Source organism: Arcicella lustrica, from assembly GCF_034930985.1.
GTDB lineage: Bacteria > Bacteroidota > Bacteroidia > Cytophagales > Spirosomataceae > Arcicella > Arcicella lustrica.
The window spans coordinates 173,014-288,356 of the sequence record NZ_JAYGIM010000010.1 but is presented as its reverse complement, the minus strand read 5'-3'; the positions used below and the strand labels follow the sequence as shown (position 1 = coordinate 288,356).

General features: G+C 35.8%; 71 protein-coding genes and 1 riboswitch (2 of these 72 only partly in view). Of the genes, 53 read left to right on the top strand and 18 right to left on the bottom strand.

What is annotated here, in order from left to right; genetic code table 11:
• A protein-coding gene (locus VB798_RS14515) for a two-component regulator propeller domain-containing protein (protein WP_323259533.1) crosses the window boundary here: on the bottom strand, positions 1–2,917 show its 5' portion. Its footprint begins 1,355 nt before the window's first position; 2,917 of the gene's 4,272 nt are visible here — the first part of the coding sequence; the start codon lies at positions 2,915–2,917; its stop codon lies off the left edge, out of view.
• A 458-nt stretch (positions 2,918–3,375) separates the two neighbouring features.
• On the opposite strand from VB798_RS14515, the gene VB798_RS14510 reads away from it, so the two are divergent.
• The 4 genes from VB798_RS14510 to VB798_RS14495 all read left to right on the top strand — a co-directional run bounded on the left by VB798_RS14510 (position 3,376) and on the right by VB798_RS14495 (position 13,063).
• Positions 3,376–6,399 carry a SusC/RagA family TonB-linked outer membrane protein gene (locus tag VB798_RS14510; protein ID WP_323259531.1) on the top strand — a complete coding sequence of 1,008 codons (3,024 nt, stop codon included), beginning with the start codon at positions 3,376–3,378 and terminating at the stop codon, positions 6,397–6,399.
• A 69-nt stretch (positions 6,400–6,468) separates the two neighbouring features.
• Positions 6,469–8,154, top strand: a complete 1,686-nt coding sequence (locus VB798_RS14505) for a RagB/SusD family nutrient uptake outer membrane protein (protein WP_323259529.1) — start codon at positions 6,469–6,471, stop codon at positions 8,152–8,154.
• A gap of 35 nt (positions 8,155–8,189) precedes the next feature.
• A complete protein-coding gene (locus tag VB798_RS14500; RefSeq protein WP_323259527.1) occupies positions 8,190–11,315 on the top strand; it encodes a SusC/RagA family TonB-linked outer membrane protein in 3,126 nt (1,041 codons plus the stop codon).
• A 29-nt stretch (positions 11,316–11,344) separates the two neighbouring features.
• Positions 11,345–13,063 carry a RagB/SusD family nutrient uptake outer membrane protein gene (locus VB798_RS14495; protein ID WP_323259525.1) on the top strand — a complete coding sequence of 573 codons (1,719 nt, stop codon included), beginning with the start codon at positions 11,345–11,347 and terminating at the stop codon, positions 13,061–13,063.
• 202 nt (positions 13,064–13,265) lie between these two features.
• On the opposite strand, the gene VB798_RS14490 is transcribed toward VB798_RS14495, so the two are convergent.
• The 3 genes from VB798_RS14490 to VB798_RS14480 all read right to left on the bottom strand — a co-directional run bounded on the left by VB798_RS14490 (position 13,266) and on the right by VB798_RS14480 (position 18,104).
• Complete coding sequence (locus VB798_RS14490) at positions 13,266–14,168, bottom strand: helix-turn-helix domain-containing protein (RefSeq protein ID WP_323259523.1); 903 nt, start codon at positions 14,166–14,168, stop codon at positions 13,266–13,268.
• Between the two features lie 93 nt (positions 14,169–14,261).
• Positions 14,262–15,113, bottom strand: a complete 852-nt coding sequence (locus VB798_RS14485; protein ID WP_323259521.1) for an SDR family oxidoreductase — start codon at positions 15,111–15,113, stop codon at positions 14,262–14,264.
• Between the two features lie 279 nt (positions 15,114–15,392).
• Positions 15,393–18,104 (bottom strand): exo-rhamnogalacturonan lyase family protein, encoded by a 2,712-nt coding sequence (locus VB798_RS14480; RefSeq protein WP_323259519.1) that lies wholly within the window; start codon positions 18,102–18,104, stop codon positions 15,393–15,395.
• Positions 18,105–18,265: 161 nt separating this feature from the next.
• Here VB798_RS14480 and VB798_RS14475 point away from each other — a divergent pair, with 161 nt between their 5' ends.
• A complete protein-coding gene (locus tag VB798_RS14475; protein WP_323259517.1) occupies positions 18,266–18,952 on the top strand; it encodes a DUF6250 domain-containing protein in 687 nt (228 codons plus the stop codon).
• A 50-nt stretch (positions 18,953–19,002) separates the two neighbouring features.
• Positions 19,003–20,892: a DUF4139 domain-containing protein gene (locus tag VB798_RS14470; protein ID WP_323259515.1), complete on the top strand. Its 1,890-nt coding sequence runs from the start codon at positions 19,003–19,005 to the stop codon at positions 20,890–20,892.
• Between the two features lie 82 nt (positions 20,893–20,974).
• Here VB798_RS14470 and VB798_RS14465 read toward each other — a convergent pair whose 3' ends face one another.
• The 3 genes from VB798_RS14465 to VB798_RS14455 form a co-directional block, all read right to left on the bottom strand.
• Positions 20,975–21,376 carry a hypothetical protein gene (locus VB798_RS14465; protein WP_323259513.1) on the bottom strand — a complete coding sequence of 134 codons (402 nt, stop codon included), beginning with the start codon at positions 21,374–21,376 and terminating at the stop codon, positions 20,975–20,977.
• 267 nt (positions 21,377–21,643) lie between these two features.
• Entirely contained in the window at positions 21,644–21,844 is a 201-nt protein-coding gene (locus VB798_RS14460; RefSeq protein ID WP_323259511.1) for a hypothetical protein, read from the bottom strand.
• An 89-nt stretch (positions 21,845–21,933) separates the two neighbouring features.
• Positions 21,934–22,515 (bottom strand): Crp/Fnr family transcriptional regulator, encoded by a 582-nt coding sequence (locus VB798_RS14455; RefSeq protein WP_323259509.1) that lies wholly within the window; start codon positions 22,513–22,515, stop codon positions 21,934–21,936.
• A gap of 97 nt (positions 22,516–22,612) precedes the next feature.
• Between VB798_RS14455 and VB798_RS14450 the strand changes: the two genes are divergently transcribed.
• On the top strand, positions 22,613–23,191 hold the full coding sequence (locus VB798_RS14450) for an HD domain-containing protein (RefSeq protein WP_323259507.1): 579 nt from the start codon (positions 22,613–22,615) through the stop codon (positions 23,189–23,191).
• Between the two features lie 197 nt (positions 23,192–23,388).
• On the opposite strand, the gene VB798_RS14445 is transcribed toward VB798_RS14450, so the two are convergent.
• The 3 genes from VB798_RS14445 to VB798_RS14435 all read right to left on the bottom strand — a co-directional run bounded on the left by VB798_RS14445 (position 23,389) and on the right by VB798_RS14435 (position 30,073).
• Complete coding sequence (locus VB798_RS14445; protein ID WP_323259505.1) at positions 23,389–25,116, bottom strand: RagB/SusD family nutrient uptake outer membrane protein; 1,728 nt, start codon at positions 25,114–25,116, stop codon at positions 23,389–23,391.
• A 56-nt stretch (positions 25,117–25,172) separates the two neighbouring features.
• On the bottom strand, positions 25,173–28,778 hold the full coding sequence (locus VB798_RS14440; protein ID WP_323259503.1) for a TonB-dependent receptor: 3,606 nt from the start codon (positions 28,776–28,778) through the stop codon (positions 25,173–25,175).
• A gap of 182 nt (positions 28,779–28,960) precedes the next feature.
• On the bottom strand, positions 28,961–30,073 hold the full coding sequence (locus tag VB798_RS14435; protein ID WP_323259501.1) for a FecR family protein: 1,113 nt from the start codon (positions 30,071–30,073) through the stop codon (positions 28,961–28,963).
• A 1,406-nt stretch (positions 30,074–31,479) separates the two neighbouring features.
• Between VB798_RS14435 and VB798_RS14430 the strand changes: the two genes are divergently transcribed.
• The 5 genes from VB798_RS14430 (at position 31,480) to VB798_RS14410 (ending at position 37,503) form a co-directional block, all read left to right on the top strand.
• On the top strand, positions 31,480–32,892 hold the full coding sequence (locus VB798_RS14430; protein ID WP_323259499.1) for a replication initiation protein: 1,413 nt from the start codon (positions 31,480–31,482) through the stop codon (positions 32,890–32,892).
• A gap of 259 nt (positions 32,893–33,151) precedes the next feature.
• Positions 33,152–34,105 (top strand): AAA family ATPase, encoded by a 954-nt coding sequence (locus VB798_RS14425; RefSeq protein WP_323259497.1) that lies wholly within the window; start codon positions 33,152–33,154, stop codon positions 34,103–34,105.
• An 8-nt stretch (positions 34,106–34,113) separates the two neighbouring features.
• The gene (locus VB798_RS14420; RefSeq protein WP_323259495.1) at positions 34,114–35,055 is read left to right on the top strand and encodes a hypothetical protein; all 942 of its coding nucleotides are present in this window, start codon (positions 34,114–34,116) and stop codon (positions 35,053–35,055) included.
• 242 nt (positions 35,056–35,297) lie between these two features.
• Positions 35,298–35,747: a hypothetical protein gene (locus VB798_RS14415; RefSeq protein ID WP_323259493.1), complete on the top strand. Its 450-nt coding sequence runs from the start codon at positions 35,298–35,300 to the stop codon at positions 35,745–35,747.
• Positions 35,748–35,919: 172 nt separating this feature from the next.
• On the top strand, positions 35,920–37,503 hold the full coding sequence (locus VB798_RS14410; protein WP_323259491.1) for a hypothetical protein: 1,584 nt from the start codon (positions 35,920–35,922) through the stop codon (positions 37,501–37,503).
• 123 nt (positions 37,504–37,626) lie between these two features.
• Here VB798_RS14410 and VB798_RS14405 read toward each other — a convergent pair whose 3' ends face one another.
• Positions 37,627–38,808: an ATP-binding protein gene (locus VB798_RS14405; RefSeq protein ID WP_323259489.1), complete on the bottom strand. Its 1,182-nt coding sequence runs from the start codon at positions 38,806–38,808 to the stop codon at positions 37,627–37,629.
• A 271-nt stretch (positions 38,809–39,079) separates the two neighbouring features.
• Here VB798_RS14405 and VB798_RS14400 point away from each other — a divergent pair, with 271 nt between their 5' ends.
• Both VB798_RS14400 and VB798_RS14395 read left to right on the top strand, forming a co-directional pair.
• The gene (locus tag VB798_RS14400; RefSeq protein ID WP_323259487.1) at positions 39,080–39,850 is read left to right on the top strand and encodes an SDR family oxidoreductase; all 771 of its coding nucleotides are present in this window, start codon (positions 39,080–39,082) and stop codon (positions 39,848–39,850) included.
• Between the two features lie 285 nt (positions 39,851–40,135).
• Positions 40,136–42,817: a family 78 glycoside hydrolase catalytic domain gene (locus VB798_RS14395; RefSeq protein ID WP_323259485.1), complete on the top strand. Its 2,682-nt coding sequence runs from the start codon at positions 40,136–40,138 to the stop codon at positions 42,815–42,817.
• A 107-nt stretch (positions 42,818–42,924) separates the two neighbouring features.
• Here the strand turns inward: VB798_RS14395 and VB798_RS14390 are convergent, their stop codons facing one another.
• Both VB798_RS14390 and VB798_RS14385 read right to left on the bottom strand, forming a co-directional pair.
• Complete coding sequence (locus tag VB798_RS14390; RefSeq protein ID WP_323259483.1) at positions 42,925–43,365, bottom strand: carboxymuconolactone decarboxylase family protein; 441 nt, start codon at positions 43,363–43,365, stop codon at positions 42,925–42,927.
• 109 nt (positions 43,366–43,474) lie between these two features.
• Complete coding sequence (locus tag VB798_RS14385; protein WP_323259481.1) at positions 43,475–44,053, bottom strand: Crp/Fnr family transcriptional regulator; 579 nt, start codon at positions 44,051–44,053, stop codon at positions 43,475–43,477.
• 295 nt (positions 44,054–44,348) lie between these two features.
• Positions 44,349–44,445: riboswitch (SAM riboswitch) on the top strand.
• Positions 44,446–44,632: 187 nt separating this feature from the next.
• Here VB798_RS14385 and VB798_RS14380 point away from each other — a divergent pair.
• The 17 genes from VB798_RS14380 to VB798_RS14300 all read left to right on the top strand — a co-directional run bounded on the left by VB798_RS14380 (position 44,633) and on the right by VB798_RS14300 (position 72,314).
• Positions 44,633–45,913 (top strand): peroxiredoxin family protein, encoded by a 1,281-nt coding sequence (locus VB798_RS14380; protein WP_323259479.1) that lies wholly within the window; start codon positions 44,633–44,635, stop codon positions 45,911–45,913.
• A gap of 28 nt (positions 45,914–45,941) precedes the next feature.
• Positions 45,942–46,577, top strand: coding sequence for a YceI family protein (locus tag VB798_RS14375; RefSeq protein WP_323259477.1), 636 nt, complete (start codon positions 45,942–45,944; stop codon positions 46,575–46,577).
• A gap of 134 nt (positions 46,578–46,711) precedes the next feature.
• Positions 46,712–47,656, top strand: a complete 945-nt coding sequence (locus VB798_RS14370) for a cytochrome-c peroxidase (RefSeq protein ID WP_323259475.1) — start codon at positions 46,712–46,714, stop codon at positions 47,654–47,656.
• Between the two features lie 211 nt (positions 47,657–47,867).
• Positions 47,868–49,175 carry a peroxiredoxin family protein gene (locus tag VB798_RS14365; protein ID WP_323259473.1) on the top strand — a complete coding sequence of 436 codons (1,308 nt, stop codon included), beginning with the start codon at positions 47,868–47,870 and terminating at the stop codon, positions 49,173–49,175.
• 110 nt (positions 49,176–49,285) lie between these two features.
• Positions 49,286–52,120, top strand: coding sequence for a TonB-dependent receptor (locus VB798_RS14360; RefSeq protein ID WP_323259471.1), 2,835 nt, complete (start codon positions 49,286–49,288; stop codon positions 52,118–52,120).
• 436 nt (positions 52,121–52,556) lie between these two features.
• Complete coding sequence (locus VB798_RS14355) at positions 52,557–55,601, top strand: SusC/RagA family TonB-linked outer membrane protein (protein ID WP_323259469.1); 3,045 nt, start codon at positions 52,557–52,559, stop codon at positions 55,599–55,601.
• A gap of 41 nt (positions 55,602–55,642) precedes the next feature.
• Positions 55,643–56,980: a RagB/SusD family nutrient uptake outer membrane protein gene (locus tag VB798_RS14350; protein ID WP_323259467.1), complete on the top strand. Its 1,338-nt coding sequence runs from the start codon at positions 55,643–55,645 to the stop codon at positions 56,978–56,980.
• A gap of 52 nt (positions 56,981–57,032) precedes the next feature.
• On the top strand, positions 57,033–58,376 hold the full coding sequence (locus tag VB798_RS14345) for a DoxX family protein (protein WP_323259465.1): 1,344 nt from the start codon (positions 57,033–57,035) through the stop codon (positions 58,374–58,376).
• A gap of 24 nt (positions 58,377–58,400) precedes the next feature.
• Complete coding sequence (locus VB798_RS14340) at positions 58,401–60,056, top strand: hypothetical protein (protein WP_323259463.1); 1,656 nt, start codon at positions 58,401–58,403, stop codon at positions 60,054–60,056.
• Positions 60,057–60,150: 94 nt separating this feature from the next.
• Entirely contained in the window at positions 60,151–63,324 is a 3,174-nt protein-coding gene (locus VB798_RS14335) for a SusC/RagA family TonB-linked outer membrane protein (RefSeq protein WP_323259461.1), read from the top strand.
• A gap of 43 nt (positions 63,325–63,367) precedes the next feature.
• On the top strand, positions 63,368–64,828 hold the full coding sequence (locus VB798_RS14330; protein ID WP_323259459.1) for a RagB/SusD family nutrient uptake outer membrane protein: 1,461 nt from the start codon (positions 63,368–63,370) through the stop codon (positions 64,826–64,828).
• Between the two features lie 106 nt (positions 64,829–64,934).
• On the top strand, positions 64,935–66,638 hold the full coding sequence (locus VB798_RS14325) for a tetratricopeptide repeat protein (protein WP_323259457.1): 1,704 nt from the start codon (positions 64,935–64,937) through the stop codon (positions 66,636–66,638).
• Between the two features lie 79 nt (positions 66,639–66,717).
• Positions 66,718–67,599 carry a DUF1684 domain-containing protein gene (locus VB798_RS14320; protein ID WP_323259455.1) on the top strand — a complete coding sequence of 294 codons (882 nt, stop codon included), beginning with the start codon at positions 66,718–66,720 and terminating at the stop codon, positions 67,597–67,599.
• Positions 67,600–67,670: 71 nt separating this feature from the next.
• Positions 67,671–68,984: a hypothetical protein gene (locus tag VB798_RS14315; RefSeq protein ID WP_323259453.1), complete on the top strand. Its 1,314-nt coding sequence runs from the start codon at positions 67,671–67,673 to the stop codon at positions 68,982–68,984.
• A 41-nt stretch (positions 68,985–69,025) separates the two neighbouring features.
• Positions 69,026–69,637, top strand: a complete 612-nt coding sequence (locus VB798_RS14310; protein ID WP_323259451.1) for a c-type cytochrome — start codon at positions 69,026–69,028, stop codon at positions 69,635–69,637.
• Positions 69,638–69,639: 2 nt separating this feature from the next.
• Positions 69,640–70,875: a sulfite dehydrogenase gene (gene soxC, locus VB798_RS14305; protein WP_323259449.1), complete on the top strand. Its 1,236-nt coding sequence runs from the start codon at positions 69,640–69,642 to the stop codon at positions 70,873–70,875.
• Positions 70,876–70,886: 11 nt separating this feature from the next.
• Positions 70,887–72,314: a phytoene desaturase family protein gene (locus VB798_RS14300; RefSeq protein ID WP_323259447.1), complete on the top strand. Its 1,428-nt coding sequence runs from the start codon at positions 70,887–70,889 to the stop codon at positions 72,312–72,314.
• A gap of 71 nt (positions 72,315–72,385) precedes the next feature.
• On the opposite strand, the gene VB798_RS14295 is transcribed toward VB798_RS14300, so the two are convergent.
• The 4 genes from VB798_RS14295 to VB798_RS14280 form a co-directional block, all read right to left on the bottom strand.
• Positions 72,386–73,801 carry an alpha-amylase family glycosyl hydrolase gene (locus VB798_RS14295; protein ID WP_323259445.1) on the bottom strand — a complete coding sequence of 472 codons (1,416 nt, stop codon included), beginning with the start codon at positions 73,799–73,801 and terminating at the stop codon, positions 72,386–72,388.
• Between the two features lie 99 nt (positions 73,802–73,900).
• Positions 73,901–74,983, bottom strand: coding sequence for a SusE domain-containing protein (locus tag VB798_RS14290; RefSeq protein ID WP_323259443.1), 1,083 nt, complete (start codon positions 74,981–74,983; stop codon positions 73,901–73,903).
• A 12-nt stretch (positions 74,984–74,995) separates the two neighbouring features.
• On the bottom strand, positions 74,996–76,483 hold the full coding sequence (locus VB798_RS14285) for a RagB/SusD family nutrient uptake outer membrane protein (RefSeq protein ID WP_323259441.1): 1,488 nt from the start codon (positions 76,481–76,483) through the stop codon (positions 74,996–74,998).
• 8 nt (positions 76,484–76,491) lie between these two features.
• Positions 76,492–79,518 (bottom strand): SusC/RagA family TonB-linked outer membrane protein, encoded by a 3,027-nt coding sequence (locus VB798_RS14280; RefSeq protein WP_323259439.1) that lies wholly within the window; start codon positions 79,516–79,518, stop codon positions 76,492–76,494.
• 380 nt (positions 79,519–79,898) lie between these two features.
• Between VB798_RS14280 and VB798_RS14275 the strand changes: the two genes are divergently transcribed.
• Positions 79,899–81,554, top strand: a complete 1,656-nt coding sequence (locus VB798_RS14275; RefSeq protein ID WP_323259437.1) for a DUF6377 domain-containing protein — start codon at positions 79,899–79,901, stop codon at positions 81,552–81,554.
• A 34-nt stretch (positions 81,555–81,588) separates the two neighbouring features.
• Here VB798_RS14275 and VB798_RS14270 read toward each other — a convergent pair whose 3' ends face one another.
• On the bottom strand, positions 81,589–82,188 hold the full coding sequence (locus VB798_RS14270; RefSeq protein ID WP_323259435.1) for a Crp/Fnr family transcriptional regulator: 600 nt from the start codon (positions 82,186–82,188) through the stop codon (positions 81,589–81,591).
• Between the two features lie 252 nt (positions 82,189–82,440).
• On the opposite strand from VB798_RS14270, the gene VB798_RS14265 reads away from it, so the two are divergent.
• The 21 genes from VB798_RS14265 to VB798_RS14165 form a co-directional block, all read left to right on the top strand.
• On the top strand, positions 82,441–82,965 hold the full coding sequence (locus VB798_RS14265; RefSeq protein WP_323259433.1) for a DinB family protein: 525 nt from the start codon (positions 82,441–82,443) through the stop codon (positions 82,963–82,965).
• Positions 82,966–83,040: 75 nt separating this feature from the next.
• On the top strand, positions 83,041–83,781 hold the full coding sequence (locus VB798_RS14260; protein ID WP_323259431.1) for a LamG domain-containing protein: 741 nt from the start codon (positions 83,041–83,043) through the stop codon (positions 83,779–83,781).
• A complete protein-coding gene (locus VB798_RS14255; protein WP_323259429.1) occupies positions 83,771–84,004 on the top strand; it encodes an alpha/beta fold hydrolase in 234 nt (77 codons plus the stop codon). Before VB798_RS14260 ends, VB798_RS14255 begins: the two co-directional genes overlap by 11 nt.
• Before the next feature lie 135 nt (positions 84,005–84,139).
• Complete coding sequence (locus VB798_RS14250) at positions 84,140–84,811, top strand: hypothetical protein (RefSeq protein ID WP_323259427.1); 672 nt, start codon at positions 84,140–84,142, stop codon at positions 84,809–84,811.
• Positions 84,812–84,822: 11 nt separating this feature from the next.
• A complete protein-coding gene (locus VB798_RS14245) occupies positions 84,823–84,984 on the top strand; it encodes a hypothetical protein (RefSeq protein WP_323256634.1) in 162 nt (53 codons plus the stop codon).
• Between the two features lie 646 nt (positions 84,985–85,630).
• The gene (locus tag VB798_RS14240) at positions 85,631–86,752 is read left to right on the top strand and encodes an endo-1,4-beta-xylanase (protein WP_323259425.1); all 1,122 of its coding nucleotides are present in this window, start codon (positions 85,631–85,633) and stop codon (positions 86,750–86,752) included.
• Positions 86,753–86,762: 10 nt separating this feature from the next.
• Complete coding sequence (locus VB798_RS14235) at positions 86,763–88,235, top strand: MFS transporter (RefSeq protein WP_323259423.1); 1,473 nt, start codon at positions 86,763–86,765, stop codon at positions 88,233–88,235.
• A 12-nt stretch (positions 88,236–88,247) separates the two neighbouring features.
• Entirely contained in the window at positions 88,248–89,267 is a 1,020-nt protein-coding gene (locus tag VB798_RS14230) for a glycoside hydrolase family 43 protein (RefSeq protein ID WP_323259421.1), read from the top strand.
• 11 nt (positions 89,268–89,278) lie between these two features.
• Positions 89,279–90,847 (top strand): glycoside hydrolase family 43 protein, encoded by a 1,569-nt coding sequence (locus VB798_RS14225; protein WP_323259419.1) that lies wholly within the window; start codon positions 89,279–89,281, stop codon positions 90,845–90,847.
• Positions 90,848–90,984: 137 nt separating this feature from the next.
• Complete coding sequence (locus VB798_RS14220) at positions 90,985–92,949, top strand: family 43 glycosylhydrolase (protein ID WP_323259417.1); 1,965 nt, start codon at positions 90,985–90,987, stop codon at positions 92,947–92,949.
• Position 92,950: 1 nt separating this feature from the next.
• A complete protein-coding gene (locus VB798_RS14215; RefSeq protein WP_323259415.1) occupies positions 92,951–93,790 on the top strand; it encodes a sialate O-acetylesterase in 840 nt (279 codons plus the stop codon).
• A 662-nt stretch (positions 93,791–94,452) separates the two neighbouring features.
• Positions 94,453–97,602 (top strand): SusC/RagA family TonB-linked outer membrane protein, encoded by a 3,150-nt coding sequence (locus VB798_RS14210; RefSeq protein ID WP_323259413.1) that lies wholly within the window; start codon positions 94,453–94,455, stop codon positions 97,600–97,602.
• 11 nt (positions 97,603–97,613) lie between these two features.
• A complete protein-coding gene (locus tag VB798_RS14205) occupies positions 97,614–99,503 on the top strand; it encodes a RagB/SusD family nutrient uptake outer membrane protein (RefSeq protein WP_323259411.1) in 1,890 nt (629 codons plus the stop codon).
• Positions 99,504–99,615: 112 nt separating this feature from the next.
• Complete coding sequence (locus tag VB798_RS14200) at positions 99,616–102,585, top strand: SusC/RagA family TonB-linked outer membrane protein (RefSeq protein WP_323259409.1); 2,970 nt, start codon at positions 99,616–99,618, stop codon at positions 102,583–102,585.
• Between the two features lie 43 nt (positions 102,586–102,628).
• Positions 102,629–104,419, top strand: coding sequence for a RagB/SusD family nutrient uptake outer membrane protein (locus VB798_RS14195; RefSeq protein ID WP_323259407.1), 1,791 nt, complete (start codon positions 102,629–102,631; stop codon positions 104,417–104,419).
• A gap of 40 nt (positions 104,420–104,459) precedes the next feature.
• The gene (locus VB798_RS14190; RefSeq protein WP_323259405.1) at positions 104,460–105,419 is read left to right on the top strand and encodes a DUF5627 domain-containing protein; all 960 of its coding nucleotides are present in this window, start codon (positions 104,460–104,462) and stop codon (positions 105,417–105,419) included.
• A gap of 29 nt (positions 105,420–105,448) precedes the next feature.
• Positions 105,449–107,602: an endo-1,4-beta-xylanase gene (locus VB798_RS14185; RefSeq protein ID WP_323259403.1), complete on the top strand. Its 2,154-nt coding sequence runs from the start codon at positions 105,449–105,451 to the stop codon at positions 107,600–107,602.
• Positions 107,603–107,863: 261 nt separating this feature from the next.
• The gene (locus VB798_RS14180; protein ID WP_323259401.1) at positions 107,864–111,955 is read left to right on the top strand and encodes a hybrid sensor histidine kinase/response regulator transcription factor; all 4,092 of its coding nucleotides are present in this window, start codon (positions 107,864–107,866) and stop codon (positions 111,953–111,955) included.
• A 364-nt stretch (positions 111,956–112,319) separates the two neighbouring features.
• Positions 112,320–113,003 (top strand): RNA polymerase sigma-70 factor, encoded by a 684-nt coding sequence (locus tag VB798_RS14175; protein WP_323259565.1) that lies wholly within the window; start codon positions 112,320–112,322, stop codon positions 113,001–113,003.
• 28 nt (positions 113,004–113,031) lie between these two features.
• Positions 113,032–114,024, top strand: coding sequence for a FecR family protein (locus VB798_RS14170; RefSeq protein ID WP_323259399.1), 993 nt, complete (start codon positions 113,032–113,034; stop codon positions 114,022–114,024).
• Positions 114,025–114,094: 70 nt separating this feature from the next.
• Positions 114,095–115,343: the beginning of a SusC/RagA family TonB-linked outer membrane protein gene (locus VB798_RS14165; protein ID WP_323259397.1), read on the top strand. The gene runs 2,213 nt beyond the window's last position; only the first 1,249 of its 3,462 coding nucleotides appear in the window; the start codon lies at positions 114,095–114,097; its stop codon lies off the right edge, out of view.

The window sequence follows — 115,343 nt, the reverse complement described above, 5'->3', positions numbered from 1 at the left end:
AGATTTCCTGAATAAAATGTAAGATATTTCCTTGTGTGGCTCGCAAGGAAACATGACCAGATTCTACTTTTCTGAAATCTAATAATTGATTGACGAGGTCTAATAATTTACGAGTTTGTTGGTGCATTAATACGATTTTATCCTTCATTTTGGTTTCAATCGACATTAATTCTTCCATCGGACCAAGAATCAAAGTAAGTGGCGTGCGTAACTCATGAGAAACATTTGTGAAAAAACGGAGTTTTAAATCAGTGATTTCCTTCTCTTTTTCTACTTTGAATTTTTCTAAAGCCAAGGTATTTTCCAAAGCTTGGCGAGCCAAACTTGCCCGACGATACATAATAAATGCACTTACAAGCAAGCAAGTATATAAAGTATAAGCCCACCAAGTTTTGTACCAAGGTGGCGATACGGTGATACTCAAAATAACGGGAGTTTTTGACCATTTCCCTTCACCATTATAGGCTTTTACGACCAAAGTATATTCTCCTGCTGAAAGGTTGGCAAAACTGGCTGTTCTTTGTTTTGAACTTGTATAAACCCAATTTTTATTATAGCCTTGAAGTTGATAAGCATAAATATTTTTTTGTGGGTTATTATAATTCAATCCGACGAAGGCTATTGAAAAATCATTCTCACGGTCTTTAATAGTAATACTTTTCGTTTGGTCTAGTGGTTTTTCAAGTACTACTCTACCATTAATTTCTTCTCCAATTTGTACAGGTTTATTATAAATTTTGAAGTCAGTCAGACGCACCGCAGCTGCCTTAGAATCTGGGCGAATCGCCAAGGGATTAAAATAAGTAAGTCCACGAATACCGCCAAAATACAGCATTCCATCAGCATCTCTGGTTGAAGCACCTACTTTAAAAGAATTACTTTGTAAACCATCAGCCACATCATAATGCAACCATTGCCCCGACGAAGGTTTATATCTCAGCAAGCCATCACCAGCAATCCATATATTTCCTTCGGCATCATCTTGTAAACTTTCAATATTCGGATATGGTAAATTGATTCTTTGCACAATATCTTCACCTTTTTCATTGGTCGATATTTTGTTCAAGCCCCCGCCAATCGTTCCTACCCAAATATTGTTGTACTTGTCTTTTAGAATCGGCCAAGCGTAATTTCCACTTAAAGTATTTTTATTGTTGGCATCATAACTAAATTTGTTCAACAGTTTCACACCTTTTTCTTGTACTTTAATCTTTAAAATTCCTTTATCACGTGTACTTGCCCATAAAACATCTTTAGTTGAATCATACATTAAAAAAGTGTATTGATTACTCTTCAAAGGATTTTCTACTCCCCAATAGCGTTCAATTAGTTTACCTTCTTTGTCTAAACGGAGTAAGCCAAGTTCAAAAGTAGCTATCCAAATCGTACCAAAGCGGTCTTCTACGATACTTTCAATACTGGTATTATAAAAGGTTAAATCTGGAGCAATTTGTACAAAATGTTGCCTGTTTCCATCTTTAATTTTAGTAATGCCCAAGTATCTTGTTCCTACCCAAAGCGTTCCATCATTACTTTGATGAAAAGCAGAAACGTCAACGCCAGTAGCATCACCCGACAAATCCCTACTCATAAAATTTTGGTAGGTCCGTGTCGTTAAATCGTATTTTGAAAAACCGTTACGAGTACCAATCCACAACCAATTCTCCTTAATATCCTTGCGAATACAGTTGATATAATTATTGGGCAAAGTAGGATGTTGCGAAAACTGTCGCTGTAAATTATAAAATGGTTTACGGCGCAAATTCACACGATTAAGCCCACCTGCTGATGCCGCCAACCAAAGCGTATGATTATTATCTTCAAATACTTGGTGAATCCTGCCAGAATTGATGCTGTTGGGGTCATCATCTAAAGGTAAAAAAGTACTTGATTTCTGAATATCAATGGGTAATTCTCCTTTTTTCAAAGGGTTTTTCGGTGACCAAAAGTGTAATCCATAATTAGTTCCAACCCATAATTGATTAAACGAATCTAGGAAAATACATTCAATCTCAGAGATATTTCCTAATGTTGCTTCATAGTTTTTTGAGGTCAATCTTTTGGCTTTACTCACCCAATAAAGTTGTTCGCTTGTCGCCAACCAGAGGTCTCCTTTAGTATCAATATGTAAAGCTCTAATATAATCTGCCTTTAATGTTGAACGATGAATCGTTGAACTTTTTGGTAAAACATACCACAAACCTTGTGAGCGAGTAGCAATCCAAACATAGCCATCTTTATCGCAAATAATATTAGCAACTCTATAGGACGTTTTTTGATTAAGCGTAATTTGTTGAATACTTACAAGTTCGTTCTCATCATTTACTTTTAAAACAAATAAACCATTTTTACTTGTCCCCACCCAAATACGTCCCCAAGCATCCGATGAAATCGTCACAACATCTGATACTCTCAGTGTTTTTAGCAATGCTTTATTGATATTGGCATTTGCCTTTTCTGTAATATTTACTACTCGTTCGTGGTTAACATCCAGTAAACTTACGCCTGCACTTTCAGCACCAATCCACAAACGTCCTTTGCTATCGACATGTAAAGTATGAATACGATTACTCGGTAAACCATTGTCTGGATTCACGGGCATATCGTACTTCTTGAGTTCATAACCATCATAACGACTAATACCATTATTAGTACCCGTCCAGATAAAACCTGCATGGTCTTGTACCACAAACATGGCATCGCTGTGAGGCAAACCATCATTTACGGTGAGGTGTTCAAAACGAAATTTTGCAGTATTTACTTGCGCCAAACTAAGCTTGGAAACTAGCGTAATGGTTAAGAATATGTAAAAAAAATAGCACTTCATAAATATGTAATTCAATCCTTGGAATTTTGGATTTCGGCTTTCAGTCATCGGATTTCGGATGTCAGCTTTCGGATGTCGAATTTCGGTCATCTAGTGTTGAGCTTTATTTCCTAGATTGTTTTAATAAAAAATCCGATGACTGAAAGCTGACATCCGATGACCGAAATCCTATATCCGAAATCCTGCAAAGTTTATCATACTAAAGGGGAATAGCAAAAAGTTCTCCTCAAATAAGCCATAAAAGTTAAAAGAGCCTCAACTTATTCGCTTGGTCGAAAAACGATTAAGGAATTAATCAAAATAATACTTGCGATAGTTCTACGCTGATTTATTGCCTGAAATGATTGTAAAGGCATAACAAGATTTAGAATGTGTGATTTTAACCCCCTTTTTATACGAAAAAAACACCCTATTGGCTAAATTCTATTGTTTAGTTTTGCATTATTCAAATTTAATATTTGATAAAATGTAGTTCAAACTTCATTCCTTTTTTCACTAACTATGAGTATTCATAAAACCCCATTGCAAAAATTCAAAAAAACAAAACTATGATAAAATTTCTACGTAAACGCAGTCTCTACTGGTTTCCTTTGTGTAGGATTGCCTTGACGACAATGCTAGTGTTTAATGCGATGTTGATGGTGGCTCAGTCCGACGAACCTAAAACAACTGAGCTAGAAGTGTTTTCGCCCATTATCATTGACGAAAACGAAGAGCCTTTGGCAAATATCAGCATTAACAACAAAACCAAAGGACTCAAAGCAAGTACAGATGCTGCAGGTTCGCTAACGATTGGAGCGAAGAAAGGAGATAAATTAGAAATCTCTGCTTCGGGTACAAAAATTATGGATTATGTAGTTGGAGATAAAGTTTCGCCAATCATTATCCTTAACAGTAAAAATCCTGCGGTACTTCGTTCAAAACCTCTTCGTCGCCTGTTCAATACTAGCGTGCAAAGTGATTTGACGGCAACGTCTTCTCAAGCGGTTTTCAATAGTGATTTACAGAAATCAGCTGTTACTTCGGTCATCAGTGCTTTGTCTGGTAGATTAGCTGGTATTAGCACTAATCAGTTTACTGGTCAGCCCGGCTTTGATGGCACAAGTATTTCCCTAAGAAATCAAAGTCCATTGGTTATTATCGATGGTATTCCTCGTCAATTAACTGTTTTTGACCTTGAAGAAATCGAGTCCGTTACTGTTTTGAAAGATGCACTTTCTACTGCCATGATGGGTGTGCGTGGCTCTGACGGTGCTTTAGTAATTACAACTCGTAAGGGAAATCCAAATACTGCGAGAATGTCGTTCACAGCACAAACTGCCATTCAACAACCCTTGCGTTTTCCGAAAGCACTCAACTCTTTCAATTATGCTACTTTGTATAATGAGGCTTTGAAAAACGATGGTTTACCTCCTGTGTATTCTGAACAAGCTTTACAAGGTTATCAGTCTGGTTCAGACCCATATTTATATCCAGATGTAAATTGGAGAGACCAAGTATTGAATTCTTCTTCAAGACAAGACCGCTATACTTTTAGTGCGAGTGGCGGGAATAGTTTCTCGAAATACTTTGTTTCGTTCGACCACATCAATCAAACAGGTTTATTGAAACAAAGCGATATTAATGCCTACAGTACTAACAACAATTTTAAATCATACACACTTCGTTCGAATGTTGATTTACAATTAAACCCAAAACTTTCAGGCGGTATTTATTTATTAGGAAGAATTTTGAATGGCAATGATGCGGGTTATAGCACAAGTTCTATTCTTAATTCTATCATGAATACGCCAAACAATGCGTATCCTGTTTATAATCCAGATAATTCTTACGGTGGTTCGCAACAATTCCAAAGTAACATTTGGGCGCAAACGATTGGTTCTGGTTATCAGCAGAATTTCAAAAGAGATATGTTGGCTGACTTTTACTTGAAAAGAACTTTGGATGAAGTAACACCAGGTTTATGGATAAAAGCTACAGGTTCTTATTATGCTACGCTTTCTGAAAATATCTTCCGTGGTAAAACCTTTGCAGTTTTTCAAAGAAACCTTTCTCCTGCTGGCGTAGCAAGTTACCAACAATTTGGTGCTAATAGCGACCAAGCCAATGGAAACGGAATTGATTACCAAGGACGTTCAGACTATTTGGAATTGACTTTAGGTTACGACCGTACTTTCAATGAACATGGTTTCTCTGGCTTACTTTTAGCAAACCGTCAGAATTCAGTGGCTGGTTCAGATTTACCTTATACCATCACAGGAACATCAGGAAGATTCAGCTATAACTATTCGAAAAAGTATATTCTTGAAATGGCTTTTGGTTTGAATGGCTCTAACCGTTATCCAGATGGTGGCAGAACTAAATATGGTTTCTTCCCATCAGTTGGTTTAGCTTGGAACATCAGTCAAGAAGATTTCTTGAAATCTCAAGAATGGCTTTCGTACCTAAAATTATATGGTTCTTATGGTAAAACTGGAAATGATAATCCGGGTTACTTCTCGTACATCCAACGATATTTCGATAGCAACAGCGCATTTTTTGGTACAGGTGCTGGTTCAAATACTTCAATTACTGAACAACCACTCGCCAATGCAAACATTACTTGGGAAAAAGCTAATAAGTTGAATGTTGGACTTCAAGGTTCACTTTTCAATCAAAAATTAGGCTTTACTTTCGAATACTATCACATGAAGTATTACGATTTGTTGACCCAACGTGGACGTAATACCGCTTTGTTAGGAAATATTTTCCCTAACGAGAACATCGGACAAGTACAATATTCAGGTTTAGATGCACAACTTTTATATCAAAAGAACATCAAAAATGTAAGTATTTATGCCACTGTAAATGCAGGTGTTCAAGCATCAAAATTATTGTATTTTGATGAAGTAAAACAGCCTTTTGCTTGGATGCAACGTACTGGTCAGCAATTAGGACAAATATTCGGTTATCAGGCAGATGGTTTATTCCAAACTACAGCAGAAGCCACTAGCGCACCAAGTATTATTGGTTATACGCCACAAGCGGGTGATATTAAATATAAAGACCTTAACAATGATGGGCTTATTAACCAATTAGACCAAACGGCAATCGGTAATACAAAACCAGTGATTCCATTCGGAGCAAGTTTAGGTTTTAGCTGGAAAGCATTTGATTTCTCTGCTTTGGTACAAGGAGTTGCGAATAGAAATATTTACTTAAATAATGCTTCTACTTTCGCTTTCCAAAACGGTGGATTCGGTCAAGCATTTGAACAACATTTAGACCGTTGGACGCCAACCAATACAGATGCTACTTATCCACGTCTTTGGATTGGTTCAAATGTGTATAATCAGGCTACTTCATCTTATTGGGTGCGTTCTGGAGATTATGTTCGCTTGAAAAACATCGAAGTTGGCTTTACTTTACCAACAAAATTAGTGGGTAAAATCAACGTGAATTCGGTAAGATTCTTTGCCAATGCAGTCAATGTATTTACGTTCAATAAAGATAAATCAATTGACCCAGAAAGCTATCAAAGTAATTATCCTGTTCAACGACTTATCAATTTTGGTGTGAATTTAAAATTGTAAGCCTAGGCGAATAATCCTGAGATTTTTGTGAGAATATTCACATCACACAATTCCAAACTTCTGAAAAAAATGAATAAAAAATTATATACAAGCCTTCTTTTACTGGTGCTGTCGATGTCATGGACGGGCTGTGAAAGAGTAGAAACCGAACCTCGTGATTGGATTAAAGAGGATTTGGTTTGGGATGAGCAAGATAAAAATGCTACGTTAGCCATTTTCTTCTTGAATGATATTTACAATTATATTCCAACGGGTTTCAACCGAATTGGTGGCGATTTCCTAGACGCTGGTGCTGGCGATGCACTTCCTTCAAGAACTAATCGTCCTGTTGAATATTATACCAACGGAATCATCAGCGTATTGAATAACCCAGACCCATATTGGGGAAATAGCTATGCGGGAATCAGAAGAGTAAATATCTTCTTGGCCAATATTGATAAAGTACCCGCTACGCCAGCCAGTATTGTTACTTGGAAAGCCGAAGCAAGGTTTATAAGAGCTTACCTCTATTTCGAATTGCTGAAAAGATATGGTGGCGTTCCTTTAATTGCCGATAAAGTATTCACGATTGAAGACAATCTGGCTTTGCCAAGAAATACCTTCGAAGAATGTGTAAACTATATCGTAAGTGAATGTGACGCCATCAAAGGCAATTTAACTCCTGAACCAGTTTCAGATAATAACTGGGGAAAAATTCCAAGAGGTGCTGCCATTGCTCTTAAAGCTCGTTTGTTATTGTATGCCGCTAGTCCATTGTTCAATGGTGGTGGTGTAAGTACCAATGCCAATTTGAAAACGTTGAATGGCTATGCTACTTATGATGCTACTCGCTGGCAAAAAGCACTTGATGCGAACAACGAATTGATTAATTTGAATTACTACGCTTTGCAGGCTTCGTACAATAATATCTTCACAGTGAAGAAAAACACGGAAATTATTCTTTCTAAACAAGGTTCAAACAATACTTCTATCGAAAGTTTGAACGCACCAATCGGATATGGTTCGCCAGCGGCTAGTCAAGGTTTGACGAGTCCAACACAAAATTTGGTAGATGCTTTTCCGATGAATAATGGTTTAGAAATCAGCAATCCACTTTCTGGTTATTTACCACAAAATCCATATAAAGACCGTGACCCACGTTTGGCTTTAACGGTTTTCTTCAACGGGCAAACTTGGTTAAGACGTAGCGTTGAGACTTTTGAAGGTGGGAAAGATAAACCAGGTGGTAATATAGTACAAACCAGAACGGGCTATTATCTCAGAAAGTTTATGGCTGATTTCTCTAACAATACTACTTACACCAACCAAAGCCACAACTTTGCACTATTCCGTTATGCGGAAATTATCTTGAATGCTGCTGAGGCTTTGAATGAACTAGACAAAACGGAAGATGCTGTAAAAAGAGTAATCGAAGTGCGTAAAAGAGCAGGCATTAAAGCTGGAACGGATAATCGCTACGGTATCAAAGCAAATATTACTAAAGACGAATTAAGAATCTTGATTCAAAACGAACGTAGAATTGAATTAGCTTTTGAAGAACATAGATTCTGGGATTTACGTCGCTGGAAAATTGGAGAAACCGCTTTGAGTGGTGCTGTAATGGGAATGAAAATTACCACGCAAGCAAATGGCACTTTCAACTATTCGCCTGTACAAATCAGTAATATGGTTTTCACAAAAAGACTTTATTACATGCCGCTTCCTTATGATGAAACTTTGAAAAACCCAAGTTTAATCCAAAACGAAGGTTGGTAAAATTGACTCAAGCACAATAAAATTCATTAGAATTTATGAAAAAACTAATATATATCCTGTTATTGCTTACCGCCTTCACTAGCGGTTCACTTTACGCACAGGGACAGCTCGTCGGTGGTGTTGTCGCTGATGCCAAAGAGACCCTTCCCGGCGTATCCGTTTTCGAGAAAGGGAAAACGACCAATGGTACTTTAACCGATGAAAACGGGAAATTTCGTATCACTTTAAAAGGACAAAGTGGCGTATTAATCTTTCGTTCTTTGGGTTATAAACAACAAGAAGTACTGGTTTCCAACAAATCAAATATCAATGTTACTTTAGAAACTGATGAAAAAAGTTTGGAAGAAGTAGTTGTTGTTGGTTTTGGTCAACAGAAAAAACTTACTTTGACCGGTTCAGTAAGTTCCGTTTCGGGTCGTGAAATTCGTGAAAATCCAGCAGCAAGTTTACAGAATGCTTTGGCTGGTAAATTACCGGGCTTTTTCTCTCAACAACCATCTGGTCGTCCTGGGGCTGATGGTGCTAACTTTTATATTCGTGGTGTAAGTTCATACAATGGCAACAACCGTCCTTTGATTATTGTTGATGATGTTGAGTTTTCTTATGACCAATTTGCAAGAATTGACCCGAACGAAATTGAAAGTTTATCCATTTTGAAAGATGCCTCAACAACAGCTATTTACGGAGTTAGAGGTGCAAACGGTGTTGTTGTAATTACAACTCGTCGTGGAAAAGCAGGACCGCCACAAATTTCGGTAAGAGTAGAAACGGCTCTTTCGCAACCAACAAAAATCCCGAATTATTTAGATGCTTATGAAAGTGCTAGACTTTACAACCAAGCACAAATCAATGATAATGCCGCTAACCCAAGTCCATCTTTCAAACCTCGTTTTACAGATGAAGATTTAGCTTTATACAAAAGTGGTGCTGACCCTTACGGTCACCCAAATGTAAACTGGAAAGAAGCACTATTCAAAACTTTCAGTAAGCAATACAGAGGAAACCTTGATTTATCGGGTGGTACAGAAAGAGTAAAATACTTTGTTTCAGTAGGTTATTTGAATCAAGATGGGATGTTGAAAGATTACGGTCAAGGACAAGGTGTAAACAGTAATTATTTCCACCAACGTTATAATTATCGTTCAAATCTTGACATGAGTGTTACTAAAACATTAGACTTACGTTTGGATTTATACGGAAATTTTGCCCAAGTAAATACTCCACAAGTTGGTAGCCCATTTGGTTATAACGATTTATTTTATGATTATAGTAGTTTCGCTACTTTGGCACCATTTGCTTATCCGATTTATAATCCAGATGGTTCATTAGGATATAGTTCTTGGAGTCGTAACGAAAACCCAAGTTATAATGTAAATAACGTAATTGGTCGTTTGTCGTATTATGGCTATAGCCAAAGTAATGAAAGTAATATCAACTTCATTGGTTCGGCTAAACAGAAATTGAATTTTATTACGGAAGGATTGAATATTCAAGGTCGTGTTTCTTTCACTAGCAATTACGCTTATACAAGAAGTATGACACGTGACCAGTTCCCATCTTTCCTTTATAATGCAAGTACAGATACTTACGAACCACGTGATCCTAACGTGTATAGAGTAAGAAGATTCTTCATTGGTTATGACCCAAGAAGTACTTCAAGAGTATTCAATATGCAGTTTATCTTGAATTATGATAGAACTTTTGGCAAAGCTCACCACGTATATGGTTTGGCTTTGATGAACCGTAATTCAACTACAGCATCTAACAGTAATAACGTTTACAACTTTATTCCAAACAACTTCCAAGGATATTCTGGTCGTTTAGGATACGATTATAAAAACCGTTATTTATTACAATTGAATGCTGCCTATAATGGTTCTGACCGTTTTGTAAGTGATAAACGTTTTGGTTTGTTCCCAGCGGCTTCGGCAGGTTGGAATATTTCTGAAGAGCCTTTCTTCCAACAAACCAATATTTACAAAACCATTGACATGCTTAAAATTCGTGGTTCGTATGGTATTGTTGGTAATGATGCTTTGGGAAGTGGTTTCTCGTATTATTATCAGCAAAACTATGGTACGGGTAACGGCGTAGTACAACCAAACTTTGGTTATTCAAGTAATGGTTACAATGGCGTTTTTGAAGGAACACTTGCCAACAACGACGTAACTTGGGAGAAAGAGAAAAAACTAGACGTTGCCTTAGAATTCGGATTATTGAATAGCTCAATTACTGGTAGTGTAGATTTCTTTGATAATAATCGTTATGACATCCTTACTACTCGTGGAACTGTTTCTGCCATTTTCGGACAAGGTTTACCTCCTGTAAATATTGGTAAAGTAAACAACCGTGGTTTTGAATTAGAATTGGGTTACCAAAGTCCTACTCACAATGGTTTCTCTTATTCAATCAAAGGAAATTATTCGGTTGCTAAAAACAAGATTATTTTCCAAGACGAACCTAGTTCGTTGTATCCGTACCAAGCTTATACTGGCAATAGTATCGGACAAATCAGAGCTTATACTTTCATTGGTTATTATAAAAATGCGGATGATATTGCGAGTAGTCCAAAAACTGCTGTACCAGTACAACCGGGTGATTTGAAGTATGCCGATTTAAACAATGATGGTAAAATTGATGGCTATGATATGTCGGTAACGGGAAATCCGAATACACCAAATACTGTTTATGGTATCAATTTAGGAGTTCGTTACAAGAGTATCAGTATCAGTGCCAATTTTCAGGGAGCGCTCAACTTTAACGTAAGAGGTACCGCTGAATCTATTCGTGCGTTTTCATCAAACTTAACCGCTATACACCAGCAAGCTTGGACACCAGAATTAGGAGATAATGCCAAATATCCACGTCTTACTTTATTAGGTGGGATTAGTGATCCAGGAGGTTATCCTTCTACATTCTGGTTTATTCCAGGCGACTACCTTCGTTTGCGTAATGCTCAGATAAATTTTGAAGTACCAAGCAAGTTCTCTCTAAAGCTAGGTATTCCGCAAATCCGTATTTATGTGAATGGTTCTAACTTACTTACGTTTACTAAATTAAGTAAACTGTATCAGTTCGACCCAGAGATTACTTCTGGAACAGACAGAGTAAGTTATCCGCCTCAGAGGTTAATTAACCTCGGCATAAGTGCCACATTCTAAGTGTTTAACCTTATTTGAAGAAAATAGTCATGAAAAAAATATTGTTAATTGGATGTATCATTGGTCTCCTTGCAGCTTGCAAAACTTCTGATGATTTCCTCGACCCCAAAACAAATGCTTTAACCGAAGAAACGGTTTTTAGCGATAGTACTCGTACAATGGCTTTCTTATTTCGTATTTATAGCGACGTAGGTTTTAGCTTTAACAAAGGCCGTTGGGATTCTCACGGAAATACCGAAGAAGCTACCGACGATGCTGAATATCGTTACTCGGGTACTGGGCAGAAAGCAGTAGTACTTTATAGCGGAACGGTAAGTCCGACCAATTTTCCATTCTTTGAATTTTGGTCAACGCCTTATACCAATATCCGTAGGGTAAATTTATTATTACAGAAATTACCACAAGCACCTTTGTCTGCCAAATTGAAAACTCAAATGGCGGCCGAAGCTCGTTTCTTGAGAGCTTGGTATTATCATTGGTTATTAATCAGCTTTGGTGGCGTACCAATTGTAAAAGATAAAGTATATGACATTACCGACTTTATCAATGAACCTCGTAATTCTTATGCAGAATGTGTAAGTTATTTGACAAGTGAATTGGATGCAGCGGCGGCACAATTACCCACTAAAAATGAGTACTCTGAACAAGATTACGGACGTATCACAAAAGGTGCTTGTTTGGCATTAAAAGCAAGAATTTTATTGAATGCGGCAAGTCCATTGTTCAATGGCGGTGCTGAAACACAAAATGCTGATTTAGCTAAAATTGTAAGTAACCCAACCTATGATGTAGCACATTGGCAAAAAGCAGCTGATGCAGCATTGGCAGTTATCAATTCAAACGAATACAGTTTGTATAAAGATAATATTACTGCACCGGGTAATGGCTTTGCTCAAGTATTTTTAGAAAGAGTAAACCCAGAATATATTTTCTTCCAAAACCGTGTGGCAAACCGTGATATGGAAGGTTTTTATAATATGCCAACCAGAGGTGGTGCTAATAATGCAATGCCAACTCAGAATTTAGTTGATGCTTTTCCAATGAAAAACGGAAAAGCCATCACAGATGCGACTTCTGGTTATGACCCCAAAAATCCTTATAAAGACCGTGACCCTAGATTTGGTTACTCTATCGTCTATAACGAATCTTTATATTACTTGGCTTCTGCTAATGCTTTAAGACCTGTTTATACGCATGAAGGTGCGGCTACAGACGGCTTTACTGTGGCAGGACAAACAACAGGATATTATACTCGTAAAATGTGTGATGTAAATATTTCTGCTAATAGTAGTTTCAATGCTAATAGAGGTTGGCCTTTATTACGCTATGCTGAAATTTTATTGAACTATGCCGAAGCTATCAACGAAACGGGAAAACCAGAATTGGCTTATCCTAAATTGATTGAACTTCGTGAAAGAGCAGGTATTGAGCCGGGATCAAATAATCTTTATGGCTTAAAAGCGGGCATGACTAAAGAAGAAATGAGAGAAGTTATCAGAAATGAACGCCGTATTGAATTATCTTTTGAAGACCACCGTTGGAATGATATTCGTCGTTGGAAAATTGCGATGGCTGTTAACAATGGATTCAACAAGCGTATGAGAATTATCAAAAACGGAACAACTTATACGTATGAAGTAACAGAATCTATCAGACGCCATAATTTCCGTCCAGAAATGTATCTTTTACCAATTCCAGATTCAGAAATCCGCAAAGCACCAGCAATGCAACAAAACCCAGGATGGTAATTGTGAATGAGTGAGTTGTGATTTAGTGAATTGTGGATAAATATAAAACCACAATTCACTAAATTCAAAAACTCACCAACTCCTCAATTATCTCATTCCCTAAATTCAAAAACTCCAAATTCAAAACTCACCAATCTCCAACTCGCAACTCACTAACTCACAATTCACTAATTCACTAATTCACTAATTCACTAATTCACAACTAAATCAAACGATACGCCGAAGGGTTCATTTGTAATTGTTTTTTAAAGAAGTTATTGAAATGAGCAGGTTCTTCAAAACCCAAACAATAACTTATCTCCGAAATATTCCAATCTGTATGTTTTAGCAAAGCCATTGCTTCGTTTGTCAGTCTTTCAGTAATTAAATCAGTCGTAGTTTTACCCGTCGTAGTCTTAATTGCCCTATTCAGGTGATTAACATGCACATATAATTTCTCCGCAAAATCTTTTGCCGAACGCAATGAAAACCTTTGTGAAGGAGACTCAATCGGAAATTGTCGTTCAAGTAATTCCGTAAAAACTGAGGTAATTCTTGAATTGGCATCGGGATGCTGATAAAGCCTTTCTGTCGGTTCTATCTTCATCGCAGTATGAATCATTTCCGTTAAATAATTACGGATAAGGTCATATTTATAGCGATAATCAGAATTAATTTCTTCCAACATTTTCAGGAAAATATCACTGATAAATTTTTCCTGTACTTCGTTTAAAAAATAAGCGGGCTTCCCTCCTATTTTAAACATCGGTAAATCATAAATATTACTCCTAAGGTTTTCTGTAAAGAAGGCTTCTCTGAAAATACAGAAAAAACCTGTTTGATCTCCCGAAACGGGTTCCCAAGTATATGGAACTTGCGGATTAAAGAAAATGAGTGTAGGTCCATCAATTTCTATACTTTTATCGGCATAATGATAAATGTTTCTACCTCGAATCAAACATACTTTATAAAAATCACGACGACTATAATTGATTGGGGGAGAATCTGCATCGTGACAATCCTCTAGCCTAAAAACATTAAAATGCCCTAAATCTTGTTTAAGATTTTCAGGAAGATAGCTGAATTTTTGTTGATAGAAATCTTCTAAAGTCTCGGTAGTTGACATCTCTTTATGGATTATTTAAAAGCCCAAAACCCGCTTAAAAAGCAGGTTGGGCATAATTTACCAAATTATCATTTGATTTAATACAAATTGAGATTAATTATCAAAGCCAGTGCTAGTTGCCAAAGTTCTAAAAGCTTCCAAATCTTGTTTTACGGCTTCCATTTTTAATTCTGCCAAATGATAAGCATCAGCACCAAGGAATAAATGCAATGGTGCTGATGGGTTTTCAGCAACTTCAATCATTACTTTTGCCGCTTTTATGGGGTCGCCATTTTGGTTTCCGTTATAATCATTTTCATGGATGTTTTGCACATCACGAACATTTTGATAATCCGTAATTTGGTTTTTGGGTACACTTAAAGAAGTATCATTCAAGAAATTAGTTCTGAAATATCCCGGAGAAACTACGGTTACTTTAATGCCAAAAGGTTTTACTTCAGTAGCCAATGATTCTGAAAAACCATGAACGGCAAATTTTGTTGCACAGTAAATTCCAAAGCCAGGAAACGCTCCTATAAAACCTCCAATTGAAGCAATGTTAAAAATGTGTCCAGATTTTTGTTGACGCAAATAAGGCAAGGCTTCTCTGATGACATTCAATGAACCAAATACGTTGACATCGAAATTTTGACGAGCTTCAGCATCACTTAATTCTTCTAAAGCTCCTACTAAACCATAGCCAGCATTGTTAACGATTACTTCTATTTTACCAAAATGTTTTACTGTTTCTTGAATGGCTTTTGCAATACTTTCTTCTTGATTAAGCTGTACAGAAAGTGGCAAAAAGTTATCTGAAACGATTCCAACGGCATTTTTTAGTTCTTCTACGTTTCTTGAAGTTGCTGCTACTTTATAGCCTTGTTCTAATAATTGTTTCACTAAATCAAGCCCCAAACCTTTGGATGCTCCTGTTACAAACCATACTTTTTGTGATGAAATTTCCATTTGCTAAATTGTTTTGTTTGTTAATTTTTATTGTTTTTTGACAAGACAAAATTAGACTGGAAACAAAACATCCTTATTGCGGTGAACAAAGCAATACTTACAAAATTCAAACAATTTATTATTTGCTATAGGCGATAGGCTGTAAGCATTAGGCAAAAAACAAGTATTTTGCCTAATGCGAGTATAACTAAAGTGAATTTTACATAATATACTGACAATCATTTTTTTATAAAAAACCAATCACCAATTACTAATCTCTAATCAATTTTTGCTTGAATCTTACTCCAACTCATTTCCTACAAAAGCCAAACATTGCATCGCAGCCAAGCCCCATTGTGCTACACCATTGGTAGAAATCGCAACGCCTTCTTCCACAGGATTAAGCACTGTCGGACCAACTAATTTTTTGATTTGCGTAGAAGGTTTTTTGATACCACCTTCTCCTGCATAAAACTCTTTCCAAGCACGTTTTCCTAATTCAGCATTTTTGCTACGTTTAGCAGCAAAAGCGGTTAGTCGAGCATGACCTTGTTCTAAATTTAATTTTTTCAAGCTTTCGCCTAATGCTGCTTTTTGTTCTTCGGCAGTTCCATTGTATAATTGACAATACTGTAGCCAAGCTTTTTCGAAAATAGGCATATCTACCACATCAATCAATTCTGCACAAATTTCAGCCAAGCCAAACACAGCACTTAAATGTGAAACCGATAGTTTTTTAGCATCTTCTTGACGGAATTTCCCTGTTGCCAATTCCATAATGGCACCACCAGTCAAAAAGCCATGCGCTTGTTCAGCAATGGTGCGCATACTGTTGAGTAATTTGGCTTTTACTTGTGGATTTTCAGTACGTTCCCATTCTGTTAGCCAAGCGGCTGATAATGCGCCCCAGTCTGTTCCAAAAGAAACACTAGCCAATTCACCTTTAGGGTCGGATTCTGGAGCTTTTTGTCCGATTTTTCTTCCTGGAATAATCGTTCTAAGCGTTCTATCTGCATTTACTTGTTCTCGCATCAAATCCCCTACTCTTTCGTCAGCTGTTAAGTAATAATAAAAACGGCGGTTGGCAGCCGTACTGATTCTCAACTGTTTGGCACTACAGCCCCAGTGTTGTACATTATGGCGAGAACCTAGCGGACTAAAACGTCCGATATGATGCACATCTACTTCGCCCGTATGGCGAGTCATGGCTTCTGCCATTCTGAAGACATCATTCCTGCCTGTTCTCAAGAAATAATACCAAAGCCATAAATCCGTTGAAAGTTCTGAATTATCCCAAGCAAAACCGCCCACATCATAACGCCAAACGTGTCTGTCATTATCATAACTGTGCATCACATCACCAAAATTCCAGAAACCATACCAACGACGTTGGTCGATTTGCTTTTTATAATAATCGAAGTAAAAATCTAGTTGACTTTCAATCTCTTGTTTTTTCGGTGAAGCAGTTTTTTCAGGTACAGAAAAAGCACTTCCAAAAATTCCTACTTGTGCCAAATACTCTGGTGTTGCCACCAATAAAGCTGGCTCTTGAATCTGCTTGGCAATCTCGACTAAGTTTTCACCAGAAGGTGTTTCTGATAAAACCCAAATTTGTAATTCACTAGTGCGAGCTACGCCAAATGGTCTGCCGAATTCTGGTTCATAATCTTCATAAGTAATATCTAAAGCACTGTATTGTTTTTCGTGCGTGTCTTCACCCATTCCATCATGGTAAAAACGTAAATCCATCGCTGGCGATTTTGGCGCCCAAAACCATAAAGTTACTTCTCCTTGTTCTGTATGAGCATTTTTAATATCAATTTGTGCAGGAAAACTTTGCCAAAAATTACGAATGCCAAAAGCAATTCCTCCTTTTGGTGTACCGAAATAACCAGTTCCGCTGGCACGACCACCGAATGCAGATTGTACCCACGAATGTCCTGCCTTTGTTCTTTTCTGAATATCAAAAGCATCAGGCGAACCTTGAAATAAAGTATAATCGCCAAAAGCTGGAATGTACTGAATGTTTTTCAGCACATTATCAGGCAATTGCGTAACCGACTTCCCTCCTATTTGGGCATCTAGTGCGATTCTTCCTGCATCTCTTCTTAAACCTGATAAACCTTGTACAGCTTCTGTAAAAACGCCTGAATTTTCTCCAACAAAACGAATATGTCTATCATACAACGCTTCTTTTAAAGGAACAGAAAAGCGAATGCCCAAACCTTTGATAAAATCTTTATTTTCGTCGCCATCATAAATAATGGTATGAATAATTCGGATGGATTCCGCTTCTGCATAGAAGTACAAACGAACGACAAAAGGCAATAAACTTTTTGAAGCAGTATTTTGATGCGAGCCTTCAATCTTCACAACGGCTCTGATGTCACCATTTTGTTCTACACTTACTTTATCTATTTTTCCTTCAAAAGTATCAATTTTAAATGTTTCTCCAGCTTCTACATTGTCTTGAACCGACAAAACCAATTTGCCATTTTGCGCAATAATTTGTCCCGCTCTTTGCAAAGAAGTAATTAAAGTTTGTCCTTTTTTATTGATTTCACATTGAATTTTTCCTGTGTCAATTTTGATGCTATTTGCTCCTTCTTGAATCTTTAAAGAAACCGCTGGCTTTACTGGTTTTCCTACTTTCAACTGAATATTATCCGCTAGTTTTTCATTTTTACTGATGGCATGAGCTGTCCATTTTAAACTTCCGTCTGGCCAATAAGCCAAAGGCCAAGTTTGAGTAGGAATATCGTCTCCATTACTTTTTAAGGTAAATTCTGTTCCTTTTTTGTGTAAACCTTTAGCCCAAGGAGTTCCCCAAGTGGTTCCTTTGAAAAATGGAGAGATTTGCTTGTCGAGCCAAGCGAGTGGTACAGCATTTGGCTCTGCGACGAATACTTTTTTTTCTTTTTGGAAATTAACAGAAGAAGCAAGCGGTAAACCTGCGGCAATCATTGAATTTTTAACAAATGATCGACGAGTAAACGAAAAAGGTGATTTCATATATATTGTTATTTTGAGAGTTAGTTGCTGAGTAATTTGACCGTCATTTTAAACTTCATCCCTATTGGAAAAATGCAAGTTTATTGAGCTCAGCTCAAGGCTAGAAAGCAAATTAATCTGTATTTTTACCCAATTTTACCTAAAACTATTCTTTGAACGCTATGAATAAAAGAAATCTTGTACTTTTTGTCTCTATACTAAATATCCTACTCGCTTGTAAGCTTCAAATTCATCACAATAAAATACTTTTTTCTGAAGATTTTCAAGGAACGCTTAATCCTAAAAAATGGGTTTCAGAAATAGAACCATTGCCCAATTCTAAAGTATATACTATTGATAATAAGCTTGTTCTGGATACCAAAGGTGGTGTAAGCGTTTGGTTCAATCAAAAACTAAAAGGTAATTATATGATTACTTTTAAACGAAAGTTTATTTTGAACGGTGGAGTAAACGACCGACTTTCAGATTTGAATGTTTTTTGGTTGGCAGAAGACCCTAAAAATACCAATCTCTTTACTCGTACTGGAAAATTTGAAGACTATGATAACATAAAAATGTATTATGTGGGCATGGGTGGCAATACTAATACAACTACTCGTTTCAGAAAGTATGAAGGTACAGGTGAAAGAAAACTTTTAGCCGAAAAAAATGAAGCCCAATATTTATTAAAGCCCAATCATGAATATCAAATCAAAATTATCGTTAAAGATAATATGACAAGCTTTTGGGCTGATGATGAAAAACTTTTTGAGGCGAAAGACGAGCATTTTCCTACACAATCTTACTTTGGCTTTCGCTCTACGTTTTCGCATCAGGAGATTTCGGATTTTAAGGTAGTCGGTCTTTAAGAAAATTACTCTCATTATTAAAATATTTAAACTCAAAAACTACATAACAAATGAAAAGAACAATCGCACTTTACCTATTTAGTTTTATTGTTTTCTGTGGGCAACAGACCATCGCCCAAGGCAAAAAACAAAATGTTAGCTCTAAAATTGAGCAAGTAACAGTTTTCACCAGTGGCGCACAAGTCAGTCGAAAAGCCAAAGTAAATCTACAAGCTGGCAAAACAGAATTAGTTTTTTCTGGCATTTCTCCCAACATTGATGTACAAAGTATTCAAGTAAAAGGTTTTGGTAATTTTACCATTTTGTCGGTTATTCATCAAACGAATTACCTCAACGAACAAAAGAGACGTGAAGAAACCTCTACTTTAGAAAACCAACAGGCAAGTCTAAAAGCAAAATTAAGAGTTGAAAAAAGTATGTTGGCAGTCTTCAAAAACGAAGAAATCATCCTGACCAAAAATCAATCCATCGGCGGAAGCAATACAGGTGTGAAAACCATAGATTTAAAAGAAGCTGTTGATTTTCAAAGAAATAGACTTTCGGAAATATTGATGAAACAAATTGAATACGAAAAAACTATCCAAAAAATAGATAGCAGTATTCGAACAATCGACTATCAGCTAAGAGCCTTGAACAATAACAAAGAGTACGCAACCAGTGATATTTTAGTAACGGTTTCAGCTAAGGAAATAGGGAGTTCTTCTTTCGATGTAAGCTATTTTGTAAAAAAAGCAGGATGGTTTGCTACCTATGATTTAAGAGTAAAAGACATTAGCAATCCGATAGATTTATCGCTCAAAGCCAATGTATATCAAAGTTCTGGTGAAGATTGGAAAGATGTAAAACTCACTATCTCAAACGGTGACCCAACCGAAAGTGGCATCGCTCCCAGTTTAGAACCTTGGTATTTACGTTTCGGAGAAAATACTGACCTTTCGAGAAACTTACAAGGCAGAGTTCAAGGATTATCAATTACTGGCAACGAAGTGTCTGGAAAAGTAACCGAACAGGGAACAGATTTACCTTTACCCGGTGTAATGATTAATGTAAAGGGAACTACTATAGGTGTTTCTACGGATTCAGAAGGAAACTATAGTTTGAAACTCCCTGAAAATGCCCAGTTCTTAATTTTCAACTATATCGGTTATAAAAGACAAGAAGCATATATTAATGGTAAAATCGTCAATATTGCTTTAGAAGAAGATAAACAGGAACTCAAGGAAGAGGTAGTGGTAGGCTATGGCGTTCAACGTAAGAAGAATATGACAGGTGCTGTCAGCACTATAAGCGCTGCTCCTTCTGCCCCATTAGTTGCCACGGAAAAGTATCAGCCCACTACTTTAACATTTGAAATTGAAGTTCCATATACGATTTTGAATGATGGTAAAATGTATTCGGTTGATATTAAAAACCAAACGGTGCCAGCGTTGTACGAGTACTTTGCTGTACCAAAACTAGAGAAAGATGTTTTCTTGACAGCGAAATTGATTGACTGGCAAGACCTTAATTTATTGGAAGGTGAAGTAAACCTTTACTTAGAAGGTGCTTATTTAGGTAAATCAATCCTCGATGTTCGTCACGCTGGTGATACGCTTAATATTTCGTTGGGAAGAGACAAAGGCATTATCATTGAACGAAAAAGACTGAAAGAATTTAGCACCAAGCAATTTTTGAGTAATTACAAAAATGAAAATAGAGGTTTTGAAATCAGTGTAAGAAATAACAAACAGCAAAGTATCAATATTGTTATTCAAGACCAATTTCCGATTTCTACGACGAAAGAAATTACGGTGGAAGAACAAGAATACAAAGATGCCACGCTAGATAAAGAAAGTAAAATACTTACTTGGAAATACCAGCTTCCTGCCAAACAAGAGAAAAAACACATTTTGAAATATAGTGTTAAATATCCTAAAAATCAGGAGATTAATTTAGAGTAAAGTAATATACATTCAAACAAAAAGCGGATTACTCTTATCGAATAATCCGCTTTTAAATTTAGGTTTAGCTGTTAAAAAATGATTAGTTCAACGAAATAAAACGGTCAGAAGATGAAGGTGCTGGTTTTGTTGTTCCTACTTGTACATTCTTTACGATTTTAGCGTTTCCATCGCTGATTTCAAAGCTGTACTTACCGTCCTCCAATTCTTTAAGGTCATAATTCCCACGATAAGCTGTTTCTTTCTTTCCGACAATCTCTGTGTGAATTACCTCACCATCTTCATTCTTTAATTGAATGGTAATTTTTTTACCCGCCAATTTATCAATCATTACATTCATTTTTAATGTATTAATTGTTTGATAAATACCCACTGCAAAAGTTTTTTTAGCGTTTGTAGCCTCGTTAGTATCTGTTGTTGCATTAGCAAAGAATGATACTGTTGTGAATAAAGCGATTGCGAAATTTTTTACTAAAGTTTTCATTTTCTTGTTGTTTAGAAATTAAAATTTATTTGAAAGGTTGAGGTTAAATGCTTAATATTTACATTTTTTCAATCATGCTAATAGTATTAACAGAACTATGCCAAAAAACATAATTGTCTGTATTTCAATAACTTAATACTTTTAAGCAATTATTAAAGTGTCCGCTTTTGTTACAGTGACTGTTCGGTTTGAGGACGATTTAGGTTTTTCTACTTATAAGACGATGAGACATTAGGAAGCATTAAAATGATACTCAGAAGCATTGATTTAATACTCACGAGCATTAAAATGATACTCGAAAGCATTGATTTGATACTCACGAGCATTAAAATGATACTCAGAAGCATTGATTCGATACTCACGAGCATTAAAACGATACTCAGAAGCACTGATTCGATCCTCATGAGCATTAAAACGATACTCGAAAGCAGAAGTGTGTTTACAAAAGAGAGAATCATCAACCGACAATTCTCTCTTTTTGTATTCCTAAACGGTATTTCTTTAAATATTATAAGCGATTGCTTTTTTCATTACTCCCCTCTCCTATTCTATTATTGTTAAAAATCCATCAAACCTTTTGCTTTTAACTCTTTGAGCGTTCTGTTTAGGCTTCTTATGGTAATGCCTAAATAATTGGCAATTTCTTGTTTGGAAATCAGATTGGCTAAATCAGCAAAATCATCTTTTAGTCTTAATAATTTAGATTCAACAGGATGTGATTGATTATAAGAATGGCGAATGGCCTTAAAATAGATTTTATTGGCTAGAATTTTTAATATCAAACGATTAAAAGCTTCGTTTGTGCTAAGTAATTTATTGAAAAAATCCCTAGAAATTTTATACACCACCAATTCCGAAATAGCATCAATACTACAAAAACTTAGCTCATCTCTAATAACTTCTATTTCTCCAAATATCCATCCCTCTCCAAAAAATTCTTGAATAAAATCATCGCCTGTATCTTCCGTTAAATAACATTTAGCAATACCACTTTTGATAATATAGACAGAAAACACTTGTTTGTTTTCTTGTAAAATTTGACTTTTAGGCTGAAAAGTCTGCTCAATAATATTACCTTCCGTATCTGAATGATAAAGTGCGACCAAAAAATTCAATAATTCTTTATTTATTCTAAGCATTTTATCATTGGGACAATTGTCCTTTTAAATAGCAAAAAATGATATTTCCTTTGCAAACATAAAACTAATAACAGGAATAATTAAAAAGAAGATTACAATGCAAGTTAACGAACTATTAAAGCAAATTGAATTTATCAAGGAAATTGATAAACTGAAGTATATTCAACGCAAAACGAAATTATTTAATAGCGACAGACATGAAAACGATGCCGAACACAGTTGGCATTTGGCAATGATGGTTTTGGTTTTAGCTGAACACTCTAATGAAACCATTGATGTTTTGAAAGTATTAAAAATGGTTTTGATACACGACATTGTGGAAATTGATGCTGGCGATACTTTTCTGTATGATACCACTAAAAACCATGTAAATACTGATGAAGAATTCATTGCGGCGCAACGCATTTTTGGGATTTTATCACCCAAGCAAGCACAGGAATACATTGATATTTGGCTAGAATTTGAAGAAGGGAAAAGTAATGAGGCGAAATTCGCTAAGACGATGGATAGACTTCAACCTATCTTACAAAATCGTTCTAACCAAGGCGGCACTTGGACAGAATATAATGTAAGCTACGAAACTGTTTTTGAAAAAATAAAAGGCATGCAAAAAGGTTCTGAAAGTATTTGGCAATACACAATTGCAGAATTGAATGATGCTTTTGAGAGAAATTAACAAATTAAATATAAACAATATACAAAATACGCCAAAAAAATATAATACACTATAAAATAGACGCTTATATAAAGTATTAAATTTCAAATTTTGTACTTTACCAATATTGAGAAATAGCACAAATTAAGTATTATAGAAAACAAGGGCTAACATAATATAGCCCTTGTTCTAAAAAATCATCTAAAAAATATCAATAACTACCAACCCGTATTTTGTACAAGGCTAGGATTCAACTGTAATTGTTGTGATGGAATTGGCAATAAATAATGTTTCTCTTGCCATTGGCGACTAGTTTCTAAACGGAAGTTGCCATTCACAATGTTATTTTTAATACCTGTCCAATAAGTTTCATAAGCTGTACCCGTCCAAGTGATGCCTTCAATTGGCTTTGGCATTTCTATTTCAGCCGTTTTCCAACGAATCAAATCATCTCTTCTGAAACCTTCCAAATACAATTCAATAGTACGCTCTCTTCTGATTTCTGTTCTTAAATCAAGTCCATTGGTTTGTGCAAAAGCATTACTTAATTTAGGCATCAATTTGTTGACACGATTACGAACCAAATTCAGCGATTTATCTAAATCAACATCTGAAATTGTCCCGTTTCTTTCATAAACAGCTTCGGCATAGTTCAATAATACTTCAGCATATCTGATTACAGGAAAATCGTAGCCTTCTTGGTTGTCGTCTAAACGTCTTTCTGTACAAAATTTCTGGTTGCCATAACCTGAAGCCGTATTTGACTTATGTTTTCCTCTTGATAAAGCTATTTCTGCGGCATCGCCTTTCCAAGTAGTTCTTGAACCAGGATTTTCATTGTCAAAATACTGCTTTCCATCCAACATCATATTATATTTCATACGATTATCCCTGTTTTCAAATTCAGAAGTTGTTGTAGCAAAACCTTTAAATAAAGGCGATTTTTCAATTGGTAAACCGTCTTTCGACAAGTACATTGTAGCAAATTTTCGAGTAATCCATACAATGTTATTCAATAAAGTATGCGTAACATTGAAACGAATTTGGCGAGAAGCAAAATCATATCTATTCGCTAAAATATACTCCTTGTTGGCTGCTTTAGTAATATTTGCTGGATTCGACTGCTGATTTTCTAAGATAAACATATATTTCTGAGCAGAGTCGCCCAAAGCAATTGGCGCAAACAATTCGTATTGTGTACTTTTAATTACTTCGTCTGAGTTAGCAATTGATTTATCCAATAAAGTATTTGCACGAGTCGCATTTCCTCTTGATTTCTGCCAAGTTCCTTCGTACAAAGTTACTCTTCCCAAAAAGGCTTGTGCTGCACCTTTGCTAATTCTCCCTTTATCTGCTGCTGCAATCGCATTTTCAGTAGGCAAAATGGCAATAGCCGCTTCTAAATCTTGAATGATAAAATCTATTACTTCATCTCTTGTATTTCTTGGACTTGTCAATTCAGAAGAAGAAATATCAAGTAACTTGGATATGATAGGTACGCCACCAAATTGTTGTAATAAATCGAAATATGTATAAGCTCTGAAAAACTTTGCTTCAGCTACATACTTCTGAATTTCAGCGGGTTGACTATAAGTATTAGCTTTATCCAACAAATAATTAGTAGCACGTACTCTGGCATAAGCCGTATTCCAGTTTCCATCAGATGCAGGAATTGTGTTAGAGCCATTACTAAAAACCGAACCACCCGTTGTGTAAACAATATCACTTCTACGATCTGAATGTGGATTATCGTTAATCACATCAGTGAAAGTACGTAAGTAAGTATAAAATTCGTTGGCAGCGAGTTTAAACTGGTCAGCTGTTTTCCAGTAATCAGCATCTGAAATTTCGTTGATAGGTTTCATATCAACCAAACTATTGCAACTAACATTGGTTAATAATAAACCTGCTAGTGCTATTCTTAAATATCTATTGTTAAATTTCATGTCCTTATTAATTTTAAAATTCTCAATGGTTTAATCGTCCACGATGAAAGCTCATCTTAAAAAGTTAAGTTAACACCAAAAGTAAAGTAGCGATAGAATGGGAAACGCTGGCTGAAAGTACTCACACCACTATTGTCGCCATCACCAGCATTCGATACCGTTCTTGGTGCTTCTGGGTCCCAACCATCTTTAATTTTTGAGAATTCAAATAAATCATTTCCTGAAAAGTAAACTCTTAATCTTTCGATTTTAGCTTTCTGAGTAATTGATTTCGGAATGGTATAACCAATCACCAAGTTTTTCAATCTTAAATAAGAACCATCTTCAACAATCCAATTAGATGGGAAATAATTATAATTATTAATCGTACCAGTACTTGAAATACGAGGTAAACTTGCATCCGTTCTAGTGGGCGTCCACCATTGGTCTTGGAAAGCCGCATTCTGTGCTTGGAAAATTACTGCTGCTGGAATTCTCCAGTTTCCATCACGAATAATGGTTCTTTTCCCTACACCTTGAAATATAAAGTTTAAATCAAAGCCTTTGTATTCGATTCCTCCATTGAAAGAGTAAGATAAACGAGGTTTATCTGTTCCTAGAAATACTGCATCTTCAGGGAAAGTAATTTTACCATCACCATTTACATCTTTGTACATATTGTCTCCCAAAGCAAGTTTGTTATTTGCTTGAGCCGTTTCTGCACCTGCTGGCATACCAATATTATTTCCTGTAATGTATTTTCGGTAGGCGGCTAATTGTTCGGCTGTTTGGATACGACCATCATAAACTAATCCAAAATATGAATCAATTGGATAACCTTGTACTGCACTATTAAAACCTCTATTACCACTGCTAATGATGGTTTGTCCACCAAAATCAACTAATTTATTTTGGTTATCTGAAATATTACCACCAATACGATAAGAGAAATCACCGATTTTATCTCTCCAGTTCAATGATAAATCCCATCCCCAAACGGATAAATCGCCATTATTACCTTTTGGAGCAGAAGCACCCATTAAGGCAGAGTATGTTCTACTCAACAACATATTATTATTTCTTTTCCAGAAATATTCAAATGTTCCTGATAGTTTTCGGTTTAATAACGTAAAATCAAGTCCTACGTTTTTGGATTCTAACCTCTCCCAAGTACGGTCATAAGCCACCAAAGTATTCGTTGGAGTAACACGCACCACAGGACTTGTACCAATAATTGGGTAATTGGCATCTGTAGATGAAGTAGAATATGCTAAGTTTAAGAATTGAATATAATCGTAATTATCAATACCACTTTGGTTACCCATAATTCCATAAGAACCTCTCAATTTCAATTCATCAAATACTCCTAAATCTTTGATGAACGATTCTTCGCTCAAACGCCAGCCAGCAGATACACCATAGAATAATTTCCAACGATCTTGCGCACGGAATTTTGAAGAACCATCGTAACGAGCATTCGCTTCTACGAAGTACTTATCTGCATAATTATAGTTCAAACGACCAAAATAACCACCTAACGCTGTATGAAACTGATTTTCTGCAACAGTTTTTGAAGTTCCGTCACCAGTACTTAAACCTAATGATGGCGGTACATTGGCCAATACATCAAAAGTTTTTGCGATATAAATGTTTTTCTCAAAACGTTCAAACTGTGCTCCTACTACTCCTTTGATATTATGACCATTCCCGATTTGTTTATCGTATTCCAAATAGCCATTCAAATTATAATTCGCCTCTTGTCTGGTTGAACGTTGATAAAAACTACGAGTTGGCAAATTTGAAAGTAAAATATCTCCTGCATAATTATACCAAGGAATAGAGTTTCCTAAAGTTCTAATATCAGTATTGAACAAATAATATCCTGCAAAACCTACGGCTTTCAATTCTGGCGTGATGTTATAAGTTAAATTCAAATTGGTGTTAAAACGATTGTTGTACTCATCGTTATCGCCTCCTAAATTAGCAATTTGATTCACCGAAGCATTTCCTAAACCAGAACCCCAAATATAAGGTTTATCTGTTAATCCTAAGCCACTCAATGGTTTACCTGGTTGGTTACCATTATTTACAATATCGCCCAAATAAGTTGGTTGAGTAATATCTTGCTTTTCAAAAGAGATATTTGTCTCCATTCTCAACTTGCTTGAAAACTGATAATCGTGCGCCAGACGGAAATTATAACGTCTCGCTGAATTATTCCCTACTTTCAATAGACTTCCATCGTCTAAATATCCCAATGAAATGCGATAACCTGCTTTTTCAGTTCTTCCAGAAATACTTAATTGATGTTCTGATGAACGAGCATTTCCCCATAACATATCTTGTTCTGTTCCATTGAAGAACGTAAAATCTTTGACATCCGAAAACAAACTCGCACCACTTGGACTTAAAGCATCATATTCTGCTTTCGTAAGCCATTGTTTCCCAGCCGCTAAAGCTAACATAGAAACATTTCCGTAATTATACCAAATATCTGTTGGCGCAAAGCCATCAGCAGTTCTAGCTTCTTTAATCATCGGACCCCAACCATTAATATCTACCAATTTAGGTAATAAACCTACTTTTTTCATGGAAGTAGAAGCGTTGTATTCGATGGTTACTTTACCAGATTTTCCTCTTTTAGTTGTAATCAACACCACACCACCAGCAGCTCTCGAACCATAAATGGCAGCAGCTCCGTCTTTCAAGAAGGAAATATTTTCAACATCATTCGGGTTGAATGAATTTAAAGCACTTACATTCGGTACTGGTACGCCATCCACTATGACCAAAGGCTCTGTAGCATTAGCAGATGAGGCGCCACGAATTTGGAAATTCCAACCTTCACGACCGGGCTGTGCCGAACTACGAGTAACCGTTACTCCTGCAACTTGTCCTTGCAATGCCGCTAATGGACTTGAAACAGGGCCTCTATCTTTAAAAGTAGCGGCACTAACCGTTGATACTGAACCTGTTAAAGTAGCTTTTTTCGCTGTACCATAGCCGACTACGACTACTTCTTCTAAAGATTTAACATCAGTGGCTAAAGTCACGTCTATATTTATACGTTTACCAACTGATACTTCTTTTTTCTCAAAACCAACTGAAGAAAAAATCAAAATTGCTTTATCATCAGGTACAGCAATAGTATAATTACCAGAAACATCAGAAGAAGTACCTTTTTGTGTTCCTTTAATGGAGATATTAGCACCGGGAATTCCCTCTCCTTTTTCATCAGTAATTTTCCCTTTCACCAACTGATCTGCCAGTACTAATTCTGTACTTGTATTTTCTATTGCATTAATACTAGTGATTGTTTTTAAGCCTCTTTTTAAGATTATTCTATTACCAGCTAATTCATAATCAATTTTTAGTGGACTTAAAAGTCGGTCTAAAACCTTCTCAAGCTTCTCATTTTCAGCATTGAAAGAGATTTTCTGCTTAGCATCAAAAATTTGATGATTGTACATAAATTGTACTTCTGAAACTTTTTCAATTTTATGTAAAATAGACTCAACACTTTGATTGTTTGATTGGAAAGAAACTTTGCGTTCAAGTATTTCCTGAGCGATTGTCTTATGAGCTTGTGCGATAGTTGTAAAGAAAATCGCCATAAGTACTTGATACAGACTTATCCGCATGATTTTTAAAATTGTTTTTTGAAATAGTAATCTGTTTTTCATACATTTGTTTGTTTTGTCATTGTTATGATTCGGCAAAATTCTCCCCTGTACACATTTTCGTGTGTATCATCTTAGCCAATAGATTTTGGGGACTCACAAGGCGAAGGTGTTGCAGCACTTTCGCCTTATTTTTTTGATAATTTACTGTCTAATTGAGTTATTTTATCATATATTTTATGGGTTTACATACATCCTTTACTATAAATTATTATTTGTGCGTCGATTACTTCATACCTAGCATCAATTGTTTTACAAATCAAAAGTAATTTTTCAAATAGTGGTTCGTCGCTCAACGAGGCTGTCAGATAACATTCTTTCATTACGTCTTTATCAAAAACCACTTTCAATCCATACGATTCTTCCAATTTGGCAAACACCTCTCCTATTGGCGTATGGTTAAACTCAAATAGATTTTTCTGTATCGGCAATCCTAAAATTTCTGGTTTTTCTACTGTCGAACGAAGCATTCTTTTATCTACTTCATCAAAAACAACTTGTTGATTTGGCGTTAAAACCAAACCTTCTAATTGAGTTTGGGCTTGCTGCTTGTTTAAATTTTCTGCTGTTCTTTCAAAAACCGATACTCTTCCTGTTTTTACAACAACTTTTACTTTATTGGTTGTTTTGTCACTTTGTACCAAAAAACTAGTTCCTAATACCTTCGTTACTAAATCGTTAGCAAATACATAAAAAGGTTTTCGTGGGTCTTTTGCAATTTCAAAAAATGCTTCTCCTTCTAAATAAACCTCTCTTTTTTCCTTAGCAAATGTTTTCGGGTAACTTATTTTACTTTCATTTTGCAAAATAACCGTACTCCCATCTGTCAAAGTAATCGCTATTTGGTGGCCAGAATGGTTTTCTTGTTCTATCAAATCACTTTTAATAATTTTAGATGCAAACGTTTGAAATATATCATTGCCGTATTCTGCACTTCCTTTGTGTGGGCTAAACCACCAGAAGCCACCTAACAACATGGCAATGGAAGCAGCAGCATAAAAAAAACGTTTTGGATTGAATAATGACCTTAATTTAGATTGCGCTTCATCCTTTTCGTCTAATTTGAATTCAAGTTTTCCAAGTTCTCCTTCTATTTCGTCCTCTGAGATTTGATTAAAAGCATTTGTGATTGATAATAATACATTTTTACCATTCTCAACGTCTTCACTTTTATCAGGATTATTATCTATCCAGTTTTCCCAAAATATTGTATCGTAATCATTTCCTTCCAACACCCACCTTCTGAATGAAGTGTCAGAAGCAAAATCTTCTGGCTTAAAGTTTTTATAATGTTGCATAGGAATTATTGCACTTTATTTGGTTTCAAAGTAAAGATGTGAAAACACTTTCTGGATACTCTTTTTGAACAAATAATATTTGAAATATTTTAATAAAGCTATTTATTAAGCCTAAAAGCATTTTAAACACGTTTTTATTGATAGCATTGGGTTCACAATGAACCCAATGCTATCAATAAATGAACCCGTTCTATTATCAATGCATTAAAAGAACTGAGACAAATTGAATGCTTTTAAATAGCAATAAAACAAATTTATGCCCTTGTATATACATTCCTAAAACTTGTTGAAAGTGAGACAAATTGAATGCAGACTAGAGACAATTTGAATGCTTTTTTTTGAAATGAAGAAATACATTTATTAATCATCAAGAGAGACTTTTTGAATGTATTTTAAAGAAAATATAAAGTTAAAAAACACGTACAAAAGAGACAAATTGAATGCTTTTACCCAACAGTAGTGAGACTTTTTGAATTAATTTTTATTTAAAGCATAGATATTAACATAATTTTCAAAGCGAGACTTTTTGAATGTATTCTTTTCTATGACAATTCTATGGCAAAAGTAATAGCCTCGCTTTGAAATGAGACAATTTGAATGTTTGATAAGTACTTATTAATCAGACAACTGAGTAATTTAAGCGAAATTATCTGCCAAGTTTTATGATAATCCTTATACACAAGTGAGACAATTTGAATTAGTTTAAAATAAAACCTGTCATTTAAGAATACTAGAAGCGAGACTTTTTGAATGTGACTTGAATGCTTTTTAAAATTCTCTAAAAATATTGAACAGAGACAATTTGAATTAATTTTGAGAAAGGGGAATAGTCAAGCTAAAGTTAGAAACGAGACAATTTGAATGTTTTAAATTCAATTTTAATACAAATGGCTTTGTTTATGCAAAATTTTAGAGAATTATTTAAGAAAGTGCCTATTTTCAGAATATTCCAATGGAAAACGAGACAGAATGGATTGATAAAACCTTAGAAAATCGATTAGAGGAAAAAATTATTGAAAATCTTTAAAAAAAAGAATAAAATATAAAGAAACATCAATATTTTACTCTTTGTTGATTTTATTCTTTATATTCTTTTAAATCTTTTAGGAGGCGTAACTTATTGATAATGAATATATTGAAAGTCAATAAAGAGACAAATTGAATGCAGACTAGAGACAATCTGAATGTACAAGCGAGACAAATTGAATGCAGACTAGAGACAATCTGAATGTATAAGCGAGACAATCTGAATGCAGACTAGAGACAAATTGAATGTATCGTGCAAGAATGTGCTTAAAAATATATTTAAAGGATTTTGTTGATTACTCTTGAAGTATTAAATTGCAAGCGATTGTTAAAATTTAGATGTCTCTTTCCGCTGTTGATTACTATGTTTCGTGATAGTTATGGGAAATAAAAAAACGGACAAAGTTGCTAGTGCAATGGCAGCCGTATCCAATTCACCCTTCAAGTTAGTAAAAAGTAATCCTGTAATCAATGCTCGATATGATTTGAGTACGATACAGGTTAAAATACTTTTGCACATGATTTCGAAAATAGATCATACCAAAGACCGATTAGACACTATCACAATTTCAGTGCAAGAGTTTAAGAAAATCACTGGCATCAGTACCACAGCCATTTACTCTAGGATTAATATCGAATTAGATAATTTTCTCAAGAAAACCATTTATAACAAATTTGATGGAGGTTTAATCAACACCACTATCATTGCGGGTTATACTTACAATAATGGCTTAGGAAAGTTTAACATAGACTTTTCGCCTACATTAACGCCTTATTTATTGCAATTAAAAACCAATTTCACGGTTATTGATATTCGTTCACTTTTGCAATTGAAAAGTATTTATGCCATCAGATTTTATGAATTTTGTAAAGAATCCGAACGATTGGGCACTTTTAAATTTGAAGTAGAAAAACTTAAAGATATTTTGGGCTTGGGCGACCGCTATGCCAAATACACAGATTTTCGCAAAAGAGTAATCAATGTGGCACAAAAAGAATTACAAGAAACCAGCGATTTGTATTTCACTTATGAAGAAAGAAAGAAGGGAAATACGGTTGTTTTATTGGTTTTTACTATTCAAAGAAATGCTAATATTTCGGTGCCAAGCGATGATATTGAAGAAGCAACGTATGAATTAATTAAAGAAAGTAAGAAAAGTATTCCTGAAAATAAGGAAGTTACAGAAATCTTGAAATTGGTAGGAGAGTATGGCGCTTCGGAAGAATTGATTCAAAAATGGTTGAAAGCTTATCCGCTAGAAAAAATTAAAGAAACGATTGCTTATGTATTAACAGAAGCGAAAGGAGGGAAGTTAATCCGAAATATTGTAGGTTATATTATTCAATTGCTTGAAGATGAGAAGTTTGCGGAGATATTGAAAGAAAAAGAAACAAAGCAAAAAGAAGAACGAGAACAAAAGAAAAAAGCTCATTTAGAAAAAGCAAGAGAAGAAGGCTTGAATATGAATGTGTTTAATTTGAAAAAGAAATATCATATTTATTGTCAGAACAGAATTAGTGAATTGCTGAAAACGGATTCGAATTGCTATCAATTTGTCGTTAATAAATTGGGAACTTCTTTGGAAACCCAGTTTGCCTTTGAATCATTTAAAAAACATTTTCAAGATGTAGTCTCTGCTGATAATATTATTCAATATTTAGACATCAATCCATCTTTCAATGGTGCGATTATCTCAATTGTTGAAAGCGCTTACAAACAGCAAATTCATGCTAGTTCAGAAGCGATTGCTTTACAAAAAGAAGCAAAAAAGATGGGCATCAATCTTATTTAACGAAAACCTGTCACTTCATTTCTTGTTAATAAATAAAATCTTCAATTGACGTATATTGAAACACGGTACATTTTATCTAAATTTTAGGTTTAATCTATTTAACTTAATTTGAATTTTTTCTATTGTTTTAGGGCTTTTAAGGACATTTTTTGAAAATGTATAATTATTTACAAATATTATACATTTGTTTTGTTGCATATCTGTTACAAAAAAATTAAGTTTGTAACAGATATGTAATAAAACCTAAAATCGTTTAGAAATGCTTACACAAGAAAATGCTTTGAAGTTCTTTAGACATAATCCTGCTTTGTCGATTGCGGGTATTGAAAAAGAAGCATCTTTACCTTCTGGTACTTTAAGACAAGCAGTGGCAGGAAATCGTAAATTAAATGAAAACCATTTAGTAGCATTGGAAGGCGTTTTGATGAAATACGGTTATTCTAAAGATTTGTATCAAAAAGCGAGAGTTGTCTCGGTTGTAAATCATAAAGGAGGAGTAGGAAAAACAACCACGGTTTCGTGTTTGGGAGAAGCCTTGGCGAACAAAGGCTTTAGAGTGTTGATGATAGACCTTGACCCACAAGGAAATTTATCACAAATTCTAGGGATTGAAAATCCAGAAGTACAAGTAGCTGATTCTTTGATTAATGATGCTGAATTTCCAGTTGTTCAAATACAAGAAAACCTGTTTTTGTCGCCATCGGACATTGATTTAGCCAAAGCAGAATATGAATTGATATTGTTAACTGGCGGAGATTTACGTCTTAAAAACCGCATTATTCCTTTACTGAGTGAATTTGATTATGTTTTGATAGATTGCCCGCCTTCATTAGGTAAATTGACGGTTTCGGCAATGTATGCTTCAGATGCTTGTTTGGTAACCATGTTGCCCGAAATGGCTGCTATGAAAGGCGTAAATACTTTATTGGATAAAGTACATGATGTAAAGAAAAACCTAAATCCGATGCTAGATGTAGATGGTTTGGTTTTTACGATGGTAAAAAAGAATTCGGTGCATGATAATATTAAAGAAGCCGTTAGAGAGAATTTACCCATCAGAATTTTCAAAACGGAAATCAAACATTTGGTAGATTTCCAAAAAGCACAAGTAATGTTGAATACCATTTCAAAGTTTTCGGGTGCTTCAGAAGCGGCCAAATTGTACGCTGATTTCTGCAATGAATACATTGAATACCTTCAATTGGTTAAATAAGAGGAAAGATGAAAAAACTAGATTTAGGAAAAGCCATTGCAGCAACCACAAAAAGTACTTTTGTCAATAATAAATTAATATCTGACGAACAGGTTAAAAAGAGTATTGAAGTATTGGAAGAACTCAGAATGTTTATTCCGCCTCTTGGTGCAGAAGAATTTTCTTTGTTAGAACAAAATATTTTGAAAAATGGCTGTCGTGATGCTTTGACTTTATGGGAAACCAAACGAAGTGCGATTGAAGCAAATGCGGAATATCCAGACGAACCAGTGTATATTTTGGTTGATGGACATAACCGTTTTCAGATTTGTAAACAGCACAATTTGAATTTCAGTGTGCAACTCATGCCTTTTAATTCCAAAGAGGAAGTGAAAGATTACATGATTGATTTACAATTAGGAAGAAGAAACCTTAGTACTGAACAAATTTCATATTTCCGTGGATTAAGATTTTTGAATGAAAAAACAGGTCCAGGGAAGTATGATAGAACTGGGCATTGGGTCCACAATGAACCCAATGTTGGTCCACAAGAAAAAGGCAGAACCGTTGAAAAACTGGCGAAAGAATATAATGTAGGTGCTTCTACCATTAAAAGAGATGCACAATTTGCAGAAGGTTTATCCAAAATTGACCCTACATTAAGAAATGAGATTCTGACCGGGAAAAGTAAGATTGACAAAAAAGTCATTCAAACTTTAGGAAGAATTTCAGAAAACATTGAGCCAATTACAGCAATAAGTGATATTGAGAAAATAGTAAAAGCGAGTGGCTTAGGTATAAAAACGAGTGCTAAAAACAATAAATTAGAAGCAAGTACGCAAGATTTAAGTATTTGGATGAATACTTTATCAGCAAAAACAGAAAAGGTTTATAGCAGTAGAAGTAAAGAAGATTTTGATAATTTAAGAAATACTTTGGAAGAATATGGTGCGTATTTAGGCATTCTTTAAAGAATTTCAATCATAAAATAATAGGGTAGGAGAGGGGGATAATCTTTCACAACCGATAAATAATAAAAATCCTGAGAGTTTATGTCTCAGGATTTTGTTTTAAAAATGTATGTATCCTTATTATTTTTTGTGTTAAGATGTGTTTAAAATTAAGAATCAAGCAATAAAGGCTTTTTAATTCAGCGGAATTTGATAATTTTTGTAAATAAATTCAAAATTCCACATTTTAATATTTTAAAATTATGAATTACGTTGTCATCAAAGGTAGTACGAGTCAGGGAGGGAATATGCTTTCTGATAGGGAGATTTCCCAAATCAATGGCGATGCAAATAGAATACATCAATCACTGAAACCTGAGTTACTAGAAAAGCTCAACAGAATTCTAGCTGATGAAGAAGTAGCGAATTTCTTTTATGCCAAACTTTACACCACGGTTCTACAATTGCTTTTCAATACCACCAAAATGCCTGAAGATAACACACCATTGAAAATGCAAGATGTTTTAGAGCCACTCGGAATCAAGTATTTTCAGTATAAAGCATTATTACAAGGCAAAGGCAAAGCATCTACATTAAACCAGCTCATCCATGCTTTAGCACTTCAAGGAATAGATTACAGCAAATTATTACACTCTGAGGCTTTGATTGAAATGGCGGATAATTACATGACGCACGTTTTAGGAAAGCAGTAAATCACTTCTATATTTTCTTTTACAAGGAATCTGATTCGCTTGCCGAATTATTTGATTAAATATTTTCACAGCTTAGGGTATATCGTCTTACTTTTTCATTCTTTATTCAAATCTGTAAGGACAAGTAGTGTTTAGCTTTTAATTTAACATTGCTTAATCGATTTATCTAAAAATGCGAAAAATAATAATTCTGATTTTAAGTATCCTTTCTTTTGTAAGTCATGCCCAATTTTGGCAATGGTCTGTGCCTGTGAAAGGAATGATTCATCCTGAAACAAATGACAAGCCACAGGCTTTTCTTTGGATTCCTGAAAATTGTAAGCAAGTAAAAGGCGTAGTTCTTTGTATGCACAATATGGTGGAAGAAGGAATGTTGGAAAATGCCAATTTTCGCAAAACGATGGGAGAAGTAGGTATTGCAGAAATCTGGATAACGCCGGGTTTGGATATTACTTTCGATTTTCATAAAGGTATTCAGGAACACTTTCAAAGCATGATGAACGACCTTGCCCAAGTTTCTGGCTACACAGAATTAGCTACAGCTCCCATAATTCCAATGGGACATTCGGCAATGGCGAGTTATCCTTGGAATTTTGGTGCTTGGAATCCAAACCGTACTTTGGCAATCGTATCAATTCATGGTGATACTCCTCAAACAAATCTCACAGGGAGTGGTCGCCCAAATCCAAATTGGGAGAATCGTACCATTGAAGGCATTCCTAGTTTATTCGTCATGGGCGAATATGAATGGTGGGAAGATCGCTTGAAACCCGGTTTTGATTATGTTGTAAAATATCCTAAAACGCCCATTTCATTTTTTGCTGATGCTGGTCACGGACATTTTGATTATAGTGATGCGATGGTCGATTATGTAGCGATGTTTATCAAAAAAGCAGCAAAGTATCGTTTGTCAAAAACAGGTAATCAAATACTTACTCCAATAAATCCAGCGAAAGGCTGGTTGATGGACAGATGGAGAAAGGATAGTCTTCCTACTGTAAAAGCATCAGCTTACTCAAATTATCAAGGGAATCGTGAACAAGCATCTTGGTGTTTTGATAAAGAAATGGCAGATAGAACGGAAGTATTTTATGCTAAAGCTCGTGCTAAGAAACAGCAATATATTGGTTTTGTGCAAAATAATAAGGTGTTACAACCTATAAAAACACATGCAAATTATCAATTAAAATTTATGCCTTTGGAAGATGGAATAAGTTTTAGATTAAAAGCATTTTTTGCTGATACTTCCAGAATGAAAGCCGTTTCAGGTTTTGCCTCTAGCCAATTAAGTATTGACCGTATTTGTGGACCAGTGAAAAAACTAGATGATTCAACCTTCCAAATCAGCTTTTATAGAATGGGTTTTAATAATCCTAAAAGAAGCAATGATATTTGGTTATTAGCTCATAATGAAGGAGATAAGTATTATAAATCAGTTGTTCAACAACTGGATATGCGTTTCCCTTTGAAAAATACTGAAGGAAAAACACAGGAAATTACTTTTAAAAATATTGCTAATCAGAAGGTTCGTATTAAAAAACTAATATTAAACGCTTCTTCAAATGCCAATTTAGCAGTTCAATTTTATGTAAAAGAAGGACCTGCCTATATCAAAGATAATCAGGTGTTTTTTACTAAAATTCCACCTAAAGCAAAGCTTCCTATGAAAGTAAGTATTGTTGCTTGGCAATATGGTATTGCAGGAAAAGTGCAATCAGCTGAACCTGTCGAACGAGTATTTTATTTAAAAAGATAAAAAAAATTAATATTAGCCATTTTAGAAATCGAGAATATATATTATTGAGAGTGTAATGAAGTAAATAGTTCTTTATTCCTGCATATTTAAAATGTAATTTTGAATATGCAGGAATAAAAATTATTAAAGTTGAAAATTGTTTAAGCCAAACTTTGCTAAGTTTAGGGCTAAAGTAGCAATCGAACAAACCCAAACGTTGGGACGAAGTTCATAGTCTTGAGCGGATGGAGTAACAACCAATAAAGGCGGATTGCCTACATCTTGCAAAGAAATACTGTTGCCTTTTGAAAGTGTTGGCGAGTCTGACAATTTAATTTCGATGGCGAGTTTAATACCTAAACCTTGTTCGATGACCAAATCCAGTTCGGCGCCATCTTGTGAACGATAATAAAATGGCAAAGCATCTTGTGGCAAAATACTGATGATTTCTTGAATGATACAGCTTTCCCAAGAACCGCCAGCAACGATATGCCCCAAAAGATTATTGAAATCTTTAATATTCAATAAATGATGCAAAAGCCCACTATCACGAATATAAATTTTAGGACTTTTTACTAAGCGTTTACCAATATTGACAAAATAAGGTTGTAAACGACGTACTAGAAAGGCTTGTTCTAAAAAGTCAATAGCATTTTTTACTGTTGGCTGACTTACTCCCAGTGAATTTGCTAAAGTGGAATAATTTAAAATTCCACCTTGGATACTAGCAAGCATCATTAAAAGTCGGCGCATGAGTAATGGCGAAACTGAAAGTCCTAATTGAGGTAAATCTCTTTCAAGATAACTCATCAAAAAATCATTCAGCCAAAGATTTTTGATTCGGTCGTTTTTAGGTAAATAAGCAGCTGGGAATCCACCCCATAGCCAGTGATTTTGATAACTTTCAGGGGCAATTTCACGATAATGTAAAGGGTGCATTTCTAAATATGAAATCCTGCCAGCGAGCGATTCAGCCGTATTTTTTAGTAAATCTGGCGAAGCCGAACCCAAAAGTATAAATCGACCTGCTTCACGTTGTTGGTCGATTAAGCCACGGAGTAAGACAAAAATATTAGGTAGCCGATGAATTTCATCTAAAATAACAGTTTGATGCTGTAAGTTTTTGAGAAATAATTCAGGGTCAACTGTAAATTTATTCAAATCAGAGGGTATCTCTAAGTCAAAATAGATACTTTCTTTCGGTAGCTCGTTTTGAATAGCTTTAACCAAAGTCGTTTTTCCTACTTGTCTAGGGCCCAATATCGCTGAAACAGGAAAATTATTTACCCTAAAAAGTAATTCTGAACTAAGCTCTCGTTGAATCATAATGATAAAATTTATTCCTGTAAATTTAAAATTATATTTTTAAATTGCAGGAATAAATTTAAGAAAATTGCTAACTGACTACTTAAATTTGTATTGATAGAAAAGACTGTGATTAAATATTTTTGGATAATTTCGTCTCAATCATGACAGATATTATTGAAATGTGCCTTTTCTCTATAAAATTTCAAAGAGAATTGCTTGATTAACTTGAAAAGTATATTGTTTTGTAACATTAACGAGATTATTATAAAGCATTTATAACAAAACAAAAATGAACACGCTCGATTTATTTCGCCTTGATGGCAAAATTGCATTAGTAACAGGTTGTAAAAAAGGAATCGGTAAAGCAATGGCTTTAGCTTTAGCAGAAGCTGGTGCCGATATTATTGGCGTTTCGGCTTCCTTGGAACTCGAAGGTAGCCAAGTAGAAAAAGAAGTAAGTGCATTGGGCAGAAATTTCAAAGCCTATCAATGTGATTTTTCGGATAGAAATGCTCTTTATACTTTTATCAATCAAGTAAAAACGGATTTTCCAGTCATTGATATTTTGGTGAATAATGCAGGTACAATTTTAAGAAATCCTGCTGCAGAACATTCAGATGAATATTGGGATAATGTACTGAGTATTAATTTGGATGCTCAATTTATTCTTACTCGTGAGATTGGTAAAATGATGATAGCCCAAGGTTCAGGTAAAATCGTATTTACGGCTTCTTTATTGACATTCCAAGGCGGAATTAATGTGCCGAGTTATGCGGCAAGTAAAGGTGCTATCGGAAGTTTGGTAAAAGCTTTCGCTAACGAGTGGGCATCAAAAGGTATTAACGTGAATGCCATTGCTCCAGGTTATATTGCTACGGACAATACGGAAGCTTTGCGTGGAGACGAAAATCGTTCAAAAAGTATTTTAGATAGAATTCCTGCTGGACGTTGGGGTGAAACCGAAGATTTTAAAGGAGCAACAGTTTTCCTTTGTTCGGATGCTTCAAAATATGTACAAGGAACAATTTTAACCGTTGATGGCGGTTGGATGGGACGATAATTTCTAACCACTTATATATACTCGAACGCCTCGGAAACGGGGCGTTTTTTGTTTGATTATGATTTTAAGTTCAATCAATTTGTAATAAGCAGGATAGGGTAGTGTAACATGAAATAATGGCGTATTTAAAGGTAAGTACATGAGAGTACTTGTTTTATTCCAAGATATATTTATACTTATTTGATGATGATGTGTGTTGAAGAGTCTTAGTCTTATAGGATTACTTTTAAATATGCTCATTATCAGTGTTTTATAAAATTTATCTTATCCAATTTTCAAATTAACATGAAATTAAAACTATTATTTCTCTTTTGCTTTTTAATGGCAAATACACTGTTTGCTCAGTTAAAGCTCCAAAATCTCAGAACTGAAAACCAACAGAACCCAATTGGTATTGATGCTGAAAAGCCAAGATTTAGCTGGCAACTCGTTTCAGAAAAGAAAAATGTAAAGCAAATTGCTTATGAAATTCAAGTAAAAAATGGCAGAAATGTCATCTGGAATAGTGGCAAAGTAAATGCTGAAACATCTATTTTTAATGCTTACCAAGGAGAAAAACTGCCTTCAAATACACTTATTACTTGGAAAGTAAGAGCTTGGGATAATCAAGGACAAACGTCAGAATGGGCAACTGCCAATTTCCAAACAGCTTTAAATAAAAGCGATTGGAAAGCCAAATGGATAAATTCTGGTTTTGTAAACGACACCGTAAATGGTGTTGTGCCGATGTTTAGAAAGAGTTTTGACACAAAAAAGAAAATCGTCAATGCAACAGCTTTTGTAACGGCAAGAGGTTTGTACGAAATCCAACTGAATGGCAAAAGAGTAGGCGACGCATTCCTGACTCCTGGTTGGACGAGCTACAACAAACATTTGCAATACCAAGCTTATGATGTTACCAATTTGATTACTTCTGGAAAAAATGCCATTGGCGCAACCTTGGGAAGTGGTTGGTACAGAACACGTTTGGCTTGGCTAAAACAGCGAAATATTTATGGAAAAGAAACAGCTTTACTTTTTCAATTGGAATTGACTTACTCGGATGGTTCAAAAGAAAGTATTGTTTCGGATAATTCGTGGAAAGTAACAGAAAGTGATATTCGTTTCGCTGAAATTTATGATGGAGAAGTAATAGATGCTCGTAAAAGAACAGCCAATTGGACAAGTGTGGCATTTAATGATGCTAATTGGAAAAACGCTGTGGAGAAAAATTTCCCTACTGATTATCTTAATGCTTCGGTGAATGAACCCATTAAAAAGCATGAAACGTTTAAACCAGTGAAAGTATTCAAGGCAACGAATGGCGAAACAATTTTAGATTTTGGACAAAATTTGGTGGGTTGGATAACACTTTCAGCACAAGGAAAAGCGGGCGATAAAATTACACTTTCGCATTTTGAAATGATGGATAAATTTGGAAATCCGTACTTTACCAACCTTCGTTCGGCAAAAGCACAGGCAACTTATATTTTGAGTGGTAATGGCAAAGATTTCTTCGAGCCACATTTTACATTTTTTGGTTTTAGATATGTGCGAGTAGAAGGTATGGATGGGAAAGTCAATCCAGAAGATTTTACGGCTTATGCTTTGTATTCAGATATGGAACAAACTGGGAACTTTGAAACCTCAAATCCTTTAGTGAATCAATTACAGAAAAATATTCAGTGGGGACAAAAAGGTAATTTCTTAGATGTTCCGACCGACTGCCCTCAACGAGATGAGCGTTTGGGTTGGACGGGCGACGCCGAAGTATTTTCAAGAACGGCATCTTATAATTTCAATGCGAATCAGTTTTTTGCAAAATGGTTGAAAGATGTCACGGCAGACCAATTTTCAAACGGAGCAGTGCCACACGTAATCCCAAATGTGTTGAATGATGGACCATCGCAAGCGGCTGGTTGGGGCGATGCAGGAATTATCATTCCGTATAACGTTTATGTCGCTTTTGGCGACAAGCAAGTACTTGAAACACAATACGAAACGATGAAGAAAAGCGTGGAGTATATTCATAAAGCTGCTAAAAATGATTTATGGAATACAGGTTTCCAATTTGCCGACTGGCTTTCGTATCGTGTTGACGATTCAAAAGGAATGATTGGAATGAAATCTGCCATTACTGATAACTATTTGGTAGCACAATGTTTTTATGCTTACAGTGTACAGTTGATGATTAACACGGGTAAAATATTAGGACAAACAGAGGATGTGCAAAACTATGAAAAACTATTAGGAAGAGTTAAAAAACAATTCCAAAAAGAATACATGACTGAATCTGGAAAATTGATTTCAGAAACACAAACGGCATATATTTTGGCTTTACAATTTGATATGTTACCTGAAGCTCTTCGTCCGCAAGCGGTTGAAAGATTGGTGAATAATATCAAATCGTATAACTATCACTTAACGACGGGTTTCTTAGGAACGCCTTTCTTGAACCCAGTCTTGAGCCGATTTGATAGAAATGATGTAGCTTATAAATTGCTTTTACAAGATACTTATCCGTCTTGGTTATATCCAATCAAAACGCATGGTGCAACAACAATTTGGGAACGTTGGGATAGCATGAAACCAGACAGTACTTTCCAAGACCCGGGCATGACTTCCTTCAATCACTACGCTTATGGAGCTGTAGGCGACTGGATGTACAGAAACATTGCAGGCATTGATACCAAAGAATTTGATGGTGCGGGTTACAAAGAAATTGTCATCAAACCACAAATAGGAGGGGGGCTGACTTATGCCAAAGGTAGCTTGAAAACTAATTACGGAATTGTTGCTTCTGCTTGGAAAATAGACAGTGGAAAACTGACTTGGGAAGTAGAAATCCCAGCGAATACTACCGCAACGCTGACTTTTCCGACTAAAAAGATAGCTTCCATTATTGAAAATGGCACGAGCCTTAAAGTGAGTCAGGAGGGAAGTTTGGAGTTAGGTTCAGGGAAATATGCTTTTGTAATGGAGCTTTAGGGTTATCTTAAATGTTCAAGAAGCTATTTAAATTTTTCTATTAGCGGGTGAATTAATTCGCCCGCTAATAGAAAAATCAATTTTTATTTTTAAAAATCCTTCCAACATTAATGAGCCACTGGTAGCTGAGTACTAATAGCAATGCGATTCCAAGCGTTAATGGTTACTGCCACCATAATAAGTTGTGCAATGTAACTTTCACTAAAAATGGTTTTTGCTTTTTGATAAGTTTTGTCAGAAAGACCTCCTAAATGGATAAGCGTAATTTCTTCAGCAATTGCCAATACAACCTTCTCCTCTTCGCTGAAAATATCTGTTTCTTTCCAAGCATTTAATAAGAAAATACGTTTGGTAGTTTCTCCATTTTTAATTGCATCTGTCGTGTGTAAATCAATACAAAAAGCACAAGCGTTGATTTGGGATGCTCTTATTTTGATTAATTCTTTATGTGTTTTACTTACTTCTGTTGAAGCCAAATAAGTTTCTAAACCATACATTGCTTTCCAAGCAGCTGGTTGTACATCTTGAATTTTAATTCTCTGTTCCATTTCCTTTGATTGATATTTTGTTGTTTTAAATATTACCTTACAAAGGTCGGTCACAGAATTTCAAAAAAACTTAAGCTGGTTTAAGTAAGCATTTATGGTTTAAATTTAATTAATGTTTCATACTTTTTTTTCTTAATTCACTAAGATACTCAGGGGTAAATCCCAAGAAAGAAGCCAATATTTTCTGCGGAATGCGTTGAATAAATTGAGGATATTTGCTACTAAACAACTGATAAAATGCTTCTTTGGAAAAAGTAAAAATGTGCTTTACTCTCAATAAAGAAGCAGCATAAGCTCTTTGATAGATTTTATTAAAATAGCGTTCCATTTGCGGAAAGTCTTTCAACAATTCTTCTAAAGTATCTCTATCAATCTCCATTACTTCCGTCGTTTCAATGGCTTGAATACTGAATTCTGCTGTTTTTCCACTATGAAAAGCTGTGAGGTCTGTCATCCACCAGCCTTCTATCGCAAACTGTATCGTTTGCTCAATCCCTTTGTCATCACAAAAAAACAAACGCAAGCACCCTCTATCGACAAAATATAATGTTTTGCAAGATTGATTCTCTTGTAGCAAACAGGCTTTTTTTTCATAAACACGAGGCTTAAAATAAGTTAATATTTGAGTAATATCAGTCTCTGAGATTGAAATTTGTTGTGCTATATGCTTTCCTAAAAATGCTGACATTGGCTTATTACTTGGTTTTACAGAAAAAAGAGATATTGGAAATGTTATAAAAATATTAGTAGTCTTGGAAAAGTAAAGATTTTCTTTCAAGATTATAAATACAAAATAAAGTATTTTATTGCTCTTCCAACTGGTGCAAGTACTCGCACTTGCCATCATTATGATGCCTTGAATGACTCTAATTAAACCTTTTTCTTAGTCACAAATCTCCAAGAAAATTATTTTTTTGAGTTTTTTTACTCAAACATTTGTTTTTCTAAAATTAAATTAATTAACTTTGCCTATAGAATTAATAGATTTATAAAGAACGAAGCGAGAGACTAGGCTCAATGACCTTCTGGCAACCTGTTAGCCACCAACAAGGTGCCCCAACCTAATTCTAAGGATAAATCGTACATACAATCAATTTTTTTACGATGATGCTTGATTAAGCATTGATGGGAATTGCGTTTTTGCTATTTCACCTTCAATACTGTATCAATTAATAAGTATTTATTTATAGTGTAATCAAAATTACGATTGTATAATATACTTAATCTATAAACTTAATAGAATAATAAAAACAACCGACTGAATCAAATGAAAACTAAAAACCAATTACTATCAATCGCTTATTTAGCTGTAGGCTCATTGACTTTCAACGCTGCAAATGCACAAAATAAATTTATCAAAGAAGGGGTTTGGCGTGGTGAATTTAAAGTGAATGAAGTACAAGTTCCTTTTAATTTCGAGGTAAAAGGAAAGGATGCTGAACACGCAACTTTCACGTTAATCAATGGCTCAAGAAGGGACGATTTTCATGTACAGCAAATCGCAAAAGATTCAGTATTTATCAAAATGAATACTTATGATGCTGCACTAGTCGCAAAAGTGAATGATGATGGAACGCTGTCGGGTGTGTACAAAAGTCTTGTTCCTAATTTCAAAGGAAATTTCCTTCCCTTTGTGGCTGAATATGGTAAAACCTATCGTTTTGTAGAACCAGCCAAAGAGATTCAATCGAACCATAACTTATCAGGAAAGTGGGCAATTAAAATTTTAAGTAAAGAGCCAGTAGCGGATCAAATAGCTGTTTTTGAGCAAAAAGGCAATAAACTCAAAGGCGTATTTTTGAAAGTAACTGGCGACACTCGTGAATTGGAAGGAATTGTTCAAGGCGATGAATTTACGTTGACGGGCTTTTCTGGGCCAAGTCCTTGGTTAATTCGTGGAAAAATAAATCCTGATAAAAGTATCAAGGGAGAAGTCGGTTTAGGCATTTATAACAATGTAAAATTTGAAGGCGTAAAAGATAAAAAAGCAGAACTGCCAGATCCGTATGCATTGACTTTCTTGAAAGAAGGCTATGAAAAACTTGATTTTACTTTACCAGATTTAAACGGTAAGCAGGTTTCATTAAGTGATGATAAATACAAAGGCAAAGTAGTAATTGTTGAAATAATTGGCACTTGGTGCCCGAACTGTACAGACCAAACACAGTTTTTATCGCCTTGGTATAAAGCCAATAAAGCTCGTGGTGTTGAAGCCATCGCTGTTGGTTTTGAACAAAAAGACGATTTAGCTTATGCAAAATACACTTTAGGAAAACTGAAAGAAAAGTATGACATCCAATACGATATTTTATTTGGAGGTATTGCAGATAAAAAAGTGGCTTCAGAAAAATTTGTAGCCCTCAATAAAATGATAGCTTTTCCTACGACTATCATCATCGGCAGAGACGGAAAAGTAAAACAAATCCATACGGGTTATACGGGTGAAGTAACAGGAAAATACTTCAAACAATATGTTAAAAAATGGAACAAAGAATTAGATAAACTCATTGCAGAACCTGTTCCAAGTACAGAAGTAGCTTTAAAATAAAATCAATCTTCATTTAAATAATTTAATCATGAAAAAAATCACGCTTATCCTAACGAGTGTATTGGCTTTAGCAATTGGTGCAAAAGCAAACGACAAAAATAAAGGGAACGATACTGTTTATACAGTTGATAGTCAATCAAGTAAACTTGTCTGGACAGGAAAGAAAGTAACAGGAGAACATACAGGAAATATTTCCTTGAGTACTGGAAGTTTAGTAACAGCCAACAATAAACTAAAAAGTGGCACTTTTGAAATTGACTTAACGTCGCTAACAGTAACCGATTTGACTGACAAAGATTATAATGCCAAATTGGTTGGACACTTAAAAGCGGATGATTTTTTTAGTGTAGAAAAATTCCCTAAAGCAAAATTTGTAACTACTTCTGTTGTACCGAAAGGAGGTGAGAATTATGAAATTTCAGGAAAACTTACCATCAAAGGCATTACTAATGAGGTGAAGTTTCCAGCTACTGTAAAAGTAGAAAAAAACAAAACGACGGCTCAAGCGAAAATTTTGGTTGACCGCACCAAGTATGATATTAAGTTTCGTTCAAAAAACTTTTTTGAGAACCTTGGCGACAAAGCAATCGACAATGATTTTGAATTAGCCGTTAATTTGGTAGCTCAAACAGGAACAGCCGCAGCAAAAGCTACAGGTAAATAAGTATGAGATTCACTATTTTAAGGGCAGATAAATAGTGAATCTGTAAATACTTATGAAATTTAGAGGTACAAAAATCTTTGAGCTTTTGTACCTCTAAACTTCCAACGCTTCTTTTTATATTTAAATGAATTACGATGAAAAAGTACTTCTACATACTCACGTTAGCTTGTATAGTTTTGATGAGTTTTCAGTATCGTTTGCAAGAAAATGAGCCTATCACGAAAGTAACTTTAGGAGAGAAATTATTTTTTGACCCAATTTTGTCTTCTAAACGTACTTTGAGTTGTGCATCATGCCATAAACCAGAGTTGGCTTTTGCAGATACCACACAATTTAGTGTAGGTGTTGATGGTATTCTGACAGATAGAAATACTCCTTCTGCCATGAACTTAGCAGGTAGAATTCATTTATTTTGGGATGGTCGTTCTAATTCGCTAGAAGAACAAGCTATTCAGCCCATTATCTCTACCACTGAAATGAATTTGCCCATTGAGCAAGCAGTAGCAAGGTTAAATGAACATAAAGTATATAGTAGAGCGTTCAAGAAAATCTATAAATCTCAAGTAACTGAAAAACTCTTGGGAGACGCCTTGGCAGCTTATCAAAAAACACTAGAAACCGCCAATACTCCTTATGACCGCTACATTAATGGAGACGATTCGGCGATGAGTGAGGAAGCAATTCGTGGACGACTTATTTTTATTGGAAAAGGGAATTGTTCCAATTGCCATGCTGGAGAAGATTTTACGGCGGATAGATTTAAAAATATTGGATTGTTCGATGGTAAAAAACACAATGATGTAGGCAGATTTAAAATCACGAAAGATTCTAGTCATTTAGGACATTTTAAAGTGCCAGGTTTACGAAATGTAGCCATTACTCCTCCGTATATGCACAACGGTGTGTTCAAAACCTTGCGTGAAGTAATAGAATATTACAACCAACCTGACGCTTTTGTGAAAAATGGCGTCAATAGAGATTTGTCACTCAGTACGCCATTAGGACTCAGTAAAACAGAAATAAATGAGTTAGAAGCTTTCTTAAAAGCTTTGACAGATGATAGATTCTTGAAGAAATAACCATATTTTGAATAATTTACTTAAACCAAATATACCTTTTTATTACTACATTTTTTATATCCATTAACAATTTAAACCTAATAATTATGGTGAGACTCATTAAGTTTCATTTGGTCTATCATGACCGATGCCTGTCAGTTTACTTTAGTTAATCATCTTCCAACAAAATATCGTCCATCAAAATATTGATGGACGATTAACACAAAAAATCATGAAAATCAATTTTATAAAAGGTGCGTGCAATGTTTCATTGTTAACGCTCTCATTGGCAAGCACAGCCCTTGCTGTCGAAAAACCTACTTTAAAAGAAGGTAAATGGCGTGGAGAGTTTCAAGTAAATGAAACAAGAGTCCCTTTTAATTTTGAAATAAAAGGGAAAACAATAGAATCATCAACGCTGACTTTATTAAATGGGAGCAGAAGAGATGACTTCAAAGTAAAGGCTATATCGGGCGACAGTATTTTTGTAAAAATGAATACTTATGATGCCGCTTTAATTGGTAAAATTGACGAAAATGGTACTTTCAGAGGTGTTTACAAAAGTCTTGTTCCAAATTTTAGAGGAAATTCTTTGCCTTTTGTGGCTGAATTTGGCAAAACTTATCGTTTTGTAGAACCCGGAAAAGACCTCAAACCTGTCACCAATGTTACTGGAAAATGGAATGTAAAAATCATCAGTAAAGACCCAAATGCTGCAAATTCTATTGCACAATTAGAACAAAAAGGGAATAAATTAACAGGAGTATTAATGACTGTTGTTGGTGATACTCGTGAACTTGAAGGTACAATTCAAGGGAATGAATTTCATCTTTCAGGTTTTACAGGACCAAGTCCAGTAGCAATTAAAGGAAAAATCAATGATGATTTAACAACCATAAGTGATGGTGAAATCAGTTTTGGGATTTATGTTACTCAGAAATTTGAAGCAACAAAAGATAAAAATGCTTCATTACCAGATCCTTACAAGCTTACTTTCTTGAAAGAAGGCTATAAAAAATTAGATTTTACTTTTCCAGATTTAACTGGGAAACAAGTATCATTAAGCGATGATAAATACAAAGGCAAAGTAGTTATTGTAGAAATTATCGGTACTTGGTGTCCAAACTGCACTGACCAAACTCGCTTTTTAGCACCTTGGTATAAAGCCAACAAACAAAGAGGCGTAGAAGCAATAGCTATTGGTTTTGAACAAAAAGATGATTTAGAATATGCCAAATACACTTTAGGTAAACTTCGTGATTTCTTCGGAATAGAATATGATATTCTTTTCGGTGGAATTGCCGACAAAAAAGTAGCTACCGAAAAACTTGCAGCTTTAAATAGAATGGCGGCTTTCCCGACGACTATCATCATTGATAGAAAAGGAGATGTTCGTGAAATCTATACGGGTTACACAGGAGAAGTAACGGGCAAGTACTTTAAAGAATACACTAAAAAATTCAATAAAGTATTAGACGGATTAATTGCTGAACCAAACCCTTACGAAAAGGCGACTATCACCACTGCAAGTTTGAAATAGTTTTATTCATCAATTAACTAACATACCCCCACATAGACAGTCCGTAATAGTTGCCATGTTATTACGGCTGTCTTTTACCTAATCTTTACTTTAACGAAAATCTATCCATAATGAAACAAAAATTACTTTTATTATTTAGCCTAAGCTTGCTTTTTAGTACAGCCATTGCCCAAAAACGCAATAACATTGTGGGTAAAATTATTGATGCAAAAGATAATGCTCCGCTGGCAGGTGCCACCGTTTTAATAAAAGGTACGCAAACAGGTACAACGTCTAATTTTGATGGAAACTTTACGCTTTCTGCTAAACCAGAAGATATAGTACTTGTGTCCTTTGTGGGTTACGTGAGTCAACAAGTAAAAGTTGGCAATCAAAATTCATTGACGATTAAATTAAATCCTGACCAACAAGACCTTAACGAAGTGGTTGTTATTGGTTCTCGTTCAAACCAAGCAAGAACTAATATAGAAACGCCTGTGCCTGTTGATATTATTACCAGTAAAGAAATAGTCGCTACAGGAAGAACGGATTTATCACAAATTCTTAGCTTTATTGCTCCTTCAGTAAATTCCAATCGTCAAACTGGCGGAGATGGTTCTTCGCACATTAATCCGCTTGCTTTAAGAGGTGTTGCTCCAGACCAAACCTTGATTTTAGTCAATGGTAAACGTCGTCATACCAGTGCTTTAGTCAATGTATTAGGAACACCAGCTCAAGGTGCTTCGTCAGCTGATTTAGATGCGATTCCTGTTTCAGCCATTGAGCGTATTGAAGTATTGCGTGACGGTGCGGCGGCTCAGTATGGTTCAGATGCGATTGCTGGTGTGATTAATATAGTTTTGAAATCAAGTGTAGATCAAGGACAAGTAACGATTACCACAGGAGAATACAATACCAGTTATCGTAACAAAAAAGATGGTTTTACTTTATTAACAGGTGTAAATTATGGTTTCCGTTTAGGGGAAAAAGGCTTTATTAATATTTCAGGACAAATCAATAACCGGGATGCTACCGACCGTTCAGGTTTTTATGAATATAATAACCGCTTAACGGGTGCAAAATTATATTGGTTTCCTTATGCAGTAGGTACAAGCTCTGAAATTGTAGATGCTAAAGAAAAATCTGTAGATAGATATAGTTCAGCAAGAAGTGGTAATGGGAAACAAGAAAATGCTAGTTTATTTGTCAACGCTGCTTTACCATTGGGCAATGATGTAGAATTTTATGCTTTTGGTGGAATCTCTTCAAAATATAGTATCAGCCCAAATAATGCTTTTCGTTTTCCGAATGGAACAACAACGATTAACAGTATTTCAAGTAGATATTTCCCAACAATTTACCCGACGGGTTTCTTGGGAGAAAATGCTGCTCGCTTAGTAGATGGTTCTTTTACAGCTGGAATCAAAGGAAAAGCGAATGGCTGGAATGTTGATTTTAGTAATACTTCTGGACACAACCGTATTGATTATACGATTCAAAATACCATCAATGCTTCGATTGGAACATCTAGTCCTACAAAGTTTAACAGCGGAGCTTTAGTATTTAATCAAAATACAACCAATATAGGATTGTCTCAACGTTTTGAAAATGCTGCCATCAAAGCTTTCAACGTAGCTTTTGGAGCAGAATATCGTTTTGAAAACTATCAAATCATTGCTGGAGAAGAAAAGTCATACAAAAACTATGGCGATACTACTTATATCAGTACAGTAGGCGGAAAAACGAAAGGTGTTAGACCTGCTGGCGCACAAGTATTTCCTGGTTATCAGCCTGCGGATGCCCAAAATCAATACCGTCATAGCATTGGTTTGTATGGCGATGTTGAAGCCGAAATCTCAGATAAGTTCTTGTTAACTGGGGCTTTACGCTATGAAAAATACAGCGATTTTGGCGACCAATTAACATGGAAAACATCTACTTCTTTGAAATTGATTGATGATAGAAATAGCATTCTTGAAAGTTTATCATTGAGAGGAGCGGTTAGTACAGGTTTTAGAGCGCCTTCTTTACAACAGAAATATTACTCGGCAACTACTTCTATTCCACAAGCTGATGGAGGTTTGATTCTTTCGTTAGTATCGAACAATGATAACAATGTCACAAGATCATTTGGTATTCCTAACTTGAAGGCTGAAACGTCAAACAATTTTAGTTTAGGAATTACCAGTCGCATTGCGAAACATTTTACGGCTACGGTTGATGCTTATCAAATTGATATTAAAAACCGTATTACGCTTACTGGTACTTTTGATTTTAGTTCGATTAACAACAGTGATGCTACTATTAAAGGAGCAGCTCAATTAGTAAAAGGATTATTGTCTAATTATCCAGACGTAAATGCTGCTCAGTTTTTTGCCAATGCAATTGATACCAAAACCAAAGGGATTGATGTTGTTTTAGCCTACAAAAATCGTGTTGGTGCAGGAACACTTAATCTTTCATTAGCAGGAAATTTTACCCAAACGAAAGTAACAGATGTTCATGTACCAAGTGGTTTAACGTCTTCAGGAACAGAGGAAGTTCGTCAATATTTATCTGAACGTATTTTCTTTGACCGTCAACAAAGAGGACGTTATGAAAGAGGTACTCCACAAAGCAAATTGGTATTATTGGCTGGTTATACTTGGGGACGTATTACGCCTAATGTGGTTGTTACTCGCTTTGGTGAATATACATTTTATACAACTCAAAGTAATATAAACAGCGCAACAGGTGGAAGAGACCAAACTTTTAGTCCGAAAACAACGACTGATATTTCAGTGAACTATCAATTGAATAAATCTGTAGGAATTACTTTGGGTTCGAATAATATTTTTGATGTCTATCCCGACCAATTAAGCATTGCAAATAACCAAACGGGCACTGTGCCTTGGGGTACAGGTGGCGGACAACAGTTCGGATTCAATGGTGCATTTTATTATGGCAGATTAACTTTTAACTTCTAAATATAAATTCTAAGAAGCTCTCGTTGCAAAACGAGGGCTTTTGTCGTTTTAAATGATATTTTCAAGATTTTGATAATCAAGCATTTGTAAAATAAATATTGTCTATTTTATATAATTCCAAAAGCGATTAAAAATCTTTGGCAGTAGTCATTTAGCTGATTAATCTTACTTCATTTATACTGATATATTAAATTTTTTGAAAAATGTTTGTAAAGTCTAATTTTGAAGAGTAATTTTGAACATATAGTCTATAGTTTTAATGGATTATGTATATTTCATCAATAAATAAAACCAAATACTTAAACACTAAAAAAAAAGCCACTCTTGCTGTAACAAGAATGGCTGGTTCAAAAAAGGTTCATTGTGGAATGATTCAGGAGCACGCAAAAGCTGTACTCCCAGTACCTTATTTTTTAATTTAACCAATGCAAAGTAAATGAAAAAAAAATTACTAGTAGTATTCTGGCTAGGTATTTTATTGTTTCCTTTTGGGCTATTTGCCCAAAATACCGATGCCACTATTAATTCTACGCTCTCAGGAAGAGTGTTAGACGAAAGTTCAAAAGAACCCCTCATTGGCGCTTCTATTAAAATTAAAGGAACTACTCACGGTGTATTAGCCGATGCAGATGGGATGTTTTACTTTAAGACAGGTCAAAAATTTCCTTATATACTTGTTGTAAATTTTGTAGGATATGATGCCAAAGAAGTAGTTGTAAAAACGAATAATATCGACATTCAACTTAAAGCAAATAACAGAGAATTAAGTGAAATTGTAGTGGTTGGTTATGGAACACAGGAACGTAAAAATTTGATTGGATCCATCACAAAAGTAAATCCTTCAGAAGTTAGTTCGATTCCTGTAGGAAGTATTGATGCTCAATTACAAGGAAAAGTATCAGGCGTACAAATTTCTTCTGCAACGGGTGTTCCGGGCGAAGCCGTTAATGTAAGAGTACGTGGAGCTACTTCAATCAATGCCGATAACGACCCTTTGTATGTTGTTGACGGTGTTTTTATCAATAGTAACAGTCTTCAAACAATTGGAACAGGCGGTAAAGCGACATCGCCAATTGCAGATTTTAACCCTGCTGATATTCAAAGTATTGAAGTATTGAAAGATGCAGAAGCAACCGCTTTGTATGGTTCAAGAGGGGCTAATGGTGTAATTTTAATTACGACAAAAAGAGGAAATTTTGAACAAGCTCCGAAAGTAAATATCAACGCAAGTTTCGGACAAGCAAAGGCTGTTAAACTTTGGGATTTGACAACTGGTCCAGAGCATGCCCAATTAGTAAACGAATGGTGGATTAATACTGGAAAAGATACACCTTCGCTTAACAGAACTGTGGCAAACCGACCATTCAGACCAGTATCGGAAGGTGGACGTGGCTTACCAGAAGAACAACAAACTTACGACAGACTCGGCGAAGCTTTCCGTACAGCGACACTTCAAAGCTATGATATATCATTATCGGGAGGTACGAAAACTACAAAGTATTATATTGGTGGTGGTTTTAATTCTCAAGAAGCAATTCTTAAACCCATCACTTTTGATAGAGCAAGTTTTAAAGTAAATCTCGACCAGAAGATTAACGACAAAGTACAAATCGGCGTAAGTAACTCTTTTTCAAGAACCTATCGTAACCAAGCTCGTGCTGGTGATGGTCCACAAGGTGGTTTATTACAAGCGGCTTTGCATACGCCTACTTATTTGTCACCATACAATGAACAAGGTGTTTTGGTGGGTCGTGCAGGCTTTGATAACTTAACTTTATTATTAGAAAACTACGATGTACATTCAACAAGTTTGAGATATATTGGTAATCTTTATGCGGAAGCTTTTTTACTTCCCAATTTAAAATTACGTTCAAGTTGGGGTGTTGATTATAACAATTATAACGAATCGGAATACTGGAATACTTTCCTATTATTGGGAGCACAAGGTGGTTTGGCTACTTCTTCGATTTCTCAGTTTACTTCATTATTGAACGAACAAACGCTTACTTATCGCCAGAAATTGGGTGACAAACACTCTTTCGGATTAGTCGTAGGTAATACATTACAAAGCGACGTATTGAACAGAACGTATGCAGAAGGAAGAGGTTTTGCGAATAATTCTTTCAAAATTATTTCTTCAGCGGCTACCACAATCAGTTCACAAAACTGGAGTAAAAGCAATTTAGCATCATTTTTTGCGAAGGCAGACTATAATTTTGACGGAAAATATTTATTCAACGTAAGCTTGAGAGCAGATGGTTCTTCTCGTTTCGGGACAGACCGTAAATGGGGCTATTTCCCTGCAGTAGGTGCCGCTTGGCGATTAAAACAAGAAGATTTTCTTAAAAACAATACTGTTATTTCAGACTTAAAATTAAAAGCAAGTTATGGTATTGTAGGAAACCAAAATGGTATCGGAAACTTTGCTTCACAAGGTTTGTGGACAGGTGGTGCATCTTACCAAGGAAGTGCAGGAACTGCACCACAACAATTGGCTAACCCAGATTTAAGATGGGAAAAAACAAACCAATTTAATGTGGGTGTAGATGCTTCTTTATTGAATGGAAAAATTGCTTTTGAATTAAATTATTATACTAAATACACCAGAGATGGTTTATTGCAATTGGCTTTACCAAGTACAACAGGTTTCGCCAATTATTGGAGCAACGCTGCTGAAATCAGCAATAAAGGTTTTGAATTTAGTATCAATACAACGAATATTCAACGAGGTGGTTTTACTTGGACGTCTAGTTTGAACATTGCTCAAAATATTAATAACATTGAAAAATTAGAAAATCCACTTCGTTACGGAAGTAGAGACTTGATTCTTCAACAACAAGGTACGCCTCTTTACTCTTTTTGGGTATATAAACAATTGTATGTTGACCCACAAACAGGAAATGTAGTGTATGAAGATGTGAATAAAGATGGGCAAATCACTGTTGCTGACCGACAAATTGTAGGAAGTATTTGGCCGAAATTCTTTGGCGGATTCACTAACAATTTCAGTTACAAAGGTTTTGAAGTATCAGCTTTCTTAGCTTTCCAGTATGGGAACAAAATCTATAACCACAATAAATTCTTTGGAGAGGGCGGTGGTGCCAGAGATGCAGCTCGGATTATTTTTGCGAGTAACGTGGCTCGTTGGCAAAAACCGGGTGACATTACTGACGTTCCTCGCCCTGACGGAGTAAACGTTAATAATTATCGTGATGGCGGTAGTCGCTGGTTGGAAGATGGTTCGTTTATACGACTCCGTTCGTTAAATGTAGGTTATAATTTGCCAAAATCTTTTGCTAAAAAACTAGGTGCCGAAGGTATCAAGGTGTTTGTGAATGGAACAAATCTGTTCTTGATTACAAAATATACAGGACTCGACCCAGAATCTAGTGCTAGTAGTGACCAGAATGCTCAAGGGATAGATTTAGGAACGCCACCACAACCACGTAGCTTTCAAGCTGGTTTTAATTTGACTTTTTAATCAATAAAACAGCATAGACAACCCATTTAAATATTAGATTTATGAGGACTTTAAAATATATTTACTCAATAGGACTAGTAGCTTTACTGACATCATGTGCCAATTATTTGGATGTAAAGCCATTAGAATCTATTTCAGACACACAAACGATTTACGATAAAACATCCTCTGAAACAGCAATCAGAGGTGTTTATTCGGCTCTTGCCAGTGGTAATTATTATGGCACTACTTTCCAATCTATTGGCTATTTATCGGGAGATAATATTCAATGGACTGGGTCACAATCGCAAGTACAGGAGTTTATCAACAAAAAAGTAAATGCTGAAAACTCGACTATTTCAGGAGCTTGGACAGCCATTTATGTTACCATTAATCGTGCTAACAATGTGTTGACAAAAGTACCAACGGTAACAGACCCACTTTTAACCGAAACGTTAAAAAACCAAATTATTGGTGAGGCTTATTTTATCAGAGCTTTAGCCTACTTTGACTTGGCTCGTACTTGGGGTGGCGTTCCAATCGTCACAAAACCAACGGCTAGTCCAACCGAAAACAGAGGTATCGGCAGAAGTACACAAGCAGAAACGTATGCACAAGTACTAAGAGACTTGGAAGCAGCCGAACCATTATTGCCAGCTACAACCGACCGCTACAGAGCTACTCGAAAAACTGTTTGGGCATTGCGTGCAAGATACCATTTGTACCAAAAAGAATGGGCAAAGGCAGAAGAATATGCGACTAAAGTATTGACTGACAGTAATTATCGTTTATTAAAACCATTTAATACTTTTTTTGCAAGCGATGCTAGAGGAACTCAAGAATCTGTTTTTGAAATTTTCTATAGTGCCAACGAGCCTAATGCACACCGTAACCAATGGCAACCACAAACCAATGGTGGTACTCGCCAATGGGCTCCCAATGATGCTATTGTAGCATTATTGAACAACCCAACTATTGGAGGAACTCGAAGTACTTTAGTCGCAAAAGATAACCAAAATCGTTGGTATGGAAACTTGTATTATCGTACTCCTGCTTCTGACCCAAGTTATATTATTCGTATTGCAGAATTATATTTGATTCGTTCTGAAGCTCGTGTTAATCAAGACAAAATTACTGATGCACTTACAGATTTGAATGCTGTGCGTGATCGTGCTGGTCTTGTTGGCATTACTGCTTCTACGAAAGACGATGTACTTTTAGCCATCGAAAATGAAAGAAGAGTAGAGTTTGCTTTAGAACCACATCGTTGGTACGACATTGTAAGAACTGGTCGTGCGGCACAAGTATTTAACCTTAGTGATGCGAATAGGTACGTTTTACCGATTCCGGCAGGAGAATTATTGATTGATAAATCATTGGTACAAAATAAAGGATATTAATTTTTAGTCCACAGGCTAGGCAACTAACCTGTGGCTTAAACCCAATACTCAAATGGCTAAAACACTAGAAATTAACTCGCAAAGCGAATGGAGTAGTACCGAGAAACTTGTTTTTAAGTTTTTCGGTATCTATTTCTTCTTGCAAGTGCTTCCTATCGACATTAGATTTTTCAAGCACTTTTTTTCTATTAATTGGTTGAATGTAGGCTATCCTGATATTTTCTATTTATCGAAGTATGCCCCTAGTTTTACAGGAGATGATAACTTTGTCAATTGGCTGATTATTGCTGTGATAGCTGGAATCGGAACCATTTTATGGGATAAGATTTACAAAAAAGACATCAATTATGACCAATTGTATTATTGGATACGAGTAGTAGTACGTTATCGTTTAGCCATTGGCGTTATTGCTTATGGGTTTCTTAAATTCTTTCCAATTCAGTCGCCAATTCCTTCTATCAGTAATCTCAATACCGAATATGGTGATTTTACTGCTTGGAAACTGTTTTCATTAGGTTTGGGCGTTGTGCCGAGCTATCAATCTTTTCTTGGATTAATAGAAATAGTGGGAGGTTTATTACTGCTAAACAGAAAAACAACCACGATTGCTACGCTAATTATTTTACCATTTGCAGGAAATGTTGCCATTTCTAATATTGCTTACGAAGGCGGAGAATACGTTTATGCCTTCTATTTAATTGCTTTAGCACTTTACCTTTTTGCCTTTGATGGGATTCGATTATTTAATTTACTTTCTTTAGAAAAACCGACTTTACCTAACCGTTTCCATCCAGTATTCGACAAAAAATGGAGTCAGGTTAGAATTGCTATCAAATTTACATACATCCTTTTTTTCGTAATATTTTATGGATTGAAAACTTATGGAGGCTACCAAAAAGGCAGTTATCATTTTCCTGAGAAAAAGGGTTTAGAAAATACTGCTGGGCTTTACAATGTGAGTGAATTCAAATGGAATAACCAAAGTGTTCCTTATTCAAAAACAGATACAATTCGTTGGCAGAATGTGGTTTTTGAAAAATGGAATACCATCAGCATAAAATCTAACAAATCGGTGATTTTAACACATTTGCCAACTGAAGAAATTTTCAAAGAAGATGCTTCTCGGGTTTATGAATTATCGGGTTCGCAAGGTCGTCATTATTATCAGTATAGTATAGATTCTTCTAAATCAACACTTTCGCTGAGTAATAAAAATGTCAATCACCCGAATGACCAATTTACTTTATCGTTCAAAAAACTCAATGATTCGACACTTGTTTTGTCGGGCGTAAATACTCAACACGATTCTGTTTATGCTGTTTTGAATAAAGTCAATAAAAAATATTTGACTTTCGAAGCCCAAAAATTAGGTCGTAGAGGTGTACTTAAACTTTAATTCTTACCATAAACTCCATACAAAATGTCGCATTCAAACTTTCATTTAGAGCATGAGGATTTGGGTATAGAATTGCCCAGAAACACTATCAATAATCAAACAAATACGCCAGAACAAGCGTGGGCAGGTTGGCAAAAAGTACTTTTCCGCATAGCATTTGTATTCTTTGTGGCGATGTCGCTACCCAATACTTTAGAATGGTATAAAGAAATTGCTACTTTCGACTGGCTGCATTTGCATTACAGAGATTTGTACGATATTGCTAGATTTGGTTCAGGGCTAAACTTTTTTGGCAACAAAATTTTTGGTTCATCGCTCAACGGTTATGCTATTTGGGTAATTACGTTCATCTTCTCTGTAGCTGGAGGACTTCTCTGGACAGCTATCGTTTCTTTGATTAAGAAAGACCCCAAAGCCTATAACATTCTTTATTACTGGTTAAAAGTAATCGTTCGTTATCGTGCAGGAATCGGGATTATTGGTTTTGGTTTTACTAAATTAACACCAACGCAATTACCTTATCCATCTTGGGGAATACTGAATACTAATTTTGGCGATTTAACACTTCAAAAAATCTATTGGTTATCTATCGGTATTGTGCCTTGGTACGAAGTATTCACGGGCGTTGTTGAAGTTGCTGCAGGAGCATTGTTATTTTTCAGAGCAACTACTTTCTGGGGTTCGGTTTTACTCTTTGGTGCATTGGCTGACATTGTATATGTAAACCTTGCCTATGATGGCGGTGTGCATGTTTATAGTTCATATTTTGTATTACTTTCAGGATTTTTATTGGTTGATTATGTTCCTAGAATTTATAAATTACTGATTTTAGAACGACTGACAATTCCTGTAACACACTATCCAGTTTTTGATAAAGCTTGGCAACGTATCACCAGAATTACGCTAAAAACAGCTACCATCGTTTTGTTTTTACCAGTGTTTACGTATTTAGCAGTAGTGAATTTCTTGTATGATCCTTACAAACAACCTGCTTTGAAAGGTATTCCTGAATTGCGTGGAAATTATGAAGTTTCGGAATTCAAAATCAACAACCAAGTTATTCCTTATTCGCCTACGGATACTTTAAGGTGGCAACAAGCTACTTTCGAAAAATGGACAACGCTTACTTTTAAAGTAAATAAACCTGTAGAATTAGATTTATCCAATGGTGGTGGTGCACCAATGAGAGATATTAACCGAACATTTGAGCTAACAGGCGTGGCTGGCGGACAGCGAGTTTTCTATTATGAAGCCGATACTGTGAATAAAGTATTGTATTTACAGGATAAAAACAGAGGCTCACGCAACCAAGAAAATCGAGAGTTTTTAGTCAACAATCGTGATTTAGGTGGCGAGGCTGTTCGTAAAAAGAAAGAAGTAAAAACAGAGGAAGTTCAGGATAATTGGATTCCAAAAGAGGCATTAGCCAATATTGGTCCAGAAGACCCAAAAATAGAAGCCATCGCTCGTTCTTCTCGCCGTACAAAAGGCATCAAAGCAGAAAGCAAACCAAGTAAACGCAATCGAATGATTTTGAAATATACCGTTTTAGATGACGGAAACAGGGTTTTACTTTCGGGTATCAACGAAAATAAAGATTCTATTCATGTTACTTTAAACCGATATACTAAAAAATATGCCCTTTCAAGAAGTACCTTGGAAGCTGGTAAGTACAACTAAATACATTTCTTAATCAACAATTTTCAACTTGCTGAATCATTAGCAAGTTGAAAATCCCTTAACTTTTATTTAAAACTTCTCAAAAAAAGCACGCATGAAAATCAGACAATTACACATCATCACATGTCTATTTTTGAGCCTCAGCACATCGCTGTTTGCTCAATTAAAAACCATTACAGGTACTATCAAAGACAAAGAAACGGGCGATGCACTTCCGGGTGTTTCTGTTTTAATCAAAGGCTCAAGTACTGGAGCTGTTACCGACCAAAAAGGATATTACAAAATCAGTGCTTCTGAAAAAGCTATTTTAGTATTTTCATTTGTTGGTTTTGCTAATGTAGAAAAAGTTGTTGGAAATCAGTCTATTATTTCTGTAGATTTAATTCCTGCTAATAATGAATTAGCTGAAGTAAGAGTTGTTGGCTATGGTACACAAACTAAAGCTGAATTTACAGGTTCTGCTGTAAGGGTTTCTGGCGAAGCCATCAAAGAACAACCCATTCAAAGTTTTGACCAAGCTTTGTCTGGTCGTGCTGCTGGGGTAAACGTTGCATCGCCCAACGGAGTACTTAATAACCCGCCAGTTATTCGTATTCGTGGAGTAAACTCTATTTCCTTGAGTTCATATCCATTAGTTGTTGTGGACGGTATTCCAATCAATACGGGTAATGTTTCAACAAGTACAGCCGTGCCAAACAACCCACTTGGGGATATTAATCCAGCTGATATTGAATCAATAGATGTGTTAAAAGATGCGGCTTCAACTTCTATTTATGGTTCTAGAGCTGCTGCAGGAGTATTATTAATTACGACAAAAAGAGGAAAATCAGGCAAGCCACGCATTAGTTTTGATAGCTGGACAGGTGTTTCAGACGTAGTCCGTTTACCTAAATTATTGAATGCAGAGCAGTTTATCGCTATCAAAAACGAAGCTGTTTTAAACGCTAAAATTTTAGGAGGAAATGCCAATAATAACAATGTGGCTTCAGCATTATTTTATCCAAATTATGATGCAAACAATAATCCCATTAACACTCGTTGGTATGACTATATCTATCAAACAGGTACTGCACAAAACCACAATGTGAATGTTTCTGGTGGAACACCAACGACATCTTATTACTTTTCTGCCAACTACACAGACCAAAAAGGTTTCTTAGTAACAAACGAGTTTAAAAGAAAATCAGCTCGTTTTAACATCGACCAAGAACTTACAGGTTGGTTAAAATTGAAAGGTAGCCTTTCTTATAATACAAGTTTTAACCAGTCACCTTATTCTGGTTCATTGGCAAACTCTAACTTTTTCTTAGTAGGTGCTGCTCGCTTGGCTGTGGCTTTACCTCCAAACGTACCAGCATTCAATGCCGATGGTTCTTATAACATCAACCCTAATAGTCCAAATACAATTGGAGTTGGTAATAATCAGTTTGTAAGTAACTGGGGGAATCCTGTAGCTTTACTTCGTGAAAACAAATATACTTCTGAAAATGACCGTGTTATTGCAAGTTTTGCTGCGGTGGCTAAGTTGTACAAAAACTTAGAATTTACGACTACTTATGCTATTGACCGCCTTAGAACAGATACTTATAGCTATGATAGTCCCATTCAAGGAAATGGTTTTTCAAGTAGAGGAAATGCAACAAATGTTTCGGCAGTAAGAGATAACTGGAACTGGACAAATACTCTTACTTACAATACTGTTATTGCCGACAAGCACAATGTTTCAGCTTTAGTAGGCTATGATTTACAAAAATTCAATTATAATGCTTGGGGTGCTTCAAGAACGCAAAGTGCTGACCCTTATTTTGAAAACTATCAAGGAAACTGGGGAGCAATTTCGGCAACAAACAATGAAATTAGTGAGCGTGCTTTCCTTTCTTTCTTCTCTCGTTTAACATACGACTGGGCTAAAAAATACTTCCTTACTTTCAACTTCCGTCGTGACGGTAACTCAGCACTTGGTTCTGGAAGAAAATATGGAAACTTCGGTGGTGTTTCTGGAGGATGGGCAATTTCTGAAGAAGAATTTTATAAATCATCTACCATTTCTTCTGTGTTGAACAATGTTAAACTAAGAGCAAGCTGGGGACGTGTAGGCAATGGTAATTTAAGCGATGCCTTCAGTTCATTAGAATTATACAGTGGCTCATTGTATGGAAATGCTGCTACTTGGGCGATTTCTCAAGCAGGGAACTCGAACTTAGGCTGGGAAACGAGTAATCAAACCAATATTGGGGCAGACTTAGGCTTATTGAACAATAGAGTTCAAGTAGAATTGACTTATTTCAATAACGACGTAAATGGTTTGATTTTGAGTGCCCCACAAGCAGTATCAAAGGGAATTCCAGGCAATGCTATTTTAGGCAATGTGGGTTCAATGTACAATAGAGGTATTGAATTAGGAATTACAGCTACTGTTATTCGCAAAGGAGATTTCTCTTGGAATACATCCTTTAATTTCACTAAACTAGAAAACAAAGTAACAGCCCTTGCAGAAGGAAATACTGATATTATTGGTACTACTCACGTATCTTACGAAACCACGAATATCACACGAGTTGGTTATTCGGTAGGTAGTTTATATGGCGCAAAAACAGCTGGAGTAAACCCTGCGAATGGTCAAAGAATTTTCATCAATAAAAAAGGTGAACAAGTACAATACAGCCAAGTGGTATTACCCGGACAAAGTCAGTGGACTTACCTAAATGGTGAAAAAGCAGCAGCGATTACTGGTGCTGATTATTACTTAATCGGAAATGCACTGCCAACTTGGTATGGTGGTTTTTCAAATAATTTCAAGTATGCCAATTTTGATTTAGGCATTAATCTTTCATTCTCAGGTGATAACTATATCATGAATGGAACAAGAGCTACTTTGCTTGACCAACGTGCGTATAATAACTCTACTGAAATCTTAAATCGCTGGCAAAAACCGGGAGACATTACTGATGTACCAAGATTGGTTTATAATGACCAATTATCAAGTGGTTCTTCTTTCCCTGTGTCAACCAATGCTGAAAAAGCTGATTTCCTTCGTTTACAAAACCTTTCTCTAGGCTATAGACTTCCGTCTGCTTTGTTTACAAAAATTGGTATTAGCTCAGTACGTGTATATGCACAAGGAGCAAACCTATTTTTAATAACAAAATATACAGGTGCTGATCCAGAATCGTCAGTAAATGGTAACTCAAATACAACTCCAGGGGTAGAGAAAAACTCAGTTGGACAAGCAAGAACATTTACTTTGGGACTAAACGTAAGTTTTTAACGAAAGTGTTAGCCCTAAGGGCTAACCATAAATAGTATTAAACATGAAAACATTCACAAAACATACATATATTTCTCGTATTAGCGGCATCTTTTGCTTAGGATTAGTATTAACTACAACTGCTTGTAATGATGAAAAGTACTTGAATCCAACGCCTGCTACTTCTATTTCTGGAACAAATGCCTTTGATACGCCTGAAAGAATTTTAGGCTTAGTCAATGGAATTTACAAGGCTGTAAAAAATGGGAATTATTACGGAGGGAATTATTATACCTATACGGAAGCTCGTGGAGAAGAATTTATCAACCGCACCAGCAACACATTTACAGCCTATGAAGCTTGGAATCAAACACTTAATTCGGGTTCAAACTTTGTAGCAGGTTTTTGGGCAGCAGGTTATGGCGCTATCAACAATGCTAATATTGTCATTAAGGGTTTGACGGATAATCCTACTAAAGTAAGTGCAACGCTTACCAAACAATATATTGCAGAAGCTAAGTTTTTAAGAGCATTAAGCTATTATAGTTTAGTAACATTGTATGCACGACCATATAATGAAAATAATGGCGCTTCTCCGGGATTACCACTTCGTTTACAAGCGGAAACCAATACTGCAAACAACGATTTGAAAAGAAGTACAGTAGCCGAAGTATATGCCCAAATCATCAAAGATTTGAATGAAGCCGAAGCTGATTTGCCTACAAATTATGCTTCTAACTTGTTGAATACAACGAGAGCGCATAAAAATACGGCAATTGCACTAAAAACAAGAGTGTATCTAAATTCAGGAAATTATGCTAAAGTAATCGAAGAAGCTAAAAAAATAGTATCAACATCGGCTCCTTTCTCGGCTACTACAGGCGTGAATCATAAATTACAAAATATTGTAGAAATCTTCACGACCAATTATACCAGTACAGAATCTATTCTTTCTGTGCCAATGACAGATTTGGATAATGTAACGGGGCAAACATCTTTCCCTTATGTGTTTAATGCAAACTCAGAATATAACTTAAATCCAAACGGTATTTGGGGTGAAACAGAATGGAAATCTACTGATTTAAGAAGAACGTTTGCTCGTACTGCCTCGGGTGTTCAATTCCTGACTAAATACAATAAGCCTTCTCCTTTCTTGGATTACTTGCCTATCATTCGCTATTCAGAGGTATTACTAAATTACTCAGAAGCGGCTGCTCGTACAGGAGATTTAGCAAAATCGGTGGAATTATTGAAAGCAGTGCGTAATCGTTCGGATGCTACTTATATTTTTCCAGAAAGTAACGTTGGCACACAAACAGCCTTGGTAAATACTATTTTAAAAGAAAGACGCATCGAATTATTGGGTGAAGGTTTCCGCTCTAACGACTTGCTTCGCAATTTGTTGCCATTACCTGCTAAATCAAGCAGTTCATTGAGTGCTCCAGCTGTTGAGCCATCACAAACTAACTACATTTTCCCTCTGCCAAATGTGGAAATTGTGACCAATAAATTATTACTAGAATAAGCTGATTACTTGCTCAAGTAGTCCATTTTCATCCGACTACTTGAGCTTTATAACATAAAAATCAATGAAGTACTTTCCAATATTATTATGCTTGATAAGCTTTGAAATGACAGCCCAAAGAGTTCGCCAGTCTGACACTGCGGGACACGCTCAGCATAATAATACACAACACGAAGTGCATGATGGCGAAAGTCACGATAGCCATAGTCACCTCGAACATATTTTAGATTATCGTAAAGAAACCGCTTATGTTCCTAATTTACCTCCTGCTAAAATCTTGCAAGGTATCGGAAAAGTAGATTTCAAGATTACGACTCAATCTAATAAAACACAAGAATTTTTTAACCAAGGCATTGCGCTCTTGCATTGCTTTTGGGATTTTGAAGCTTACAGAGCTTTTAAAGAAGCTATTCGCTATGATTCAACAGCCATTATGCCTTACTATGGTTTGTACAGTGCGATTGGTGCCATTGAAGGGGATGAATTCAAATACGACCAAAAACTTGCCTTGCAAAAATTAAAACAGCTGAAAAACAAAGCAAGTGAAAGAGAACGCAGTTATGCAGAAGCCATTTTAGTGAGAGATTCTGAAGCGGATGGCGGGAAAGCTGCTTACCAGAAAAAACTAGAATACATCATTGATAAATATCCTGATGATTTGGATACAAAACTGTTTTTGGCTTTGAGTAAAATGGGCGGTTATGATTCCAAAATGGTGCCTCGTGAAGGGCAATTGTATGCAGAATATTTATTGAAAGATATTCTGAGAACTCATCCTGAAAATGCGGCGGCACACCATTATTGGATTCACTTAAAAGAAAATTGTTGTCCAGAACAAGCACTTGAAAGCACGGAAAAATTACCCAAACTAGCCAATAATTCTGGACACATGGTACACATGCCGGGACACGTATATTATAAATTGGGCGATTATAAAAAGGCTTTTAATGCTTTTGTGGCAGCGGTAAAAGTAGATTCTGCCTATATGAAGCAATTCAATATGCCCGAAGTAGATACTTGGAATTATATCCACAATATCAATTACTTACTTTCTAATTGTGCTGAAGATGGACGCTACTCAACGGCTTTGTATTATGCTGAAAAGCTAAAAAATATGCCTGCTACGAAGGAAAGAAAACGTAAGTACGAAGGGCGTTTCTTTTATCAAGGAGTAATTGCACCCGCTAAAATGGAGCTTTGTTTCGGTTTCTATAAAAAAGCCGCCGACCGACTTGCCGCCATTCAAGTAGATAAAGATAGTCTCTTTACTCAAAAAGCAATAGCTTATAAAGAAGGGCTCTATTTTTTTGCACTAGGCATGGATGCTGCTAAAAACAATAAAATCAGTGATGCTAAACATTATGCAGATGCCTTGGATGCTTTGCTTTGGCGAAATAGCAATCAACACAATGCTAAAGATGCAATTTCTACCAAACGCTTGGCAGATTTGAATGTAGCTTCTTTAGAACTTCAAGGTGTTATTAAAAGTGCCGAAAATAAACACAAAGAGGCAATTGCCATCTTACAAAAAGCCCAAGAAAAGGAAGAGGATTTAGGCTATAGTGAGCCTCCTACTTATGCCCGACCAGTATTAATCAGTTTGGCAGAAGCACATTTGAAAGCTGGAAATTTTACTCAAGCCATTGAAGCTTATCAAGAATTATTAAAGCGTCATCCCAATACTGCCAATGCCTATTGGGGCTTATATAAAGTTTATACTAAGAAAGGCGATATCACCAAAGCAAATGAAAATGCTAAACGCCTAGCAGAGGTAATAGAGTTTGGAGACAAATCGCTATTCCCACTTTAAGAAAAACAAACAACATCATCAATACGTTTTTTTGAATCGCATTAATCAATCAACTAAAAACTATCAATTCTTAAATACCATGCAAAAATCTGTAACATCCCTAGCATTTCTGTTGCTATCAATCCTGATAGTTGCTTTTAAAGCAGATACTCCTTACCAAGAAGAAATTAAATCTTGGCACCAAAAACGCATTGATGACCTTAAAAAAGAAGAAGGTTGGCTAAACTTAGCAGGTCTGATTTGGTTGGAAGAAGGCGTAAATACCATTGGTGGCGATGCCAAAAACTCTATTGTTTTCCCTGCTGACCATAGCGATGCAACGCTTGGAAAAATCATTTTGAAAGAAGGGAAAGTATCTTTTGAAGCAGACAAAAACACGGCTGTTTATCAAGATGAAGTATTGGTAAGTCGTGCCGAATTATTTCCTTATGTTGGTAAACCTACCGTTTTAAAACATAAATCTTTAAGATGGTTTATCATTCAGCGAGGTGATAAATATGCCATTCGCTTGCGAGATTTAGAGAGTCCATATCTGAAAGGATTTAAAGGAATCGAAACTTTTCCTATTAGCCAAGACTGGAAAATCAAAGCTCAATTTTTTCCTTCGGTTGGCAAAAAACTTAAAATTACTGACATCACTGGACGTACTTACGAACAAGAATCTCCGGGCAAATTAGTATTCAAAGTAAATGGGAAAGAGTACAGTTTAGAAGCCGTTGGAACAAAAGAAAGATTACATTTTGTATTCGGAGATTTAACCAATAAACACGATAGCTATGGCGGTGGTAGATTTTTAGATGTACCCGGTCCAGATGCTGAGGGTATTACTTATATTGATTTCAACAAATCTTATAATCCTCCATGTGCTTTTACACCTTATGCTACTTGTCCTTTGCCTACTCAGGAAAACAAATTGGCAGTAGTTATTACAGCAGGCGAAAAACGCTACGGGAATCATTAAAAACGCTAAAGCGTATTGGGCATTTATGTTCCAATATGCTTTTTTGAGCCAAAAGCCAAAACTCCTTAATTATGTCTTCTGAAAAAGAAAATATCATTTTCAAAAAGCCTTATGAATCCATTCTTTTTCGTGGATTATTCCTTTTTGTTACGGTTACAAGTATTCCATTTTATCCCAGTTTTTATTTAAAAGACTACAGCGAAAGTTTTCAAACAAAATCGCATCCATTTAGAATTATCGATGTGGCGAGTCAGAATAATCCGTGGTTTTTTAATAATGCTGATGGTAAAAATTATGTAGGCTGGTTCATTACTTTATTGTTAAGTATCGTCATTGGTGCAATCTGGTATTTTTTTGATAAAAAACGAAAGGATTTCAGCCAATTATCTTATTGGTTTTTTGTAATCGTGCGTTACAGTTTAGCTTTAAGAATGTCGTGGTTTGCCATTGCTAAAGTATTTCCTGTACAAATGCCTTTCCCAACAATTAGCCAATTGAATACCAATTTAGGAGAATTTACTCCCGGTAAACTTTATTGGTTAACCACTGGCGTTTCGCCATTTTTTGAGGTCTTTGCAGGTATATTTGAATTAACTGCTACGATATTAATTCTTTTTAGAAGGACAACTACACTTGGGGCTTTAATGATGGTGGCAATTCTTCTCCCAATTTGGTTTGTAAATATTGGTTACGATGCGGGCGTTGAACTTACGAGCCTACACATTTTTACATTAGCTGTTTTATTATTGGTTAAAGATTTCAAGCCTTTCTGGGACTTACTCATTTTACATAAAGCGTCTAATATTCCTGCTTTTATTTCACCTGATTTCTTGAAAAAATGGCAGAATAATACTCGATTAGTACTGAAATGGGGTTTTATCCTAATCTTTTTGGTTTATCGTGGTTTTGAATACGGCAGAGTTTATGCGGCTGATAAAACTTTTAAGTTGCCATTAACTGACGGCGTAAAGGAATTTGCAGGTTTCTACGATGTTTCAGCTTTTAGCATCAATAATCAGATTATTCCTTACTCTACCACCGATACTATTCGTTGGCAAAATGTAGTTTTTGAAAAATTCAATACTTTCAGCATCAAAGTCGGGAGTCAGACAAAATTAAATACCGATAATAAAGCCAGAACGACTGAGTATTATGGCAACGTAGGACGATTGTATTATGGTTATGAAATAGATTCACTCAAGCAAAGTCTTACCTTATGGAACAGAGCGGATACTAGCAAAAAGATACTTTTAAAATACAAGCATATTAACCACAAACAATTTATTTTAAAGGGTATCAATGAAAGTGGTGATTCGCTTTTTGTAATCCTTCGAAAAATTGAAAAACAGTATCCTTTGGTAGAGAAAAAAGTGCGAATCTTTTAAATCAAAGTACTTTTTCTTCAACATCATTATAAATTTTAACAATGGAAATCCATTATTATAAGTATAAATTACTGACTTTGATAGGCTTTGGTATTGCACTAAGTGCTTTTCAATCCACTAATCATTCAGTAGAAAGTAATACTTTAGCATATCAAAGTAAAAAAGATTCTACTGAAACACCACAGCATTTTGGTTGGGGAAGAACTCCAACCAAAGCCGAAATAGAACGGCTAGATATTGACGTTCGACCAGATGGAAAAGGATTACCCGCTGGTACTGGATTAGCCAGTAAAGGCAAAGTAATTTTTGAAACAAAATGTGTGGCTTGTCATGGGGTTGGAGGAATTGGTGGAGCAAATGGCTCTTTGGTAATAAATAAAAATCCATCAGATAAAAAGAAAGAAAAAACTATTGGGAATTACTGGCCTTATGCCACGACGATTTTTGACTATGTGCGGAGAGCAATGCCTTTTAATGCACCCGGTTCTTTGACTAATGAAGAAGTATATCATTTGACAGCCTACTTACTGAATGCGAATGAAATCATTGATGAAAAGTACGTAATCAATGCGCAAACATTACCTAAAGTAATTATGCCTGCACAAAAATTATATGTACCAGATGATAGAAAAGGAGGCGCTGAAATAAAATAAACATGGAAAAAATTATTGAGATTACTCAAAATAGCCCTAAAAAAATATCAAGAAGAACACTTTTGGGCGGTACAGCCACCGTCGCAGTGGCTATCGTTCAATCAGCCAGTGGTAAAAGTATTCAAAAGGCAATTGTTGAAGACCCAACCAAGCAGGTAGGTAACTTAGCAGGAGAAATCGGAACAAGGTCATCTTTTGTGAAATCTGTTAAAAAGCCTTCAGATATTTCCTCAAGATCGCCTTTGCAAGATTTTTATGGGATGATTACTCCTTCAGATTTACATTTTGAGCGCCATCATGCTGGTATCCCAGCCATCGACCCCAATGCACATGAATTATTGATACATGGACTCGTTGAAAAACCATTAATTTTAAAAGTAGCTGACCTAAAGCGCTTTCCTTCTGTTTCAAGAATTGCTTTTATTGAATGTTCGGGTAATTTCAGAACAGGTAAAGAAGAAATGAGTCCACAAGAAATCTGTGGTTTAACAAGTCAGAGTGAATGGACAGGCGTAAAACTTTCTACCATTTTCAGAGAAGTAGGTGTAAAACCGAATGCAACATGGTTTTTAGCAGAAGGTGGCGATGCCGCAATCATGACTAGAAGTATTCCTGTACAAAAAGGTTGGGACGATGGCATTATTGCTTATGCCCAAAATGGAGAAGCCATTCGACCAGAACAGGGTTTTCCAATCAGGTTATTTCTTCCTGGTTGGGAAGGAAACACCAGTGTAAAATGGTTAAGGAGATTAGAATTATCCGACCAACCTTATATGACTAGAGAAGAAACGTCAAAATATACTGAAGGCATTAAAGATGGAAAAATAAGGATGTTCAGCTTTGACATTGATGCACGTTCTATTATTACCTTCCCTTCTTTTCCACAACATATTGAAAAAGGTTGGATTGAAATTCGAGGCTTGGCATGGTCGGGAAGAGGAAAAGTAATCAAGGTAGAAGTAAGTACAGATGCTGGAAAAAACTGGCAAATCGCCCAATTGAACGAGCCAATTTTGGATAAAGCGCATGTGCAGTTCAGACACTTGTGGCAATGGAAAGGAGAAGAAACCGAATTATTAAGTCGAGTTACTGACGAAACAGGCTATACGCAACCAACTTTGAAGCAATTAGTAGAAGCACGAGGAAGCGATATGGGTGGTTATCATCTGAATCCGATAACAGCTTGGCAAATTAAAAAAGATGGAAAGGTTTTATTTAAACCAGAATCATTTCGATAAAACGAAAAATAATGTCAAAAACAGATTTTGATGCTATCGTAATAGGCTCAGGGCCAAATGGATTAGCAGCAGCGATAAACTTACAGCAAAAAGGTCTTTCAGTATTAATACTTGAAGCAAAAAGTACCATTGGTGGCGGACTCCGCACGGCTGAACTTACTTTACCCGGTTTTAAACATGATATTTGTTCAGCCATTCATCCTTTGGCTGCGGCTTCGCCATTTTTTAATACTTTGCCTTTGCAAGAACATGGCTTGACATTTATTCAGCCACGGATTACTGCTGCTCATCCATTAGATGATGGCACTTCGGTAATTTTGACAAATTCTATTTTAGAAACGGCAGTATACTTAGGTATCGACAGAAAAAGTTATTTAAAACTCATTGAGCCAATCACGAAAAACTGGGAAAGTTTGTTGGATGAATTACTAGCGCCTTTACATTTTCCTAAAAACCTAATCAATTTTACACAATTTGGATTAAAAGCATTTTTACCCGCAACCTTATTGGCAAAGAAATTTGAATCCTTAGAAGCAAAAGCATTGTGGGCAGGAATGGCGGCACATTCCATTCAACCGTTGAACAATTTAGCGACTTCTGCGATAGGTTTAGTGTTGATGGCATCGGCTCATGCAAAGGGTTGGCCTATTCCAAAAGGAGGCTCTCAGTCGTTGGCGAATGCGTTGGCATCTTATTTTGTTTCGATTGGAGGAAAAATTGAAACTAATTTTCATGTAAAATCGCTTGATCAACTCCCTTCATCAAAAGCAGTATTATTTGATATTACTCCAAGACAATTATTGCAAATTGCAGGGCATCGTTTTTCAACTATCTACAAATGGCAATTAGAGAAATACCGCTATGGCATGGGTGTTTTCAAAGTAGATTGGGCATTGGATGGTGCTGTGCCTTTTACTTCCGATAAAGCCAAAGAAGCAGGGACAGTACATCTTGGCAATACTTTTGCAGAAATTGCCTCTTCAGAACTAGCAACCTCAAAAGGCAAACATCCTGAAAAACCATTTGTATTATTAGCACAACAAGGTGTTTTTGATGATACTCGTTCTCCAGCAGGGAAACATGCTGTTTGGGGTTATTGTCATGTACCGAACGGTTCAAGTAAAGACATGACAGAATCTATCGAAAAGCAAGTAGAACGTTTTGCCCCAGGTTTTAGAGAAAGAATTTTAGCAAAACATACTTTTAACACCGCTCAGCTAGAAGAGTATAATCCCAATTATATTGGCGGTGATATTAATGGCGGAATTATCGACATCCGACAACTGTTTACTCGTCCAGCACTCAGATATTCGCCTTATAGAACCTCTGAAAAGGGTTTGTACATTTGTTCTTCTTCGACTCCTCCGGGTGGTGGAGTGCACGGAATGTGCGGTTTTCATGCTTCTGAAAGGGCTTGGAAAGATGTATTTGCAAAATAAATCGTAACAATATTTCCTTTTAAAAGCCTTCCATTTCACACTAAATTAGTATGAAATGGAAAGCAGAATTCTTACTTCTTTAAAATCAAGTAAGAATAAGGCTCTAGCGTAATAGATGTATTTAAGTTTACATTTTCATTTGAAAGAGCGTTTTTCCAAGAAGTATTCGTCAGACTGAATGGCAAATCATGTAAAACTTTACTGTTGCGGACATTCACTAAAATGAGTACTTCTTCTGTGCCATATTTCTTTTTAAACACAACTACATCTTTAGCATTAAAAGCCTCAAGCGTCCCTCTTTTAATGGCATTGCTATTGTTTCTAAAAGCCATCAAATTTTTATATTCTGCTAAGATTGTTGGATTCATCGACCAGTCAATTTTAGTGGTATTATTGCTGAAAAATGGAATTTTTCCTGCATAACCAATTTCTTGCCCGTTATAAATCAAAGGCACGCCACCCATGAACGAAGTAAGCGTAAAAGCCGCTAAAGCGCCTTTTTGTCCTTTGAAAATATTGATAGGCGAATCGTCCCAAGCACCATCGTCATGATTTGTAATCCATCTTAAAATCTGCGAACCTTCTGGTACGTTGTTGTAATCAGTAATGTTGAAAGCCAATAAATCCGAAGCGGGCTTATTGTTATTCATGACGTCTTTTAGCTTGGAGTAAAAACCCCAACCAAAAATCATATCAAAGCCTGCCGAAAGTAATTCTTTCTTCGCCCCTTCAGCAAACATAATTAATTTCCGATTGGGAATCGCTCTTAAAGCATCAATGGCTTGTTTCCAAAAATCTGTGGGAACACCTTCGGCATAATCGCAACGGAAGCCATCAATATTGGCTTCTAATACCCAATATGTCATCGACTTAATCATTTCTTTGCGCATAGCAGTACTGCTGTAATTCAGTTCGGCAACGTCGTTCCAGTTCATGCCGGGCGGACTGATAATCGTTCCCGCAGCATCTTTGGCATACCATGAAGGGTTTTGAATCCAAGGATTATCCCATGAAGTATGATTGGCAACCCAGTCTAACATAACAGCGATATTGCGTTTATGAGCTTCTTTGACTAACAATCTTAAATCTTCTAAATTGCCAAAAGCAGTATTGATTTGTGTGTAATTTTTCACGGCATAGGGTGAACCAACGCCTTTTAATTCACCGATTGGATAAATGGGCATGAGCCAAAGTACATTTACGCCTAAATTTTTAACAGAATCTAATCTACTTTGCACACCTTTTAAATTTCCTGTAGCACTAAATGCACTTAGATTTACTTCGTACATTAAAATATCAGCAGTTTGAGGAATATTGGTAAAGGGCGTATCGTATTGTTTGGCAGTACTTGGTTCTGTCACAATTGGCGTAGGTGCTGGTTCTGTTCCTTTGCACCCAAAGCCAACTAAAACAAATGATAATACGACAGCAATTTTAGAAAGTTTTATTCCAAAATTACTTTCTCGTGATTTTTTGAGGGAAAACATCGACATAATTTTTCTTGATAAATGATAATTCGTTCGTGATAAATGCCTGATTTTCAATAAAATCGTTGCAGGAAAGAAACCTGCAACGAATAAAGTATCTTAATTCTTTTTAATCTTATAAGTATAATTTCCAGCTTCATGCAAATCCAAGCTAATGGTATAATTCCCATCTTGTGGCACGGTAAATTGTGGTTGGTCAATGTAAGTCAACCAAGGATGATTAGCATAGCCCAAAGTTCCGTTGGCATTCAGTCCAAAATCTATTTGCCAAGCATTATTGGCTCTAAACTTAAACGAACCATTGGCTTTCATATCAGCAGTAGCCGACCAATTTTGAGTACTTGGATTATAATTTAACTTGGTATCAGCATCCCAACCACCCGGTGTTGCACCACCGATAATGCCCCAAGTAGTTTTGATAAGTAAATACTTCATGGTTTTTAAATTCACAGAAAACAAATAGTAACCATCTGAAGGAGCTTTAAAATTTCCTCCTGCATAATTGGCGACAATTACATTTCCGTTACCATCATCGCCATAAGAAGTCGGTGACCAGTCTGCCTGAGCATACAATTTGAATTCATTTGTTCCGCCTGCTGGAATGTAAATATAGCCTTCATAAATGCCATCGCTATTTACAGAAACGAGTTTCGGCGCAACGCTCACGTTCCAACCTTGATAATCGCCCGCAACCCATAAAGATGGATAACCAGTGAATACTTTATAGGGCGTAATTTTTATAGGAATAGCTTTTGAAAAAGCCGCTCTATCAAGATATGATTGTACTCGCACTACCAAAGAACCTTGTTCGTTGGGCATTAAGCCGAGGTCTGTAGCCATTTTGTTTAAATCTTTTCCTAAAATTGATTTATTCAAAACGTCTTCGCCCGCTTCAATACTGATGGCATTTGCCCAAGCTTTTGAGCCAATTGTATCAGAAGCAATATCAAATTGTAAAGTATAAGTAACAGGAGCTTGCACGGGATAATCAACTTTTGCCCATGAAAAAGTAATAACAGTTTCATTATCTTTTGCCTGAGTGAGTTGTATCGTACTGGCTGATGCTGTTGGTAAATTAGTGAAATTTACCGCTTTGAGAATGGTTAATTCTGCTTCTTCTTGGCAAGAAACCAAGAAGAAAACAAGTAAAAAAGCCAAGTATTGATGGATATTTTTTTTCATGAGTATTCTATGTTAATAGCCTGAATTTTGTTTTAAACCAGTATTCGCATTCAAGGCTGATGTTGGAATTGGGAAGAGTTTTCTATGATTTTGAGAAGCTCCTCTGAAATCATTAGCTAATAAAAAAGTATTGAAGCGAATCATATCTTGTCGTCTGTGTCCTTCCCAACTCAATTCAAATCCACGTTCGTTATAAATATCTTCCAAGCTCGGATTACTGGCAAATGCTGCTAAACCTGCACGATTTCTGGTAGCATCAATAAATGTTTTTGCGGCAGCAGCATCGCCCAAACGAAGATTGCATTCAGCTTTCATCAATAAAATATCGGCATAACGATATATCGGAAAATCATTTGAAGCACCGCCTCCGTCCATGGGTAAGGCTGGGTAAAATTTCAAATTTCGCACACCTGCATTTCTATCCGCTCCCGGATTGTCCAAAGAAGTAACATCTAAAGAATAATTCACGCCACCGGGTTGTTGTCCTGACAAAAATTGCTTTTTACGAATATCTGCATCGTTGAATTTCTGATAATAGCTTTTCGGAACAATCGTGCCATTCCAGCCACTAAAGCCAAGAATTGCCAGTGCATGTGGCCCGTTTAAACTTCTGATACCGTAAATATTTCTTGATACCACATTAACTTTTGCGAAAATTGCCAAGATGGTTTCATCTTCTGGAAGTACATCTCCAAAAAGCTCATAATACTGATTTCCCAGCGGACTTGAAGCATTGGCAGTTGCGCCGTGTAGCGTAAAACCGCCTGCTGTTACTTGCTCGCAAGCATTTAAGCATTCTTTCCATTTGGGAGTTCCAGTGTAAACTTCGGCATTCAAATATACTTTGGCTAAAAGGGCATAACCCGCCCAGCGATTGAATCTACCATAAAATTCACCGCCTTTCGTGGTGGGCAATTTATCCAGATTTTCAGTCAATTCCTTCACTACAAAATCATACAATTCTTTGCGACTGATTTGTGGAATTTTATCGACGGTAACGTTATTTTCAGTGAAAAAAGGAACATTTCCAAAATCATCCATCAATAAATAATAGAAAAATGCTCTTAATACTTTTGCTTCAGCAATTTTGGCAGGTGCAGCTTTCGCATTTTCCAATTGCTCAATCGCCAAGTTTGCCGAAAAAATAGCGTTATACAACCAGTTCCAAGTATTGCCAATGATACCGTCTGTAGGCAACCATTGATGTAAGTGCAAACGAGCAAAATCTAATTGCCAGTCGCCTGTATTACGGTGTGGAATTACTTGTTCGTCGGATGCCATTGTGTTTAAATCGTACCAACCATTATCTGCCCCAGCGTAACCAACGCCACCCCAATTTCCGCCAATTTTCGAATAAACGCCCGCTAAAGCCACATCTGCGCCTTCAAGCGAATTATAAAATTCGGTTGCGGCATATTTATCATATACTTTCTCTTCTACATCTGTACAGCTTGGCAAAAAAATCAAGCTGAGACAGCTAAGTATCATTATTTTTTTCATTGTTTTCTTTATTTAAAAATTACATTCAAACCCACGGCGAAGCTTCTTGTGCGTGGATAAATTCCGTTATCACCTCCAAATCCGTTTCCACCACTTACATTCAATTCTGGGTCAATGCCAGAGTATTTTGTAAATACCGCAAGGTTTGAGCCCGTAAGCGAAATCCTAAGTGCTTCGATAGATTTAAGTTTTAATGGATGAAAACTGTAACCAATAGAAAGGTTTTCAAATCTTAGAAAAGCACCATTTTCTAACCAAAGGTTTGAGCCATACTGTGTAGTATATAAATCTAAAGGAACGGCACTTTCCAATAAATTGGCTTTACCAATGTTTTCCATCATACTTAATGTTTGACGTAAACCATTGTAAATTTTGTTTCCACCTGAACCACGCCATACCATTGAAATATCTAAGTTTTTATGCTTTAGTGTAGGCGTAAAAGCATAAGTATGAGTCGGTAAAGCATTGCCCGCTAATACTCTGTCGGGACTTCTATTTCCTTGGTCGATTACACCATCACCATTTACATCCATTACTGTTTCGGCTCTATTTTCATTCTTTCCTGAATGTTGTAAAATAGAAAAAGTACCAATTGATTTTCCTGCAATTAAGTATGAGTTGGGTCCCCAAGGAATATAATCAGTATTCAAAGGCACGCCATTGATACTGCCGTTGAGGTTCATTACTTGGTTGGCTAATAGCGAAACGTTTCCTGCCAAAGTAAGGCTTGTATTTTTACTTTTAATAACTTGGTAAGCCAAACTTGCTTCTATCCCTTGATTTCTAATACTTCCTACATTTGCCATGATTGTTCCATAAGGAAATGGAGGCTGCGGAACAGTATAATTGAATAATAAATTATCAGTAGTAGCTGTAAAAGCATCCAATGAACCAGATAATCGGCTATCTAAAACTGCAAAATCAATCCCTACATTATATTGTTTACGGGTTTCCCATCTTAAATCTTTGTTAACATTTTGAGTAATATTGAAATTGGTAATCTGATTTCCCCCAAAATAAGTAACGCCAGCTGCACCCACTAAAGACAATGAGTTTTGAGGATATAAACCTTGCTGATTGCCTGTTACGCCGTATCCACCACGCAATTTCAACTGATTAAAAACCTTTTGATTTTGCATAAATGGCTCTTGGTCGATTTGCCAAGCTACTGCTACCGATGGGAAGTTTCCCCATTTACTATTCTCCCCAAAAACCGACGAGCCATCTTTTCTGAAACTTACCGTCAATAAATAGCGACTCAAATACGAATAATTGATTCTTCCTAAGAATGAAACCAAAGTACGGTCATTCTTATACGATGAAAAATCTCCTGGTTGTACTTTCGTCAAATCGCCTAATTGAAGGGCATTATAAGTGGCAATATCATTGATAAATCCTTTTGCTTGTGTGAAATTCCCTTGGTACGTTTGGTTTTGCCATTCGTAAAGTGCCAGTGCATTGATGGAATGTTCGCCAAATACTTTTTTGTAATTTAGACTAATATTCATCAACTTTTCATCTTGGCGGTTATTGCTGATATTCGCAACGCCTTTGTTGTTGATGGCATAAGCCACCGTAGAAACCGCTGGCATATAATAGCCCCAATTATTATCTGTTTTTCGCCAACTACCAAACCAACCAAGTGTCAGATTATCAATGATTTCTAAATCCGTTTTTAAACTTCCGAACAAACTATTATTTCTACCTTCGTTCACCACAGCCTGTGAAATAGCATAAGGATTGAAGTATTCAAATACGTTTGGATCGGTGTAATACTTCCCATCGGTATTAAAAACTGGGTCAGTCGGACGCATTAAATAAGAATTCGTAATCAAATTAGAAGTAAAAGCGGCACGACCCACACTTCCCGGACTTCCAAGCGTGTTATTAATACCACTGTTTAAATTCATGGTCAGCGTCAGGCGATCGTTCAAGGCTTTTTGTGTTGCTTGAATTCTACCAATGTATTTTTGATTGTTAGAATTTACCACAATTCCATTTTGTAAAATAGCTGTTAACGAAGCACGATAATTGAAGTTTTGCGTGCCACCGCCAAATGAAAGTGTATGATTTTGGGTAGAACCTGTTCGAGATAAAATATTGAACCAATCAGTATTTGAACCATGATTTGCCGCCGCAGGCACACCATTGGCTTGGGCTTGTTGCCACCATTCGTCAGTACTGAGTACTTCTAACTGTTTTGCTACTCTATCAACCGAAAAAGTAGCACTGTATTCAACCGAAGATTTTCCTGATTTATTCTTTTTTGTACTTACAATAATTACACCCGGCGCACCTCTTGAACCATAAATTGCCGTTGCCGAAGCATCTTTCAGTACATCTATTGAGGCGATTTCACTTGGTGGTACTTGGTTCAATAAATCCATATTGCCTTGAATTCCATCAACAACTACCAGCGGGTCGTTACCACCTACTAATGAAGTAATTCCCCTGATTCTCACACTTGGTCCAGAGCCGGGTTCGCTACCTGTTTGCGTTACGTTTACGCCCGCAGCTCTACCAGCAATTTGTTGCAAAGGATTGGTGATTGCTCCTTGGTTGAAGTTTTCACTGGAAATTGTGGCAACTGCTCCAGTTACGTCTTTTCGGTTTTGACTACCATAACCTACAACCACTACTTCATCCAGCGCTTTGGTATCGGTTTTTAAAATTACATCAATTTTTGTTTGAGTATTGACAGGAATTTCTTGTGAAATAAATCCAACATGAGAAAAAACGAAGCTCGTATTTTTCGCTGAAACCGATAGTTTATAGTTTCCTGAAATATCAGTTGTCGTTCCTAAATTGGTTCCTTTTACAACGACAGAAACACCAGCCATCGCCACACCACTTTCTGTTTGAACTGTTCCTGTAATGGTACGTTGACTTTGCGCCAATAATTGAAAGTTCAATGAAAGTAAAGTCAAAAAACAAGATAGAAAGGTATAACTCTTACTTGGAGTTATTCGCTTGAACAAACTGAGCATAGCCCAAGCTTCTATTTGCTTTAGCCAATGAAATAAAGTTTTTTGCATAATGAATGAATTATTAATTTTTCGATAACAAATGTAAATTATCGAATACCGATAGGTCAAATGAGTGAATCCACAGGTAAAAAATAAATATTTCAAAAAAAGATATTATACTAAAAATCAATCGTTTAACTGTATTTCACAAGAGTTTTCAGGTAAATGGCAGGTAAGCGTTTTTTGGGTATTTTTGAAGAGTATTTTATAAATAATTCGAGGTGAAATGTTTTTTTGACAAGAAGTACTAATTGAAATAGCGTAATTTTTTAAAATAAACTTCTTCAGATGTACTCTTCTAACCAATATTTTATTAGATTTTTGTAGCCATTATGTTTTTCATTAAATATTTATTATCCTTTTTTTACCGATATAAAACAATTGAAATTATGAAGCTTCGCTATTTTATGATGGCCTGTTTATTCTTGATGAATGCACAACAAAAAGCCTTGTTTGCTAAATCGAATAACGATAAATTGATTGCTGAGTTGAATGAAGCAATACAGCATAAAGAGCTTTACATCAAGAAAAAATTAGCTGATATAGAGCAACTAAAATGGACACTTCAACAAGGAGGTTTAACACTTGAGCAACAATTTCAGCTTAACGATAAACTGTATAGCGAATACAAAACTTTTCAGTATGACGCTGCTTTTACTTATGCGTTGAAGCTTCAAGAAATAGCCCAGAAACTCAAAGATCCTCTTAAAATCAATTATGCAAAATTGCAATTAAGCTTTACACTTTTGTCTTCTGGAATGTATAAAGAGTCTATTGATTCTTTGAATAGTATTAAGGTGAAAGGCTTGCCCAATCATCTTCGTACTGAGTATTATGTTTTGATGTCTCGGTCTTTTTATGAATTAGCAGCTTATAATGGCGACCCATATTATTTAGACCTTTACAATAAAAAAGGAAATATGTATTCTGATTCTGCGATTGCTTTGATGAGTAATAAAGATTTACAATACTATTTTGTGAAGGGAATTAAAGAGCTTAAAGAAAGAAAATTTGAAGAGGCAAAAGTAAATTTTAAGCTAGTTTTAGAAAAATTTCATCCCAATTATCGAGAATTTGCTATGACGGCATCGTCGCTTGCAAGTGCTTATATAGAAAGTGAAGAAAAAGAAATTGCTACCGATTTAATGATTCAAGCCGCTATTGCCGACATCAAATCGTCAACCAAAGAAGGTGTTGCTTTGGCTTATGTTGCTGATTTACTCTATCATCAAAAACATGATGAAAAAGCATATCTTTTCATTAAGGAAGCCCTGAATGATGCTAATTTTTATGGTGCAAAATTGCGTTTAAAGCACGTTTCAGGCATTTTACCCATTATTGAAGGGAATCGTTTATCAACCGTTGAAGGGCAAAAAAATCGCTTGTTTACTTTTACGCTTGTCGTTTCATTTCTTTCTTTACTGGTTATTATTTTTGCTTTTATCATTTTCAAACAGTTAAAGCAATTGAAATTAGCGGGTAAAAAAGTAACCGAAGCCAACCATAAATTACAAGAAGCCAACGACCGCCTTCAAGAGACGAATGAAATACTTCAAGCAACCAATAACGAGTTATTAGAAGCCAATAAAATCAAAGAAGAGTACATTGGGTACTCATTCAATATGTATTCTGATTACCTTGATAAAATAGAAAAAATCAAAAAAAATATTGAGAAAAAATTAGCCATTAAAAACTTCGATAGCATCGGGCAAGTTTTGGATTCTATCAATATGAAAAAGGAAAGAGAAGCCTTGTACTTAAGTTTTGATAAGATTTTCATCAAACTCTTTCCAAATTTTGTGCCTGCTTTTAATTCATTTTTCAAAGAAGAAGATAAGTATCCTCTTCAAGCCGACCAGCCATTAGACCTTGATTTAAGGATTTTCGCCCTTATCCGTATAGGTATCAGCGACCATGAACAAATCGCCAGAATACTTGAATATTCTGTAAGAACGATTTACAATCACAAAACAAAAGTGAAGAGTAAATCCTTACTTTCAAATGAGGCATTTGAAAGTAAGATAATGGAAATCAGGGCTTTTTAAGCTAATTTTTTGAAAGTAGATGATGGCAATTTGCTTACTTTGAAGGCTTATTTTTACTTAAATCTCTACGAATTTTACTCAAAAATTCAGGTGTGATTCCTAAGTATGAAGCAATTTGAGTATTGGGTAGGCGTGAAGCTAAATCTGAGTATCGTTCAAGAAAATCCAAATATCGCTCTTCGGCAGTTGAGCTAAACGTTTGTAATACACGGTTTTGTAATTCTACAAATTTGTTTTCTACAATTACTTTAAAAATCCTGTCGAGCTTAGGAATATTTAAGTACAAAAAATAGAGGTCTTGTTGCTCTATTTGAAATACTTCAGCGGGTTCTATGGCTTCAATAAATAACTGACTTGGTTTTTGGGTGTGAAAACTGCCAATATCCATAATCCAATCTCCTTCGGCTGCAAACTGAATGTTATGTTCGTTTCCTTTATTATCAATTCCATACATTTTGAAACATCCTTTAACGACAAAAAAATAGTGTTTGCAAACAAAACCTTCCTGTAAAACCATTTGTCGGCGTTTGATATTTCGATGAGTAATTTTTTCGAGAATCAAAGTAATTTCTTCTTGATTTAAAGGTAAATAATTGTTGAAAAAATCTATGAGTACCTCAGTTGGATTTTGCATCTAAAATGTGTTTTGTCAATTTGTATGAAATCACTTCTATATAAAGTAATGGCTTTTGCTACTTCAAACTTGGCATAAAGTTACTGGCTTTATTGCAAGTAATAAACTTGAAGAAGGGTTAATCTACGTTTCAAAGGCTAATTTTTGCTTTTACTCTTAAACTACATTAAGCCTATTTCCTAAGATAAGTTAAGGGTTCTAGGGACGCTGTTTGAGTAATTTTGTATCATCAACCAATCAAAAAATTCAAACATGAAAATCACGAAAATCCTTTTCATTATTCTAACAAGCATTAGCTTTAGTGGAAATGCCCAAAATTCAGTAGATGCAATCTCAAAAGAATGGGAAAGAGCAAAAGCTTATACCAAAGAATACTTAGACGCTATGCCAGCATCTGGTTATGGTTTGAAACCTACTCCCGAAATGCGTTCATTTGCTGAACAAATTTTACATTCAACCGATACTGATTATGCTTTTGTGTCGGCAGCAACAGGAGTAAAAAGTCCTGTTGGTATGGGCGAATTAGAAAAAACGGCTGATAAATCAAAAGATAACGTGACGAAATTGGTCATAGAAGGTTATGATTTTGTGATTAACGCTATCAAAACGATGACGCCTGCTCAATTAAACGAACATATCAAATTGTTTGGTAGATTTGATTTAACCAAGGAAATGGTTTTACAAAAAAGCTTTGAACATCAAACGCACCAAAGAGGACAAACAACAGTTTATCTGCGTTTGGCAGGCGTAAAACCGCCACAAGAAAAGTTGTTTTAAGAAACAAATGTATTATCGTCACGAATGTCCGAATTAAAATATGATTCATTCGTGGCATTTTTAATAAATCAAAAAATGAAAAAATATATTTTATATAGTTTACTCTGTCTTTTTACAATCGAAAGTTTTGGACAAAACCTACAATTCGACAAACAGACCTTCCAACTCTTTAATGTAACGGGCGAAATAATAAAGTTTCAGGGTGAAAAAGTACTAAAATTAGAAAGAGATTTGAAGGCTTTCCCATTTGATATAAACCGATTAGAAGCCACTGTGGACGATGTTCATTATGCACGACTTTTAAATTTAGATGATTTTGAAAACGGCACCATTGAAGTGAAAATGTATAGCCAAATACAGAATCCATCACCATTTGCTGGTGCAGCAGGTTTTATAGGTCTTTATTATAGAATTCAAGAAGACAATTCAGCTTGGGAGTCTATTTATCTTCGTCCAAAAGTTGGCAGAGCTGATAACCAACTGTACCGAAATCACACTGTTCAGTATTTTGCTTATCCAAATGCTAAATTTGATACTTTACGAAAAATAGCACCTTTCAAATATGAAGGACCAGCGCCTGTGGCTCTGAATGAATGGATAAAAATGAGAATTGAAGTTAATGGCGAATCAGCAGAAATGTTTATTAATGACCTTAAGTATTCATCATTTATCGTAGATAAAATGTTAGGGAAATCAAAAAAAGGAAGTATCGGTTTATATGTTGATATTGCCACAACTGGTTATTTTAAAGATTTGAAAGTAACCAAAATAGCTTTAAAAGCTAAGAAAGTAAGCGAAAAAGTAAATGATATTTAACTATTTACTTACTTATCTGAATCAGGCAAAGAACAAGCTACGCTTGAACAACGATGTAATGGCTGGCGACCATAATGATGGTAATCCAGTGGAAAGAGTAGTTTCAGCAGCAAGACTTATTCCGAAACATCGGATTGCGATTATCTCTAATACTGGACATGGTTGTTTTTTAGAAAATTTTCCTGCCACTTGGGCAAGTATTTTTCCTTTTTTAAAGAAGTGAATCCCAGTAGTGTTAGTTAGCTGAATAAAGTTTTTGATTTATAAGAATTTGTATATTTTAAAAAATACTTAAATTTAAGTTTTACGAAAAATTAAATACAATTCAAAAACTTATCTTTCAAAGATAACCTCAACTATGAAAAATTTACTAATCTTATTTTTTGCCATTTTTATAAATCATAATTTATTCGCTCAAACTATCAGTTTAGAAGCCAATAATCTTGTGGCAAATCAAGTATTCATGTCTTTTGAAAAGCTAGAAGGCATGAAAGTGCTGAAAGTAATCAAAGATTCCACCGTAAAGAAAGTAGATGAAGCTACTTTTGTTCGGATTAAAGAACTGGATTTTAAAGATGGTATTATTGAAGTAAAAGTACTGAGCAGATTGTTAAAAACGGCTTCATCATCCGACCGTGGATTTATAGGAGTAGCGTACAGAATCAATGCAGATAATACAAAGTTTGAATGTATTTATATTCGTCCAACCAATGGTAGAGCTGATGAACAAGTACGCCGTAATCATTCCATACAATACTTTTCTTTTCCTGATTTTAAATTCAATCGTTTAAGAAAAGAAAAGCCTGAAATGTATGAATCTTATGCCGATATGGGTTTGAACGAGTGGATAAAAATCAAAATCGTAATAAAAGATAAGTATGCTAAACTGTTTGTAAATGATGCCAAACAGCCTTCTTTGGTTGTTACTGAATCATTAGGTGAAAACACTTCAGGTGCTTTGGGTTTATTTGTAGATGTTGGTACAGAAGGCTATTTTAAGGATTTAAAGGTGACAAAATATAAAGAATAACAAAATTCAACATGAGTCATCCCGAATTTTCTCCTAAAATAGCGAGTTTTAGAAGATTTAAAAGTTTTTTGGATTTGTTCTCGTCCTTACTTTTTGTCTTGATACAAAAAGTAACCGCAGCGGCGGCCGCAAAAAAATCAAGAATTCCTAAACTCGCTTCGCTCAAACAGTAGGAATTCGTTGCCCATCAATCACAAAAAAGCGGTAGAAATTAGTTTTTCGACCGCTTTTTTGTGATTTTAAAATTCGGGATGACTCATGTTTGCTATCCAAAGTGAATCTTGCCTTTTAAATCACAAAAAATCTACACAAAGTAGCGTTCTTGCTCAATAATTACATTCCTGATGTCCTAGTCTTAAAATTACTTCTTTACTATACTTCCTTTCTGTTTTCCTACACATTTCCTAGATTTTGGTCTGATTTTAGTAATATTTAGGGTGTTTATTTCACAATTTTACGTTCACTGAACATTTGGAGTGGAGATATGATGATATGTGCTACTTAATTTTTTATTGATTTGCTTACTTTACATCCTCAAAAAAGACATTCAGATAAAAGCAATCATATTTAACAATCTCATGAAAAAAATCAACCATCTTATTTCTATTTCTCTTTTTAATTGTAAAAATGACTGCTCTAAATTCTCTCAGAACTTTTTTGTAAAGACTGATTATTAGATTCTTGGACTGCTCCAGATTTCTTATTTGGAGCAGTTTTTCTCTAAAATTATTTTCAAAAGAATAAAGTTGGATTTAAGGAATGGAATTAAACATAATGTTTATAAAAACGAATCATCAATTAGCATATTTATCAAAAATTATGAATTATTATAAAATAACAAAACCTATTTATAGCACATTATTGCTTTGTGCTTTATCTACTCATCTGTCTTTTAGTCAGAACAAAACACAATCGCTAAAATCGGCTTATCAAGAAGATTTTCTGATAGGCACAGCTTTAGGTACAGAACATATTCTCGAAAGAAATGAAAAAGCAAATGTGTTGATTAAGCGAGAATTTAATGCGATTACTCCTGAGAACATCATGAAATCTCAGTTAATTCACCCAGCTCCCAATCGTTATAATTTTGATTTAGCGGATAAATACGTTGAGTATGGTCAGAAAAATGATATGTATGTGGTGGGACATACTTTGGTTTGGCATTCACAATTACCAACTTTTGTCGGTAAAATTAAAAGTGCTGACTCTGTACGTATATTTATGACCGAACATATTAATACGGTTGCAGGAAGGTATGCGGGGAAAATCAATAGTTGGGATGTTGTGAATGAGGCATTGAATGAAGACGGAACATTACGAAAATCAGTTTTTTTGAATAAACTAGGAGAAGGCTACATCAAAGAAGCCTTTGAATTGGCTGCCAAAGCCGACCCAAATGCGGCTTTGTATTATAATGATTATAATATTGAGCAACCAGCCAAACGAAAAGGAGCGATTGAACTTATCAAAAAATTGCAAGCAAGTGGCACAAAAATAGACGGAGTGGGTATTCAAGGGCATTGGAGTATTAAAACACTTAATCTAAAAGACATTGAAGACTCAATCATTGAATTTTCACAATTAGGCATCAAGGTGGCTTTCACCGAATTAGACCTTACTGTATTACCTAACCCTTGGGATTTACGAGGGGCTGATGTTAATCAACGATTTGCAGAAAGCCCTGAAATGAATCCTTACAAAGATGCTTTACCGGATTCAGTTCAGACAGCTCTAGCTAATCGTTATACTGACATTTTCAAGCTCTTCTTGAAGCATAGAGATAAAATTAGCAGAGTAACTTTTTGGGGAGTTAACGATAGTCACTCATGGTTAAATGGCTTCCCAATTCGCAATCGTACCAATTATCCTTTGTTGTTCGATAGAGCTTTAGAGCCTAAAAAAGCATATCAGGCTGTATTGAATCTAAAAACTGCAAAATAATTTAACAACGATGAACACAAATAAAGAGGTACAAAAACTATCGGTTTTGGAAAAAATTGGCTACAGTCTTGGAGACTTAGCCGCCAATTTGATATTTCAAACATTAATGACTTTTTTAGCATATTTTTATACAGATGTCTATAAAATACCTGCAGGAAAAGCCAGTTTAGTGATTTTTATTGGAGGAATCATTGGCGCATTTTTCAATGTAGCAATGGGTTTAATTGCCGATAGAACCAGTACTCGTTGGGGAAAATTTCGTCCGTGGATACTTTGGACTTCCATTCCTTTTGGCGTAATAGCACTTTTAGCATTCTCCACGCCTAATTTTAGCGAAGATGGTAAAGTGATTTACGCATTAATTACCTATTTATCATTGGTACTTGTTTATTCTGCGAATAATTTACCTTACTCAGCTTTAAGTGGCGTGATGACGGGCGATATGGCCGATCGCAACAGTTTATCGTCGTATAGATTTGTGGCAGTGATGGTCGCACAATTTATCATTCAATCTTTATTATTACCTCTGGCTATTTCACTTGGACATGGCGACAAAGCTGTTGGTTTTGAAAAAGTAATGTTTTTCTTTGCTACAGTTGGCGTCGCCTGTTTTTTAATTACATTTCTTACTACTAGAGAAAGAGTAGTTCCTACCAAACAAGAGAAAAGTAGCGTAACACAAGACCTTTCAGATTTAGTGAAAAATCGCCCTTGGGTAATTATGCTTGTTTTAACAGTACTGATATTCATTACTTTATCGCTAAAAGGCGGAATGTATATTTACTATTTTAAATATTATTTGAATCCTGTTGCACAGGCTACTTTCTTGCAAGAAATAGGATTTAATCATTTCATCGAAGGCTTAAATCAATTTATTACAGGTTTGGGATTAGGAAAATTTGAATGGCCCGAAGACGCCCCAACTTCAGCCAATAGTTTATTTAATGCTGGTGGAATTATCATGATGATTGTCGGCATTATGTTTTCAAAACCTTTGGCGGATAAATTTGGGAAACGCAATGTCTTTGGCATTTTCCTTACACTTTCGGCTTTGTGCTTAATCTTATTTAATTTCTTTGCTAGAGATTCCATTGGAAGTGTATTTCTTACGCAATTACTACATGGCTTTACTTATGGGGTAACAATTCCATTACTATGGGCAATGATTGCCGATGTGGCAGATTATAGCGAATGGAAAAATAACCGTAGAGCTACGGCAATTATATTTTCAGCAATGATTTTTGGTTTAAAAGCAGGTTTAAGTATTGGCGGTGCTATCGGTGCTACCTTGTTATCGAGGTCGGGATATATTGCCGAAAAAGCTGAACAAACTGCCGAAGCAGTATCGGGTATTATAATGTCAGTAAGTATTTATCCGGGAATCATTTTCATTTTAGGTGCCATTTTAGTCATCTGGTATGAGATTGATAAAGAGATGGAATTGAAACTTGAAAGAGAATTAAAAGAGAGAAGAAACGCATAAAATTATAGAAAAATGCCAGAAGTAAGCATAGAACACATTGATTTTGAGGAATTGAATCGCAAGGCAATTTCCCAACCCCTTGTAAAACATATTTATACAGCCGATCCATCGGCGCATGTATTCAACGGCAAAATTTATATTTATCCTTCACATGATATTGAAGCAGGTATCCCTTTTGATGATTTAGGAAGCCATTTTGCGATGGAAGATTATCATGTAATTTCAATGGATTCTATCACAAGCGAAGCCTTTGATAACGGCGTTGCACTTCATGTAAAAGATGTTCCGTGGGCGGAACGCCAAATGTGGGCTCCAGATGCAGCACATAAAGATGGAAAATATTATCTGTATTTTCCAGCCAAAAAAGCAGATGATATTTTTCAGATTGGTGTAGCAGTGGCTGATTCACCAGTAGGTCCATTTGTGGCTGAGCCTTTGCCAATTGAAGGAAGTTATTCGATTGACCCAGCGGTTTTTGAAGACAAAGATGGCTCTTTTTATATGTATTTCGGTGGACTTTGGGGCGGACAACTTCAGAGCTACCGCAATAATCAATACTCAGCCAAAAACCAAGAACCCGAAGCAAATGAAGCGGCACTTAACCCATTAGTTGCAAAGCTCACAGATGATATGCTTGGTTTTGCAGAAGCGCCCAAAGAAGTATTGATTTTGGATGAAAAGGGCGCTCCATTGTTGGCTGGCGACAATGAAAGACGTTTTTTTGAAGCATCTTGGATGCACTTTTATCAAGGGAAATATTATTTCTCTTACTCTACTGGCGATACACATTTTCTTTGTTACGCAACTGGCGATAATCCTTATGGTCCATTTACCTATCAAGGGCGTATTTTGAATCCCGTAGTTGGTTGGACGACGCACCATTCTATTTGTGAAGTAGATAACAAATGGTATTTATTTTATCATGATTCAAGCCTTTCGGAAGGAATTACGCATTTACGCAGCGTAAAAGTTACTGAAATTACTTATGATGCTGATGGAAAAATTCAGACAATTGAGCCTTATGTTCATTAAATAAAGTTTAAATGATAAAGAGATTTTTATTTCCAATACTATTAATACTTAGTCAACATTTGTTAGCCCAAGTAAAGCAGGCGCAAAATCCCATCATTTTTGCTGATGTGCCAGATATGGCTATGATTCGTGTGGGAAATACTTATTATATGAGTAGCACAACCATGCACATGAGTCCTGGAGTGCCTATTATGAAATCGAAGGATTTGGTAAATTGGGAAATGATTGGCTATGCTTATGATACTTTAGCGAATGTAGATGATTTGAATCTTAACAATGGCAAAAGTACTTATGGCAGAGGCTCATGGGCAAGTAGCTTGCGCTTTCATAATGGTACTTATTATGTAACGACCTTTGCGCAAACTACTGGCAAAACACATATTTATACGACTAAAGACATCGAAAAAGGTCCTTGGAAAGCTATTTCTTTTAAACCAGCTTACCACGACCATACTTTGTTTTTTGACGATGATGGTCGAAATTATTTGATTTATGGTGGTGGGAAACTCAAATTGGTAGAACTCAATGCTGATGTTTCTGGCGTTAAAGAAGGAAGTACCGAACAAGTAATTATTGAAAATGCCAGTACTCCATCAGGGACTAAAGGTGGTTTGCCCGCAGAAGGCTCGCAACTTTTTAAAGTCAATGGTAAATATTATCTTTTCAATATTACTTGGCCTCGTGGCGGTATGCGTACTGTGGTAATTCACCGAGCGGATAAAATTACAGGACCTTGGGAAGGTAAAGAGGGTTTGCAAGATTTAGGAGTAGCTCAAGGCGGACTGATTGATACGCCTGACGGAAAATGGTATTCATACCTATTTCGTGATTTTGGTGGAGTTGGTCGGATTCCCTATTTAGTACCAGTAAAATGGGAAGATGGCTGGCCAGTATTGGGCGAAAATGGTAAAGTTCCTGAAAAATTAGACCTTCCAGCCAACAAAAGTTTAATCCCAAATATTGTGAATTCCGATGAATTTACTCGTAAAAAAGGAGAAACCGCACTTCCACTGGTTTGGCAATGGAACCATAATCCCGATAATAATTTATGGTCGGTTACTGAACGAAAAGGTTTTTTACGATTAAAAACTGCCAGAATTGATAGCAGTTTTGTATTAGCCAGAAACACACTTACTCAGCGAACAATCGGTCCTGTTTGTTCGGGAATTACTTCTTTAGATATTTCAAAAATGAAAGAAGGCGATTTTGCTGGATTGAGTCTTTTGCAAAAAGACTTTGGCTGGGTTGGCGTGAAAATTGAGAATGGAGAAAAATCAATCGTAATGTATAGTAATGCTTCTGGAAAACCTATTGAAGTACAAAAAGTACCATTAAAGCAAAATACCATTTTTTTAATGGCTGAATGTGATTTTAGAAATCGAGCTGACAAGGGTTATTTCTTTTACAGTTTTGATGCTAAAGATTGGAAACCGATTGGCGAAGCTATCAAAATGCCTTATACCATTCCACATTTTATGGGCTATCGTTTTGGGCTATTCAATTATGCAACTAAAAATGTAGGCGGATATGCCGACTTCGATTTTTTTAAAATACAAGACAAACTTGTTTTTAACGAGTAATGTGTAGTGCCTAATGTTTTTCAATAGTTTGTCGATGCGATTTTAAATATTGATAAACATTAGAAATAAATTAATAGGCTTCTTATGTGAAAGAGAAACCCAATTTTATTTAAATACATAAGTTAAAATTTACCTACATGAAAAATACTATTTTTAAATACTTCCCTTTTTTAAGTATTGTATTTTCCCTCATTTCAAATGAGATTTATGCCCAAAATAATGCTTCATTTTACAATGAAGTAAAAACTTTTGTAAATCCAGTCTTACCCGGAGACCACCCTGACCCAACAATGATAAAAGTCGGAGACGATTTTTATCACTGTGGCTCAAGTTTCCATTTTACACCTTACATGCCGATTTATCATTCTAAAGACCTTGTTCATTGGAAAGTAATCAGCCGAGTATTGCCACCACAAAAAGCTACTTGGGTAACCGACCAACCTTCTGCTGGTACTTGGCAAGGAGCAATTACTTATTTTTATGGTTCTTATTGGATATTTTTTTCAGCAAATGGACAATGGTTTTCAAAAGCAGATTCTCCATTAGGTCCTTGGACTGAACCAGTTCAAGTAAAGTCAAATCCGAAAACTGGCCCTTTAGGTTATGATAACTCCATCTTTGTAGATGATGATGGAAAGCCTTATATGGTGATTAAAAATGGACAAAAAACCAACCGTCTACAAGAATTAGGGAAAGATGGGCAACTTACGTCTTCTGTAATTGACCTTGATTGGATAAACGCTAAACTACAATACAGTTGGGCAGAAGGCCCAGTAATGTGTAAGCGAAATGGCTATTATTATTACTTTCCAGCAGGCGATGTTTCGGGTGGGCAATATGTACTTAGAGCTACCGCTCTTACCAGTGATTCTACCAAATGGGAGCGCCTTGGCGAATTTTTCAAACCTATAACAGACCCTAAAACAGGCTTCCGTCGTCCTAATCATATTTCTGCACCAATTCAGTTGGCTGATGGTACTTGGTGGACTATTGGACAGAGTTATGAAAAATATGATGGCGACGATTGGTCGGGCTTGGGTCGTCAAACGTCCTTATATCCAGTTATTTGGGAGGGTGACAGACCTTGGGGAATGGCACCAACAACATTGCCGATTGTTAAGCCAGCGCTTCCTGCATCCGAAACTTTGTGGAGAAGTGTAGATTCTGATGAATTTGACCAAACTTCTTTGGCACTAAGTTGGCATTTTCTCAGTAAAAAAGATGCAAATACAAATACAAATAGATATTCTTTAGAAGCCAGAAAAGGATGGTTGCGCTTAAGTCCCGACAGTGCTAGAACAAGTATTGTACAAAAAGAAACTGATCATTATTATTCAGCCGTGACAAAAGTTGATATAAATGCTTCATTATCAAATCAAAAAGCAGGACTTTATATGACAAATGGCGACCAATCTGTTTACGCAAGTCTTTATAGTGGTTTTGATAATGGCAAGAAAATTATCTTTCAATTCAACAAAAAAACGTATTCAATTCCAAACACTTTTGGAAATATAGCTTGGTTAAAGGTAACTAGAAATCAACATGATTTAACAGCTTTTGCAAGTGCCAATGGCAAGAATTGGGTTAAAATTGGAGAAAGTATCAGTCTTGTTAATCTTGATAAAACTCAACCTAAATACAATTCATGGGTTGGTACAAGTATCGGTTTATTTGCCGAAGGGAAATCTGCCGATTTTGACTTTTTTGTCTGCAAAGATGGTTTTTCAGAGCTTCCAGCCATTGGATACAGTAATTATTACGGCGTAGAAAAAGTGAAAATTGATAAAGAAGAAGCCATTACAAATAATTCAAATTTAGGTGGTTGGCTGATGATTTCAGGAGTTGAATTAGGTAATAAAAGTAAATATGCTTCGGAAATTCAAGTTCAACTGATGGCAAAAAGCATTGGGAAAATTGAGATTTGGCTTGATGATTTAAGTACAGGCAAACTAATCGCTACCATTCCTTTTTCGGCAACGGATGATTCTTGGAAAACATTTACGCAAAAAGTAAAAGGTATTTCAGGACATCACGATATTTTTATCAAATTTCCGAAAGAGCAAAGCAAATTATTAAATATCAAAAGCATCCAGTTTAAATAAAATGGCAATGAAAAGAGTATATTTTTTAATAATAATTGGGCTATTGGCTACAAGTTTTAATGCTTTTTCGCAAGACAAAAACTTTTATATTTTCCTTAGTTTTGGGCAATCCAACATGGAAGGAAATGCCAAATTTGAAGCTCAAGATACTATAAATGTTGATAGCCGATTTCAAGTATTAGAAGCTGTAGATTGCCCCAATTTAGGAAGAAGTAAAGGCAATTGGTACACGGCTGTACCGCCTTTATGTCGTTGTCGTACAGGACTTACCCCTGTTGACTATTTTGGAAGAGCCATGCTTGCCAAACTTCCTGAAAATGCTAGAGTAGGCGTTATCAATGTTTCGATTGGAGGCTGTAAAATTGAGTTATTCGATAAGGATAACTATGAATCGTATGTAGAGAAGTCACCAAATTGGTTGAAAAATATGGTGAAAGAGTATGATGGAAATCCTTATGGTCGATTGGTAGAAATGGCAAAAATTGCACAAAAAGATGGCGTGATTAAAGGCATTTTGTTGCACCAAGGAGAATCTAATACTAATGATTCACTGTGGACTAAAAAGGTTAAATTAGTCTATGGCAATCTAATGAAAGACCTTCATCTGAAACCTAAAAAAGTACCTTTATTAGCTGGAGAAACCGTAAATGCTGACCAAGGAGGTATTTGTGCAAGCATGAATAAAATTATAGCCACTTTACCAGAAACCATCAAAAATGCACATGTCATTTCATCAAGTGGTTGTACTGATGCAGCCGATAACCTTCATTTTGATGCAGCAGGTTATCGTGAATTAGGCAAACGTTATGCTGAAAAGATGCTTTCGCTGATGGGATTTTAATTTGAAAAACCTATTATCAGACATCGTTCGATAATAGGTTTTTGATATATATACAACAAAATCCATCCAGTATCTGGTTGGATTTTTTATTTAGTTTATTTAAAAAATTCTTATGATTGAGTTGCTTTAAGAGATTCAAATTTTGCTATAATAACTCTTTAAGAATGGAACGCATTGATTACTCTCTTCTGATATTTCTAGTTGTTTTCTTTTCGATTGATAATCCCAGAAATCTTGATTTTATAAACTCCAAAATATAATCAAATGAGTTCTAAACTATTGGAGACTTGCTGCTGAGAAGTAAAAAAATGATGCTCATAGTACCATCTTTTAGGTCGAATTCTTCGCTTTAATTGCTTAGAAAATAAGACAAAAAATAACGTTCAAATAACAAATTTCTTTATTGTTAGGCAACCAAAATTAATTCTAAATAAAGAGAAAGTTATGATATTAGACGTATAGATCTCTATCCTTTTTTAACATGAATTATTGATGATTTTAGCAAAAGTGTTCTATAGAGGCTGTTTTATTTAACAATAATGGTGTTAAATAGACACTTTCCAAGATTACTGAACATTTGTAATAGATATTTAGTGATTAGTGCTACTCTATTTTTTAGCCATCAACTTACTTTGCAAAAGTAATTTCATATTATTTATTAAATGAATCATATTTATTTACCTATGAAACAATTCAACCTAACTATTTCAATCACTCGAAAAAAACTATACTTGGTTGTATGGTGTGTGTCGCTTTTGATTGGGTTTTCGGGCTTTTCGTTAAAAGCTCAAACAGTGAAAGGGACTGTTAAGTCAGCTTCAGGAGAAGGAATCCCTGGGGCAACCGTTAGTGTCAAGGGTACTAACCGTGGAGTTAGTGCGAGTAAAGATGGAGTATTTTCAATTGCTTGTTCATCAAAATCAATCTTGATTTTTAGCTCAGTTGGTTACAAAACACAAGAGATTTTAGTGGGAAACAAAACAAGCATTGATGTCGTGTTGGAGGAATTCCAATCTGCTTTAGATGAAGTGGTAGTGGTAGGCTACGGGAAGCAAAAGAAAGAAGGAGTTGTTGCTTCTGTTACCCAAACTACTGGTAAAGAACTAGAACGTGCAGGAGGTGTTTCAAGTATTGGAGCTGCGTTGACAGGAAATGTACCGGGTTTAATTACCAATGCAAGTACTGGTCTTCCCGGTGCGGAAGATCCACAGATTCTTATTCGTGGTCGTAGTTCTTGGAACAATTCAGAACCCCTCATTTTAGTGGATGGCGTAGAACGCCCGATGACCAGTGTGGATATCAGTTCTGTAGAAACAGTTACTGTTTTGAAAGATGCTTCGGCAACAGCGGTTTTTGGTTCGAGAGGTGCGAATGGTGTAATTTTGATTACGACCAAACGTGGTAAAACAGGTAAAGCTTCTATCAGAGCGACAATAAACACTATCGTAAAAGCGCCTTCTAAATTACCTCAAAAGTATGATTCTTATGATGCTTTAAGAATTAGAAATGAGGCAATCGAATACGAACTTGTGACAAGACCTGAAGGATGGAGAGATTATTTGCCTCAGGATATTCTTAACAAGTATCGTAATCCAGCTGATTTAGCAGAAGCAGAACGCTATCCTAATGTTGACTGGGAAAAAGCATTGTTCAACGATTATGCCATTTCAAACAATGCCAATTTGAATATTAGCGGTGGAACCAATCTAGTGAAATACTTCACCAGTGCAGATTTCCTACAAGAAGCCGATTTGTTCAAAATCTATGACAATAAAAGAGGTTATCAGCAAGGTTTTGGTTTCAACCGTTTGAATGTTCGTAGTAATTTAGATTTCCAATTAACACCAAGTACGCTCTTTAAAACCAACCTTTCGGGTTCTTATGGAGTAAGAAAAAGTCCTTGGGGATTCTCTGGAAGTCAATATGGTCCGTGGATTGATGCCTACAGTGCCGCTCCCGATTTGTTTTTACCAAAATACACAGATGGTTCATGGGGTTTTTACGCACCTAACCAAGCAAGAGCAGAAAACTCGGCATTGAGCCTTGCCATTGGCGGTTTGCAATATCAAACTACTGCTCGTATAACGACAGATTTTACCTTAGATCAAGATTTGGATATGCTTGTGAAAGGACTGAGAGCTACAGGGACAATCTCTTTAGATAATACTTTTGTAGAATCTGACCGTGGAGTGAATGACCTTTACAATGGTACTCAACGTAAGTGGGTAAATCCTGAAACAGGTGTTGAAACCTTCCAACAAGCTGTTGATGGTATTACTGGCTTTGATTTTCAAGAAGGAATCAAGTGGGCGCCAGCAGCAGGAAGTATCGGAGCAAGCCAGCGGCGTTTGTTTTATCAATTACAACTTAATTATAATAAAACCATTGCAGGTTTACATAACATAACCTTGATGGGTTTAACAAACAGAAACGTGTTTGCAAGTGGTAGTACAATTCCTTCTTACAGAGAAGACTGGGTATTTAGAACTACTTATACATTCAATAACAAGTACACTGTTGAGTACAACGGAGCTTATAATGGTTCTGAACAATTTGCGAAAGATTACCGTTTTGCCTTTTTCTCTTCTGGAGGAGCTAACTGGGTTATATCGAATGAAAAATTCATGAATTCGGTGAAATTTGTCAATTCGATGAAACTTCGTATGTCTTATGGACAAACAGGTTTTGATAATCTAGGCGTAAGATGGCCATACTTAGAACAATGGGCTTATGGTGGAAGGTCAAGATTGGGAGTAACTGGTGAAGGTGCTGAACAAAGCCCATATACTTGGTATTCGCAAGCTACAGTAGGTAACCCAACCGTACAATGGGAGCAATCAGAGAAATTCAATTTGGGTTTAGACTTTGAACTTTTCAGAGGTTTTGTAAAAGGTAAAGCTGACTTTTTTCAGGATAACAGAAGTAAAATTTTGTTGACAGGAAGAGCAGACGTTCCAAGTTATTTTGGAGCATCTCCGCCAGTAGCCAACTTAGGTGCTGTTAAAGCAAGTGGTTATGAGTTAGAGCTTCATTTGAATAAAAATGTAGGGAAGTTCCGTTTGTGGGCAGACCTTAACATGACCCATACTCAAAACAAAATTTTAGAACGTGCCACGCCAGAATTGCTTCCAGATTATCAGAAACCAGAAGGAATGCAAATTGACCAAGCTTATTCATTTGTAAGTAAAGGGCTGTATAATAGCTGGGATCAGTTATATGGAAGTGCGATGCACAACGTAAACGACAACCAAAAACTATTAGGCAACTATTACTTGGTTGATTATAATGGAGACGGAGTGATTGATACGCAAGATAGAATTCCTTACGGACATACTGGTTGGCCTCAAAATACCTACAATGCAACTATTGGTTTAGACTGGAAGGGATTATCAGCTTTTGTACAGTTTTATGCAGTAAATAATGCTACTCGTCAAGTAGTTTTTACAAGTTTAAGTTCACAGAGCCATACGGTTTATCAAGAAGGAGCATACTGGTCGCCATCAAATCCTAATGGAACGCCTATTCCACGTTGGTTATCAACTCCTTTTGGAGATTATAGAGGGACACAGTATATGTACGATGGCTCTTATGTAAGATTAAAAAATGCTGAAATAGCATACACATTAACCCCAGAACTTAGTAGGAAATTAGGACTTAGCAGTCTGAGAATCTATCTGAACGGTAACAACCTGCTTGCTTGGAGCAAAATGCCAGATGACAGGGAGTCGAATTTTGCTGGTACTGGTTGGGCTTCACAAGGAGCTTACCCTACAGTAAAGAGGTATAACTTGGGTTTAAACATTACTTTCTAATTAACAAAATCATGAAAAAGAGCATAAAACTTTTGTGTGTAGCTGTAGTTTGTTCTATGACTTTTGGCGTTACTTCATGCTCAGATTTTTTGGATCGTGATCCTCAATCTCTGGTATCTGAAAAAGACGCCTTTAAAAACTTTGTAAATTTTCAGGGCTTTACCGAAGAACTCTACCATACAATTCCAGATTTTTCTAATGGTTATTGGACTAATTCTTGGAACTGGGGAGAAGATGAGATACAATCTACGGCTCAGAATTTTCACTTTGGTGTGAAAATTGATAATGGTGATTTTTGGGGCTGGCAACGCAATTTTGACGGCTGGCAAGCTGGTTGGATGGACCGTAACAATAACCAAACCAACGATGACCGCTTTACGAAATCACTTTGGGGACTAGGTTGGTATGGTATCCGTAAAGCTAATTTGGGTTTGGAAAATATTGATAAATTGACTGATGCCACGCAAGAAGAAAAAGACTTAATCAAAGGTCAATTGTTGTTTTTCAGAGGATGGTACCACTTTATGTTTATGCAATATTTTGGAGGACTTCCATATATTGATAAAGTATTACCCGGAGACCAGAAATTGACTTTGCCACGTCTTAAATACAGCGAGTGTGCCGATAAAGCCGCAGCAGATTTTAGAGAAGCTGCTAATTTATTACCAACTAACTGGGACAACACAACGGCAGGTAAAAGAACATTGGGTAAGAACACCTTGCGTATCAACAAGATTATGGCACTTGGCTATTTGGGTAAAAATTATCTTTGGGCAGGTAGTCCATTGATGAATTCTGTCTCAGGTGGAAGTACTACTTATAATGCTGAATATTGCAAAAAAGCTGCTGAAGCCTTTGCTGAATTGCTCAATTTATGTGAAAGTGGCGAAGCTCCTTACCGCTTGATTCCTTTTGCACAATATTATACGAACTTTTATACGACTGGTCAGAACTGGCAAATTCCTGGCGGAACAGAAGCTATTTTCCGTGGACCTTATTACGGTGCAAATAGCTCAAACTGGGGAACAAGTAAGCAATATAGCCCGCTCGTTATCAGTGAAGGCGATGTGAAATTCTTGCCAACAGCCAATTATGTTGACAATTACGGAATGGCTAACGGATTACCAATTAAGGACATTACCAAAGCCGACTCAGAATCTGGTTATAACCCAGAATATCCTTGGAAAGGCAGAGACCCACGTTTTTACAATGATATTATTTTCGATGGTGTGAGAATGGTAACAGGAAGTATTCCCAATGCTAGTGAGGTTAACAACCGTTATGCCAATTTACATACTGGAGGTTCTTATCGTGACATTGCTACGGGTAGTCGTACAGGATATTTATTATTCAAGTTTGTTCCAAGAACAGTAAACAAGTATGACCAAGGATATGGCTATGATAAAAGTCTTAATATCCACTTACCATATATGCGTTTAGCGGATATTTATTTGATGTACGCTGAAGCTGCTGCACAAGGCTATGGTTCGGCGATGGGCAAAGCTGGAACTTATTCTAAAACTTCAGTAGATGCCATCAACGTCATTAGAGATAGAGCAGGAGTGGGGCATGTAGATGCCAAGTTCTTGGGTTCTTTGGATGTTTACATGGAAGAATTAAGACGTGAACGTGCTGTTGAGCTTTCTTTTGAAGGACATCGTTTCAATGACCTCCGTCGTTGGTTGATGATTTCTAAAAATCCTTATACGCTAAAAAAATCAATTGAATTTGATAGAGCCACAGCACTTGATCCAGCAAAAGACCCTAAAGAAAACAGAGTTTTGAACATCAGAGAGTCTGTCATTTTAGAACGCAAATTTACTGCAAAACATAACTGGTTACCATTGAAGGTGAATGACGTGAATTTGTATCTGGAATTTTCTCAGAATCCTGGCTGGTAATGGGAGGCAAATCATATAATGAGATAATCAATAGATAAACGAACAAGAAATGAAGTTTATAAAAATAATTATGGTTTTATGTGCATTGCTGGCTTTTTCAAAAGCTACTATAATGGCACAGAATACCTCGACGATTAACATGAAAGCCACCGTGGTTGGCTCGAACAAACAACCCGTTGTTGGGGCTATCGTAAGTAGCTCTGACGAAATCGGAAAAGCTGTTACCACAGATGCTTTGGGTACTTTCAGTATTGAAATTCCTAAAAATGAGGTGTTATCAATTACTGCAAAAGGTTTTCAAACAAAATACATTACTGCAAACCAACAAATTGGTGAAATCATCATTGCACCAGAAGAAAACCAAGAACTAGTAAGTCTTGCTTTCCGCAATGTCGATAAACAAGATTTACTTGGGGGAATATCTTCTGTAAATGTGAAGGAACTTTTGAAAAAAAATTACTTTACGTACACACTAGACGGTATGGAGTCTTTCATCCCCGGATTTAATGGAAATAGTAACTGGGGAATGGGAAGTTATATGTTTATGATAGATGGTGTTCCTCGTGAGACAGGCAACGTAATGCCAACTGAAATTGAACAAATTGTGTTTTTGAAAGGAGCAAACGCTGTGGCATTATACGGTAGCCGTGCAGCAAAAGGAGTAGTGAATGTAATTACGAAAAGAGGTGTAGCGGGCAAAAGTAGATTTGACCTTAGAGTAAACAGTGGTGTAAATGTTCCTAGAGCTTATCCTAAATATTTGGGTTCGGCAGAGTATATGACTTTGTATAATGAAGCACGCAGAAATGATGGATTGACGAACTTATATTCTGAATCCGATATTTATAATCATGCTTCAGGAATCAATAAATATCGTTATCCTAATATAGATTTTTACTCACAAGAATATCTTAAAAGTGCTTATGGCAGTTATGATGCCACGGCTGAAATTTCTGGAGGAAATGAAAGAGTAAAGTATTATACCAATTTAGGATTTGCAACGTCTGGCTCACTTTTGAATTTTGGAGAAGCAAAAACCTACAATAATTCAGATCGCCTTAATTTCCGTGGAAATATTGATGTCAATTTGAATGAGTTCATAAGCTTGAATGCTGATGCTACGGCTATTTTTTATACTGGTCGTGGAGTAAATGCTAACTTTTGGAATAGCGCAACAACTGTTCGTCCGAACCGTTTTGCTCCACTAATTCCACTTAGCATGATTGAAAAAGAAGATGCAGTTTCACAGCTTTTAATTCAAAATAGTAATAATATTATCGATGGACAATATTTACTTGGAGGTACTCAGTTAGACCAAACGAATCCAATTGCAACCATTTATTCTGGCGGTAATAACCAGTATGCTAACCGTCAATTCCAATTTAATACAGGAATTAAAGCCGACCTCAAAAATGTTTTGAAAGGCTTGAGCTTCAAATCTAATTTTGCAGTTGACTATGCTACAGAATATACATTGGCATATAATTATTCTTATGCTACTTATTCGCCTACTTGGAATAAATACAGTGGCACCGACTTAATTAGTAGCCTTGCTGTTTATAACCAAGATGCAAAATCTGGAACTCAGAACGTATCTGGAAACAAATATCGCCAAACGATTGCATTTTCAGGACAATTAAATTATGACAGAACCTATAATGAAAACCATCATTTATCTGCTATTTTATTAGCGAATGGTTTTCAACAATCAGAATCTGCGATTTACCACAAAACGAGCAATGCCAATTTAGGATTTTTAGCAAGCTATAACTACAAGCATAAATATTATATGGATTTGAGTACTGCTTACATTCATTCTGCTAAACTTCCACCAAGTAACCGTCAAGCATTTTCTCCGTCAATTTCTTTAGGCTGGAGATTGAGTCAAGAAGGTTTTCTTAAAAATTCTAACGTAGTTGACGATTTGAAATTGACAGCTTCTGCTAGCATTTTACATACAGATTTGGATATTCCAAATTACTATTTATACCAAGGTGTTTACACTGGTGCTGGTTCATGGTATGGTTGGAAAGATGGTACGGGTATTCAAGCCACTGAATCAAGAAGAGGTGATAATCCTAATATGACATTCCCTAAAAGAGAAGAAATTAATGTAGGGTTTGAGGGTTCGTTTTTCAAAAGATTATTAACAGTAAACGGAACATTCTTTGTGAATAAAATTTCAGGAAATATCATTCAGGCGTCTGTTTTATTCCCAAGTTATTTTACAACTGGTTTCCCTGTTTCTTCTTTTATTCCTTATGTAAATTACAATGAAGACAAGCGTGTTGGTTTTGACTTCGGGGCTACGCTGAATAAAAAATATGGTGAAGTAAATTGGACATTGGGCGTGAATGGTACATATTATCAAACCACTGCTATTAAAAGAGCCGAACTATATGAAGATGATTATCAAAACCGTCAAGGAAAACCACTTGATGCTATGTGGGGATTACAAAGTTTAGGATTATTCCAAGACCAAGCAGATATTGTAAATTCTCCATCGCAAACATTTGGACAAGTAAAACCTGGAGATATTAAATACAAAGACCAAAATGGTGATGGCATTATCAATGGACAAGACGAAGTATTTTTAGGAAAAGGTGGTTGGTTTGGTGTTCCGCTTACTCTAGGCGTAAACCTTACTGCTCAGTGGAGAAAACTTACTTTTTTAGCAGTGGGAGTGGGGCGTTTTGGTGGCAATGATATGCGTCGTAGCTCATACTTCTGGGTGGATGGCGAAGATAAGTATTCTGAAGTAGTTAGAGACAGATGGACAGAAGAAACAAAACAAACGGCTAAATATCCAAGACTGACAACGTTGAACAGCGATAATAATTTCCGTTCTTCTGATTTCTGGATTTATAAAACAAATCGTTTTGACTTGACTAAAGTACAGATTACCTATGATTTAACAGATGTATTAAAGATGAAATCTTTTGTACGTGAACTTGGAGTTTATGTCAATGGTTTTAACCTGCTAACCGTTTCAGATAATCGTGAAATCATGGACCTTCAACTTAATGTTGGAACAGCACCACAAACACGTTTGTTCAATTTAGGCGTAAAAGCCCTTTTCTAAGTTTTTGAAAATATCATATTTTGAATATTATACTATGTTTTATATGAATAAAGGAATATTAAAACTACTGGTTTGCGCTGCTGTATTGCTGACCGGTTGCGAAGACCTAATAGAACCTGCTATTGAAAATAACAGACAGTTAGATCCTAGTGCTTATTTACCAAGTGACTCAAGATTTCCATTCGGTATCTTACTCAATGGCTATAACAGAGTGCCAACAAATTCATGGTCTTTTAATGACGTGGCAACTGACGACGCAGTAAGTAATGACCAAGACAATGGCTATCTAAAAATGGCAACGGGTCAATGGACAGCCAACAATAATCCAGCCAATCAATGGACAAATTGTTTTGCAGGAATTCAATACTTGAACATCATGCTTGGAGAAGTAAACAAAGTTCAATGGGTAACAGACCCAGTGGCTAATAGATTGTTTACGACTAGAATTAAAGGAGAAGCTTATGGGCTTCGTGCTTTATTGATGTACCATCTTTTACTAACACATGCAGGTAAAGGAGTAAGCGGGACAATGCTTGGAGTACCTATTTTATTGAAACCACAGACAACTTCTGATAATTATAATCTTCCGAGAGCTTCTTTTGATGATTGTATGAAACAAATTTATCAGGATTTAGACAGTGCTGATGTCAAGCTTCCTTTAGACTATCAGAATTTTTCATTAGGGCAAGAATCTCTGATACCAGCAAAGTACGGGCAAGTAACGCTTGAACAGTATAACCGTGCATTCGGGGTTACTTTCAGCGGTTTGTTTACGGGTCGTATTGCTAAAGCAGTAAGAGCGCAAGCTGCATTACTAGCTGCCAGCCCAGCCTATAATAATGGAAATACAAATAAATGGACAGATGCCGCCAACTACGCTGCCAATGTATTGAATTTGAATGGAGGGTTGAACGCTGTAACAAGTAATGCAGCGAGTGGTCTTACTTGGTATGCCAATACTGCTGAGATTGCAAATATTAAGGACGGAGCTAATCCACCTGAAATATTGTGGCGTAATAACTGGGGAGAAAATAGAGATTTAGAACAAGCTAATTTTCCACCAACATTATTTGGTAACGGACGTATTAATCCTACTCAAAACCTTGTAGATGCGTTTCCAATGCTGAATGGGTATCCGATTAATAACTCAAACAGTGGCTACAATCCAGCCGACCCATATACTAATCGTGACCCACGCTTGAAAATGTTTGTGCTTGTGAATGGTACAACAGCTGGTGTAAATAATACAGCCATCAATACCACTGCTAATGGTACAACCAATGATGCGCTTAATAAAGTGGCAACTTCAACAAGAACAGGTTATTATTTGCGAAAATTATTACGCCAAGATGTAAACCTGAATCCTACATCTTCTACCAATCAGCGTCATTATAAACCGCATATTCGCTATACAGAAATTGCTTTGGCTTACGCAGAAGCTGCTAATGAGGCTTGGGGACCTACAGGTACGGGTACAAATGCTTACTCAGCTTATGACATCATCAGAGCCATCCGAAGAAGAGCAGGCATTGGTACAAGCAACAACGATGCTTATCTGGAAAGTGCAAAAGGTAATAAAGACATGATGCGGACATTAATTCGCAACGAACGTCGCTTAGAACTTTGTTTTGAAGGATTTAGATTCTGGGATTTACGTCGCTGGAACGCTGAACTAACTGAACCAGCCAAAGGAGTAAGCATCCAAAATGGTGTTTATACCTTACTTCCTGCTGTACAAGACAGAGTATTCCAGAGCTATATGAAATACGGACCAATTCCTTATTCGGAAATCTTGAAGTTCCCTGCACTTGAACAAAATGAAGGGTGGAATTAATAATCAGCTATAATTTTATTATTGACAAAATTTAATATTTATGAAGAACTTAGTTTTAATGTCGCTATTGATTCTGATTGGACTAGCCTCCTGCAATACGGAAAATGAGTTCCCAGATTTCAAATATCAAACTGTATATTTCGCTTATCAGTATCCTGTAAGAACAATTACTTTGGGCGAAGATACTTATGTGAATACAGATTTGGATAATGCCCACAAATGCCAAATTTATGCCACAACTGGGGGCGTTTACGAAAGTAGAAAAGATGTATCTATCAAAGTTGCGGTTGATAATTCATTGCTGAAAAATGGTTTACTATTCGGAGCAGGGAAAGATGAAGTACTTCCGATGCCTAGTAATTATTTCACTTTAGGTTCAGATAAAATTATTATTCCTAAAGGCACATTGGCAGGTGGAGTAGATGTACAATTAACGGACGCCTTTTTTGCTGACCCGAAATCAATCAAAAACACTTATGTCATTCCTTTAACGATGACAAGTGTAACAGATGCTGATTCAATACTTTATGGCAAACACTTTGTTTTGTATGCTATCAAATATGTAAATCCTTGGCATGGAAATTACCTCAGACGTGGAAAGGACGTTGTAACGGGTACTGTTAATCAAACAGTGGTGCGTCATGCAAAATATGTGGAAAGTGACGAAGTAAATAAACTTACCACGAAGTCATTAAGCGAGCTAGAATTTCCTGTAGTATTCAAAGACAAAGACAACAAAAATGTATCTGTGACACTTTCACTAAAGTTTGAAGGCGATGGAAAATGTACTATTGCTTCAGCAACAAGTGGTTATACTGCAACAGGAAGTGGTGCTTTTGTGAAAAAAGGAGAGAAAAATAGTTGGGGAAACAAAGACAGAGATGCACTGTATTTGAAATACGAAGTAAATGTTTCGGGAATGAAAATTTCTACTTCAGATACCCTCGTTATGCGTGATCGTACAGTAACAATGGAAACCTTTTCGCCAGTGGCAAAGTAATGATTTGTCTAAATTAGAACCGTTATTTTATGAATAAATTATATAAAATTGCACTTGGTCTGACCTCCCTTTTGGCGACTTCGTGTAGCACTTATGAGCCACTGGAGTTCGATGTGCAAAAGCCTGAAAGCATTGCGCTTCAGGAAGATATTGATGCTTATCCCGCATTAAAATCTTACATCAATCGCAGTGCTCATCCTAATTTTAAATTTGGAGTTGCTTTGTCGCTTAATGATTATGTCAATAAGGGAGTAATGTACCGACTTGCCAATAAAAACTTCGACGAAATAGCTTTGGGTTATGAAATGAAGCATGGTGCAGTAGTACAAGCCGATGGTAGCCTAGCGCTAGATAACGTTAGCAAATTATTAGCGGCAGCAAAAGAAAATAATATTTCAGTGTATGGGCATACTTTATGTTGGCATGCTAATCAGAATGCGAATTATCTCAAAGGACTCATTGCTCCATTAACAGTTACAGCCCCTTCGTTTCCTAATGAACTAAATATTTCTGCTCTGCAAAGCGGAGTATTTACAGGGTGGAATATTACAAATAATGGAGCAGGAATTTCGGTAACAAATAGCACAGGTATGGGCACGGGAACAAAAGCTATAAAACTGACAACCGCCACAGGCTCTTCTTCAGCTACAGCTTTACAATTGGTTAGTCCAAGTATTAATGTTGTAGCAGGACACAAATATGAAGTAGTCTGTTATATTAAGTCAGACATAGTAGGAGAAGGCCGAATCTCTTTTGAGGGATTAAGTAACAATACTCCTCAGGTTGACTGGATGAAAACTGGAAAAGCTTCTGCTACTTTTACAACAGGAGTTTCTTGGAAAGAAATCAGATTTCAAGTGAGTGATTTTACGGGAACATCCATCAAACTTAATTTTGATTTAGGCTATAAACCTAATGTAAACTATTACATAGATATCAATAATCTTTATGTATATGATACGCAAGGAACTGCCGCAGTAGTAAACTTAGTAACCAATGGAGATTTTGAAACTGGCTCAGGCTGGGGAGGTTATGGCGGTAACTCAAGTAGAGGAGTGTCTGCGGATGGATTAGGTTATAATAATAAAGGAAAAGCATTTTTCGTAACAATGCCAGCGAAGACGACAAATTATTGGGATGCTCAAACGGCATTGGATTTAGGTAAAAATCTTGCTAACGGTGAATCATACAGTTTATCATTTTGGGTAAAAGGAACTGCAGAAGGAATTATCAGACCAGAACTTCAAAGTCCGAGTTATGCTTCAAATGGTTTTGGTCAAATAGCTGTAACGAAAGAATGGAAATTAGTTGATGTTTCTACGACAGTAACAGCTGCAGACAGAAATAAACTTGTGATTAGCTATGGCGAATTTGCTGGGACAGTGTATATTGATAATGTAGTACTGAAAAGCTCAAAAGCAACTGGAGGAGCAGTAACCATTGCTGAAAAATCGGTAGTTGAAAAGAACACACTCATTACCAATGCTTTGGACAAATGGATGTCTGGAATGTTGGCAGTAAGTAAGCCTTATGTAAAAGCATGGGATGTTGTAAACGAACCAATGGACGATGGCAAGCCTTACGAACTTAAAACAGGAGTAGGCAGAACTTTAGTTGCTGATGAATTTTACTGGCAAGATTATATGGGTAAAGATTATGCCGTAACTGCTTTTCAGTTAGCTCGAAAATATGGTAATGCTGGAGACATACTTTTTATCAATGATTATAATCTGGAATACAGTCTGGATAAATGTCGTGGACTTATTGCCTATACAAGCTATATCGAAGGAAAAGGAGCGAAGGTTGATGGTATTGGAACACAAATGCACATTGATATTAAATCGGATAAAGCCAAGATTGCAGAGATGTTTAAATTATTAGCTGCGACTGGTAAATTGATTAAAATTTCGGAATTGGATATTGGTTTAGGAGGCGTAAAAACAGCAAATGCTACTCAGGAACAATATAAAGAACAAGCTGAGATGTATAAATATGTTATTGACAAATATTTTGAGCTTATTCCTGCTGCTCAAAGATATGGTATCACTTTATGGAGTCCGTTGGATAGCCCAGCTAATTCAAGTTGGAGAGCTGATGACCCAATTGGTCTTTGGACACAGCAATATGTAAGAAAAGTAGCCTATTCGTATGTAGCAGAATCTATTAAAGCAAATATGAAATAGCATTTTAGGTGAAAATCACTTTGGTGAATTTGCAATCCCCCACATCTAACGATGATGGGGGATTTGCTTCAATAAAAGGGTTGAGGTAGATTTAAGAATAAAAGCTACTTTAGTGCAAATATTGAAAGATAAAGATATTTTTGGCTTTTAGAAATAAATTTGATAGGGTTGTAAATTTATTCTAAAGCATATAGTTTGGATTAGGGGATGGCTATGATTTTGTACGCCAAACCAATAGTTGTTAGGTTAAAGTCTAGGAAAATGAAAAAGCTTTACTTTTTAGTCATCACTTTTTTAGTTGCTCATTGTATTATTGGGCAACAAAAGGAATATAAATTCATTAATTTAAGTAGTAAAAATGGACTGTCCTCCAATTCTATTAATGCCATTATTAAAGATAAAAATGGTTTTATGTGGTTTGGTACAGAAGATGGGCTCAATAGATTTGATGGACAAAATTTTGTTGCATATTACCATAAAGATAATGACAGCACCAGTATTGGAAGAGGTCCAGTAACAGCAATGACACAAGATAAAGTAGGTAACATGTGGTTAGCGACCAATTTTACTTTGTCTGTTTATAACCTGAATTTGGATTCTTTTATTAACTATGACTTTACTAAGTTTGGATGGATTATCAGTTTGTGTGCCGACCATTCTGGTAAAATTTGGGTTGGGACTTACTCTGGCTTGTTTGTTTTTGAACCAGTAACCAAAAAAGTTAAAGCTTTTAAAGCAAATGCTGCCCAAAAATATAGCTTAAATTCGAACACAGTTCTCTGTATTTTTGAAGATAGTCGCAACAATATTTGGGTTGGAACTGACAATGGTTTACACCTTTATAATCACTCCAAAGGGCGATTTACTAGATTTCTGAGCGACTCAAATCGTCCTAATGCTATTTCATCCAACCTAATTAATAGTATTGCCGAGGACAAAAAAGGTAAACTTTGGATTGGTACTATCAAAGGCGGGCTCAATGTAATGGATGTTGCAAAGGCTAGTTTTACCTGTTATAAATCTGATGCTAATGATGTAAATACGCTATCGAGTAATCATATCTATAAAGTATTATTTGATAAAACGGGGCAACTTTGGGTTGGTTCAGACGGGAGCATTGATATTTTTAATCCACAAACAGGTAAAGCTACCAGAGTAAAAAGCTCATTGTTAGAACAAAACGGTTTTGTACCAAGTACTAGTGGGCGTTCGGTTAGAGATATTTATATCGATGATGCTGGTATATATTGGTTTGCGGTTCATCAAGGAGGAGTAAATAAGTATGATACTAATTTGACTTTTTTTAACCATAAAAAATATAATTCATACGATCCTAATGGATTGACGGGTAGTTCTGTAATGGCATTTGGTGAAAGCCCTTCGGGTGATATATTCGTCGGAACAGAAGGAACAGGGCTGAATTTGTTTAATCGTAAAACGGGTCAGATAAAACCTTATCGACTAAAAGAACAAAAGGCAAACGTTTCCTCTGTAATTGCTTTAGAATCTTCGAAAGGAATACTCTGGATTGGTACTTATCAGGCTGGGTTATATAATATTAATATGACTACAGGTGCTTCGAGGTACTTTCATATTCCTAAAAGTAAAACAGATGCTGCTGATTCTCCTGTAAATTGTTTCAAAACAGATTTAAATGGGAAAGTCTGGATGGGAACGAATGGAAGTGGTGTTCATCGGTATGATCCTATTAGCAATTCCATAGAGTCGGAGGAAAAGATTTTTCAATTGGCTTCAGGACAAAAATTTCCATTAAACGGTTTCATTACAAGTATTGAACAAGACAAGTTGGGGAATTTCTGGATTGGCTCAAACGGTACTGGTATAGCCGTGTATTATCCAGCACAGAAACGTTTTCAAGTATTTAATCATGGTAATAGTGGGCTTCCGATAGATAAAATACAGAGTATTTTTTGTGACCATGCAGGTAGAATATGGATTGGTTCTTTGGGCGGTGGACTGTGCTTGTATAAAGTCAGTACAAATTCTTTTGAACGATTTGATGAAAATTATTCATTATCAAACAATGTAGTTTATAAAATTTTAGAAGACGAAAACGGGAAAATATGGATTAGTACCAATAAAGGAATTAGTTCTTTTGACCCACACAAAAAAGTATTTAGAAATTTTACCTATTATAATGGCGTTCAGCAAAGTACTTTTAATGTTGGCTCAGGCTTGAGAACTTCTGACGGAACCTTATTTTTTGGTGGGCTAGACGGTTTTAATTATTTTAAATCTGCCAATATTTTTCAAAAAAAGAATGTGCCGCCACTTGTAATCACGAGCTTAAAAATCAATAATAAACAAGTAAATGCTTCTGAAAATGCCGAAATAACAGAACATATTTCGATAGCAAAAGAAATGGTTTTGAGCTATAAACAGAACTTTTCGCTTGATTTTATGGCATTAAATTATACTGTTCCGCATGAAAACAGATATTCTTATAAATTAGAGGGATTTGATAAAGAATGGAATCATGCAGGAACGGCAAATACAGCTGTTTATACCAATTTAGATCCAGGAGAATACACATTTAGACTTAAAGCCTACAGCGAAGACGGTTCTTGGCAAACACCAGAAAAGGTGATTAATATTATTGTGAAACCGCCATTTTGGCGTACTTATTACGCTTATTTCTTTTATTTTTTATTGATTGTTGGGGCTGTTTGGGCTATCAGAAGAAGTTCTATTCAAAAGCTGAAAAATGAATTTTCCAGAACACAAGAGCGACTGGAAATGAAACATTTAATTGAGAAAGAACGACACGATGCAGAGCAAAAAATGGAATTGGAGAAAATCAAAGTTAAATTCTTGACGAACCTGAGTCATGAATTAAAAACGCCATTAACGCTGGTATTGAATCCGATTGAAAACCTGATGTTTCAGGAAAATAGTACTGAAAAATTGGAGATGCTTAATTTGATAAGTAGAAATGCCAAAAGACTTTTGAATTTGGTAAACCAACTACTTGACTTTAGAAGAATTGAAGCCAATGAATTAAACCTGCATAAAACTGAAGGTGATTTGGTTTCGTTTTCTCAAGAAATAGTAGATTCTTTCAAATATATCGCCGTAAGAAAAAGAATAAATCTCCATTTTGTAAGTGCTTATAGTTATTACCAAACCACTTTTGATAAAGACAAATTAGAGCGGATTTTAATTAATTTACTCTCTAATGCCATCAAATTTACCAATGATGGCGGAAATGTAAGCTTTCAGATTGCTGCTGATGGCGATACAGGCGTCAGATTAATTCTTCGTGATACGGGCATTGGGTTACCGACAGAAATGACCGATAAGATTTTTGAAAGATTTTTTCAAGTAAATAACAATGCTGACATATTAAATCAAGGAAGTGGGATAGGGTTGTCGATTGCGCAAGAATTTGTCAAGCTGCATGGAGGCACCATAAAAGTAGAAAGTGAAGAAGGAGTAGGAAGTGCTTTTATGATTTCACTGCCATTACTTCCGATTACTTTCCAACAAACAACACCACAAATAATCATCAATGAAGAATCAAATCCTATTGAAAGCTTCGCTAAAAACGAGCCGCCAAAAATGGAAATGCCTGTTGTATTGATTGTAGATGATGATGACGATTTACGAGCTTATTTAGTTGAAAGTTTGAAGACAAAATATAAAATTATAGAAGCCTCAGACGGCAGACAAGGCTGGCAAAAAGCATTGGCTTGTCATCCTCAGGTAATCATCAGCGACGTCAATATGCCAGGAATTGATGGAATAGAAATGGTGCGTAAAATTAAAACCGATAACCGAACCAAGCACATTCCTGTTATTATGCTGACAGTTTTGTCGGAAGAGAATGACCAGCTAAAAGGCTTAGAATCAGGAGCTAGTGACTATTTGACTAAGCCATTCAGTTTTCATTTATTAAGTATCAAAATAGAAAACTTATTGAGTTTGAACAGTTTGTTGAAAAATACATACAGCAAGCACATACAAGTTGAAACGCCAGAAACGGAAGTAGTTTCAGAAGATGAAAAATTCTTACTGAAGTTTTCTCGTTATGTAGAAGAGCATATTGAGAACCCCAATCTTTCGATTGAGGAATTAAGTAAAGCTATGTTTGTGAGTCGAGGAACACTTTATGTAAAAGTATTAAGTTTTACAGGTGAAACGCCCGTTGAATACGTAAGGTCCTTGAAATTGAAAAAAGCGCTTTCACTTTTGCAAAAGAACGATATGAAAATTTCGCAAATTGCCTATTCGGTAGGTTTTTCCAATCCAAATTACTTTGCCAGAGCCTTTAAAGCAAAGTATAATGTATCACCATCCGAATACGTGGCGCTTAATAAAAGTGCTGTTGTTTGAGGTTTGTGTAGAATTAAAACAAACCCATTGATTGAAGATAAATTTAGTTGATAGCTCAAATTTATCTTCAATCAATGGGTTTTCTATTTTAATTTATTCCTAATAATATTTATTTAGAACTCCAGATTGTCTAAATACTTCACAAGAAGCTTATTTTCTATTGATTTAAAAAACATTTAAAATTTTGTATTAAACAGCTAGTAAAGTGATATTTACAGAAATAATACAACATTTTTAATACACAATTGTCAAATATTGAACTATCCTTATATTTTATTTTAAAAAAACTTTAAATGCAAGGTAGGGTAAAACGAAAATTTGAAGTCTATGTAATTGAAAGTGCAAAAACTATTAAAGTTTGCCCGTGAATTTACCAATAGAAGATAACTCGAAGGATTTTAGTACAAACCTTTTAGATACGACAGCTGTCAAACATAATTTTATCGATTCTTCTCAGAAAGTAATCGATAACGAGCTCTTCATTAAAAGAATTCTGGAAGAAGAGCCTCGCAAAGGATATGAAATGCTGTTCAGAAAATATTATGCGCCATTGTGTAGCCATGCCATAAGGTATGTTTATTCAAAGGAAGTCGCTGAAGATATTGTTGCCGAGGTATTCTATAATTTTTGGCATAAAGCAATTTATAAACAAATAGATACTTCGCTAAGGGCTTATTTATATACAATGGTTCGTAATAGATGTTTTACTTACCTGAAAAGTGAGTACAATAATAACAATACTGATGATATTGTTGACTGGAATGGAGCATCTCAATTACCTCAGCCCGACAAAGTACTTGAATATGATGAGCTCTATATGCAAGTGGAACGAGTAATAAGTACTTTGCCTCAACAATGCCGAAAAGTATTTTTATTAAGCAGATTTGAAGGTAAAAAATATAGTGAAATCGCTAGTGAACTTGGCGTAAGCCAGAAAGCCGTTGAAGCACATGTAAGTAAAGCATTAGCAGAACTACGAAAAGGATTAAAAAATTATGGACTCGTGTCTCTTTTGGTCTTTTCGATATTAATGTATTATAGTAAGTGATAGTTTTCCTTTTAAATAGATGAACAAGATGAATCTAGTCAAAGAAATGATTTTTAATTATTTCGCTGGTAATGCCTCGCCTTTACATAAAAAATTAATTGAAGATTGGTTACAAGAGCCGAAAAATATCGAACAGTATTTTGAATGGCTTGACGAGTGGGAAAGAACCTGTCCGCAATTTTTACCAAATGTAGAAATCGCTCTTTTAAAAAATATAGAGCGTATAGATAATATCGTTTCCCCCATCAACGATGTCGATGTCATTAATCCTGTTTACAAAAAGCCAAAACTAAATTCATGGTGGATTGCGGCTGCGGTATGCTTGATTTTTGGAGTATCAGGATTTTTGATGAAACAGGAAATAATGTATCAATCTTATGCAACAGACTTTGGCGAGATAAGAAAAATACATCTGCCAGATGGTAGTGATGTTACGCTCAATGCTAATTCAGAATTATTTGTACCAAGATGGGGCTTTGGCACAAAAACCAGAGAAGTATTATTAGAAGGCGAAGCTGAATTTTCTGTTCAACATACGTTAGATCACCAAAAATTTATCGTTAATACCCCTGATAAACACCAAATTACGGTTTTGGGTACAGAATTCGTAGTTTATGCCAGACAACGAGGTACAAAAGTGGTTTTAAACAAAGGGAAAGTAATATTAAGCTCGGCTAATAAAAGAGAAATTATTACGATGAAACCCGGCGACATGGTCAATATTTCTAAAAAAGGAGAATTAAAACTACAAGTATTAAACAAAGAAAAACTGAGTACTCAGCTTTCTTGGAAAGACCATCGATTTGTCTTCGATAATACACCATTGAAAGAAATAGGCAGTTTAATCAAGGAAAATTTTGGAGTAGAAATAAAAATACAAACACCAGAATTAGCCAACAGAACTATTACAGGAGCCTTCAAAGCAGAAAGTGCCGAGGAATTGGTAAATGTATTAGCTGAAATGCTATCATTCAATGTCGTGAAAGAAGAGAATTCTTATGTGATTTCATTTGATAATTAAAAGTGTTTACAACTAAATAAAGAATAAATAACCCATTCAAAAATTATTCACAAAACAATCCGAATTTAATATGAGAAACAAAGCTTTACTAAGAATGCTTTGTTGTGGCATCGCCCTGAGTGTTTTTCCCTCATTGGTTTTCTCACAACTATTGGCATATTCCAATCAGAAAAGTAAAAAGTTTACTGAAAAAGAAAATACTTCTAATACCATTAAATTAAGAGAAGCTTTACTAAAGTTAAAAGAATTTTACAAAGCAGACATCTTATTTGAAGAGGGTTTAGTAGCAAACCACGAAGTACTTAGAAATCTGATTGATAATAAAAATACCGTTGAACAAAACATTGAATCTATTTTACAACCAACGGGTTTACGTTTTAAAAAAATCAAGAAAAACTCTTACGTAATCTTACCCTCGACAATCAACAAAGCAACTACTACGATTGAAAACAAAACGCAAGAACTAATCAAAACAGCAGAGACGAGTACTGAAGCTGTAGTTGAAAGTCAGGTAGCTGGAATGGTTGTGGATGACAAAGGAATTGCTTTAGCTGGAGTAAGCATTTTAATCAAAGGGACATCTAAAGGTACTTTGACAGATGAAAAAGGAGCTTATAAAATTGAAGTAGAATCTCCTAATGCAATACTTGTGTTTAGCTTTATTGGTTTCAAAAAACAAGAAATTACTGTACTTCAAAAGTCATTGATTAACGTACAAATGATTCCTGAAAATCAGGCTTTGGAAGAAGTAGTTGTTACTGCTTTAGGAATCAAAAAAGAAAAAAGAGCCCTTGGTTATGCCGTTTCTGAAATAAAAGGCGACGAATTAACTAAAGCTCGTTCTACCAACATTGCTAATAGTTTAGCGGGTAAAGTTGCAGGTTTAAATATTTCAGGAACTGCTACAGGACCAAGTGGATCAAGTAGAATTGTGATTCGTGGAAATGGTTCTATTTCTGGAAACAATCAACCTTTAATTATTGTAGATGGAATTCCTATCAATAATGACAATCTAGGTTCTGTAAATATTGGTGCAAACCGTGATGGCGCATGGACTGGTGCCGATAGAGGCGATGGGATTTCGAGTTTAAACCCTGATGAAATTGAAAATATCAGTGTTTTAAAAGGTGCTACGGCAGCGGCTTTATATGGCTCAAGAGCTTCTAATGGTGTTATTTTAGTGACAACCAAAGGCGGAAAATCAGAAAAAGGTATTGGATTAGAAGTAAACAGCAATTTTGTTGCTGAAGACTTACTAATTAAGTCTTACGACGATTATCAATATGAATATGGCTTAGGAAACAATGGCGTAAAACCAA

Coding starts and splice junctions, on each gene's coding strand:
- VB798_RS14510 (WP_323259531.1), top strand. CDS start 3,376: ATGATAAAATTTCTACGTAAACGCAGTCTCTACTGGTTTCCTTTGTGT.
- VB798_RS14505 (WP_323259529.1), top strand. CDS start 6,469: ATGAATAAAAAATTATATACAAGCCTTCTTTTACTGGTGCTGTCGATG.
- VB798_RS14500 (WP_323259527.1), top strand. CDS start 8,190: ATGAAAAAACTAATATATATCCTGTTATTGCTTACCGCCTTCACTAGC.
- VB798_RS14495 (WP_323259525.1), top strand. CDS start 11,345: ATGAAAAAAATATTGTTAATTGGATGTATCATTGGTCTCCTTGCAGCT.
- VB798_RS14490 (WP_323259523.1), bottom strand. CDS start 14,168: ATGTCAACTACCGAGACTTTAGAAGATTTCTATCAACAAAAATTCAGC.
- VB798_RS14485 (WP_323259521.1), bottom strand. CDS start 15,113: ATGGAAATTTCATCACAAAAAGTATGGTTTGTAACAGGAGCATCCAAA.
- VB798_RS14480 (WP_323259519.1), bottom strand. CDS start 18,104: ATGAAATCACCTTTTTCGTTTACTCGTCGATCATTTGTTAAAAATTCA.
- VB798_RS14475 (WP_323259517.1), top strand. CDS start 18,266: ATGAATAAAAGAAATCTTGTACTTTTTGTCTCTATACTAAATATCCTA.
- VB798_RS14470 (WP_323259515.1), top strand. CDS start 19,003: ATGAAAAGAACAATCGCACTTTACCTATTTAGTTTTATTGTTTTCTGT.
- VB798_RS14465 (WP_323259513.1), bottom strand. CDS start 21,376: ATGAAAACTTTAGTAAAAAATTTCGCAATCGCTTTATTCACAACAGTA.
- VB798_RS14455 (WP_323259509.1), bottom strand. CDS start 22,515: ATGCTTAGAATAAATAAAGAATTATTGAATTTTTTGGTCGCACTTTAT.
- VB798_RS14450 (WP_323259507.1), top strand. CDS start 22,613: ATGCAAGTTAACGAACTATTAAAGCAAATTGAATTTATCAAGGAAATT.
- VB798_RS14445 (WP_323259505.1), bottom strand. CDS start 25,116: ATGAAATTTAACAATAGATATTTAAGAATAGCACTAGCAGGTTTATTA.
- VB798_RS14440 (WP_323259503.1), bottom strand. CDS start 28,778: ATGAAAAACAGATTACTATTTCAAAAAACAATTTTAAAAATCATGCGG.
- VB798_RS14435 (WP_323259501.1), bottom strand. CDS start 30,073: ATGCAACATTATAAAAACTTTAAGCCAGAAGATTTTGCTTCTGACACT.
- VB798_RS14430 (WP_323259499.1), top strand. CDS start 31,480: ATGGGAAATAAAAAAACGGACAAAGTTGCTAGTGCAATGGCAGCCGTA.
- VB798_RS14425 (WP_323259497.1), top strand. CDS start 33,152: ATGCTTACACAAGAAAATGCTTTGAAGTTCTTTAGACATAATCCTGCT.
- VB798_RS14420 (WP_323259495.1), top strand. CDS start 34,114: ATGAAAAAACTAGATTTAGGAAAAGCCATTGCAGCAACCACAAAAAGT.
- VB798_RS14415 (WP_323259493.1), top strand. CDS start 35,298: ATGAATTACGTTGTCATCAAAGGTAGTACGAGTCAGGGAGGGAATATG.
- VB798_RS14410 (WP_323259491.1), top strand. CDS start 35,920: ATGCGAAAAATAATAATTCTGATTTTAAGTATCCTTTCTTTTGTAAGT.
- VB798_RS14405 (WP_323259489.1), bottom strand. CDS start 38,808: ATGATTCAACGAGAGCTTAGTTCAGAATTACTTTTTAGGGTAAATAAT.
- VB798_RS14400 (WP_323259487.1), top strand. CDS start 39,080: ATGAACACGCTCGATTTATTTCGCCTTGATGGCAAAATTGCATTAGTA.
- VB798_RS14395 (WP_323259485.1), top strand. CDS start 40,136: ATGAAATTAAAACTATTATTTCTCTTTTGCTTTTTAATGGCAAATACA.
- VB798_RS14390 (WP_323259483.1), bottom strand. CDS start 43,365: ATGGAACAGAGAATTAAAATTCAAGATGTACAACCAGCTGCTTGGAAA.
- VB798_RS14385 (WP_323259481.1), bottom strand. CDS start 44,053: ATGTCAGCATTTTTAGGAAAGCATATAGCACAACAAATTTCAATCTCA.
- VB798_RS14380 (WP_323259479.1), top strand. CDS start 44,633: ATGAAAACTAAAAACCAATTACTATCAATCGCTTATTTAGCTGTAGGC.
- VB798_RS14375 (WP_323259477.1), top strand. CDS start 45,942: ATGAAAAAAATCACGCTTATCCTAACGAGTGTATTGGCTTTAGCAATT.
- VB798_RS14370 (WP_323259475.1), top strand. CDS start 46,712: ATGAAAAAGTACTTCTACATACTCACGTTAGCTTGTATAGTTTTGATG.
- VB798_RS14365 (WP_323259473.1), top strand. CDS start 47,868: ATGAAAATCAATTTTATAAAAGGTGCGTGCAATGTTTCATTGTTAACG.
- VB798_RS14360 (WP_323259471.1), top strand. CDS start 49,286: ATGAAACAAAAATTACTTTTATTATTTAGCCTAAGCTTGCTTTTTAGT.
- VB798_RS14355 (WP_323259469.1), top strand. CDS start 52,557: ATGAAAAAAAAATTACTAGTAGTATTCTGGCTAGGTATTTTATTGTTT.
- VB798_RS14350 (WP_323259467.1), top strand. CDS start 55,643: ATGAGGACTTTAAAATATATTTACTCAATAGGACTAGTAGCTTTACTG.
- VB798_RS14345 (WP_323259465.1), top strand. CDS start 57,033: ATGGCTAAAACACTAGAAATTAACTCGCAAAGCGAATGGAGTAGTACC.
- VB798_RS14340 (WP_323259463.1), top strand. CDS start 58,401: ATGTCGCATTCAAACTTTCATTTAGAGCATGAGGATTTGGGTATAGAA.
- VB798_RS14335 (WP_323259461.1), top strand. CDS start 60,151: ATGAAAATCAGACAATTACACATCATCACATGTCTATTTTTGAGCCTC.
- VB798_RS14330 (WP_323259459.1), top strand. CDS start 63,368: ATGAAAACATTCACAAAACATACATATATTTCTCGTATTAGCGGCATC.
- VB798_RS14325 (WP_323259457.1), top strand. CDS start 64,935: ATGACAGCCCAAAGAGTTCGCCAGTCTGACACTGCGGGACACGCTCAG.
- VB798_RS14320 (WP_323259455.1), top strand. CDS start 66,718: ATGCAAAAATCTGTAACATCCCTAGCATTTCTGTTGCTATCAATCCTG.
- VB798_RS14315 (WP_323259453.1), top strand. CDS start 67,671: ATGTCTTCTGAAAAAGAAAATATCATTTTCAAAAAGCCTTATGAATCC.
- VB798_RS14310 (WP_323259451.1), top strand. CDS start 69,026: ATGGAAATCCATTATTATAAGTATAAATTACTGACTTTGATAGGCTTT.
- soxC (WP_323259449.1), top strand. CDS start 69,640: ATGGAAAAAATTATTGAGATTACTCAAAATAGCCCTAAAAAAATATCA.
- VB798_RS14300 (WP_323259447.1), top strand. CDS start 70,887: ATGTCAAAAACAGATTTTGATGCTATCGTAATAGGCTCAGGGCCAAAT.
- VB798_RS14295 (WP_323259445.1), bottom strand. CDS start 73,801: ATGTTTTCCCTCAAAAAATCACGAGAAAGTAATTTTGGAATAAAACTT.
- VB798_RS14290 (WP_323259443.1), bottom strand. CDS start 74,983: ATGAAAAAAAATATCCATCAATACTTGGCTTTTTTACTTGTTTTCTTC.
- VB798_RS14285 (WP_323259441.1), bottom strand. CDS start 76,483: ATGAAAAAAATAATGATACTTAGCTGTCTCAGCTTGATTTTTTTGCCA.
- VB798_RS14280 (WP_323259439.1), bottom strand. CDS start 79,518: ATGCAAAAAACTTTATTTCATTGGCTAAAGCAAATAGAAGCTTGGGCT.
- VB798_RS14275 (WP_323259437.1), top strand. CDS start 79,899: ATGAAGCTTCGCTATTTTATGATGGCCTGTTTATTCTTGATGAATGCA.
- VB798_RS14270 (WP_323259435.1), bottom strand. CDS start 82,188: ATGCAAAATCCAACTGAGGTACTCATAGATTTTTTCAACAATTATTTA.
- VB798_RS14265 (WP_323259433.1), top strand. CDS start 82,441: ATGAAAATCACGAAAATCCTTTTCATTATTCTAACAAGCATTAGCTTT.
- VB798_RS14260 (WP_323259431.1), top strand. CDS start 83,041: ATGAAAAAATATATTTTATATAGTTTACTCTGTCTTTTTACAATCGAA.
- VB798_RS14255 (WP_323259429.1), top strand. CDS start 83,771: ATGATATTTAACTATTTACTTACTTATCTGAATCAGGCAAAGAACAAG.
- VB798_RS14250 (WP_323259427.1), top strand. CDS start 84,140: ATGAAAAATTTACTAATCTTATTTTTTGCCATTTTTATAAATCATAAT.
- VB798_RS14245 (WP_323256634.1), top strand. CDS start 84,823: ATGAGTCATCCCGAATTTTCTCCTAAAATAGCGAGTTTTAGAAGATTT.
- VB798_RS14240 (WP_323259425.1), top strand. CDS start 85,631: ATGAATTATTATAAAATAACAAAACCTATTTATAGCACATTATTGCTT.
- VB798_RS14235 (WP_323259423.1), top strand. CDS start 86,763: ATGAACACAAATAAAGAGGTACAAAAACTATCGGTTTTGGAAAAAATT.
- VB798_RS14230 (WP_323259421.1), top strand. CDS start 88,248: ATGCCAGAAGTAAGCATAGAACACATTGATTTTGAGGAATTGAATCGC.
- VB798_RS14225 (WP_323259419.1), top strand. CDS start 89,279: ATGATAAAGAGATTTTTATTTCCAATACTATTAATACTTAGTCAACAT.
- VB798_RS14220 (WP_323259417.1), top strand. CDS start 90,985: ATGAAAAATACTATTTTTAAATACTTCCCTTTTTTAAGTATTGTATTT.
- VB798_RS14215 (WP_323259415.1), top strand. CDS start 92,951: ATGGCAATGAAAAGAGTATATTTTTTAATAATAATTGGGCTATTGGCT.
- VB798_RS14210 (WP_323259413.1), top strand. CDS start 94,453: ATGAATCATATTTATTTACCTATGAAACAATTCAACCTAACTATTTCA.
- VB798_RS14205 (WP_323259411.1), top strand. CDS start 97,614: ATGAAAAAGAGCATAAAACTTTTGTGTGTAGCTGTAGTTTGTTCTATG.
- VB798_RS14200 (WP_323259409.1), top strand. CDS start 99,616: ATGGCACAGAATACCTCGACGATTAACATGAAAGCCACCGTGGTTGGC.
- VB798_RS14195 (WP_323259407.1), top strand. CDS start 102,629: ATGAATAAAGGAATATTAAAACTACTGGTTTGCGCTGCTGTATTGCTG.
- VB798_RS14190 (WP_323259405.1), top strand. CDS start 104,460: ATGAAGAACTTAGTTTTAATGTCGCTATTGATTCTGATTGGACTAGCC.
- VB798_RS14185 (WP_323259403.1), top strand. CDS start 105,449: ATGAATAAATTATATAAAATTGCACTTGGTCTGACCTCCCTTTTGGCG.
- VB798_RS14180 (WP_323259401.1), top strand. CDS start 107,864: ATGAAAAAGCTTTACTTTTTAGTCATCACTTTTTTAGTTGCTCATTGT.
- VB798_RS14170 (WP_323259399.1), top strand. CDS start 113,032: ATGAATCTAGTCAAAGAAATGATTTTTAATTATTTCGCTGGTAATGCC.